Source organism: Amnibacterium endophyticum (assembly GCF_042680685.1).
In the GTDB taxonomy this organism is placed as follows: Bacteria; Actinomycetota; Actinomycetes; order Actinomycetales; family Microbacteriaceae; genus Amnibacterium; species Amnibacterium endophyticum.
Genome location: NZ_JBHUEA010000002.1, coordinates 147,925 through 238,174, shown reverse-complemented (window position 1 = coordinate 238,174; position 90,250 = coordinate 147,925). Strand labels below are relative to the sequence as shown.

88 protein-coding genes and 1 pseudogene are annotated in these 90,250 nt (G+C 73.8%); 46 read left to right on the top strand and 43 right to left on the bottom strand.

From position 1 onward, the window contains the following. The 5 genes and pseudogenes from ACFSBI_RS02485 to ACFSBI_RS02465 form a co-directional block, all read left to right on the top strand. Positions 1–239: pseudogene (locus ACFSBI_RS02485) on the top strand (putative immunity protein); the annotation flags it as partial. A 223-nt stretch (positions 240–462) separates the two neighbouring features. Then, positions 463–4,080, top strand: coding sequence for a transcription-repair coupling factor (mfd, locus tag ACFSBI_RS02480; protein ID WP_377931679.1), 3,618 nt, complete (start codon positions 463–465; stop codon positions 4,078–4,080). A 273-nt stretch (positions 4,081–4,353) separates the two neighbouring features. After that, positions 4,354–4,773 carry a hypothetical protein gene (locus tag ACFSBI_RS02475; protein WP_377931677.1) on the top strand — a complete coding sequence of 140 codons (420 nt, stop codon included), beginning with the start codon at positions 4,354–4,356 and terminating at the stop codon, positions 4,771–4,773. Between the two features lie 61 nt (positions 4,774–4,834). Continuing rightward, on the top strand, positions 4,835–6,094 hold the full coding sequence (locus ACFSBI_RS02470; RefSeq protein WP_377931675.1) for an FUSC family protein: 1,260 nt from the start codon (positions 4,835–4,837) through the stop codon (positions 6,092–6,094). Between the two features lie 18 nt (positions 6,095–6,112). Further along, positions 6,113–7,294 carry an MFS transporter gene (locus tag ACFSBI_RS02465; protein WP_377931673.1) on the top strand — a complete coding sequence of 394 codons (1,182 nt, stop codon included), beginning with the start codon at positions 6,113–6,115 and terminating at the stop codon, positions 7,292–7,294. A gap of 19 nt (positions 7,295–7,313) precedes the next feature. Here the strand turns inward: ACFSBI_RS02465 and ACFSBI_RS02460 are convergent, their stop codons facing one another. After that, on the bottom strand, positions 7,314–7,679 hold the full coding sequence (locus tag ACFSBI_RS02460; RefSeq protein WP_377931671.1) for a VOC family protein: 366 nt from the start codon (positions 7,677–7,679) through the stop codon (positions 7,314–7,316). A gap of 85 nt (positions 7,680–7,764) precedes the next feature. Here ACFSBI_RS02460 and ACFSBI_RS02455 point away from each other — a divergent pair, with 85 nt between their 5' ends. Further along, positions 7,765–9,225, top strand: coding sequence for a cation:proton antiporter domain-containing protein (locus tag ACFSBI_RS02455; RefSeq protein ID WP_377931669.1), 1,461 nt, complete (start codon positions 7,765–7,767; stop codon positions 9,223–9,225). A 65-nt stretch (positions 9,226–9,290) separates the two neighbouring features. Here the strand turns inward: ACFSBI_RS02455 and ACFSBI_RS02450 are convergent, their stop codons facing one another. Beyond that, positions 9,291–10,448: a Na+/H+ antiporter NhaA gene (locus ACFSBI_RS02450; RefSeq protein ID WP_377931667.1), complete on the bottom strand. Its 1,158-nt coding sequence runs from the start codon at positions 10,446–10,448 to the stop codon at positions 9,291–9,293. A gap of 105 nt (positions 10,449–10,553) precedes the next feature. Here ACFSBI_RS02450 and ACFSBI_RS02445 point away from each other — a divergent pair, with 105 nt between their 5' ends. Then, a complete protein-coding gene (locus ACFSBI_RS02445; RefSeq protein ID WP_377931665.1) occupies positions 10,554–11,459 on the top strand; it encodes an alpha/beta fold hydrolase in 906 nt (301 codons plus the stop codon). Here the strand turns inward: ACFSBI_RS02445 and ACFSBI_RS02440 are convergent. Continuing rightward, complete coding sequence (locus ACFSBI_RS02440; protein ID WP_377931663.1) at positions 11,407–12,771, bottom strand: serine hydrolase domain-containing protein; 1,365 nt, start codon at positions 12,769–12,771, stop codon at positions 11,407–11,409. The two genes, ACFSBI_RS02445 and ACFSBI_RS02440, sit on opposite strands and share 53 nt — an antisense overlap. A 70-nt stretch (positions 12,772–12,841) precedes the next feature. Between ACFSBI_RS02440 and ACFSBI_RS02435 the strand changes: the two genes are divergently transcribed. The 3 genes from ACFSBI_RS02435 (at position 12,842) to ACFSBI_RS02425 (ending at position 15,619) form a co-directional block, all read left to right on the top strand. After that, positions 12,842–13,339: a GNAT family N-acetyltransferase gene (locus tag ACFSBI_RS02435; protein WP_377931661.1), complete on the top strand. Its 498-nt coding sequence runs from the start codon at positions 12,842–12,844 to the stop codon at positions 13,337–13,339. Between the two features lie 226 nt (positions 13,340–13,565). Then, the gene (locus tag ACFSBI_RS02430; RefSeq protein ID WP_377931695.1) at positions 13,566–14,954 is read left to right on the top strand and encodes an MFS transporter; all 1,389 of its coding nucleotides are present in this window, start codon (positions 13,566–13,568) and stop codon (positions 14,952–14,954) included. Next, positions 14,951–15,619: a nucleoside triphosphate pyrophosphohydrolase gene (locus tag ACFSBI_RS02425; protein WP_377931659.1), complete on the top strand. Its 669-nt coding sequence runs from the start codon at positions 14,951–14,953 to the stop codon at positions 15,617–15,619. The genes ACFSBI_RS02430 and ACFSBI_RS02425 overlap by 4 nt, the downstream gene beginning before the upstream one ends. Before the next feature lie 67 nt (positions 15,620–15,686). Here ACFSBI_RS02425 and ACFSBI_RS02420 read toward each other — a convergent pair whose 3' ends face one another. Together ACFSBI_RS02420 and ACFSBI_RS02415 are read right to left on the bottom strand one after the other, a co-directional pair. Beyond that, positions 15,687–16,328, bottom strand: coding sequence for a Pr6Pr family membrane protein (locus ACFSBI_RS02420; RefSeq protein WP_377931657.1), 642 nt, complete (start codon positions 16,326–16,328; stop codon positions 15,687–15,689). 56 nt (positions 16,329–16,384) lie between these two features. Then, the gene (locus tag ACFSBI_RS02415; protein ID WP_377931655.1) at positions 16,385–17,197 is read right to left on the bottom strand and encodes an MIP/aquaporin family protein; all 813 of its coding nucleotides are present in this window, start codon (positions 17,195–17,197) and stop codon (positions 16,385–16,387) included. A gap of 56 nt (positions 17,198–17,253) precedes the next feature. Here ACFSBI_RS02415 and ACFSBI_RS02410 point away from each other — a divergent pair, with 56 nt between their 5' ends. Beyond that, complete coding sequence (locus tag ACFSBI_RS02410; RefSeq protein ID WP_377931653.1) at positions 17,254–18,222, top strand: cytochrome c oxidase assembly protein; 969 nt, start codon at positions 17,254–17,256, stop codon at positions 18,220–18,222. A 67-nt stretch (positions 18,223–18,289) separates the two neighbouring features. Here the strand turns inward: ACFSBI_RS02410 and ACFSBI_RS02405 are convergent, their stop codons facing one another. Together ACFSBI_RS02405 and ACFSBI_RS02400 are read right to left on the bottom strand one after the other, a co-directional pair. Then, positions 18,290–19,339: an ABC transporter permease gene (locus ACFSBI_RS02405; RefSeq protein WP_377931651.1), complete on the bottom strand. Its 1,050-nt coding sequence runs from the start codon at positions 19,337–19,339 to the stop codon at positions 18,290–18,292. Continuing rightward, on the bottom strand, positions 19,336–20,253 hold the full coding sequence (locus ACFSBI_RS02400) for an ABC transporter ATP-binding protein (protein WP_377931649.1): 918 nt from the start codon (positions 20,251–20,253) through the stop codon (positions 19,336–19,338). The genes ACFSBI_RS02405 and ACFSBI_RS02400 overlap by 4 nt, the downstream gene beginning before the upstream one ends. Positions 20,254–20,438: 185 nt before the next feature. Between ACFSBI_RS02400 and ACFSBI_RS02395 the strand changes: the two genes are divergently transcribed. Further along, positions 20,439–21,665, top strand: a complete 1,227-nt coding sequence (locus tag ACFSBI_RS02395) for a histidine--tRNA ligase (protein ID WP_377931647.1) — start codon at positions 20,439–20,441, stop codon at positions 21,663–21,665. A gap of 68 nt (positions 21,666–21,733) precedes the next feature. Here the strand turns inward: ACFSBI_RS02395 and ACFSBI_RS02390 are convergent, their stop codons facing one another. Beyond that, positions 21,734–22,117 (bottom strand): MmcQ/YjbR family DNA-binding protein, encoded by a 384-nt coding sequence (locus ACFSBI_RS02390; protein ID WP_377931645.1) that lies wholly within the window; start codon positions 22,115–22,117, stop codon positions 21,734–21,736. A gap of 92 nt (positions 22,118–22,209) precedes the next feature. Here ACFSBI_RS02390 and eno point away from each other — a divergent pair, with 92 nt between their 5' ends. The 10 genes from eno to ACFSBI_RS02340 all read left to right on the top strand — a co-directional run bounded on the left by eno (position 22,210) and on the right by ACFSBI_RS02340 (position 32,382). Further along, positions 22,210–23,490 (top strand): phosphopyruvate hydratase, encoded by a 1,281-nt coding sequence (gene eno / locus ACFSBI_RS02385; RefSeq protein WP_377931643.1) that lies wholly within the window; start codon positions 22,210–22,212, stop codon positions 23,488–23,490. A 705-nt stretch (positions 23,491–24,195) separates the two neighbouring features. Then, positions 24,196–24,861, top strand: coding sequence for a nicotinamide riboside transporter PnuC (pnuC, locus tag ACFSBI_RS02380; RefSeq protein ID WP_377931641.1), 666 nt, complete (start codon positions 24,196–24,198; stop codon positions 24,859–24,861). A 141-nt stretch (positions 24,862–25,002) separates the two neighbouring features. Next, positions 25,003–25,398 carry a septum formation initiator family protein gene (locus tag ACFSBI_RS02375; RefSeq protein WP_377931639.1) on the top strand — a complete coding sequence of 132 codons (396 nt, stop codon included), beginning with the start codon at positions 25,003–25,005 and terminating at the stop codon, positions 25,396–25,398. Beyond that, positions 25,395–25,931: a DUF501 domain-containing protein gene (locus ACFSBI_RS02370; protein WP_377931637.1), complete on the top strand. Its 537-nt coding sequence runs from the start codon at positions 25,395–25,397 to the stop codon at positions 25,929–25,931. Before ACFSBI_RS02375 ends, ACFSBI_RS02370 begins: the two co-directional genes overlap by 4 nt. A 178-nt stretch (positions 25,932–26,109) precedes the next feature. Beyond that, on the top strand, positions 26,110–27,540 hold the full coding sequence (locus ACFSBI_RS02365) for an NAD(P)/FAD-dependent oxidoreductase (protein WP_377931635.1): 1,431 nt from the start codon (positions 26,110–26,112) through the stop codon (positions 27,538–27,540). Between the two features lie 102 nt (positions 27,541–27,642). Then, positions 27,643–28,593 carry a hypothetical protein gene (locus ACFSBI_RS02360; RefSeq protein ID WP_377931633.1) on the top strand — a complete coding sequence of 317 codons (951 nt, stop codon included), beginning with the start codon at positions 27,643–27,645 and terminating at the stop codon, positions 28,591–28,593. A 74-nt stretch (positions 28,594–28,667) separates the two neighbouring features. Then, on the top strand, positions 28,668–29,294 hold the full coding sequence (locus tag ACFSBI_RS02355) for a hypothetical protein (RefSeq protein WP_377931632.1): 627 nt from the start codon (positions 28,668–28,670) through the stop codon (positions 29,292–29,294). An 87-nt stretch (positions 29,295–29,381) separates the two neighbouring features. Beyond that, positions 29,382–30,383 carry an acyl-CoA dehydrogenase gene (locus ACFSBI_RS02350; protein WP_377931630.1) on the top strand — a complete coding sequence of 334 codons (1,002 nt, stop codon included), beginning with the start codon at positions 29,382–29,384 and terminating at the stop codon, positions 30,381–30,383. Further along, complete coding sequence (locus tag ACFSBI_RS02345) at positions 30,374–31,711, top strand: PIG-L family deacetylase (RefSeq protein WP_377931628.1); 1,338 nt, start codon at positions 30,374–30,376, stop codon at positions 31,709–31,711. The genes ACFSBI_RS02350 and ACFSBI_RS02345 overlap by 10 nt, the downstream gene beginning before the upstream one ends. Next, on the top strand, positions 31,708–32,382 hold the full coding sequence (locus ACFSBI_RS02340; RefSeq protein ID WP_377931627.1) for a glycosyltransferase family 2 protein: 675 nt from the start codon (positions 31,708–31,710) through the stop codon (positions 32,380–32,382). Before ACFSBI_RS02345 ends, ACFSBI_RS02340 begins: the two co-directional genes overlap by 4 nt. Before the next feature lie 25 nt (positions 32,383–32,407). On the opposite strand, the gene ACFSBI_RS02335 is transcribed toward ACFSBI_RS02340, so the two are convergent. Further along, positions 32,408–33,166, bottom strand: coding sequence for a metallophosphoesterase family protein (locus tag ACFSBI_RS02335; RefSeq protein WP_377931625.1), 759 nt, complete (start codon positions 33,164–33,166; stop codon positions 32,408–32,410). A 30-nt stretch (positions 33,167–33,196) separates the two neighbouring features. Then, entirely contained in the window at positions 33,197–34,744 is a 1,548-nt protein-coding gene (locus tag ACFSBI_RS02330) for an FAD-binding oxidoreductase (protein ID WP_377931623.1), read from the bottom strand. A gap of 99 nt (positions 34,745–34,843) precedes the next feature. On the opposite strand from ACFSBI_RS02330, the gene ACFSBI_RS02325 reads away from it, so the two are divergent. The 4 genes from ACFSBI_RS02325 (at position 34,844) to add (ending at position 39,618) form a co-directional block, all read left to right on the top strand. Further along, the gene (locus tag ACFSBI_RS02325; RefSeq protein ID WP_377931621.1) at positions 34,844–35,608 is read left to right on the top strand and encodes a phosphatase PAP2 family protein; all 765 of its coding nucleotides are present in this window, start codon (positions 34,844–34,846) and stop codon (positions 35,606–35,608) included. A 133-nt stretch (positions 35,609–35,741) separates the two neighbouring features. Beyond that, on the top strand, positions 35,742–37,757 hold the full coding sequence (locus tag ACFSBI_RS02320) for an LGFP repeat-containing protein (RefSeq protein WP_377931619.1): 2,016 nt from the start codon (positions 35,742–35,744) through the stop codon (positions 37,755–37,757). Between the two features lie 107 nt (positions 37,758–37,864). Beyond that, positions 37,865–38,629: a nucleoside phosphorylase gene (locus ACFSBI_RS02315; protein WP_377931617.1), complete on the top strand. Its 765-nt coding sequence runs from the start codon at positions 37,865–37,867 to the stop codon at positions 38,627–38,629. After that, the gene (gene add / locus ACFSBI_RS02310) at positions 38,626–39,618 is read left to right on the top strand and encodes an adenosine deaminase (protein ID WP_377931615.1); all 993 of its coding nucleotides are present in this window, start codon (positions 38,626–38,628) and stop codon (positions 39,616–39,618) included. The genes ACFSBI_RS02315 and add overlap by 4 nt, the downstream gene beginning before the upstream one ends. Positions 39,619–39,684: 66 nt before the next feature. Here the strand turns inward: add and ACFSBI_RS02305 are convergent, their stop codons facing one another. From ACFSBI_RS02305 to ACFSBI_RS02295, 3 genes are all read right to left on the bottom strand, one after another. Beyond that, on the bottom strand, positions 39,685–41,097 hold the full coding sequence (locus ACFSBI_RS02305) for an MFS transporter (protein ID WP_377931614.1): 1,413 nt from the start codon (positions 41,095–41,097) through the stop codon (positions 39,685–39,687). 75 nt (positions 41,098–41,172) lie between these two features. Then, entirely contained in the window at positions 41,173–43,038 is a 1,866-nt protein-coding gene (locus tag ACFSBI_RS02300) for an adenylyl cyclase (RefSeq protein WP_377931612.1), read from the bottom strand. Between the two features lie 186 nt (positions 43,039–43,224). Then, the gene (locus ACFSBI_RS02295) at positions 43,225–44,577 is read right to left on the bottom strand and encodes an APC family permease (protein WP_377931610.1); all 1,353 of its coding nucleotides are present in this window, start codon (positions 44,575–44,577) and stop codon (positions 43,225–43,227) included. Positions 44,578–44,725: 148 nt separating this feature from the next. On the opposite strand from ACFSBI_RS02295, the gene ACFSBI_RS02290 reads away from it, so the two are divergent. Then, positions 44,726–45,490, top strand: coding sequence for an SDR family NAD(P)-dependent oxidoreductase (locus tag ACFSBI_RS02290; protein ID WP_377931608.1), 765 nt, complete (start codon positions 44,726–44,728; stop codon positions 45,488–45,490). 111 nt (positions 45,491–45,601) lie between these two features. On the opposite strand, the gene ACFSBI_RS02285 is transcribed toward ACFSBI_RS02290, so the two are convergent. The 4 genes from ACFSBI_RS02285 to ACFSBI_RS02270 form a co-directional block, all read right to left on the bottom strand. Then, positions 45,602–46,654, bottom strand: a complete 1,053-nt coding sequence (locus ACFSBI_RS02285) for an aldo/keto reductase (protein ID WP_377931607.1) — start codon at positions 46,652–46,654, stop codon at positions 45,602–45,604. A gap of 111 nt (positions 46,655–46,765) precedes the next feature. Next, a complete protein-coding gene (locus ACFSBI_RS02280; protein ID WP_377931605.1) occupies positions 46,766–47,419 on the bottom strand; it encodes a response regulator transcription factor in 654 nt (217 codons plus the stop codon). Further along, positions 47,416–48,591, bottom strand: a complete 1,176-nt coding sequence (locus tag ACFSBI_RS02275) for a sensor histidine kinase (RefSeq protein WP_377931603.1) — start codon at positions 48,589–48,591, stop codon at positions 47,416–47,418. Before ACFSBI_RS02275 ends, ACFSBI_RS02280 begins: the two co-directional genes overlap by 4 nt. Before the next feature lie 7 nt (positions 48,592–48,598). Beyond that, complete coding sequence (locus ACFSBI_RS02270; RefSeq protein ID WP_377931601.1) at positions 48,599–49,090, bottom strand: hypothetical protein; 492 nt, start codon at positions 49,088–49,090, stop codon at positions 48,599–48,601. Between the two features lie 172 nt (positions 49,091–49,262). Here ACFSBI_RS02270 and ACFSBI_RS02265 point away from each other — a divergent pair, with 172 nt between their 5' ends. Beyond that, a complete protein-coding gene (locus ACFSBI_RS02265; protein WP_377931599.1) occupies positions 49,263–49,679 on the top strand; it encodes a hypothetical protein in 417 nt (138 codons plus the stop codon). Then, on the top strand, positions 49,676–49,891 hold the full coding sequence (locus ACFSBI_RS02260; RefSeq protein WP_377931597.1) for a helix-turn-helix transcriptional regulator: 216 nt from the start codon (positions 49,676–49,678) through the stop codon (positions 49,889–49,891). Before ACFSBI_RS02265 ends, ACFSBI_RS02260 begins: the two co-directional genes overlap by 4 nt. Before the next feature lie 150 nt (positions 49,892–50,041). On the opposite strand, the gene ACFSBI_RS02255 is transcribed toward ACFSBI_RS02260, so the two are convergent. From ACFSBI_RS02255 to ACFSBI_RS02215, 9 genes are all read right to left on the bottom strand, one after another. Beyond that, positions 50,042–50,962 carry a DMT family transporter gene (locus tag ACFSBI_RS02255; RefSeq protein ID WP_377931596.1) on the bottom strand — a complete coding sequence of 307 codons (921 nt, stop codon included), beginning with the start codon at positions 50,960–50,962 and terminating at the stop codon, positions 50,042–50,044. Between the two features lie 125 nt (positions 50,963–51,087). After that, entirely contained in the window at positions 51,088–51,990 is a 903-nt protein-coding gene (locus ACFSBI_RS02250) for a glycoside hydrolase family 43 protein (protein WP_377931594.1), read from the bottom strand. Next, a complete protein-coding gene (locus ACFSBI_RS02245) occupies positions 51,980–53,284 on the bottom strand; it encodes a family 1 glycosylhydrolase (protein ID WP_377931592.1) in 1,305 nt (434 codons plus the stop codon). Before ACFSBI_RS02245 ends, ACFSBI_RS02250 begins: the two co-directional genes overlap by 11 nt. 27 nt (positions 53,285–53,311) lie before the next feature. Next, positions 53,312–54,169 (bottom strand): carbohydrate ABC transporter permease, encoded by an 858-nt coding sequence (locus ACFSBI_RS02240; protein WP_377931590.1) that lies wholly within the window; start codon positions 54,167–54,169, stop codon positions 53,312–53,314. Next, the gene (locus ACFSBI_RS02235; protein WP_377931588.1) at positions 54,159–55,109 is read right to left on the bottom strand and encodes a carbohydrate ABC transporter permease; all 951 of its coding nucleotides are present in this window, start codon (positions 55,107–55,109) and stop codon (positions 54,159–54,161) included. The genes ACFSBI_RS02240 and ACFSBI_RS02235 overlap by 11 nt, the downstream gene beginning before the upstream one ends. Continuing rightward, positions 55,109–56,374 (bottom strand): ABC transporter substrate-binding protein, encoded by a 1,266-nt coding sequence (locus ACFSBI_RS02230; RefSeq protein ID WP_377931586.1) that lies wholly within the window; start codon positions 56,372–56,374, stop codon positions 55,109–55,111. The genes ACFSBI_RS02235 and ACFSBI_RS02230 overlap by 1 nt, the downstream gene beginning before the upstream one ends. A gap of 44 nt (positions 56,375–56,418) precedes the next feature. Continuing rightward, positions 56,419–57,480 (bottom strand): LacI family DNA-binding transcriptional regulator, encoded by a 1,062-nt coding sequence (locus ACFSBI_RS02225; RefSeq protein ID WP_377931584.1) that lies wholly within the window; start codon positions 57,478–57,480, stop codon positions 56,419–56,421. 208 nt (positions 57,481–57,688) lie between these two features. Then, a complete protein-coding gene (locus ACFSBI_RS02220; RefSeq protein WP_377931582.1) occupies positions 57,689–59,230 on the bottom strand; it encodes an MFS transporter in 1,542 nt (513 codons plus the stop codon). 185 nt (positions 59,231–59,415) lie between these two features. Further along, positions 59,416–60,360, bottom strand: a complete 945-nt coding sequence (locus ACFSBI_RS02215; protein ID WP_377931580.1) for an SDR family oxidoreductase — start codon at positions 60,358–60,360, stop codon at positions 59,416–59,418. A 177-nt stretch (positions 60,361–60,537) separates the two neighbouring features. Here ACFSBI_RS02215 and ACFSBI_RS02210 point away from each other — a divergent pair, with 177 nt between their 5' ends. Continuing rightward, positions 60,538–61,380, top strand: coding sequence for a helix-turn-helix transcriptional regulator (locus ACFSBI_RS02210; RefSeq protein ID WP_377931578.1), 843 nt, complete (start codon positions 60,538–60,540; stop codon positions 61,378–61,380). A 64-nt stretch (positions 61,381–61,444) separates the two neighbouring features. Here the strand turns inward: ACFSBI_RS02210 and ACFSBI_RS02205 are convergent, their stop codons facing one another. Further along, entirely contained in the window at positions 61,445–62,041 is a 597-nt protein-coding gene (locus ACFSBI_RS02205) for a TetR/AcrR family transcriptional regulator (protein WP_377931576.1), read from the bottom strand. Between the two features lie 153 nt (positions 62,042–62,194). Here ACFSBI_RS02205 and ACFSBI_RS02200 point away from each other — a divergent pair, with 153 nt between their 5' ends. After that, positions 62,195–63,220 carry an aldo/keto reductase gene (locus ACFSBI_RS02200; protein ID WP_377931574.1) on the top strand — a complete coding sequence of 342 codons (1,026 nt, stop codon included), beginning with the start codon at positions 62,195–62,197 and terminating at the stop codon, positions 63,218–63,220. Positions 63,221–63,277: 57 nt separating this feature from the next. Next, the gene (locus ACFSBI_RS02195; protein WP_377931572.1) at positions 63,278–64,327 is read left to right on the top strand and encodes a VanZ family protein; all 1,050 of its coding nucleotides are present in this window, start codon (positions 63,278–63,280) and stop codon (positions 64,325–64,327) included. 37 nt (positions 64,328–64,364) lie between these two features. On the opposite strand, the gene ACFSBI_RS02190 is transcribed toward ACFSBI_RS02195, so the two are convergent. The 3 genes from ACFSBI_RS02190 to ACFSBI_RS02180 are packed head-to-tail and all read right to left on the bottom strand — an operon-like array spanning position 64,365 to position 65,756. Beyond that, positions 64,365–64,502 (bottom strand): hypothetical protein, encoded by a 138-nt coding sequence (locus ACFSBI_RS02190; RefSeq protein WP_377931570.1) that lies wholly within the window; start codon positions 64,500–64,502, stop codon positions 64,365–64,367. A gap of 22 nt (positions 64,503–64,524) precedes the next feature. Then, entirely contained in the window at positions 64,525–65,232 is a 708-nt protein-coding gene (locus tag ACFSBI_RS02185) for an NAD(P)-dependent oxidoreductase (protein WP_377931568.1), read from the bottom strand. Between the two features lie 23 nt (positions 65,233–65,255). Continuing rightward, on the bottom strand, positions 65,256–65,756 hold the full coding sequence (locus ACFSBI_RS02180) for a pyridoxamine 5'-phosphate oxidase family protein (protein ID WP_377931566.1): 501 nt from the start codon (positions 65,754–65,756) through the stop codon (positions 65,256–65,258). A gap of 94 nt (positions 65,757–65,850) precedes the next feature. Between ACFSBI_RS02180 and ACFSBI_RS02175 the strand changes: the two genes are divergently transcribed. Next, positions 65,851–66,318, top strand: a complete 468-nt coding sequence (locus ACFSBI_RS02175; protein ID WP_377931564.1) for a MarR family winged helix-turn-helix transcriptional regulator — start codon at positions 65,851–65,853, stop codon at positions 66,316–66,318. Between the two features lie 145 nt (positions 66,319–66,463). Here the strand turns inward: ACFSBI_RS02175 and ACFSBI_RS02170 are convergent, their stop codons facing one another. Further along, the gene (locus tag ACFSBI_RS02170; protein ID WP_377931562.1) at positions 66,464–66,940 is read right to left on the bottom strand and encodes a hypothetical protein; all 477 of its coding nucleotides are present in this window, start codon (positions 66,938–66,940) and stop codon (positions 66,464–66,466) included. 160 nt (positions 66,941–67,100) lie between these two features. After that, the gene (locus ACFSBI_RS02165; protein ID WP_377931560.1) at positions 67,101–68,078 is read right to left on the bottom strand and encodes an aldo/keto reductase; all 978 of its coding nucleotides are present in this window, start codon (positions 68,076–68,078) and stop codon (positions 67,101–67,103) included. A 254-nt stretch (positions 68,079–68,332) separates the two neighbouring features. On the opposite strand from ACFSBI_RS02165, the gene ACFSBI_RS02160 reads away from it, so the two are divergent. The 11 genes from ACFSBI_RS02160 to ACFSBI_RS02110 all read left to right on the top strand — a co-directional run bounded on the left by ACFSBI_RS02160 (position 68,333) and on the right by ACFSBI_RS02110 (position 78,978). Next, positions 68,333–69,514: an ROK family transcriptional regulator gene (locus tag ACFSBI_RS02160; protein ID WP_377931558.1), complete on the top strand. Its 1,182-nt coding sequence runs from the start codon at positions 68,333–68,335 to the stop codon at positions 69,512–69,514. A gap of 147 nt (positions 69,515–69,661) precedes the next feature. Further along, positions 69,662–70,363 carry an ABC transporter permease gene (locus tag ACFSBI_RS02155; protein WP_377931556.1) on the top strand — a complete coding sequence of 234 codons (702 nt, stop codon included), beginning with the start codon at positions 69,662–69,664 and terminating at the stop codon, positions 70,361–70,363. A 41-nt stretch (positions 70,364–70,404) separates the two neighbouring features. Beyond that, positions 70,405–71,163, top strand: a complete 759-nt coding sequence (locus tag ACFSBI_RS02150) for an ABC transporter ATP-binding protein (protein WP_377931554.1) — start codon at positions 70,405–70,407, stop codon at positions 71,161–71,163. Positions 71,164–71,179: 16 nt separating this feature from the next. Next, positions 71,180–72,211, top strand: coding sequence for an aliphatic sulfonate ABC transporter substrate-binding protein (locus ACFSBI_RS02145; RefSeq protein ID WP_377931552.1), 1,032 nt, complete (start codon positions 71,180–71,182; stop codon positions 72,209–72,211). Continuing rightward, on the top strand, positions 72,208–73,704 hold the full coding sequence (locus ACFSBI_RS02140) for a sulfatase-like hydrolase/transferase (RefSeq protein WP_377931550.1): 1,497 nt from the start codon (positions 72,208–72,210) through the stop codon (positions 73,702–73,704). Before ACFSBI_RS02145 ends, ACFSBI_RS02140 begins: the two co-directional genes overlap by 4 nt. Beyond that, positions 73,701–75,137, top strand: a complete 1,437-nt coding sequence (locus ACFSBI_RS02135; RefSeq protein WP_377931548.1) for a sulfatase family protein — start codon at positions 73,701–73,703, stop codon at positions 75,135–75,137. Before ACFSBI_RS02140 ends, ACFSBI_RS02135 begins: the two co-directional genes overlap by 4 nt. Before the next feature lie 244 nt (positions 75,138–75,381). Continuing rightward, on the top strand, positions 75,382–76,332 hold the full coding sequence (locus ACFSBI_RS02130; protein WP_465252512.1) for a formylglycine-generating enzyme family protein: 951 nt from the start codon (positions 75,382–75,384) through the stop codon (positions 76,330–76,332). A gap of 32 nt (positions 76,333–76,364) precedes the next feature. Beyond that, complete coding sequence (locus tag ACFSBI_RS02125; protein ID WP_377931546.1) at positions 76,365–76,700, top strand: YidH family protein; 336 nt, start codon at positions 76,365–76,367, stop codon at positions 76,698–76,700. 61 nt (positions 76,701–76,761) lie between these two features. Continuing rightward, positions 76,762–77,601 (top strand): aldo/keto reductase, encoded by an 840-nt coding sequence (locus ACFSBI_RS02120; protein ID WP_377931544.1) that lies wholly within the window; start codon positions 76,762–76,764, stop codon positions 77,599–77,601. 94 nt (positions 77,602–77,695) lie between these two features. Next, positions 77,696–78,088: a nuclear transport factor 2 family protein gene (locus ACFSBI_RS02115; RefSeq protein WP_377931542.1), complete on the top strand. Its 393-nt coding sequence runs from the start codon at positions 77,696–77,698 to the stop codon at positions 78,086–78,088. Between the two features lie 47 nt (positions 78,089–78,135). Next, entirely contained in the window at positions 78,136–78,978 is an 843-nt protein-coding gene (locus ACFSBI_RS02110; RefSeq protein ID WP_377931540.1) for an alpha/beta fold hydrolase, read from the top strand. Positions 78,979–79,036: 58 nt separating this feature from the next. Here ACFSBI_RS02110 and ACFSBI_RS02105 read toward each other — a convergent pair whose 3' ends face one another. Continuing rightward, complete coding sequence (locus ACFSBI_RS02105) at positions 79,037–79,573, bottom strand: hypothetical protein (protein ID WP_377931538.1); 537 nt, start codon at positions 79,571–79,573, stop codon at positions 79,037–79,039. Positions 79,574–79,952: 379 nt separating this feature from the next. Between ACFSBI_RS02105 and ACFSBI_RS02100 the strand changes: the two genes are divergently transcribed. After that, positions 79,953–80,591 (top strand): DUF7255 family protein, encoded by a 639-nt coding sequence (locus ACFSBI_RS02100; RefSeq protein WP_377931536.1) that lies wholly within the window; start codon positions 79,953–79,955, stop codon positions 80,589–80,591. A gap of 77 nt (positions 80,592–80,668) precedes the next feature. Here the strand turns inward: ACFSBI_RS02100 and ACFSBI_RS02095 are convergent, their stop codons facing one another. Beyond that, positions 80,669–81,334 carry an aldo/keto reductase gene (locus ACFSBI_RS02095; RefSeq protein ID WP_377931534.1) on the bottom strand — a complete coding sequence of 222 codons (666 nt, stop codon included), beginning with the start codon at positions 81,332–81,334 and terminating at the stop codon, positions 80,669–80,671. Between the two features lie 183 nt (positions 81,335–81,517). Here ACFSBI_RS02095 and ACFSBI_RS02090 point away from each other — a divergent pair, with 183 nt between their 5' ends. Next, positions 81,518–82,246, top strand: coding sequence for a hypothetical protein (locus ACFSBI_RS02090; RefSeq protein ID WP_377931532.1), 729 nt, complete (start codon positions 81,518–81,520; stop codon positions 82,244–82,246). 59 nt (positions 82,247–82,305) lie between these two features. On the opposite strand, the gene ACFSBI_RS02085 is transcribed toward ACFSBI_RS02090, so the two are convergent. The 9 genes from ACFSBI_RS02085 to ACFSBI_RS02045 form a co-directional block, all read right to left on the bottom strand. Continuing rightward, positions 82,306–82,839 carry a hypothetical protein gene (locus tag ACFSBI_RS02085; RefSeq protein WP_377931530.1) on the bottom strand — a complete coding sequence of 178 codons (534 nt, stop codon included), beginning with the start codon at positions 82,837–82,839 and terminating at the stop codon, positions 82,306–82,308. Beyond that, positions 82,836–84,098 carry a DUF58 domain-containing protein gene (locus ACFSBI_RS02080; RefSeq protein WP_377931528.1) on the bottom strand — a complete coding sequence of 421 codons (1,263 nt, stop codon included), beginning with the start codon at positions 84,096–84,098 and terminating at the stop codon, positions 82,836–82,838. Before ACFSBI_RS02080 ends, ACFSBI_RS02085 begins: the two co-directional genes overlap by 4 nt. Continuing rightward, entirely contained in the window at positions 84,095–85,081 is a 987-nt protein-coding gene (locus ACFSBI_RS02075; protein WP_377931527.1) for an AAA family ATPase, read from the bottom strand. The genes ACFSBI_RS02080 and ACFSBI_RS02075 overlap by 4 nt, the downstream gene beginning before the upstream one ends. Further along, a complete protein-coding gene (locus ACFSBI_RS02070) occupies positions 85,071–85,604 on the bottom strand; it encodes a hypothetical protein (protein ID WP_377931525.1) in 534 nt (177 codons plus the stop codon). Before ACFSBI_RS02070 ends, ACFSBI_RS02075 begins: the two co-directional genes overlap by 11 nt. Then, entirely contained in the window at positions 85,601–86,350 is a 750-nt protein-coding gene (locus ACFSBI_RS02065) for a DUF4129 domain-containing protein (RefSeq protein ID WP_377931524.1), read from the bottom strand. The genes ACFSBI_RS02070 and ACFSBI_RS02065 overlap by 4 nt, the downstream gene beginning before the upstream one ends. A 54-nt stretch (positions 86,351–86,404) precedes the next feature. Next, positions 86,405–88,012: a phospholipase D family protein gene (locus tag ACFSBI_RS02060; protein WP_377931522.1), complete on the bottom strand. Its 1,608-nt coding sequence runs from the start codon at positions 88,010–88,012 to the stop codon at positions 86,405–86,407. A gap of 82 nt (positions 88,013–88,094) precedes the next feature. Beyond that, positions 88,095–89,024: a methyltransferase family protein gene (locus ACFSBI_RS02055; protein WP_377931521.1), complete on the bottom strand. Its 930-nt coding sequence runs from the start codon at positions 89,022–89,024 to the stop codon at positions 88,095–88,097. Positions 89,025–89,145: 121 nt separating this feature from the next. Next, on the bottom strand, positions 89,146–89,817 hold the full coding sequence (locus ACFSBI_RS02050) for an ABC transporter ATP-binding protein (protein WP_377931520.1): 672 nt from the start codon (positions 89,815–89,817) through the stop codon (positions 89,146–89,148). Then, the gene (locus ACFSBI_RS02045) at positions 89,814–90,191 is read right to left on the bottom strand and encodes a hypothetical protein (protein ID WP_465252511.1); all 378 of its coding nucleotides are present in this window, start codon (positions 90,189–90,191) and stop codon (positions 89,814–89,816) included. Before ACFSBI_RS02045 ends, ACFSBI_RS02050 begins: the two co-directional genes overlap by 4 nt. Between the last annotated feature and the right edge of the window lie 59 nt (positions 90,192–90,250).

Genomic DNA, 90,250 nt, shown 5'->3' with positions numbered 1-90,250 from the left:
TGGGCGCGCACGCGCTCGGAGCGGCGGCCTACGCGGCGAGGGCGGCAGCCAGCGGCTCGCAGGACGCGCTGGCGGCGGAGGTCGAAGCGCAGCTCGACCTGCTCCACGCGGCTGCGCGCGCCGCGCTCGCGCGCCTGCCGCTGCTCGGCACCGACGCCGCCGGCCCCCTCGGCTCAGGCCTGCTGACCCGCGGCGACCTCGGCGCCGCGATCCAGCTGCTCCAGGCCGGACTCCGCTGACCGGCGGCTCGCTCCGCCGGCGGTCCCGTCCGAGTCCTTCAGCAGGAACACCGACCTCCAGCAGGAAGAACGGCGGCCGATCCTCCTGCTGGAGGGAGCCGTTCCTGCTGAAGGGGTCCGGACTTCCTGCTGAAGCACTCGACCTCGCGGCCGGAGGAGCGGCGGCGCTCGCTCACCGCGGACGGGCCCGGTGCTGTCGGACCGCTTCCGTAGAATCGGGTCAGTGAGCCTCTCCGGTCTGCCGCGCCTGCTCGCCTCCGCGGACACCATGTCGAACGCCCTGCAGGCGGCCTCCCGCAGCACCGACTTCTCCGCCACCCCCGGCCTGCACGCGCCGCTGCTCGCGGCCCTGCTCGGGCGGCGGCGCGAGCGCGGGGAGAGCGACGCGCTCTTCGTCGTCGCCGCGACCGAGCGGGAGGCGGAGGCGCTGCGCCTCTCCTTCGACTGCCTGCTGCCCGACGCGGAGCTGCTCGACTTCCCGGCCTGGGAGACGCTGCCCCACGAGCGCCTCAGCCCCGGCGTCGAGACGGTCGGCCGCCGCCTGCACGCCATCCGCCGCATGCACGCCTGGCGTCCCGGCGACCCGGCCCTCGTCGTCGTCGCGCCGGTCCGCGCCGCCCTGCAGCCGCTCGTCGCGGGCCTCGAGGCGGTCGCGCCGATCGTGCTGAAGAAGGGCCAGCGGGGGGTCGACCTGACGGCGACCGCGGACCGCCTCGTGCAGCTGGCCTACGCCCGCGTCGACCTGGTCACGCGCCGCGGCGAGTTCGCGGTGCGCGGCGGCATCCTCGACGTCTTCTCGCCCATCGCCGAGCACCCGGTCCGCGTCGACTTCTTCGGCGACGAGGTCGAGCAGATCCGCGGCTTCTCCGTCGCCGACCAGCGCAGCCTCGACGTCGAGGTGGAGGCCGCCGAGCTGGTGCCCGCCCGCGAGCTGCTGCTGACCGAGGGCGTGCAGCAGCGCGCCCGCGAGCTGCGCCACGAGTTCCCGAACCTCGCCCAGATGCTGGCAAAGGTCGCCGACGGCATCCCCGTGGAGGGCATGGAGTCGCTGGCCCCCGCGCTCGCGGACGCGATGGTGCCGATCACCGAGTACCTCCCGGTCGGCGGCGCGGTCTGCGTGCTCTCGCCGGAGCGGGTCGCGAGCCGGGCCGTGAGCCTCGCGGAGACGAACCGCGAGTTCCTCCACGCCGCCTGGAACGCCGCGACCGCCGGCGCGCAGGCGCCGATCGACCTCGAGTCGGGCGACTTCCTCACGGTGAACGCTCTGCGCGAGCAGGCGGGGAAACGCACGTGGTGGACGGTCTCCGGCTTCGAGGCGATGCCCGACACGGCGGACCTCGACCCGGCGAAGGCCGCCGCGCTGCTCGCCGACACCGCCGAGTACCTGCGCGTCGACGGCGCCGCGAGCCACGTCGTCCCCGGCAAGCCGGCAGAGCTGCTCGACCACCTGTCCTCCCGCCTCCGCCACGGCTGGAACGCCGTCGTGACGGCGGCCGGCAAGGGGCTCGTGGAGCGCGCCCGCGACGTGCTCGCCGAGCGCGGCGTCGCGGCCCGCCTGGTCGAGGACCTGCCGGACGAGCTCGAGCCCGGCGTCGCGTACGTCATGGTCGGCGACCTCGAGACCGGCTTCGAGCAGCCCGAGGTGCATCTGGCGCTCGTCACCGAGCGCGAGTTCTACGGCCGCGCCGCGAGCATGGACGCGCGCGGGCCGAAGAAGCTCGCCTCCCGGCGCAAGAACGTCGTCGACCCGCTGCAGCTGAAGGCCGGCGACCACGTGGTGCACCAGACGCACGGCATCGGCCGGTTCGTCGAGCTGGTCCGCCGCGAGGTCGCGCCGCTGACGAAGCCGGGCCCGCGCCGGGCGGGGGAGAAGGCGCCGGAGAAGGTCGTCCGCGAGTTCCTGCTGCTCGAGTACGCGCCGAGCAAGCGCGGCTACCCGGGCGACAAGCTCTACGTGCCGACCGATCAGCTCGACCTGCTGACCCGCTACGTGGGCGGGGAGGCGCCGCAGCTGTCGAAGATGGGCGGCTCCGACTGGGCGGCGGCGAAGGGCCGCGCCCGCAAGGCCGTGCGCGACATCGCGGTCGAGCTGGTCAAGCTCTACTCGGCGCGGATGGCGTCGAAGGGCCACGCGTTCGGCCCGGACAGCCCGTGGCAGCACGAGCTGGAGGAGGCGTTCCCGTTCGCGGAGACCCCGGACCAGCTCGAGACGATCGACGCGGTGAAGGCCGACATGGAGCGCGCGATCCCGATGGACCGCCTGATCTCCGGCGACGTCGGCTTCGGCAAGACCGAGATCGCGGTCCGCGCCGCCTTCAAGGCGATCCAGGACGGCAAGCAGGTCGCGATGCTCGTGCCGACGACGCTGCTCGTCCGCCAGCATCTCGAGACGTTCCAGGAGCGCTTCGCCGGCTTCCCGGTGAACGTGCGGCCGCTGTCCCGCTTCCAGACCGACCGCGAGGCGCGGGAGACGATCCGCGGCCTCGCCGACGGCACGGTCGACATGGTGATCGGCACCCACCGGATCCTCGCGAAGGAGGTCGAGTTCAAGGACGTCGGCCTCGTGATCATCGACGAGGAGCAGCGGTTCGGCGTCGAGCACAAGGACCAGCTGAAGAAGCTGAAGACGAACGTCGACGTGCTCGCGATGAGCGCGACGCCGATCCCGCGCACGCTCGAGATGGCGGTCACCGGCATCCGCGAGATGTCGACGCTGGCCACGCCGCCGGAGGACCGCCACCCGATCCTCACCTACGTCGGCGCGCGCTCGCAGGGCCAGATCACCGCGGCGATCCGGCGCGAGCTGCTGCGCGAGGGCCAGGTGTTCTACGTGCACAACCGGGTCTCCTCCATCGGCCGCATCGCTGCGGAGATCGCGGAGCTGGTGCCGGAGGCGCGGGTCGCGGTCGCCCACGGCCAGATGGGCGAGCACGCCCTCGAGCAGGTGATGGTCGACTTTTGGGAGCGCAAGTTCGACGTGCTCGTCTCGACGACGATCATCGAGACCGGCCTCGACATCGCGAACGCGAACACCCTGATCGTCGACCGCGCGGACAAGTACGGACTGAGCCAGCTGCACCAGCTGCGCGGCCGCGTCGGCCGCGGGCGGGAGCGCGCGTACGCCTACTTCCTCTACGACTCGGAGAAGCCGCTGTCGGAGACCGCGGTGGACCGGCTCGAGACGATCGCGGCGAACAACGAGCTCGGCTCCGGCATGCAGGTCGCGCTGAAGGACCTCGAGATCCGCGGCGCGGGCAACCTGCTGGGCGGCGAGCAGTCCGGCCACATCGCGGGCGTCGGCTTCGACCTGTACCTGCGGATGATCGGCGAGGCCGTGAACGACTTCCGCGGGGAGTCGAACGAGGGGCAGACGGAGCTGCGGCTCGAGCTGCCGGTCGACGCGCGCATCCCCGACCACTACATCGACAGCGAGCGGCTGCGGCTCGAGGCGTACCAGAAGCTGTCCGCCGCGGCCGGGCCCGCCTCCGACGAGGGCCGGATCGACCTCGTGCTCGAGGAGCTGGAGGACCGGTACGGCGAGGCGCCGGAGGAGGTGCGGAACCTGATCCGCATCTCGAAGCTGCGCCGGCTCGCGCAGTCGGCCGGCCTCTCGGACGTGGTGGCGCTGCCGAAGCTGCTGCGGATCAGCCCGGCCGAGCTGCCGGACTCCAAGCAGGTGCGGCTGCAGCGCATGTACCCGGGCTCCCGGGTGCTCGCGGGCGCCGTGACCGTGCCATGGCCGCAGACCTCCGGCGCCCCGCTCGCGGACGAGGGCCTGATCGAGTGGGTCCAGCAGCTGCTGACCGCGGTCTTCGCGCCCGCGCAGCAGACCGCCGCCTGATCTCATCGTGTAGGCAGTTCGCGTCTTCCGGGCCCGAACTGCCTACACGATGAAACCCAGCGTGCCGCTGGCGTCCCGGCATGGGGTGCTCGCGGAGGCCGTGGAGCTCGCGGGCGGGCTCGACGTGCGGCTCGGCGGCGGGATGAGGATCGCCTGATTCCGTTTTGAAGGTGATCCGGCCGCGCCGGATCACCTTCAAAACGGAATCGACGGGGCGCGGATGCACCCGAACCGGGGAGCGCGGCGGAGGGCGGGCAGGAGCAGGATCGCCGCGTGACCCGTGCGTCCACCCGCCTGCTGTTCGGCCTCCACGCCTCCGCCCGCGGCAACGCGCACGCGTTCGGCTACTCGATCGGGATCACCTCGACCTACGGGGTCGTCTCGATCCGACATCCGCACGCCACCGTGTGGGAGGTGCTCGCCTTCGCGCTCGCGGGCGTCCTCCAGTTCTCGATCCTGAACCTCGTCGTGGCGCTGCTCGTGAAGCGGCGCGGCGACGGGCCCGAGACCGAGCGGGTCTCCTTCATCGCGACGGCGACCGACGTGCTCGCGGTCGGCTTCGCCGTCGGGGCCGCGACGCTCGTGGCCTTCCTGCCGTCACCGCTCGCCTGGCCGCTCGCCGCCTTCGTCGCGGGCCTCGTCTACGTCGGCGTGCAGTCCGTGGAGTTCGCCACCGCGCGCTCCGCGGACTGAGGAGCGGGCGCGGCCCCGCTCGCGGCGGCTCCTGCCTACGCTGCTCCCACTGGGAGGGGCGATGGCGCGCATCACGGTCCGACGGCGGTTCCGGCTGCGCGTCGGCGCGCGCCGCCTGCTCGACCGCGTCTGGCCCGACCTGCCGACGACCTGGGCGGACGTGCCCGCCCGCCTCCGGCCCGCCGCGGTCCAGATCGCCCGCCTGACGGCCGCCGCGACGATCGCGTACGTCGTCGCCGACCTCGTCTCGCCCGGCATCCTCGACCTGACCGCGCCGCTGACCGCGCTGCTCGTCGTGCAGGCGTCGACCGTCGGCACGCTGCTGATGGGGCTCGTCCGCGTCGGCGCCGTGCTGACCGGGGTCGTCGTCGCGGTCGTCGTGGCGACCGGGATCGGGCTGTCGTGGTGGAGCCTCGCGCTCGTCATCGCCGTGTCGCTGGTGCTGGCGGGTGTGCTGCGGCTCGGCGACCAGTCGCTCGAGACGCCGATCAGCGCGATGCTGATCCTCGCGGTCTCGGTGCCGGAGCTCGCGGCGGAGACCAGGGTCCTCAACACGCTGATCGGCACGGGCGTCGGCGTGCTCTTCGCGTTCGTGGCGCCGGTCGCGATCCCGAACACGCGGGCGGGCGAGGCGGTGCGGCAGGTCGCCCGGTCGCAGGCCGCGCTGCTCGCCGAGGTCGCGAGCGCCCTCGGCTCGCGGCCGCCCGTGCGCGAGGAGGCGACGGCGTGGCTCGACTGGAGCGACCACGTCGTCGGGGACGTCGCGGCGGCGGGCGAGGAGGTCCGGGTCGTGGAGCGGACGCGGCGGCTGAACCCGCTCGCCTTCCGCACCGCCGCGGTGCACCCCGCGCTGCAGGGCGCGCTCGGGCGTCTGGAGCGATGCCTCGCGGCGGAGCGGGCGATGCTCGTGGTCCTTACCCGCGAGGCGGCCGACTCGGAGCGCGACGACGACGCGACCGCCGCGGAGCTGCGCCGCGCGTTCGCCCTGGTGCTGGACGACCTCGCCGAGGGGCTCCGCGCGTTCGGAGAGCTGATCCGGTCGGAGTACGACCCGCGCGCCCCGGACCGCCTCGGCTCGCGGGAGCGCTGCCTCGACGCCGTGCGGGAGGCCCGCGCGGTGCTGACCGAGCTGACGCTGCTCGACCTCGACCCGCGCCGCCGCCCCGACCTCTGGATGCTGCAGGGCTCGGTGCTCGCGTCGGTGGAGCACGTGCTGGAGCAGCTGGACCTGGAGCGCGACCAGCCCGTGCACCGCCTCCGCCCGGACGCGACGCAGGCGATCCCGGTGGTCCGCGCCCGGCGCCGCACGGCGGACGACTGACCCGGCAGGATCGTCCCCGTGGGGGACGCGCGCGACGACCGGATCACCCTCGCGGCCGCCGGCGGGCTCGGCGCGCTCGTGCTCGCCTCGTTCGTCGCCGTGACGACGGAGATCGTGCCGGTCGGCCTGCTGCCGCAGCTGACGCGCGCCTTCGGCGTCTCCGAGGCGGTGGCCGGCCTGCTCGTCACCGTCTACGCCGCGCTGGTCGCGGTGCTCGCCGTGCCGCTGACCCACCTGACGCGCGCGCTCCCGCGCAAGCCGCTGCTGCTCGCGACCGTGGTCCTCTACGCGGTCGGCAACCTCGTGATCGCGCTCGCCCCGCAGTTCGGCCTCGTCGTCGCCGGGCGCGCGATCGGCGGCGTCGCGCACGCGCTGTTCTTCTCGGTGTCCTCCGCGTACGCCGCGGCGCTCGTGCCGCCGCGGCTGCAGGGCCGGGCGCTCGCGATCGCCGCCTCCGGCGCCTCGCTCGGCTACGTGCTCGGGGTGCCGCTCGTCACCTCCATCGGCGCGGCGCTCGACTGGCGGGCGGCGTTCGCCGCGCTCGTGCTGGGCGCGGTGCTCGTGGCGCTCGCGGGCGCCGCCCTGCTGCCGGGCGTCCCGGTCGCACCGCCGCCCGCCGCGGACGCGCGCGGCCCGCGCAGCGCCCTCACCGGCGTCGCGGTCGTGAACGCCCTCGTCTTCTTCGGGCACTACAGCCTCTACACCTACGTCTCGGCCCTGCTGCTCACGGCGGGCCTTCCGGAGGGGGCGCTCGGCGCGGTGCTCTTCCTGCTCGGCGGCGCCGGGGTCGTGGGGCTGTGGCTCGCCGGGCTGACGATCGACCGGCGCCCGCGGGCCGGCTTCCTCGGCGCGCTGCTGCTCGCGACGGTCTGCATCGCCGCGCTGCTGGTGCTGCGCGGCACGACCGCGGGCGCGGTGAGCGGCACGACGGCGTGGCTCGTCGCGTTCGGCGCCGTCCCCGTGTTCTGCACCGCCGCCAGCCTGCGCACCCGCTCGCTCGCCCCGGACCTGTCCGCCGCGGTGAACAACGCCGCGTCGAACGTCGGCATCGGCCTCGGGGCGGCCCTCGGCGGGCTCGTGTTCGTGCTCGGCGGGATCGGCTCGGTCGTGCTCGTCGCGGCGGTCGCCTTCGCCGTCGCCGCGGCGCTCGTGCTCCTCCTGCGCGGCGGCTTCCCGGCCCGCCCGCCGGCCTCGGCGTGACCGCCCGGTCCGGAGGGGCTCAGGTGCGGAGCACGGACCAGATGTTGCCGGAGGGGTCCTCGAACCAGGCGATGTCCGGCCCCCGGCCGCGCATCGCGCCGTCCTCGTCCTGCCCCATGTCCGGGTAGCGGATCGGCTCGACACCGGCCTCGGCGAGCTCGCGGATCGCGGCGGCCACGTCCGGCACCACGAGGTTCAGCACGGTGAAGTCGGCCGGGGTGTGGTCCGGCTTCGGGTAGAGGATCGCCTGCGCGCCGCCCGGCAGGCGGAGGGTCGCGATCGGCCCGTCCTCCACCTCGAGCCCGACGCGGTCGCGCCAGAACGCCACCGCCTCCGGCACGTCCCGCACGCTCATGCCGCTGAAGGCGTCCGTCGTCGTCAACATCTCCGCTCCCTCCGGCTGCCCCCGAGCCTGCCGCGTCCGACCGGGATCGGCTCGGGTTCGGCGGGACCTGCCAGGCTGGGCCGCGATGGGTGAGACCGAGCTGTTCGCGGTGATCGTGCTGCTGTCCGCGCTGGCGCTCGTCGCGGCGATCGCGGCGAACGCATTGGGCAGCCGCATCAGCATCCCCGCGCCCGCGCTCTTCCTCGTGGTCGCCGCGGTCGTCTCGACGTTCTTCGAGGACCTCGGCCGGATCTCGCTGATCATCGACGAGCGCATCGTCACCGTGGCGCTGATCCTGATCCTGTTCGACGGCGGGATGCACATCGGGTTGAAGCGGTTCCGCAGCGCCGCCGGCTCGATCACCTGGGTCGGCGTCGTGGGCACGGCGCTCACGGCCGCGGCGATCGCGCTGGCCGCCCACTTCCTCCTCGGCTTCAGCTGGCAGGCGTCGCTGCTGCTCGGCGCCGCCCTGTCGCCGACCGACCCCGCGGTCGTCTTCGCGGTGCTCGGCCGCCGCGAGGTGGAGGGCCGCAGCGGCACGATCCTCGAGGGGGAGTCCGGCTTCAACGACCCCGTCGGCATCGCGCTGCTCGGCGTGCTGCTCGCCGCGGGCACCGGCTTCGACGCCGTCGTCGGCGGGGTGGGGGAGTTCCTGCTCGAGATGGTCGTCGGCATCGCCGTCGGCCTCGTCGGCGGCCTCGCCCTGTCCTGGCTGCAGCGCCGCGTCCGGCTGCCGAACGCCGCGCTGTACCCGCTCCGCAGCGTCGCCTTCGCGGCCCTGGTCTACGGCGTCGCGACGCTGGCGCAGGGCTCCGGCTACCTCGCGGTGTTCCTCGCCGGGATCCTCGTCGGCGACGACCGCGGGCCGTTCCAGCTGGAGGTGCGCCGCTTCACGAACGGGCTGTCGAGCCTCGCCGAGATCATCGCCTTCACCGTGCTCGGGCTGTCGGTGTCCCTCACCGACGTGATCCAGCCGCAAGTGCTGCTGCCCGGGCTCGCGATCGCCGCGCTCCTGATCCTCGTCATCCGCCCGCTGCTCGTCGGAGTGCTGCTGCTGCCGATCCGCCTCGGCTGGGGCGAACGCGGCTTCGTGCTCTTCGCCGGGTTGAAGGGCGCGGTGCCGATCCTGCTCGGCATCCTGATCCGCGACGCGGACGTGCCGGGCGCGCAGACGATCGCGTCGATCATCTTCGTCGTCGTCATCGTCTCGGTCGTGCTGCAGGGCGGGCTCGTGCCCCAGCTGGCGCGCTGGTTCAAGGTGCCGATGCGGGAGCAGGAGCAGCAGCCGTTCGTCGCCGGCCTCCGCTTCAGCGAGGACCCCCGCGACCTGAAGTCGTTCGTCGTCAGCGCGGGCTCGAAGGCGGACGGGGCGACGCTCGCGGACCTGTCGCTCGGCGAGCACGGCTGGATCAGCCTCATCCGCCGGAACGGCGCCGCCGTCCCGCTGCGGGGCGACACCCCGCTCGAGCCGGGCGACGAGGTGCTCGCCTACGCCGAGCCGGACCTCGACGCCGCGGGGCTGTTCACGGAGCCCGACCGCACCTGATCCCTTTCATCGTGTAGGCGGATCGCCCGCGCTGCGGTCCGATCCGCCTACACGATGAAGCGGGGTCAGGGCTGCGGGACGAGGGCCTCCTGCGCCTGGCGGGAGCGGCGCGCGATGAGCGGCACGAACACCGCCGACAGCACGATCGAGATGGCCGAGCCGATCAGCACCCCGAGCGTGGTGGACGTGCCGAGCATGCCCTCGCCGAACGCCAGCTGCGCCATCAGCAGCGACACCGTGAACCCCACGCCGGCGACGAGGCCGACGGCGACGATCTCCTGCGGCGTGAGCCGCGACGGGGAGGTCCGCCCGACGAGGGCGACCGCGATCGTGGTTGCGACCATGATGCCGACGAGCTTGCCGACCGGCAGCCCGACCGCGACGCCCCAGAAGGCCGGGCCGAAGGTCTCGCCCGACACGTCCTCGAGCCGGATCAGGCTCGCGGAGAACGCGAAGATCGGCAGGATCAGGCCGCGGGAGACCGGCTGCAGGGCGCGGTCGGTGCGCCCGGCGAGGCCGGCCGGCAGCACGAGGCCGAGCGCGACGCCGGCGAGCGTCGCGTGCACCCCGGACAGCGCCGTGAAGTACCAGACCAGCACGCCGAGGACCACCAGCGCCGTCAGCCGGACGCCGGGGCGCCGGGGCGTGAGCCGGGCGACGAGCAGGAAGACGCCGAGCAGCGCGGCGGCCGGCAGCAGCAGCAGGGGCTGCAGGTTCTTCGGGAACACGACGGCGATCAGGAGGATCGCGATCAGGTCGTCGAGGATCGCGAGGCCCAGCAGGAACGCGCGCACCCGGCTCGGCAGCCCGCGGCCGAGCAGGGCGAGGAGCCCCAGCGCGAACGCGATGTCGGTCGCGGTGGGGATCGGCCAGCCGCCCGACGCCTCGCCGCCGCCGGTGAAGGCGAGGTAGACCGCGGCGGGCAGCGCGACGCCGCCGAACGCGGCCGCTGCCGGCACGATCGCGGCGCGCGGGTTCGCGAGGTCGCCGTGGGTCAGCTCGTGCCGCAGCTCGATGGCGATGAGCAGGAAGAAGATCGCGAGCAGGCCGTCGCTGATCAGGTGCTCGACGGTGAGGTGCAGCCCGGTGAAGTCGACCGGCAGGTGCAGGTCGCGGGCGGCGAGCAGGCCGGGGCCGAGCGGGGTGGCGGCGAGGATCAGGGCGAGGGCGGCGGCGGCGAGCAGCAGCGTCGCGGAGCCGCGGTCGGACGTGATGAAGCGCACGGGGCCTCCAGGGTCGGGTGCGGAAGAGACCGCCCGGACGACCGGACGGTGCCGACCAGACTTCCCGGCGCGCCGCTCCCAGGATACCGGGCGCAGCATGGCCGGGTGAGGGCGGCGACACGGGAGACGATCGAGGTCGACGGGCATCGCGTCGGGGTCACGGTGGCGGGGGACGGGCCGCCGCTCGTGCTCCTGCACGGCATCGGGCGCGACCGCGACGACTGGGTCGCGCTGCAGCCCCTGCTCGCGACCCGGTGGACCACCTACGCCGTCGACCTCGAGGGCTTCGGCGTCTCGGAGCCGTGGGGCCCGTCGGTGACGCTCGCGTCGATGGCCGCCCTGGTGCGCCGCACCCTCGCCGCCCTCGGCGAGACGCGGCCGCTGCACGTGGTCGGGAACTCGCTGGGCGGAGCCGTCGCGCTGCGGCTGGCCGCGGACGACCCGGCCTCGATCGCGGCGCTCGTGCTGATCAGCCCGGCGGGCTTCGGGCGGGAGGCGGTCTTCGGGCTGCGCCTCCTCACGGTCCCGGGCCTCGGCCGCGCGCTGCTCGCTCTCGAGTCGACCGCGCCGTCGCTGCTGCTGAAGCGGACGGTCCTCGACCGCGATCCGGTCCGACGCCGGCTCGCCGTCGAGGCGGGCCTGCGGCTGCGGCGACCGGGCGCGAAGCAGGCCTACCTGCAGGTCGTCCACGACCTGGGCGGGTGGGGCGGCATCCATGAGGCCTGGCGCCGCGAGCTGCTGTCCGCGCTCGCCGCCTCCGGGGTGCCCGCCCTCGTGCTCTGGGGCGAGCGCGACACGGTGCTGCCCTTCGCGCACTTCGCCTCCGTGGCGGAGGCCGTGCCGCACGCCGTCGCGGAGTCCCTGCCCGGGTTCGGCCACATGCCGCAGCTGGAGGACCCGGAGCTGATCGCGGCGCGCATCGAGACCTTCTTCGCGGGTCTCCCCGGCGGCGAGGGCCTCAGCCGAGACGGACGACCAGCGTCTGCAGCCGCGGGCTCGCGACCGGCGTGAGGCGGATCTCGCAGCGCAGCGCGCCTCGCTCCCCGAACACGCTCCACACCAGGTGGGCGGGGGAGTCGCTCCAGGGCGCCGCGTCCGCGAGCGGCGCGATCGCGGCCGGGAGCCCGACGCGCTGCGCGAGCGCCTCGGCAGCGCGCCGGCGCCGGTCGGCGGTCTCGTCGAGGCCGAGGTTGTCCGATGCGATCGCGTCGAGCGCGTCGTCGTCCCACGAGCGCAGCAGCGCCTCCACGAGGTCGCGCGCGGCCACGGTCTCCGGCCACAGGTCGCCGGTCTCCTCCGCGCGCGCCGAGTCGAGCAGCAGCGACAGCGCGCGCGTCGCCGGCAGCGTCGCGCCGCTGTAGCGGGCGTTCTCGAGCACGACCGCGCCGATCCCGCTCGCGGTGTGCCAGCGCATGTGGGCGCCGTAGCCGGGGTAGCCGCCGGAGTGGCTGACGACCCGCCCGTGCCGCGGATCCTCCTCGACGACCAGGCCGTAGCCGTACGCGCGGTCGTCCGCGTCGGGCACCGGGGTCACGGGCGTCTGCATCAGGCGGCGGGCGGCCGCCGGCAGCACGGCGTCGTCCGCGTCGGGGCGCCAGGCGGACGCGAGCCACGCGGCCCACCGCGCGAGGCCGGACGGGCTCGCGACGATGCCGCCGAGCGCCGAGAACGCGCCGGGGGTCGCCCACGGCTGCTCGGCCCACTCGCCGTCGACCCGTGCATGGCCGGGGGCGATCGGCACGCCCGCGCTCCGGTCGAAGGCCAGCTCCGTCAGCCCGAGCGGCTCGAGCAGCCGCTCCGTCACCAGCCGGGGGTACGGGGTGCCGGTCGCGACCTCGAGCACGCGGCCGAGGATCGCGTAGCCGAAGCTCGAGTACTCGTACCGGGTGCCCGGCTCCCGCACGAGCCGCACGCCGTCCTCGAGCATCGCGTCGAACACGTCGGCCGGCATCGACTCCTGCCGGTCCGCCCACGGGTCGTCGACGGGGATCCCGCCGGCCATCGAGGCGAGCTCGCCGAGGGTCGGGGCGCGGGAGGCGCCGAGCACGCGGACCCGCAGCACCTCGTCGAGCGGCGTCTCGAGCGACAGCCCGCCCGCCTCCACGACCTGCAGCAGCGCGGCCGCGGTGAAGCTCTTGGTGCAGGACGCGACGCGGAACGCGGTCGCGGGACCGACCCCGCCGGCGTCCCCGGTCGCGACGACGCCCGCGGGCGTCAGGACGGCCCACGACGACGCGGGCGCCTTCCCCTCCCGCACGCGCTCCTGCACGAGGTCGTCGATCGCGGCGGCCGACAGCGCGGCCCGGTCGGTGCGGTACGCCACGCCCCGATCCTGTCAGGCCGGCCCTGGCGCCCTGCTGCCGCAGGGGCCGGCGCCGGTAGCGTGCGGAGCCGTGCCGCTCGTCATCCGCCCCCTCGAGAACGCCGACCTGGCCGCCGTCGTGGCGCTGAACAACGCCGCGCAGCCGGCCGTCCCGCCGGTCGATCGGGGCGGTCTCGCAGAGCTGACGGTCCTCGCCTCCGTCGCCGTGGTGGCGGAGGAGGTGCCCGGTGAGCCGCTCGGCTTCCTGATCGCGATGGACCCGGGCGTCGACTACGCCAGCGAGAACTACCGCTGGTTCATGCAGCGGGGCGGCTCGTTCGTCTACGTCGACCGCATCGTCGTGACGCCGTCGGCGAAGGGCCGCGGCGTCGGGCGCGCCCTCTACGGCGCCGCCTTCGACCGGGCGCGGGAGCACGGGCTCGACGAGGTGACGTGCGAGGTGAACGTGCGGCCCGCGAACCCCGACTCCCTCGCCTTCCACGAGCGCCTCGGGTTCCGCCGCCTCGAGGAGCAGGAGACGAAGGGCGGCGCCTACCGCGTCGCCCTCCTCGCGGCCCCCGCCTCGTGAGCACCCGCCCGCGCCCCCGCTCCGCTGGTCGAGGTGCGAGCGCAGCGAGCCTCGAGACCACCCGAGCCCGCGTGTCACGGCGCCGGCGCCCCCGATCGCGGACGACCTGCGGCGCGTCGGGAATGAGCGCGCACCCGAGCGGCTTGGTCTCCCGGTGACCTCCGCGCCCATCACCCGCCGCGACGTCGGGCTCAGGTCCGAGCGCGGGCCGATCCTGCTCGCCCTGATGCTCGCCACGGGCCTGATCGCGATCGACGCGACGATCCTCGCGACCGCTGTGACCTCGGTGACCGAGGACCTCGGGTCGTTCTCGAGCTTCCCGTGGCTGTTCAGCGTCTACCTGCTCGCCACGGCGGTCTCGGTGCCGATCTGGTCGAAGCTGTCGGACGTCGTCGGCCGCAAGCCGATGCTGCTCGCGGGCATCGCGCTGTTCCTGCTCGGCTCGATCCTCTGCGGCGCGGCGCCCACGATGATGACGCTGATCGTGTTCCGCGCGGTGCAGGGCCTCGGCGGCGGCGCGATCATGCCGATCTCGATCACGGTCGCGGGCGACATCTACACGATCGCGGAGCGGGCGAAGGCGCAGGGCTACCTCGCGAGCGTCTGGGCGATCTCCTCGGTGCTCGGCCCCACGCTCGGCGGGGTCTTCTCGCAGTTCGTGTCGTGGCGCTGGATCTTCTTCGTGAACATCCCGATCGCGCTGCTCGCCGGCTTCCTCGTGATGCGCGGCTACCACGAGAAGGCGGCCCGCACCCAGCACCGCATCGACTACGCGGGCGCCGCGGTGCTGACGCTCGGGCTGACCGCGCTGCTGCTCGGCCTGCTGGAGGGCGGCACCGCCTGGCCCTGGGCGTCGTGGCAGAGCGCCGTCGCGTTCGGCGCCGCCGCGGTCGCGCTGGTCGCCTTCGTGCTGATCGAGCGCCGTGCGGCGGAGCCGGTGCTGCCGCTCTGGGTGCTCGGGCGGCGCCTGCTGCTCACGACGACGCTGATCAGCGCCGGCGTCGGCATCGTCGTCACCGGGCTCACCTCGTTCGTGCCGAACTACCTCGAGCGCTCCGCCGGCGCCGCACCGCTGGTCGCCGGCCTCGCGGTCGCCGCCCTCACGCTCGGCTGGCCGCTGGCGGCGTCGAACGCGGGCCGCCTCTACCTGCGCGTCGGCTTCCGCCCGACCGCGCTCGTCGGCTGCGCCCTCGCCCTGCTCGGCGCGGTGCTGCTCGCCGTGACGGCGCCGCTCGCCTCCATCGCCCTCGTGGCGGTCGCGAGCCTGATCGTCGGGCTCGGGCTCGGCCTGGTGGCGACGCCGACGCTGATCGCCGCCCAGTCCTCCGTCGGCTACGGCGACCGCGGCGTCGTGACGGGGACGAACGTCTTCGCGCGCTCCGTCGGCTCCGCCGTGGGGGTCGCGGTGTTCGGCGCGATCGCGAACGGCGTCCTCGCGTCGCAGGCGGGGCGCCCGATCGGCGTCGCGACGATCGCGGCGACCCAGGCGGTGTTCCTCGGCACGATCGCGGCGGGCGTGCTCGCGCTCGCGGTCGCGGTCGTCATGCCGCAGGTGCGGCCGGACGGCAGCGTCGTCACCCGCACCCCGGCCGCCGTCTCGCCGGAGCCGGTGTGACCTCCGAGCTCGACCGCCTCGTCGCGGTGATGGCGCGGCTGCGCGGGCCGGGCGGCTGCCCGTGGGACGCGGAGCAGACCCACGCCTCCCTGGTCCGCTACCTGATCGAGGAGACCGCGGAGCTCGTCGACGCGATCGAGACCGGGGACCCGGCCACGATGCGCGAGGAGCTGGGGGACGTGCTCTACCAGGTGCTCTTCCACGCGGACCTCGCGGCGGCGACGCCGGGCGAGGGCTTCACGATCGAGGACGTCGCGCGCGACACCGCCGCGAAGATGGTCGGCCGCCACCCGCACGTGTTCGGCGACGCGGAGGCCGCGGACGCGGACGCGGTCGTCGAGGTGTGGGAGGAGCAGAAGCGGCGCGAGAAGGCGGACCGCGTCAGCGTGCTCGACGGGGTGCCGATGCAGATGCCCTCGCTGCTGCTCGCCGAGAAGCTGGTCGGCCGAGCGGCCCGGGCCGGGCTCGAGCTGCGGCCGCTCGCCGGCGAGCGCCCCGAGGCGGTCGACGCGGAGGAGGAGGAGGAGGCCGCGCTCGGCGACGCCCTGCTCGACACGGTGATCGACGCCGCCGCACGCGGGCTGGACGCCGAGCGCGCGCTCCGCGGAGCCGTCCGTCGCCTGGCCGACCGCATCCGCGAGACCGAGTCCCGCCCCCGCCCCTGACGGGGCTCGCCGATCCGCACCTCCTTCGCGGATCCGCAGTTCCGCTGCGGCACGCCGCGGCTCGCGCTCAGGACTCGGCGTGTCGGGCGGGAGCTGCGGATCCGCGAGGGATCTGCGGATCCGCGGGGCCACGGCGGGCGACGAGTCGCAGCAGCGCGCCGACGAGCGCGAAGACCCCCGCGATGACCGCCACCCAGCCCCAGACCACGCCGTACCCCTGGTCCGGGTCCAGGAAGGGGTACGGCACCCAGCCGTCGGTCGCGCCGCGCACCAGCACCACCGCGATCCAGACGATCGGGTAGACCAGCACGAGCGGCAGCAGGCGGATCGGCAGCCGCACCCGGTCGCGGACGAGCAGCCAGTCGAGCAGCATCGCCGCGGGGCCGACGCCGTGCAGCACGAGGTTGGTCCAGGAGGCGATGCCGGCGGGGGTCTCGAGCGGCGCGAGCAGCGTCCAGTAGACGACCCCGACGATGACGAGGTCGGTCGTCGCGATCCAGCGGACCGCCGACCAGGCGGTCGTCAGCGGCGTGCCGCGGGCCGTCCGCACGGCGCCCGCGAGCAGGACGGCGGCGCCCACCAGGTTCGACTGGATCGTGAAGAAGCCGAAGAAGTTCACGAAGACGAACGGGTCCGCGGTCACGGCCGACCAGGTCACGGCCGCGAGCAGCAGCAGGGCGAGCAGGGTCCGGACCACGGCGGCTGGCACCCCCCGACGGTAGGCCCGACGAGGCCGCCCGGTCGGCGGCGTGCCGGGACGCGGCGTCAGGGCTGCCGGACCGGGAGGTCGCTGACGCCCGTGCTCGAGTACCGGACGTCGTGGAACAGCTTCGTCGTGACCACGTCGACCCGGCCGACGAGCCGGTAGACGCCGACGCCGATCAGCATCCCGGCGACCGGCCCGATCACGTAGATCCAGTACACGTCGAGCGCCGGGGCGAGCACCGCCGGCCCGAAGCTGCGGGCCGGGTTCAGGCTCGTCCCGGTGAGCGCCGCGGTGCGCCACACGAGGGTGGCGTTCACGAGCCACAGCGCGAGCGGCGTGAAGCGGGCGGTCCGCTTGCTGCTCAGCATCCCGATCACCGTCAGCACCTCGATCGCGCCGATGCCGGCCTCGATCAGCACCGCCTCCCAGCCGCTCACGCCCGGGCCGGGCGTCGTCGCGCCGACCTCGACGCTGCGGGCGACGGGCCCCCAGGCGGCGAGCAGCAGCGCGGCGCCGGCGAGCGCGCCGGCGAACTGAGCGATCACGTAGCCGACCAGATCGTGCCGGTGCAGCTTGCCGAGCAGGAAGAACCCGCCCGTGATGATCGGGTCGACATGGGCGCCGGACAGGCGGCCGAGCGGGCTGAGCGCGAGCAGGGCGCCGGTGCCCGCGAACCAGAGCCCGGTCAGGAGGTAGCGCAGCGACATCGGCAGGCCGTCGAGCGGCATGCCCTTCCCGAAGTTGAAGCAGACCGCCGAGAGGCCGACCGCGACGAGCACGAGGGTGCCCGCGAACTCGCTGCCCCAGGCCTTCCAGTGCAGGCCGCCGATAGCCTCGGGCTGCGGGCGGGAGGGGCTGCTCGAGCCGGGCACGGCTCCAGCATCCCGCACGCGCGCCGGGTGCCGCCCACGCGCGTACTGTCGGGACGATGAGCGGCTGGATGTGGATGCCGTCGGCCCCGCCGACGCTCGCGGCCCTGCTCGCGGTGCACCTGCAGCCCGTGCCGGTGCTGCCCGTCGTCGCCGCGCTGCTCGGCGTGCTCTACGCGACCGGGGTCCTGCGGCTCCGCGCCCGCGGCGACGCCTGGCCGGTGACCCGCTCGCTCTGGTTCGCCGCCGGGCTGCTGGTCTGGCTCGCGGTGACGGCGACCGGGGTCGAGGGCTACGGGATGGAGCTCTTCAGCGTCCACATGGTGCAGCACATGGTGCTCGGCATGCTGGTGCCGATCCTGCTCGTGCTCGGTGCGCCGATGACGCTGCTGCTGCGCGCGCTGCCCGGTCGCTCCCCCGTGCGGAAGGGCGTGCTCGCCGTCGTGCACAGCCGCCCGGTCCGCGTGCTCACGCACCCGGTCGTCGTCTCGGCGATCTTCTTCGTCAGCCTGTACGGCCTCTACTTCACGCCCGTGTTCGACGCCCTCATGCGCACGATGTGGGGGCACAACCTGATGCTGCTGCACTTCATCGCGGTCGGCGGCCTGTACTTCTGGGGCATCCTCCGCGTCGACCCGACGCCGCGGCACTCCGACCGCGGCATCGGGGTGGTCGGCGAGGAGGCGGTGCCGGTGCTCGAGCTGGGCGCCGGGGTGCCGTTCCACGCCTTCTTCGGCGTCGCGCTGATGCTCTCCCCGGTGCTGCTCGCGACCGTCTACGCGCACCCGATGGCCTCGTGGGGCGTCTCGCCGCTCGGCGACCAGCAGGCCGCGGGCGGCATCGCGTGGGGCGCGACGGAGCTGCCGACGCTGCTCGTGCTCGCGGTGCTGTTCGCGCAGTGGCAGCGCTCCGACGCCCGGCGCGCGGCCCGCAGCAGCCGCGGCGCGGGACTGCGGCGCGAGGAGGAGGAGCTCGCGGCCTACAACGCGCGCCTCGCCGCGATCGCGGACCACGACGCCCGCGCCTGAACCCCGTCGGTCGGTGTTCGTGCTGCTCTGAGCGCCGCGGAGCAGCACGAACACTGACCGAATCGGGTCAGGCGATGCGGCTGCCGCGCGCCAGGCGGCGGGCGGGGGTGCGCAGCGCGCGGAGTCCCGCGAGCAGGGACAGCGCGCCGAGCAGCACGTGCACCGCGAGCCCGACGAACCAGCTCGGGACGGTGCGGGCCAGCACCTGCTGCTCCGACGGCCCGGGGACGTAGGTGCTCTCGGAGCAGGCGTCGTAGCGCTGCACCGTCTCGGGCGCGATCTGCAGCGAGCGGATGCCCGCCTGCATGCCCGTGAACAGGTCGGCGGGCGAACCGTCGCTGGTGAACTGCGCCGGGACGGCGTCGGCGAGCACGACGTACGGGTTCACCGCGAGCACGCCCCACACCCGGTCGTAGCTGGGCGCGGTGCTGACCGTCGTCTGGAAGTCGCCGCACACGACCGTGCCGTCGGCGGCCTCCTGCGACTCGTCGGTCGGGTAGCGGTCGATGGAGGTGATCGTGCGCGGGAAGGCGAGCCCGGCCAGCCCGAAGACGATCACCGTGCCGATCGACAGCGCCGCGACGACGAGGTAGGTCGTCACGACCGAGAAGATCGGGCGGGCGATGACGGCGGACAGCCCGACCCCGATCGCGGCCACGACGCCGAGCTCGACCGCGGTGACGCCGAGCGCGACGGCCGCCGCGGACAGGCGCACGCCGCCCGCGATCACGGCGACGAGCAGGAACGGCACCGCGACGACCAGGAACGCGAGCGCCGCCGCCCAGGCGGCGAGGAACTTGCCGAGCAGCAGCTGCGCCGCGCTGACGAGGGTGACCTGCGTCGTGGCGAGCGTGCCGGCGTCCCGGTCGCCGTTGATCGCGCCGCCGGCGAGGGCGGGGGTCACCAGGGTGCCGAGCAGCAGGACCAGGAAGACGAGGACGGGCACCACCTGCGCGCCGGCCTCCGCGCCGAAGGCGCCCGCGGTCGCGAGCAGCAGCGCCGTCGTCCCGGCGAGCACGACGGCCGCGACGCCGAGCAGCACGTACCAGGCGGTGCTGCGCACCCGCTGCCGCAGCTCGAGGTCGGCCACGGTGCCGACGAGGTCGACGGCGCTCATGCGTGCTGCTCCTCGGTCAGGGTCAGGAAGGTGCGCTCGAACTCGCCCGCGGCGGGGGCGAAGGCGGTGATGCGGACCCCGCGGCCCACCAGGTCCGCGAGCAGGTCCGCCGCGGCGTGCTCGTCGAGCACCGGCACGAGCACCCCGAGGTGGTCGCGCTGCACGCCGGGGCGGGAGCCGAGCGCGGCCTCGAGCGCCGCGTCGTCGGTCGCCCTGACGCGCCAGAGCCGCGCGCGCTCCCGCACCGCCGCGACGCGCTCGGCGGCGACGGTCGCGCCGGACTGCAGGTACACGGCGTCGTCCGCCATCTCCTCCAGGTCGGCGAGCACGTGGCTCGAGACGAGCAGCGTGCGGCCCTCGCCGGCGAGGCGGCGCACGAGGACGCGCAGCTCCACCCGTGCCGCCGGGTCGAGGCCGCTCGCCGGCTCGTCGAGCAGCAGCACGCCCGGGTCGTGCACGAGGGCGCGGGCGAGGCTGAGCCGCTGCTTCTGCCCGCGGGACAGCACCCGCGTCGGCTGGTCCGCGAGCGGCTGCAGGCCGACCAGCTCGATCAGCTCCTGCGCCCGCGCGGCGGCCCGCGGCTTCGGCAGCCGGTACAGGCGGCCGGTCAGCTCCAGGGTCGCGCGCGTCGTCAGCGCGGCCCAGGACCCGAGCACGTCCGGCATCCAGCCCATGCGCGCCCGCACCGCGGCCGGATCGACCAGGGGGTCGGCCCCCGCGATGCGGATCGTGCCCGCATCCGGCGCGAGCAGCGTCGCGAGCATCAGCATGAGGGTCGTCTTGCCGGCGCCGTTGGGGCCGATCAGCGCGGTCACGCGGCCCGGCCGCGCGGTGAAGGAGGCGTCGGCGACGGCGTGCACCGGCCCGAAGGACCGCCGCACGCCGTCGACCACGATGCCCTCGTCGGTCTGCATGCGGTCACCGTAGGGAGCCGCGCGGGCCGCCGTCATCCCTCTGCCGAGGGAGGACCCGCCGTTCCGCCGATGGAACAGGGGGTCTCCCTCCGCTCGCGCTTCCCACTGCCCGCACTCGCCGCTGGTCGAGGTGCGGAGCGCAGCGGAGCCTCGAGACCACCCCGGCCCGCTGGGAGGATGGACCCGTGCCAGCCCCCGTGAACCCGCCGCGCGGCATGCGCGACCTCCTGCCCGCCGAGAAGGCGAAGCGGGAGCACGCGCTGTCGGTCATCCGCGCCGTCTACCGCGCGCACGGCTTCGACGAGATCGAGGCGCCGGCGATGGAGGAGTACGGGCGACTGCACGCGGGGCTCGGCGGCGACAACGAGAAGCTGTCGTTCAGCGTGCTGAAGCGCGGCACCGGGCCGGAGCAGTGGGGCGCGGCGGAGGACGCGGCCGACGTCGCCGACCTCGGCCTGCGCTACGACCTGACCGTGCCGCTCGCCCGCTTCTACGCGAGCAACCAGGCGCAGCTGCCGGCCGTGTTCCGCGCCGTGCAGATCGGCCCGGTCTGGCGGGCTGAGCGCCCGCAGAAGGGCCGCTACCGCCAGTTCGTGCAGTGCGACATCGACGTGCTGGGGGAGCCCGGGCCGCTCGCCGAGCTGGAGCTGATCGGCGCGACCGCGGCCGCGCTCGACGCGCTCGGGCTCGAGGGCGCCTCGGTGCGCATCAACGACCGCCGCATCCTGACCCGGCTGCTCACGACGTGGGGCGTCGCCGCGGAGGCGGGCGGCCAGGCGCTGATCACGATCGACAAGCTCGACAAGATCGGCGTCGCGGGCGTCGTCGACGAGCTGGGCGCGCAGGGGGTCGACACTGCCGGGCTGCACGAGGCGTTCGGGCAGCTCGCGACCGCCGGCTGGGACCTCGCGGTCGACCCGCCCGCCTGGCTCGACCTCGAGGCGTACACGGACCTGCTCGCGCTCCGCGACGCGCTGCCGCAGGTCGAGCTCGTCTTCGACCCGACGCTCGTGCGCGGCATGGGCTACTACACGGGCACCATTTTCGAGATCGCGCACCCCTCCTCGACGTCCTCGCTCGGCGGCGGGGGCCGCTACGACGGGATGATCGGCCGCTTCCTCGGCCGGGAGGTGCCGGCGGTCGGCTTCTCGATCGGCTTCGAGCGCATCGTCGACCTGCTGCCCGACCGCGGCGGCGAGACGGTGGCGACCGCGCTGCTCCACGACGCGGACGTGCCGGTCGCGGCGCTGCTCGACGCGAAGCGGCGGATGCAGGAGGGCGGCGGCCGGGTGCGCCTCGAGCGGACCCGGAAGAACCGTCGCGCACAGCTCGACGCGCTCGCCGCGGAGGGCTTCACCCGCTTCGCGGTCGTCACCGCGGAGGGCGCGGGCGACCTCCGCCCCCTCGCCTGACCGGGTTTCATCTTGTAGGCAGAAGTGCCGGACGGCCCGGGGAGATGCCTACAAGATGAAACCGCGGGTCAGCGGAGGAGGCGGGGCGGGGCGCTGCGGCGCCAGGACGCGTCGAGCAGCTCCGCGACCTCCGTCCAGTCGGTGTCCGGAGCGTCGACGTCGATGCCGAGCCAGCCGCGCGGGCCGAGGTAGGCGGGCACGAAGAAGCGAGGGTCCTGCATCCGCGCCGGCCGCTCGTCGTCGTCGACGTGGACGAGCACGGCGTGCGGGTGCATCACCTTCTCCGGGCCCCGCGTGCCGCCGCCGTAGATCGCGAACGCGGGGCGGTCGGCCACGTGGAACCACGGGCGGCCGTGGCTCAGGCGCTCCTCCGCCTCCGGCAGCGCGAGCGCGATGGAGCGGACGCGTGCGAGCAGCGGATCGTCCTCGTCGAACATCACCGGGTGGGCCATGCGGGCAGTCCAGCACCGGCGGAGCGCCCCTCGCTAGAGTCGACGGCGGCCCGGCGCCGGCGTCGGGCGAGACGCGCGAAGGGACTTCCTCAATGGCCGCCATCGACACCATCGACGCTCGCGAGATCCTCGACTCGCGCGGCAACCCGACCGTCGAGGTCGAGGTGCTGCTGGAGGACGGCGTCGTCGCCCGCGCGGCCGTCCCCTCCGGCGCCTCCACCGGCGCGTTCGAGGCCTACGAGCTGCGCGACGGCGACAAGAAGCGCTACGGCGGCAAGGGCGTCGAGAAGGCGGTCGCGGCCGTCATCGACGAGCTCGGCCCGGCCGTGGAGGGCATCGACGCCGCCGACCAGCGCATCGTCGACGCGACCCTGATCGCCACGGACGACTCCGACAACAAGCAGAACCTGGGCGCGAACGCGATCCTCGGCGTCAGCCTCGCGGTCGCGAAGGCGGCCGCGCTCTCGGCCGAGCTGCCGCTGTTCCGCTACGTCGGCGGCCCGAACGCGCACGTGCTGCCGGTGCCGATGATGAACGTCATCAACGGCGGCGCGCACGCCGACTCGAACGTCGACATCCAGGAGTTCATGATCCTGCCGATCGGCGCGGACTCCTTTCGGGAGGCGCTGCGCTGGGGCGCGGAGACCTACCACGCGCTGAAGAGCCTGCTGTCGAGCAAGGGCCTCTCGACCGGCCTCGGCGACGAGGGCGGCTTCGCGCCGAACCTCGAGAGCAACCGCGCCGCGCTCGACCTGCTCGTCGAGGCGATCGGCAAGGCCGGCTACACGCCGGGCAAGGACATCGCGCTCGCGCTCGACGTCGCCTCGACCGAGTTCTTCGAGGGCGGCTCGTACACCTTCGAGGGCCAGAAGAAGTCGGCCTCCGAGATGAGCTCGTACTACGCCGAGCTCGTCTCCGCGTACCCGCTGGTCTCGATCGAGGACCCGCTGGCCGAGGACGACTGGGAGGGCTACGCCACGCTGACCTCCGAGATCGGCTCGAAGGTGCAGATCGTCGGCGACGACCTGTTCGTGACGAACCCGGAGCGCCTGCAGAAGGGCCTCGACGGCGGCGCGGCGAACTCGATCCTCGTCAAGGTGAACCAGATCGGCACGCTGACCGAGACGCTCGACGCGGTCTCGCTGGCGCAGCGCCACGGCTACACCGCGATCCTCTCCCACCGCTCCGGCGAGACCGAGGACACCACGATCGCCGACCTCGCCGTCGCGACCGACTGCGGGATGATCAAGACCGGCGCCCCGGCCCGCAGCGAGCGGGTGGCGAAGTACAACCAGCTGCTCCGCATCGAGGAGGAGCTGGGCGAGGCCGCCGTCTACGCCGGCCGCTCCGCCTTCCCGTGCTTCAAGGGCTGAGCCCGCTCGGCGGGGCCCTCTCGATCGGGCCCCGCCGCTCCGTCGCCGCTCGAACGGTGGTGAACGCAGGCCGATGTGACGGATGAAGGCCGGATCGAAAAGATCCGGCCTTCATCTCCGACATCGTCCTGCATCAGCGACGCCGGTCCGCGCCACGCCCGTGCCCTCCAGACTCCGCCCCGGCTCCCGGCTTCCGGCTTCCGGCTCCTGGCTCCTGGCTCCTGGCTCCTGGCTCCTGGCTCCTGGCTCCTGGCTCCTGGCTCCTGGCTCCTGGCTCCTGGCTCCCGGCTCCCGGCTTCCGGCTCCTGGCTCCTGGCTCCTGGCTCCCGGCTCCCGGCCCCGCTGTCGCGCGGTACTTGCGCCCTTGCGCGGTCGGTGTACCCACCGCGCGGAGGCGGAAGCACCGCGCGAGGCGGCACGGGTACCGCGCGAGGGTGCGGCGACGCCTGCACCACGCTCCGATGACGCGCGGAGACGGCCGCGGACGGACGCGGGTCGTCGGCGCGGCGGATCTGCGCCATGATGGGCGTGTCCGACCCGAGTCGTGGCGTCCCGCTCTTCAGCGGATGCCGGCCTCGACGCAGGTCCGGTCACCTCCGCTGCGGCGGGGGAGCACGTGGCCCGGCGCTGCCGGGGAGGCCCGCCGCCGCGGGTGGTGAGTCCGCCGCGCCCGCGGACGGGCCGCCGGAGCTTGAGGAGACCCTCGTGGACGTCCTGAGATGGCTGTTCGACGCCGAGTTCCACATCGGCACCCAGACCCTGCTGTGGCGCGAGGTGATCGGCAACGCCTTCGGGCTCGCCAGCGCGCTCGGCGGCATGCGGCGCCGCATCTGGGCCTGGCCCGTCGGCATCGTCGGCAACCTGCTGCTGCTGACCGTGTTCCTCGGCACCGTGTTCGGCACCCCGAACCCGGTGAACCTGCTCGGGCAGGCGGGCCGGCAGATCATGTTCATCGTCGTCAGCGTCTACGGCTGGTACCGCTGGACCCGCCGCCCCGCGGACGGCGGCGGCGCCATCGAGCCGCAGTGGGCGTCGTGGAAGGCGCGCATCGGGCTCGTGGTCGCGATGGTGGGCGGCACCCTCATCCTCACGCCGCTCTTCCGCGCGCTCGGCTCCTACGAGCCGGTGTGGAGCGACGCGTGGATCTTCACGGGCTCCCTGCTCGCGACCTACGGCATGGCGAAGGGCTGGGTCGAGTTCTGGCTGATCTGGGTCGCCGTCGACGTGGTCGGCGTGCCGCTGCTGTTCTCCGCCGGGTACTACGCCTCCGCCCTGATGTACATCGTCTACGGCGGCTTCACCCTGTTCGGCTTCTTCGTCTGGCGCCGCCGCCGGATCGCCCGCCCCGAGCCCGTGGTCACCGTCGGCTGAGCGGGGCGTCGCCGCTTTCGTCCCCTCTCGGGGGCCGAAGGGGGACGGAAGCGGCAACGCCCCTGCCCGGCGGCGCGCCCGCGGGACCGGCTCCAGGCCCCGGCTAGCATCGCCGCTCGGACCACGGCGGAGGAGGCAGCGATGGCCGCACCACGGGTGCGCGTGCCCGGGCTCGCGATCGCGGCCCTCGCGGTGCTCGTCGTCGGCGTGTTCACGATCGCCCCGACCCTCAGCACCTACCTGTCGCAGCAGCAGAAGGTGCGGGACGCGCAGGCGCTCGTCGCGCAGCAGCGCGCCGACCTCGACGACCTGGCCGCGCAGCGGGCGCGCTGGGACGACCCGGCGTACGTCCGCGCGCAGGCCGGCGCCCGCCTCTACTACGTGATGCCCGGCACGACCGCCTACCGCGTGATCCACGCTTCGCCCGCCGCGCCGGCCGCGGACGAGACGGCGCGCAGCACCGCGTGGCCCGAGGTGCTGGCGCGCTCCCTGACCGCCGCCGGCACCACCGACGAGCCCGCGGAGCCGGGCCGGTGACCCGCGCGCCCTCTGCGGCCGACCTCGACGCCGTGTCCGCGCAGCTCGGCCGCCCCGCGCGGGACGTGCTCGCGATCGCCGCCCGCACGACCGACGGCGCGCCCGCGGTCGTCGCGACCGCGCCGCGGCTCGCGGACGGCACCCCGTTCCCGACCTTCTACTACCTGACCCACCCCGCCCTCGTCGCCGCGGTCTCGCGGCTCGAGGCCGACGGGGTGATGCGCCCCTGGAGCGAGCTGGTCGCCGAGGGCGGCCCGCTCGCCGAGGCCTACGCGGCCGCGCACCGGGCCTACCTCGCCGACCGCGCCGCCGCGGGCGACGTGCCCGAGGTCGCCGGCACGAGCGCCGGCGGCATGCCGGTGCGGGTGAAGTGCCTGCACGCGCTCGCGGGGCACGCGCTCGCCGCGGGCCCCGGCGTGAACCCGATCGGCGACCTCGCGCTCAGCACCGCGGCCGAGGCGGAGCCGGAGGTCGCGCGCCTCGTCGGCCGCTGGCCCGCGCCCGCGCCCCTCCCCGCCCCCGCCGGCGACTGATCCGCTTCCGTATCGCGATACATGCCGCCTCGGCGCGCTCGAGGCGGCACCTATCGCGATACGAGCGCGCCCTCCGCGGAGCAGGACCCGAAGCGGGGGCGCCGCGGCCCGGGAAGTCGTGGCCGCTTCACCGGTAGCATTCATGGGCCTTGCAATCGACTGCACTAGGAGACGCCCCGTGCCTCGCATCCTGATCGTCGGCGGCGGCTACGCCGGCTTCTACACCGCCTGGAAGCTCGAGAAGTGGCTGTCCGCGAACGAGGCGGAGATCGTCGTCGTCGACCCGCTGTCCTACCTGACCTACCAGCCGTTCCTGCCCGAGGTGGTCGGCGGCTCGGTCGAGCCGCGCCACGCGGTCGTCGACCAGCGCAAGCACCTGAAGCGCACGCGCGTCATCACCGCTCGCGTCACCGGCATCGACCACGCCGCGAAGACGGTCGAGGTCACGCCCGAGATCGGCGCGCCCTGGACCGAGTCGTACGACCAGATCGTCGTCACCGCCGGCTCCGTCAGCCGCACGTTCCCGATCGCGGGCGTCGCCGACGAGTGCTTCGGCCTGAAGACCATCGAGGAGGCCGTCGCGATCCGCGACCGCATCGTCGCGAACTTCGAGCGCGCCGCGAACCTGCCCGCGGGGCCGGAGCGCGACCGCCTGCTCACCTTCGTCGTCGTCGGCGGCGGCTTCGCCGGCATCGAGGTGTTCGGGGAGATGCGCTCCCTCGCGTCGGCGCTGCTGGCCCGCTACCCGCAGCTCACCTTCGACGACACGCACTTCCACCTGATCGAGGCGATGGGCCGGATCATGCCGGAGGTCTCGCTCGAGACGAGCAAGTGGGTGCTGAAGAACTACGCGGAGCGCGGCGCGCTCGTGCACCTCGACACGCAGCTGAAGAGCGCGGTCGGCGGCGTCTGCGAGCTGTCGACGGGCGAGTCGTTCGAGTCCGACGTCATCGTCTGGACCGCGGGCGTGATGGCCACGCCGATGCTGAAGAACACCGACCTGCCGACGGAGGAGCGCGGGCGCCTGCGCGTCAAGGCGGACCTCCGCGTCGTGACCGCCGAGGGCGAGGTCGTGCCGGACGCCTGGGGCGCGGGCGACGTCTCCGCCGTGCCGGACCTCACGGGCAAGGGCGTCGGCGGCTTCTGCGTGCCGAACGCGCAGCACGCAGTCCGCCAGGGCAAGCAGCTCGCGAAGAACATCGTGGCGAGCCTCCGCGGCGAGGGCCTGACGGACTACAAGCACGACAGCCTCGGCGCGGTCGCGGGCCTCGGGCTCTACGTCGGCGCGTTCCAGAGCGGCAAGGTCGCGGTCAAGGGCTTCCCGGCCTGGGTCATGCACCGCGGCTACCACGGCCTCGCGATCCCGACGTGGGAGCGCAAGGTGCGCGTGATCGGCAACTGGGGCATGAACTTCGTGCTCGGCCGCGACATGGTGCAGGTGCTCGCCCGCGAGTACCCGCGCGTCGCCTTCGAGACGTACGCGTCGCGCCCGAAGGGCTCCCCGGAGGCGCCGGCGGGCAAGCCGGCCGAGAAGCCCGAGATCAAGGGCGCGAAGGGCCTCGACGCCCCCACCTACGCGAACCCGGCCCCGGAGCCCGCGAACAAGTAGCCCGCGGATCCGCGGATCCGCCACGACGCGCCGCCCCGGACTCCTCCGGGGCGGCGCGTCGTGCGTGACCGGCGGATCCGAGATCCGCGGCAGGATGACGGGGTGAGCGGCGCGGAGGCCGGACCAGCGGGCGCGGCCGACGACGAGGGCCTGCTCGAGCGCTTCGCCGCCGCCTACGAGGGGCGGGAGCGGCCGGAGGCCGCGCTCGACCACGTCCTCGAGACTCGGCGCTCCGACGACCGGGACGCCGGGACGGTGTGGGCGCGGGAGGACGCAACCCGCCGCCGGCTGTACGCGCCCGGCGCGACGCCGGAGGGCGCGGCCGAGCACCGCCGGCTCGCCGCCGCAGCCGCGGAGGAGGACGCGCTGGCGCGCTCGGCGTACGCCGCGGCACGGAAGGGCGCTCCCGCCGTGGCTTTGCCGGGCCCCGCCGCGGACGTGGAGCCGCGGCCGTCACCGCCGCCTCGCACCGGTCGTCGCCGCGTCCTGCTGACGGCCGCCGGGGCGGCGGTCGTCGTCCTCGTCGCGGCCGGCATCGCCGTCATGCAGCAGGACGGCGCCCGCGCCGACCGCGCGCTGCCGGAGCGCCCCGTGGTAGTCGGGCGGACGATCCCGCTGCACGGCACCCCCGCGCAGGTCGAGCGGCTGCGGCGCGCGATCCACGGGGCGACCGAGGGTGAGGACGCGCTGATCACGGTCACCGCGATCGCCGAGATCCCCGTGCTGCGCGACGCGACGCGCCTCAGCGAGAACGACGTGACCGGCAGCGGCAACGCGTCGCTGACGGTGCCGGACATGGACGCGTTCCACCGCCAGCGCAGCGCCACCGTGCTCCTGTTCTGCGCGACGCCCGCGGCCTGGACGTGGACGCTCCACGGCACGGTGGGCCGGGGTGCGGAGGCGCGCACCTGGCGGCAGCGCGGGCGCGGCGCCGACTGCGGCCGGCTCTCGGTGGCGACCGTGCCGCTGCCGCCGGACCTCCACGAGACGACGCTGACCGCCCGCGCGGAGCACGGCGCGCGCCTCATCGCGATGCTCGAGACCGTCGGCTGATCAGTGGCGGATCGTGATGCGGCGCCCCTGATCCCGGGGGAGCGCCGTGGCCCGCCCGCCGCTACGGTCGCGCCATGACCGTGCACGAGCCCGTCGCGGCTCCTCCCGTCCTCCGCCGTCCGCGGAGGACCCTGGTCGTCGGCGGCGCCGGCGTGGTCGTCGGCGGTGCGCTGCTGGTCGCCGGCGGGCTCGCCCTCGCCGGGCTGGCCGCCGCGTCCGGTGGGGCGGTCGTCTGGGCGCTCCTCGCCCTGCCGCTCGGTGCGCTCGTCGTGCTCGCCGCATCGATCGTGCTCGCCGCGGGGCTCGGCCGCGAGCCGGGACTCGCCGGCATGTCCACGGGGGCCCGCACGGCGGTCGTCCTGACCGGGGTCCCACCGCTGCTGCTGGTGGTCGTGTCCGCGCTCGGCTTCGCCGATCCGGGCGCGACCAGCCTGCTGCTGCCCGCGATGCAGCTGCTCGCCGTCCTCGCGGGCGCGGTCGTCGCCGGGTCGCTGCTGCACGGCGGCGTGCTCCGCCGCGTCGTCGGCTGGTCGTTCGCCGCGCTCGCCGTCGTCGACGCGTTCGCGCTCGGGCTCTCGGTGCTGCCGGCCGCCTACCCGGTGTTCCAGGCCGTCGTCGTCGGCGTCCGACCCGCGGTCCTCGTCGTCGTGGGCGCGGTCCTGCTCCGCGAGGGTCGCGCCGCCGCGCACGACCGGCACTGACCGCCGGCCCTGTCCGGCGGGAGCGCCCGCGTCAAGGGGCCCGACCCGGATTGCCGGTCCCCGACGCCCCGCACCTAGCCTGCGGGGGTGACCGCCACGCTCGTCGTCCGGCTCGGCGGGGTCGATCCGGCGCCGCTCGAGGCTGCCGCCAGCGCGGCGATCGCGGTCGCCGGCGACGTCGACGGCTCGATCGCGCTCGCGCGGTCGCTGGACGGCCCGGCGCCGGGCGCGGGGACCAGCGCCGCGTACCTGTCGCTGCTCGCGACGATCGCGGCGGCCGACCTGACGACGGCACGGGTCGTGGAGCCGCACCTCGACGCCCTCGCGATCCTCGGCCAGGCGGGCCTCGCCCCCGGCGCGGGCGTCTACGGGGTCTATGCCGCAGAGCGACCCGGCCTCGCTCCGGTGCGCGCCGGAGGCGGCGCGCTGACGGGCACGAAGCCCTGGTGCTCGCTAGCGGGCCGGCTGGACCGCGCACTGGTGACCGCGGAGCAGGACGGCGACCGCCGGCTGTTCGACGTCGACCTCCGCGACCCCCGCGCGACGGCGGTGCCCGGCACGTGGATCGCGCGGGGCCTGGCCGCGGTCGACAGCGGCGACCTGGTGCTCGACGCCGCGCCCGCGACGCCGGTGGGCGAGGCGGGCTGGTACCTGCGCCGCCCGGGCTTCGCCTGGGGCGGGATCGGGGTCGCGGCCTGCTGGTTCGGCGGCGCCGTCGCCCTGGCCGACGCGCTGCTCGCGCAGCGACGGGAGCCGGACCAGCTGGCGCTCGTCGCGATCGGTCGCGCCGACCGACTGCTCTGGCAGGCGCGCAGCGTGCTCGCCGACGCCGCGGCGCGGATCGACGCGGGGGAGGCGGAGGGCGCGCGCGGCGCCCTGCTCGCGGAGCGCGTGCGCGGCGTCGTCGCCGACGCCGCGGAGCAGGTGCTCCTCGTCGTCGGCCACGCGCTCGGGCCCGCGCCGCTCGCCTTCGACGAGACCCACGCGCGCCGCGTCGCCGACCTGACCGTCTACCTCCGGCAGCACCACGCCGAGCGCGACGAGGCGCGACAGGGCGCCGCGGTGCGCGAGCAGGGCGGGTGGGCGTGACCTTCGACGCCGCGCTGCCCGGCACGCCCGAGGCGGCCTGGCGCACCTTCCGCGCCGGGCTGCCGCCCCTCGACCTCGGCCCGCTCGCTGCGCTCGTCGTCGTCGCGGCGCACCCGGACGACGAGACCCTGATGGCGGGCGGCCTCATCGCCACGGCCGCGTCGCGCGGCGTCCCCGTCGACGTCGTCGTCGCGTCGAGCGGCGAGGCGTCGCACCCGCGCTCCACCACGTGGACGCCGCAGGCGCTCGCGGCGGCGCGGGAGCGGGAGGTCGCCGAGGCGCTCGCCGTGCTCGCGCCGGATGCGCGGCTGCACCTGCTCCGGCTGCCGGACGGCGGGCTGACCGACTGCGAGGACGCGATCGCCGCGGCGGTCGAGCGCGTGGCGGCGCCCGGCGCCGCGATCGTCAGCACCTGGTCGGCGGACGGGCACCCCGACCACGCGGCCGCGGCGCGCGCGGTGACGACCGCGTCCGAGCGGGTCGGCGGGGTGCACCTGCAGGCGCCGATCTGGGCATGGCACCACGGCGACCCGACCACGGCCGCGTGGCCGGCCGCGCGGCTCGACCTCGCGCCCGCCGCCGCGGCCGCGAAGGCGGCGGCGATGCGCGTCCACGTCACGCAGACCGAGGCGCTCGGCCCGAAAGCGGGGGACGAGGCGCTGCTGCGGCCGGACGTCCTCGCGCACTTCCTCGTCGGCGCCGAGGTGCTGCTACCGACCGGGCCGGCGCGACCGGTCGACTTCGGGGCCATGTACGCGGCGACGGACGACCCGTGGGGCTTCGCGGACCGCTGGTACGAGCGCCGGAAGCGGGCGGTGCTGGCCGCAGCGCTGCCGACGGAGCGGCTCGGCCGCGTGCTCGAGATCGGCTGCTCGACCGGGCTCGGCACCCGCGCGCTCGCGGAGCGCGCGGACGAGGTCGTCGCCGTCGACGTGGCGGACAGCGCCGTGCGGCAGGCCCGCGAGCGGCTGAGGGAGGCGCCGCACGTGCGCGTCGAGCAGCGCCGGCTGCCCGACGAGTGGCCGGACGACTGGGCGCCCTTCGACGCGATCGTCCTGTCGGAGACCGGCTTCTACCTCGCCGGTGACCTGCTCGCGCGGGTCGCCGAGCGCTGCCGTGCGCAGCTGCGGCCCGGCGGCGTGCTCGTGCTCTGCCACTGGCGCCCCTGGGTGCTCGGGCTCGACCGCGGCGGCGACGCCGTCCACGCGGTCGTCCGGGACCGGTTCGGCGGGACCCGGACCGTGCGGCACGAGGAGGAGGACTTCCTGCTCGAGGTGCTGCAGGTCGACCCCGCGACCAGCGTGGCGCGGGCGACGGGCCTCCGGTGATCCGCGCGGTCGTGGTCGCGGTGCCGGCGAGGGACGAGGAGCAGCGGCTGCCGGCGGCGCTGCGCTCGATCGCGGCCGTCGCCCGGGCGGTGCCGGTCGTCGTCGTGGTCGCGCCCGACGCCTGCACCGACCGCACCGCGGAGGTCGCGAGGTCGCACGGTGTGCTGGTGGTGCCCTCCGAGGCCGGCCGGGTCGGCGGTGCCCGGGACGTCGCGGTCCGGGCGGGGCTCGCCGCCGCGGGGGAGCCGGCCGAGTCGGTGTGGGTCGCGAACACGGACGCCGACTGCGCCGTGCCTCCCGCATGGCTCGACGTCCACCTCCGCTTCGCCGCTGCGGGCGTCGCGCTGCTGCGCGGGGCGGTGCGGCTCGACCCCGCGACCAGTCCTGCCCTCGCTCGCGCCTGGCGGCGCCGGAACCCGCCGGTGGAGCCGCACCCGTACGTGCACGGCGCGAACCTCGGGGTCCGGGGCGACGCCTACCTCGCGGCGGGCGGCTTCCCCGACGTCGCGCACGACGAGGACGTGGCGCTCGTCGGCGCGGTCCGGGCGCTCGGCCTGCCGACCGCGAGCACCGACCGGGCGCCGGTCGTCACCTCCGGCCGGCTCGACGGCCGCACCGACGCCGGCTTCGCCGGCTACCTGCGCGAGCTGCAGCAGGCCGTCGGCTTCTGACCGGCCCTCCGCCGCCCTCCGCGGGTCAGGCGCTACCGTCGCGGGGGCCGAACTCGGCGAGGACCTCGACGTCGCCCGGCGGGCGGCGGACCGTGTCCTCCAGCCATGCGCGCACGCCCGGCATGGAGGACGCCGCCGCCGTGCGCTCGATCAGCTCGTCGGGGTCGAGCAGGGTGCGGCCGATGGTGACGAGCCCGTCGTGCAGCAGCGCCCAGTGCGCGCCCGCGCGCCCGTAGGGGAGCCCGACGCTCCCCGGGTTCACGACCAGCCGCCCCGCGGCCAGCCGGACGAAGGGCATGTGCGTGTGCCCCGCGACGACGGTGCGCACCGCGTCGGGGAGGCCCTCGTGCACCGCCCGCCACCGCTCGATGCGCGAGTCGACCAGCACGACCTCCGCGTCGTCCCGCGGGGTCGCGTGCGAGAAGAAGACGGGGCCGAAGCCGGCGACGTCGAGCACGACGGACTCCGGCATCCGCTCCAGCAGCGCCTGGTGGTCCGGCGTCAGCCGCCCCGCGCCCCACACCGACACCGGGTCGTCGCCGAGCCCGACGTCGTGGCCGCGCGACATCTGCAGCAGCTCGCGGTCCGCGTTCCCGCGCACGAGCACCGCCTGGTCGCCGAGCCCGACCAGGCGGTCGAGCACCTCGGTCGGCTGCGGCCCCCACGTGTGGTCGCCCGTCACCACGATGCGCTCGGCGGCCGCGACCGCGGGCTCCGCGAGCACCCGGTCGAGGGCGACGAGCATGCCGTGCACGTCGGAGAGCACGGCGACGGAGGCGACCACGCGCCCAGCATGCCTGCCCTCGCGGGCCGGTCAGATCCAGTGCGGCTGCGCGAACAGGCCCTGCGGGTCCGCGGCGCGTGCGATGCCGCGGAGCCGCGGGGTGTTGGCGCCGAAGTAGGCGGCCGGATCGGTGATCGCGGCGTCGCAGTAGTTCGCGTAGGCGGCGTCGCCCCAGGCGGGGCGCATGGTGCTGCGGAGGCGGCGGACCGCCGCGTCGTAGGGCGCCGGGTCCGCGCCGTCGGCGAAGGCCGCCGTGTACTGCGCGGTCCAGAGCGCGTTCCGCCAGGGGAAGGCGGTGTCGCCGGGGCGGAGGTCCGCGACCGCGCCGCCGAGCGCGTCGAGGGAGACCCCGCCCTCCGTCATCCCGGAGGTGTCCGCGATCCGCTCGATCGCGCCGACGAGGGCCCGGATCTCCGCCGGCGCCAGCCGACGGGAGCCGATCGACGACGTCGCGGACTGGGAGACGCGGGCGCCGTCGCCCGCGTACCGGCGCATCGCGTCGCCGTACTCCGTCGCCCGGGCGGTGTGCGTCAGCGGGGTCGTGCCGGTCGCGCGCACGAAGCCGTCGACGGAGGCGTCGGCGCCCCGCTGCGGCCCGGTCCACGTGCCGGACAGCGTGACCGCGGGGCCGGACGGGTGCCGCGTCCCGCCGAGCAGCTTCAGCGTCGACCACAGCCGCGGGTCGGCGGCGGGCGCCCACCGCTGCCAGGCGTCGACGACGCGGGCGGCCGCCGACCAGGGGAAGGCGAGGAAGAACATGACGACGTCGGGAGCGGGCCTCGTGCGGAAGGTCAGGGAGGTGACGACGCCGAGCGTCCCGCCACCGCCGCCGCGGCAGGCCCAGAACAGGTCCGGCTCACGCTCCGCCGAGACGTCGTGCGCCCGCCCGTCCGCCGTGACGACCGTCGCGCCGGTCAGCTGGTCGCAGGTCAGACCGAAGGAGCGCGACAGCACGCCGACACCGCCGCCGAGTGTGAGCCCGCCGATGCCGACCGTGGCGCAGGACCCGGCCCCGATCGCGCGGCCCGCCGCCGCGAGCCGGTCGTAGACGTCGAGCAGGTGGGCGCCGGGCCCGACGGTCACCGAGCCGCCGTCGGCCGCGAGCTCGACCCCGTCGAGCGCGGCGGTGCTGATCACGAGCGACCGCGGCACGTCGCTTCCCGGCGCGCCGCCCGCGGACCAGCCGGTGTACGAGTGCCCGCCGGATCGCAGCGCCACGGGGGTGCGGGACCGGCGCGCGAAGGCGAGCCCCTGCGCGACGTCGTCCGGCCCGGTCACCCGGAGGATCGCGCGCGGGTAGGCGCCGTCGTAGCGCGGGTTCCGCAGCACCCGCGCCGCGTCCCACCCGGCCGACCCGGGGCGCAGCAGCGCACCCCTCGTCGCGTCGGCCAGCTCGCTCCAGGTGCGGGGACCCGCCGCCGCGGCGCTCGTGGACGAGGCGGCGACCGGCGTCGCGGTCGGCGTCGGCACAGCGGGAGCGGGGGCGGGGGCGGGGGCGGTGCAGCCGGCGAGCAGCCCGGCCAGCCCCGCACCCGCGCCGCCGGCGAGGAACGCGCGCCGCGTCGTGCCCTGCTGCATCCCGGACCCCCTGATCGACGGTCGGGAGGCTACGCCGAGGCGCCGACGGCGCGCCCGCGCGACGCCGCCGTCCAGGCTGAGGCGGCTTGACTGGCCCCGATGAGCACTTCGATCGGGCCCCGCGACGTCACGGCCTGGCGGTCCCGCGCCGGACGCCGCCTCATCGATCAGCAGCGCCGCCTCGCGCAGCGCCGCAGCGGGCGAACCGCGATCGCCGCCACGCTCGCCGTCGGCGGCGCGGTCGCCGTGGCGGGCGTCTGGGCGACGACCTTCCTCTACGACGCCGTCGCCGACCGGGACGGCATCTCGCGGCTCGACCGGCCGGTGCTGCGAGCCGCGATCCGGCTGCGGAGCCCTGCGATGAACGCCGCGGCCGCCGGGCTCGCGCGCGGCTTCGGCCCGGTCGCGCTCCCGATCGCCGCGCTCGCCGCGGGCGGAGCGCTCAGCCTCCGCGCCAAGGACTGGCTGCCGCTCGGCACGGTGGCGGTCGCCGGGGTCGGCTCGCTGCTCATGACGGTCGGCGGCAAGTCCGTGGTGGACCGGCACCGGCCGGACCGGAAGGACGCGATCCCGCCCTTCGAGCACTCCCCGTCGTTCCCGAGCGGGCACACCCTGAACGCGACCGTGGTGACCGGCGTGCTCGCGTACCTGCTGATGCTCGAGCAGCGGTCGGACCCGGCCCAGGCGGCGACCGGCACCGCCGCGGTCGGCGTCGCCGGCGCGGTGGGGCTCAGCCGGGTGCTGCTCGGCGCGCACTGGTTCACCGACGTGCTGACCGGCTGGGCGGCCGGCGCGGGCTGGCTCGCGACCGTGATCACGACGCACCGCGTCCACCTGACGCTGCAGCGGCACGGGGACGCCTGAGGCGAGCCGCGCCGGCCGGAGCCTCCGCGACACGCCGGGCGGGCCCTGCCGCTTGCCCTCCGGACGGGGGCAGGCGGCGGGAACACGCCGCGGATGCCCTGGCGCATCCGCAGCGCCTCCATACCGTCGAAGCATGGGGGAGAACGAATCGATGGTCCGTGCGCGCGCTCGGGAGCCGCGCCGGGGGCGCCGCCGAGGGCTGCGCGGGCTCGTGGCGGTCGCCGCGGGGCTCGCGCTCGTCGCCGCCGGTGTGGGGCTGACGACGATCAACTCGTCGCGGGCGGAGGCCGGCGTGCTGTCCGGCTTCGACCCGGAGAACATCATCTCGGACTCGGTGATGTTCGACGGCGACACCATGACGGCGTCCGAGATCCAGACGTTCCTGAACGGCAAGCAGCCGAGCTGCACCACCGGCGCCACCTGCCTGAAGAGCGTGAAGGTGGACCAGCCGGCGCTCGGCGCGAACCTCATGTGCAAGGCGCTGCCGGCCAGGAAGGGCCAGACGGCGGCGCAGGTGATCGCCGCGGTCGGGCGCGCCTGCAACGTGAACCCGAAGGTCATCCTCGTGATGCTGCAGAAGGAGCAGACCCTGGTGACGGGCCGCAAGCCCTACTCCGGCGAGACCGTCTCCCTGATCTACCGCAAGGCGACCGGCCTCGGCTGCCCGGACACCGCCGAGTGCGACCCGGCGAAGTACGGCCTGTTCAACCAGCTGTACGGCGTCGCCTACTGGCTCGTCCGCTACACGACCCCGCCCGGCACGACCGGGCCCGGCTGGACCGCCTTCAACTGGTTCCCCGTCGGCAAGCCGGTCGGCATCCTCTACAACCCGAACGTCGTCTGCGGCGCGAAGACCCTGACGATCCGCAACAAGGCGACCGCGGCGCTGTACTACTACACGCCCTACACGCCGAACGCGGCGGCGCTCGCGGCCGGCTGGGGCGGCGGCGACTCGTGCTCGGCCTACGGCAACCGCAACTTCTACCTCTACTTCACGACCTGGTTCGGCGGGAAGACGACCTACACGGTCTCCGGCGCGATCGGCGCGGTGTGGAAGGACCAGAAGGGCTCGCTCGGCAGCCCGATCTCGGCCGCGACCAGCGTCAAGGGCGGCACCTCGCAGCGCTTCGAGCAGGGCACCGTCTACAGCTCGTCGGCCGGCACCTTCCGGGTCAGCGGCCCGACGCTCACCGAGTACCTGGCGAAGGGCGGACCGACCGGCTCGCTCGGCTGGCCGCGGAAGGCGATGAAGACCCGCACCGGGTCGCACGCCGGCACCGCGCAGGGCTTCCAGGGCGGCACCGTCTACGTCTCCGGAGGCCGCACCGCGACGGTGACGCAGCCGATCTACAAGAAGTACATCGCCACCAAGTACGAGCTCGGGCGCCTCGGCTACCCGATCGCGGACGTGGAGAAGGTCGGCTCGAACCTGCAGCAGCGCTTCGAGCACGGCCGGATCATGTCCGGCTCGAAGGGCACCTGGGTCGTCGACGGCGCCTCCCTCGACATGTGGATCCGCCGGGGCGCCGAGAAGGGCAGCCTTGGCTGGCCGACCGGCGACGCCCGGACGGTCTCGGCCTGGGGCAAGAAGGGGGTCGTGCAGGACTTCACGAGCGGCTCCGTAGTCACCCGCGGCAGCAGCACCCGCTCCGTCACGGGCGAGCTCGCGAAGAACTGGCGCTTCCACGGCGGCGTGACGGGCGCGCTCGGCTGGCCGACCACGGTCGCGCACTCCAGCACGGCGAACGGCAGCGGCTGGTGGCAGCGGTTCAGCCGTGGCGTCGTGCACTGGAGCCCGAAGGGCGGCGCGCACGCGCTCGCCTCCGGCAAGGTCCGCACCCGCTACGAGCAGCGCGGCGGCCCCGACGGCCAGCTCGGCTGGCTGCTGCAGAGCGGCAACGACCGCACCGGCACCGGCGGCACGTTCGCGGTGCTGCAGCACGGGCGGGTCTACTCGTCGCGCTCGGGCACCGCGATGATGACCGGCCCGATCCTGACCCGCTGGCTGAAGAAGGGCGGCACGAAGGGCGTGCTCGGCTGGCCCCGCGGCGACGCGATCACCTCCGGCGGCACCACGATCCAGAAGTTCGAGGGCGGCCGCATCACGCAGAGCCCGTCCGGGAAGGTGGCCGCCAGCCGCCAGCGCTGACGCCACCTCGTCCGCGTCGCGACGCGAACGCCTGACCGGACCCGAAACAGGATCGGAACACGGGCTCCCTAGCCTGCTCGGCGGACTCGACGAGCAGGGGGAGCGGCATGAGCACGGTGGACAAGAGCGCGGTCGGGCTGGGGGAGCGGCAGTACCACATCGGTGTCGCGCCGGGCGAGGTGAGCACGGTCGCGCTGCTGCCCGGGGATCCGTTCCGGGTGCCGCTGGTCGCGGAGTTCCTCACCGACGTGCAGGAGGTCGCGCACCGGCGCGAGCACCGCACGATGACCGGCCTCTACAAGGGCCGGCGCATCACGGCGACCTCGACCGGCATGAGCTGCCCGTCCACCGCGATCGCGGCGGAGGAGCTGATCCGGGTCGGCGTCACGAGCCTGATCCGCATCGGCAGCAGCGCCGCCGTGCAGCCCGGGATCGCGCCCGGCGACCTGCTCGTCAGCGAGGGGACCCTGCGCAACGACGGCACCACGGCCGCGTACGTGCACCCCGGCTACCCGGCGGTGCCGGACCTGCCGATCACGATGGAGCTGGAGCGGCAGGCGGCCCGCATCGCGGAGCGGGAGGGCGTCCGCGCGGTCAACGGGCTGAACGCGAGCGACGACGCCTTCTACGCCGAGGGCCCGGAGTGGATCGAGCGGCTGCGGCGCGAGGGCATCCTCAACATCGAGATGGAGTCGAGCGCCCTCTACGTCGTCGCCCGGCTGCGCGGCGTGCGGGCGGGCATGATCTGCGCCTGCTCGAGCAACCTCGTCGACGGGGCCAGCCTCTACTCCGGCACGAAGGACGCGCTGCAGGCGGGCTGGGCGGCGAGCATCGAGGCGGCGCTCGAGACCGCGGTGGCGCTGGAGCTGTGACCGCCGGCCTGAACCTCCACTCGCACCTGGAGGGGCGCGTGCGGCCGGCCACCGCGGCCGAGCTGGCGCGGGCGGCCGGGCTGCCCACGCCGCCGCAGGGCTGGTCGGCGGCGCTGACGCTGGACGAGCCCGCCGACCTGACCGCCTACCTGGTCCGCGTCGCGGCCAGCTACCCGCTGTTCCGCGACCCGGAGGCGCTGCGGCGGATCGCCTACGAGGCCGTGCTCGACGCGGCGGCGGACGGCCAGGCGCACCTCGAGCTGCGATTCGGCCCGACGACCCACGTGACGGCGGAGCACGACCTCGACACCGTCGTCCGCGCCGCCGCCGACGGCGTGCGGGAGGGCAGCGAGGCGACCGGCGTGCCCGCCGGGATCGTCGTCGCGGCGCTCCGCCACCTCGACGCCGACGCGAACGAGGCGGCGGCGCGGACCCCGGCGCGGGCGTCGGGCAGCGGCGTCACCGGCTTCGACCTGGCCGGCGATGAGTCGCGCTGGCCCGCGCACGAGCCCTTCGCCGGCGCCTTCAGCATCGCGCCGGCCGCCGGGCTCGGGCTCACCTGCCACGCGGCGGAGGCGGCGGGTCCGGAGGCGGTCGCCGACGCCGTCCGGCACCTCGGCGTGCGCCGGATCGGGCACGGCGCGCACCTCGCGGAGGATGCGGAGGCGCTCCGCCGCGCGGCCGACGAGGGCGTCGTGATCGAGATCTGCCCGACCTCGAACGTGTGGACGGGCGCGATCGCGGACGTCGCCGACCACCCCGCGCGCGCCTTCCTCGACGCGGGCCTGCGGCTCGTGCTGGGCGACGACAACCCGGTGCAGACCGGCTCGCCGCTCTCCGCCGAGCGCGCGGTCCTGACCGACCGCCTCGGCTTCACGCCCGACGAGCTGGCTTGGCTCGACGCCGCCGCCCTCGAGGCCGCGTTCCTCACCGCCGACGAGCGCCGCGCAGTCGCCGCGCTCCTGCGCGCCCCCGAATCGTCGCCCTGAGGTGCAGCTGGCGCCGAGCGCTCGGCGCGGACTGGCGCTCAGGGCGACGATTGCCGGGCGAAGGGGTCAGCGCCCGGCGACCGCCGCGCCCGCGTGCCGGGGCAGCATCGCCGTCTCGACCACCGGGACGACGAGCAGGAGCGCGACGACGAGGAACGCCCACCGGTACCCGAGCGAGGCCGCCCCGGGATCCAGCGCTGCGGCCAGCCCCGTCGTGCACCGCACGGCCAGGGCGGCGAACGCGACGCCGAAGCCGATCGCGATCTGCTGGGTCGTGGCCGCGAAGGTGTTCGCGCCGGAGGTCAGCTGCGGCGGCACGTCGCCGAACTGGATCGAGTTGTACGCCGTGAACCCGATCGAGCGGAAGGCGCCGGCGACGACGAGCGCGACGGCGAGCACGGGCAGGGGCGTGGACCGGTCGGCGAGCGCGAACGCTGCGGCGAGCAGGGCGCCGGCGACGCTGCAGCCGATGATCGTCGCCTTGAACCCGAAGCGCCGGATGATCGGGGAGGTGAACGGCTTGATGCCGATGTTGCCGACGAACACGGCGACGACCAGCACGCCGGCGAGCGAGGCGGACCAGCCGAAGCCGACCTGGAACAGCAGCGTGTACAGGAAGGGCAGCGCGGAGATCACGAGGCGGTAGACCCCACCGCCGAGGTTGCTGGCGCGGAAGGTGGGGATGGCGAGCGCCTGCAGCGAGAGCAGCGGATGCGTGGCACGGCGCATCCGGATGACGGCGCCGGCGAGCGCCGCGACCGCGACGAGGGCGAGCGCGACGACCGCCGGGACCTCCGCCGTCGCGCCGCCGAGCGCTTCGAGCGCCAGCAGCAGGGCGGTGAGGCCGACGCCGAGCAGTGCGAAGCCGACGAGGTCGAGGCCGCGCCGGTCGCGGACGCCGCCGCGCGGCACCAGACGCAGCCCCGCGAGCAGCAGCACCAGGCCCACGGGCACGTTGACGAGGAAGATCCAGCGCCAGCCGACCGTGTCGGTGAGCACCCCTCCCAGGGCCGGGGCGACGACGGGGGCGAGCAGCCCGGGCCAGGTGAGGTAGGCGACGGCGGCGAGCAGATCGGTGGTCCGGGTGACGCGGAGGACGGCGAGGCGCCCGACCGGCACCATCAGCGCGCCGGCGACGCCCTGCAGCACCCGCAGCGCGCAGAGCATCACGAGGCCGGTGCTGAACGCGCACGCGAGCGAGGCCACGGTGAACAGCGCGACCGCGCCCTGGAACACGGTGCGCACGCCGAGCCGGTCGGCGAGCCAGCCGCCGAGCGGCACGCTGATCGCGACGGCCAGCAGGTAGGCCGTGATCGCGCTGTTCACGTCGACGGCGCGCAGCCCGAACTCCCGGCCGATCGCCGGGACCGCGGTCTGGAGGATCGTGCCGTCGAGGTTCTCCATGAAGAAGGCCCCGGCGACCAGGATCGCGAGCGGCCGGTTCAGCCCGCTGGGCGCGGTCGTCGCCGCACCGGTCATGCGACCCACGCTACGGGGCGGGACGGCCTGCGGCTCCGCTGCTGACGGCGGAGCCGCAGGCCGTCCCGGCTCCGGCTACTGCTGGGCGACGCCGTTCGAGTAGCGGGTGATCGTCTGCGGCTGCCCGTCGTTGACACCGCCGATGGCCGCGGAGCCCTGCCCGTCGATGATGTGGTCGATCGTGCCGGCCTTGTTCAGCGAGACCGTGGTCAGGTCGTGCATCACGACGGCGGGGCGATTCGGCACCTCGAACGACTGCGTCGCGTGCAGCGACGGGTTCACGTTCGTGTAGATGTAGCTGCCCAGCCCCCACGCCTCGTGGGTCCGCACCGAGTCCGCCACCTTGTAGGCCGCGTACCCGTTCACGTCGCCGTGCCGCCACGCCGCCTGGTCCGGGGCGTCGTACGGCAGCTCGTTCTGGAAGAAGACGGTGCGGCCGCGCTCGCCGTTCCAGATCACGTTGTACCGCTGGTAGTGCTCCACGAACAGGCCGGTGGCGGTGACGTCGTCGCCGTTCACCACGACGCCGGTGGCTGCGGTGTTCACCGTCCAGCCGACGGAGCCGGCCACGCCGTGGTCGGCGCGCCAGGCCCAGATGTCGTCGAGCAGCACGTGGTCGCTGTTCACGACGAGGCTGGTCGTCGCCTTGCCGACGTGCGGTCCGCCGATGCGGAAGAAGACGTCCTGCAGCGCGGTCGGGTCGGCCGCGGTGCCCGCGTGCTTCCCGCCCTTCGGGTGGGTGCTCCCGACCTGCAGCAGCGCGGGGGAGTTCACGGTGCCGGCGTCGAACATGACGCCGGCGATGTCGACGCCCTGCACGTCGGCCACGGTCATCGGGACCGCGCCCCGCTGCGCCGTCAGGGTCGCGAGGCCGAGACCCAGGACGACGGTGTTCGCGCGCTTCACCGCGATGCTCTTCGCGACGTCGTAGACGCCGGGGGTGAGCAGCAGGTTCCGGCCCTGCGCCAACGCGGAGTTGATCTTCGCGATGGAGTCGGAGGGGTGCGCGACGAAGAAGTCGCCGAGCGGCAGCGAGCGCCCCGCCGTGTGCCCGTGCGCCCACGTCGTGCCGGACGAGTCGCGCTGCGCGCTCGGCACGAAGACGCGGTAGGCGCCCTCCGCGTCGACGTACAGGTAGGGCTTCTCCTTCGACACCGGCGTCCTCGCGAGGGTCGTGTAGGGCGGGGTCGGGAACGACTGCGCCGGGGCGCCGACGGTGCCGGAGAACACCTGGTTCCAGACGGCGTTCGACCAGCCGGCACCGAGGTCGCTATTGCGCACGTAGAACTGCTGCTGCGACCCGTTCAGGGCGCCGCCCTCCAGCTTCGAGTCGGCGACGAAGCCACCGCTCGCATAGTTCGGGCTCTCGCAGTACGGCATGAAGCTCGTGTGGTCCTTCACGTCCACCCGGCGCATCGGCGCGGCCTGCGACACGGCCCACATCTCGTCCTGCGTGTGGCACTCGTCACCCGCTGTCGCGACGACGTGGATCGTGAGGTTCGAGACCGAGCGCCAGAAGGTGTCGAGCGAGCCGCTGCCGTTCCTGCCGATCGCGGTCACCCCGCCGTTGATCGTGACGTCGCCCGGGTCCTGACCGAGGCCGTCGACCTCCGTGTAGTAGCCGACCTTGACGTCGAGCGGGGTCGAGGCAGAGCCGTACGTGCCGGGCTCGAAGAGCAGTGCGTAGCGGTCCGTGCCCATCTCGGCGTCGGCCTGCTTCGCGTAGATCGCGTCGGTCCTCGCCTGGATGTCCGCCACCGGCATGTCGGGAGTGAAGACGACCACGTTCGGGCCGAGGTCGGGCGATGCCGGGGCGGGCTTCGCGGACGCCGTCTGCACCGGCGCGATCACGCCGAGGACGAGCGTGCCGGCCGCGACGGCGACGCCGACCGACCGTCTGATGGGGCTCGCTGCGTGCGAGCGGGGCTGGAGAGAGGACACCGTCGACCTGCTTCCTGAACGGAGCAGCGGTCGGTGACGGCTGCGGGAGGGCGCTGGTGTCCTCGGGTCGGGCGTCGTCGGCCGCCGGGATGGAACCGGAGAAGCATAAGCACGTCATCGGCGGATGCGAGCCTCGTCACAGGCGCTCGTGCCTCGCCCGCGGCGCGTCGTGCGCCCGGCCTCGGTTCAGCGCCGGCGTGCCACGTCGACGACCAGCACCCCGATCGCGATGACGAGCGGAACCACGAGGAAGGGGCCGGCCGGGATCAGCAGCAGCGCGACCGCGATCGTCGCCACGAGCGCGGTCCACCAGCCGCGAGACCGACGGCGGAGCAGGACGAGCCCGGCGGCGAGCGCGGCGACGTAGACCGGCACCTGCGAGCCGGCGCAGACCTCGACGAACCAGCTGACGTCGAGGTCGGTCACCGATGCGAGCAGCAGGCCGCCGACCGTGATCGCGGCCGGGACGAGCAGCGCCCGGACCGGGCCGGTCGCCGTGCCGGTGCTGCGCCGGGGCGGGAGGAAGCCGGTGCCCAGCTCGCGGAGGCTGGCGAGGTAGGCGACGGAGTTCGCCAGGGCGAGGACCGCCGCGAGCAGCGCGGCGACGCTCGCCGCGGGGTCGCCGATCGCGGCGTGCAGCACGGCGGCGACCGGCGCGGAGGTGCCGCCGGCGAAGGGGCCGAGGACCAGGATCTCCGGCAGCGCGACGGCCGCGTAGAGGACGACGACGACCACGAGCGTGATCCCGATCACCCGCGGCAGCCGCCGGTGCGGGTCGCGGACCAGGCCGACGAAGTTGGTGGACGCTTCCCACCCGGTGAGCACCCACATCAGGGTCAACGAGGCGGGGACGACGGCGAGGACGCCGTTCGGCGCGAAGTCCTGCAGGTGCTGCGGCCGCCAGTACGGGATCGACACGACCGCGGCGCCGAGGATCAGGACGACGAGCGCGACCGCGAGGACCAGCGAGAGGGCCCCGCTGGAACGGGCGGTGCGGACGTTCGCGAGGATCGCGACACCGGCGATCGCCCACGCCGCGGCGAGCTGCGTGACGCGGCCTCCGCCGACCGCGGCGCTCACGTACGCACCCCCGATCAGGGCGAGGGCGGGGACCCCGATCGGGACGCCGAGGTAGAACCAGGCGGCCGCGACCCGTCCTGCCCTCCGGCCGAAAGCCGCGGTCACGTACTGCTGGATGCCCGCCTGCTCGGTCGGCGCCCTGGTCGAGGTGGCGCGATGGATGTGCACGAACGCGAAGGCGGCCGGCACCGAGATGGCGAGCAGCGCGGCGAGGGCGATCAGCGAGAGCGGCCCGGCCTTCTGCGCGGCAGCCGCCGGCAGCGTGAGGATCCCGGGCCCGACGACGGCGGTGACGTACAGCGCGACCGCCGCGCTCGTGGAGAGCCCGCGGGTTCCGGCGCTCGTGGCGGTGATGACGCACTCCTCCGTTCCGCGCGGCCGCGATCCTGCCCGATCGCCGTGCCGGGCGTCGACGACACCCTCCCCGACTCCTCGGACACGACGCCGGGGAATCGGCATCGCTCGTCGTTCGTGCGCCCGCAGCGCCAGTCGGCGCCCTCCGCTCGGCGCCGATTGGCGCTGAGGGCGACGATTCGCGGCGCTGCGACGGCGGGCCGATACTGGCGGCTGCGGTGAGGGCGTCGCGGATGCGGAGGCGGAGGCGGAAATGATCGCGAGCACGTCGCTCGAAGGGACCGCTGCGGTCGTCACCGGCGCGGCACGCGGCATCGGGCGGGCGATCGCGCTCGAGCTCGCCGCGGCCGGCGCCGACGTCGCGCTCGGGCTCCGCGACGTCGCGCAGGACAGCGGCGTCGTGGCGGAGGTCGAGGCGCTCGGGCGCCGCGCGGTCCCGCTGCAGATGGACGTCACCGACCTCGCGCAGTCAAGGGCCGCGATCGACCGCGCGATCGCCGAGCTCGGCCGGCTCGACGTGCTCGTGAACAACGCGGGCGGCAGCATCGTCGAGGACGCCCTCGACGTGACCGAGGAGCACTTCGACGCCGTCTGGGCGCTGAACACCCGCAGCACGTTCTTCCTCTCGCAGCACGCCGCGAAGCACATGCGGGGCGCGGGCGGCGGCGCGATCGTGAACGTGGCCTCGCAGGCGGGGCTCGTGGCGCTGCCGGGGGAGGCGTCCTACTGCACCAGCAAGGCCGCGGTCATCCACCTGACGAAGTGCCTCGCGGTCGAGTGGGGCGGGCTCGGCATCCGCGTGAACGCGGTCGCGCCGACCTTCGTCGAGACCGATGGCACCGAGCCGGCGCTCGCCGACCCCGCCTTCCGCGCCGACACCGTCGAGCGGATCGCCGCCCTGCACCGGATCGGGACGCCGACCGAGGTGTCGGGCGCGGTCGCCTTCCTCGCCTCGCCGGCCGCGTCCCTGATCACCGGGCACACGATGGTGATCGACGGGGGCTGGACCGTCCGCTGAACCCGCGGGATCTCTCCCAAAGGACGGAGATCCGCCCGGAGGCCGCAGAGGAACGCCGCCCTGACCGGATCTTCCGGGCGGAACACCGTCGTTCGGGAGGGAGCGGGCGCGTCAGCCGAGGTGCGGCTCGATCAGGTGGCGCGTCGCCTCGCCCATCCGGTCGGTCGCGGTGTTCGCCTGGTGCCAGTGCGGGTAGCGCAGCGGCTCGAGCGACACGGCGCCCAGGCGCGCGAGCTCGTCCGCGCTCAGCTCCAGATCGGCCGCGGCCAGGTTGTCCGCCAGCTGCTCCTCCGTGCGCGCCCCGACGATCAGCGAGGTGACGGCGGGCTTCGCGAGCGTGTAGGCGAGCGCGACCCGCGCGGCGGAGACGCCGTGCGCGTCGCCGATCTCGACCAGCGCGTCGATCGTGTCGTACAGCCGGTCCTCGTCGTGGACGGGCGGCTCGGACCAGCCCTCGAAGCGGCGCGTGCCCTCGGGCGCGTCCTGCCCGCGGCGGTACTTGCCGGAGAGCAGCCCGCCCGCGAGCGGGCTCCAGACGAGGATCCCGAGGCCCTGGTCGATCGAGACCGGCACCAGCTCGCTCTCGGCGTCGCGCGCCTGCAGCGAGTAGTAGATCTGCTGGCTGACGAAGCGCTCGAGGCCGTGCTTCTCGGACGTCCAGAGCGCCTTCATCAGCTGCCAGCCCGTGTAGTTCGAGGCGCCGATGTAGCGCACCTTGCCGGAGCGGACCAGGTCGTCGAGCGCCTTCAGCGTCTCCTCGAGCGGGGTCTGGCCGTCCCACTCGTGCACCTGGTACAGGTCGATGTGATCGGTGCCGAGGCGGCGGAGGCTCGCCTCGGCGGCCTCGATGATGTGGTGGCGCGACAGGCCGGCGTCGTTCGGGCCCGTGCCCATCCCGCCGCGCGCCTTCGTCGCGACGAGGAAGTCGTCGCGCCGGCTGCCGAGCGCCTTCCCGAGGATCTCCTCGGCGAGGCCCTCCGAGTAGACGTCCGCCGTGTCGATCAGGTTGACGCCCGCGTCGCGCGCCATGTCGACCTGCCGGCGGGCGCCGTCGACGTCGAGGTTGCCGATCGGGGAGGCCCAGCCGGTGCCGCCGAACCCCATCGTGCCGAGGGTGATCGTGGAGACGCGGAGGCCGGAGGAGCCGAGCTGGCGATACTGCATCGTCCGAGCCTAGGGACGGGCCCTCCGCGCCTCCTGCGCCCGCCCCTGCGCCGCCCCCGCTGGTCGAGCCGCCCCCGCGGGTCGAGCTCGTCGAGACCACCGCCCTCGCGCTCAGCCCCCGAGCACGAGCGCGATCGCCTGCGCCCTCGTCGTCGTGCCGAGCTTCGCGAGGATCGCGTTCACGTACGACTTCACGGTCGTGGTGCTGAGGAAGAGCGCGGCGGCGATCTCCGGGTTGGCGCGGCCCTCGGCCACGAGGGCGAGCACCTCCGCCTCCCGCGCGGTCAGCACCGGGAAGCGCGCGCGGAGGCCCGCCGGGTCGGTGCGGGCCGGCTCGGACTCGGGCTCCGGCGCGAACCCCGCGGCGAGCCGGGCGCCGACCGCGGGGTCGAACACCGCCTGCCCCTCGGCCGCGGCCCGGATCGCGGCGAGCAGCTCGCGTCGCCCCGCGTCCTTCGTCAGGTAGCCGATCGCGCCCGCCCGCAGCGCGCCCGCGATCGAGGCGTCGTCGGCGAACGTCGTCAGCACGAGCACGCGGGTGCCGGGCCGTTCGCCGAGGATCCGGGCGGTCGCGCCCGGCCCGTCGAGCACGGGCATGCGCAGGTCCATCAGCACGACGTCCGGCTGCAGCTCGTCCACGAGGCGCACCGCCTCCGCGCCGTCCGCGGCCTGCCCGACCACCTCGACCTCGTCGCTGAGGTCGAGCACCGTGACCAGGCCGTCGCGGACGATCGCCTGGTCGTCGGCGACGAGCACGCGGATCACGCGAGCACCGCGCGGGCCTCGACGACGAACGCGTCGCCGCGCCGGCCCGCGGTCACGACGGAGCCGTCGCCGAGGGAGCGGAAGCGCTCCGCCATCCCGGCGAGGCCGTGGCCGCCGCCGGGGGAGCGGGTCGACGCCCCCACCGCGTTCTCGACCCGGAGGACGAGCGCCTGCGGATCCCGCTCCACCGACACCCGCACAGGCGCTGAGGACGCGTGCCGGCGCGCGTTCGTCAGCGCCTCCTGCAGTGCGCGCACGAGGGCCTGCCGGTGCGGCTGGTCGACGCCGGTCAGCGCCGGCTCACCGGTCACGGCGAGCTCGCCGCCGAGCGACCGGTGCGCGGCGAGCAGGTCCTCGAGCGCCTCGTCGGGCACCGCGGGCGCGACCTCCCGGTCGGGGTCGCGCAGCGCCGCGACCGCCCGCCGCGCCTCGGTCAGCCCCTCCGCGGCGAGCGTCCGTGCGGCGGCGGCCCGCACGGCCGCCTCGTCGACGTGGCCGCGCTCGAGCAGCGCCTCGATCGCGTCGAGCTGCACCACCAGGCCGCCCAGGCTGTGCGCGAGCACGTCGTGCACGTCCCGGGCGACCGCCGCCCGGTCCTCCAGCAGGCGGTTCCGCGCCGCGTCCTGCTCCGCCGCGCGGGCCGCGTCCCGCAGCGCCTCCTGCTGCAGCGCGGCCCGCACGCGGTAGCGCCGGCTCACGCCGATCAGCACGCCGAACGCCAGCACGCCGAGGTCGATCACGAGCGCCGTCGCCGTGATCCGCGCGCCCGCGCCGACGAGCAGCAGCACCGCGGTGCCGCCGCCGGTCAGCGCGACGACCGGCGCGAGCCGCTGCCGCGGATCGCCGAGCAGCAGCACGGACCCGGCGATCAGCCCCGCGATCATCTGCGGCACGCCGAGGCCGGCCGCGACCGCGGAGGCGAGCGCTCCCGCGACGATCAGCGCGGTCCGGAGCCGGCCCGGGCGCAGCGGTGTCCAGGCCAGCCAGAGCAGCAGCGCACCGACCGTCAGCACGAGCACCGGCGGGTGCTCGGTGACGGCGCGCGACTGCAGCGTGGTCAGGCCGAGCGCCGCGACGATGACGAGCACGATCCAGGTGCGCGACGCCGTCGGGTCGGGCGCGCCGAACGGCACGGCCGTGGAGGGCCGCGCCGTGCTCGGGTGCTCGCTCACGCGACGATCATGCCGACACGGGCAGCGCCTGGGGAGCGCGGGAGCGGGCGACGAGCGCCGCCGTGCCGCGGGCGCACGCGAGGATCAGCAGCGGCACGCCCGCCGAGGCCATGACGTGCACGCCGAGCGAGGGGCCCGCGACCGAGACGCCGACCCGCATCGCGATCAGGACGAGCCACAGCGCCGCGCCGGCCTTGCCGGTCCGCGACTCCCAGAGGTCGAAGCGCGTCGGCGAGGGGCGGAAGACCGTGCGGGCGCCCATCGCCGCTCCGACGCCGATCGCGACCGCGACCTCCGCCACCAGCACCGCGACGTCGACGGCCTGCAGCCGGACCGCGGTCGTGGCGGTCGCGATCTCGAGCAGCCCGAGCGCGCCGAGCACGATCGGCAGCCGCAGCACGCGGTTCGCGTCGAAGCGGGTCCAGCGCAGCTGGCGCCAGACCAGCAGCGCGACCACCAGCAGGGCGAGCGCGGCGATCGCGAAGGGCTGCAGGGACATCGGGATCCTCCTGACCGGCCGCCGTCCGACGACCTGCTCCCAGCGTCCTCGAGCGCCGGGGAGACGGACACCGCCCAGGGGTGGTGCCCGGGTGGTGATCCGGCTGTCCGCGCCGCCGGGAGATGAGACAAGCCTGCTTGACACGGAGGGCTCGTTCCACCAGGCTGGCGGCATGACAAGCCACCTTGACTCCACCGCGCCGAGCACCGGGGACCGGCGAAGGCGCCGCGCCTACCTGGTCGAGTTCGTGCCGGGCATGGTCGCGTACGTGCTCGTCCTCGTCGCCGCGCTCGCTTGGGGCGGGTTCGACGGCGACAGCCCGGCGCGGTTCGTCTGGGCGCTGCTCCCCGTCGTGCCGATGGTGTGGGTCGCCGTCGCGGTCGTCCGGCACGTGCGACGGCTCGACGGCTACCAGCGCGAGCGGACGCTGACCGCGCTGGCGACGGGCTTCGCGGTCGCGATGCTCGCCGCGCTCGCGCTCGGCATCCTGCAGTCCGCCGGGCTGGCGCTGGAGGGCTCCGGGTTCTGGATCTACGGCGCGGGCATGCTGACCTGGGCGGTCGGCGCCGCGGTCGGCAGCGGCCGGTGAGGAACGACCTGCGGCGGCGTCGCGAGGAGCGGTCGTGGACGCAGGCGCAGCTCGCGGACCGGCTCGACGTCTCCCGGCAGACCGTGAACGCGCTGGAGACGGGGCGTTACGACCCGAGCCTGCCGCTGGCGTTCCGGATCGCGGCCCTGTTCGGCACGTCGATCGAGTCCGTGTTCCAGCCGGACGAGGTGACCGCCGCCGACCGGACGTGAGTCGGGTCCCGGATGCCGACGACCGGACGACCAGGGACGGTGGCGACCTGGTGGTCCGTGCTCCGGGATCGGAGGCGCCCGGGTCGCGCTTCCGCGCCGACCTGCCGCGCCGGGCCGCCCGGACGCGGTCGCTCGGCTGGTCTCCGCGGATCAGCCTGCCGAGCGCGTCGACGCCGCCGCGACCGCGCGCTCGTCCGGGCGCGGCGGGTTCCGGGCCATGAGGGCGACGCCGGCGAGCGCGACGGCCTCGGCCGCGGCGAGCACCGCGAACGACCAGCCGGGCGCGCCGCTGGCTTGCCCGAGCAGCGCGATGCCGAGGGCGATCGCCATCAGGGGGTCCACGACGGTCAGCGCGGCGACGACCAGGCCCGCGGATCCGCCGGCGTACGCGCGCTGCACCAAGGAGATCCCCGCGAGGCCGGCGGCGCCCGCGGCCGCGAGGATCAGCAGGGAGAAGGGCAGGGCGGGGCCGAGGAGGTCGCCGCGCTGGATCGCGACGCTGCTGCGGTCCAGCAGCGCCTTCATGAGGGTCGCCGTGAAGCCGAAGCAGGCGCCGCCCGCGATCGCCCAGGCGACCGCGGGCAGGCGCTTCCTGCGGGTGAGGACCAGGGCGAGCAGACCGGTCAGCAGCGCGCCGAGGATCACGAGGACGGGCACGACGGCCGCGGTCGGAGCTGCGCTGCTGCGGGTGACGAGCGCCGCGGTGACGACGAACCCTCCGGTCCCGGCGACGCACGCGATGATGCCGCCGAGGCCGCGAGCCGAGATCCTCGCGCGTTCGAGCCGGTGGGTCAGCAGCGCGGCGACGACCAGCGACAGCACGCCGAGCGGCTGCACGACCGGCAGCGGCGCGAGCAGCAGACCGACCAGCTGCAGCAGGATCGCGAGCACGAGCAGCCCGGTGCCGCGCAGCCAGCCTACGTCGGTGAGGAGCGCTCGCAGCCGTCGGTGCCAGGGCGTGCCCCGAGGGCTGCGGTCCGCGGCCGACCGCACGCCGCGGCCCTGCAGCTGCGCCCCGAGGGCGAGCAGCACCGCACCTGCGAGCGCCGCCGCCACGCCCCACGCCAGCACCGGAGCACGCTAGCCCCGGCGCATCCGCGTGCGCCGAGCGGGGCGCCCGCATGGCTCTGACAGGAGGGCTCGCTGGTTCCGCCCTTGGCGTCGAGGTGGTTTGGGACTGTACGGGAGAGGCTGGATCAGTCGAGCGAGGGCCGCGAGGCTTTCCACTTGAGCGAGTCGATGTACATCTGGCGCCGCGTGCCCTCGTCGTTCCAAGCGTGGTAGCCGATCACCCAGGAGTCCGCGGACAGTTGGACCACAGAGTTGTGACCGGGACCGCTTAGGCCGGTGATCGAGCGGCTGAGCACCAGCGGGACGTCGGACGACGCGTGCTCCCACGGTCCGAGTGGTGATGCCGCGGTCGCATAGGAGGCGCCGTAGTCCGGGCCCTCCCATGACCCGCCCGAGTAGAAGAGGACGTAGGCGTCGTCCCGGCGGACGACGACGGGGCCCTCAAGGGTGTACCAGTCCATGTGTCGCCCGTACATCGAGCGGTCGGCCTCGTACCGCTGCCAGGGGGCATTCGGCTCGAGTACCGGAATCGTCTCCGGAGCGAGCTCGGTCATCGACACCATCCTCCGGACCGCCAGGTGCGTTCCCGGCCTCTCTGCGTCGAGCACGTCCCGGGCGAAGTACAGGTAGCGGGCGCCGTCAAGGTCGAGGAAGGGGGAGGCGTCGATCGCGAACGTCTCCTCCGGGGTCAGGTTCACCCCCTGATCGACGAAGGGCCCGAGGGGCGACAGCGCTCGTGCGACACGGAGGTGGTGCCCCGCGATGCCGATTCCTGCCGAGTAGTACATCCACCACACGCCATCCGTCTCCACGACCTCCGGAGCCCAGACGTCCGACCCGATCGACGCGTCGACGCTGAAGACGGTTCCGGCTGACTGCCATGTACGGAGGTCGGTCGACACGAGCGCCTCGAACGACCCGCTGTCCCCTCGGAACGGCTCGGGGGACCCGTAGGCGACCCAGCCTTCGCGGGTGCGGAGCAGGAACGGGTCGGCGAAGTAGCCGTCGTACGCCGACTCAGCCGACACGGTCGGAAACCTCGGCGACCTGTGCGGCGAGGTCCCGGAACACCGAGACGGCGGCCGTCGGCACCCGGCGGAGCGTGCCGTCCGGCTGCTCCTCGAGTGCGAGCAGGCCCATCCGGCGCAGGAACGCGGACTTGCCGGCGGCGACGTCGCCGAACACTTCCGACACGGCGGACCGGGCCTCGCGGGTCGGGTCGAGCAGGAACTCCTCGACGTTGCGGCCGCCGGAGGCGTAGGACCAGTCGACGAAGTCGAGCAGCGGCCACCAGGTGTAGCCGCGGACGTCGAGCCCGGCGTCGCGGAGGTCGAGCACGGCCCGCGCGGAGTCGGCCAGCCAGTCGGCGCGCACCGACTCCGGGCCCTCGATGCTCGTCTCGGTCACGAGCATCGGAGCGCCGTACTGCTCGGCGAACCAGAGCAGGCGGTCACGAAGGCCGTCCGCCCAACGGTTCACCGCGATCTGCTCAACCGACGCGGTGCCGGGCACGAGGTTCCGCGGCGTGAGGTCGGGGTAGTAGTTCACGCCGAGCAGGTCGATGGTCGGCACGTCCCGCTGGAAGCCGGCGAGCGCGACCGCATCGGCACCGTTCTCGAGAAGCCAGCAGTGCATCGGGTGCGCGGTGTCGACGCGGCCGAGCAGCAGCTCGGTCGGCAGCGCCGCCACGGCGCGAAGCAGGTCCGCGTGCGCCTCGAGGTCGGGCTCGGTCGCGGTGTAGATCGCCGACGCTTCGACGTGCACGATTGCGACGTCCGGGTTGGCGGCTCGAGCGGCCGCGATGGTCCGGCGAACGCCCTCGACGATGCCGACGGCGACTGTCGTCCAGCCGTCCCAACCGGTCAGCGCCGGCGGCCACACCCCCCTGAGGCCGCAGAAGGACGCGGTGGTTACGGGTTCGTTCAGCGGGGTGATGTGCTCGACGAGACCGCGGTACCGGGAGGCGAACGCGCCGGCGAATTCCGCAATCGCATCGGGGTAGCGAGGGTCCGCGAACGAGCCCTCGAGCCAGGTCGGTGTCCCGTAGTGCACGAGGTCGGCGATGACGGTCAGGCCGAGCTCGCCCGCGATGTGACGCAGGCGCTCGTCGAGCACCGACCAGTCGAAGACGCCCGGAGCGACGTGCACCAGCGGCCAGCTCACGCCGTACCGCACCGCCGTCGCGCCGAGGTCGCGGACGGTCGCGAGGTCGTCGCGCCACCGCAGGTCGTGGTCGGTCAGGGCGTGCTCGTCGAGCGGCGCCATGTCGAACCGGGCGGGCGGGTACACGCAGGTGTCCTCGATGCCGAGCAGCCAGGTCATCGAGCCCTCGGTAAAGGAGTGGGGCATCTACTTCAATCCGGTTGTCGCGACGCCCGCCACGAAGTAGCGCTGCGCCAAGAAGAAGGCGATCGCCAGGGGCAGGAGCGAGATGGTGGCGCCTGCGAGCAGCACGGCGTGGTCGGTCACGTGCGCGCCGCCGAACAGGGTGAGGCCCGCTGGCAGCGTCCGCATCTCCGGTGTGCTCGTCACGATGAGCGGCCAGAGGAGGTCGTTCCACAGGGCCATGAAGTTCAGCAGCGCCACGGTGGCGAGCGCAGGCTTGGACAGCGGCAGGATCACCTGGCGGTAGATCCTGAGATGGCCTGCGCCGTCGATGCGCGCCGCTTCATCGAGCTCCACCGGGATCGACATGAACGACTGCCGCAGCAGGAAGATGCCGAACGCGCTGGTCGCGCGCGGGATGATCAGCCCCTGGTACGTGTTCAGCCAGCCGAGGTGGAACAGCTCGATGAAGACCGGGATCAGGGTGACCTGGAAGGGCACCATCAGCGTCGCGAGCACGAGGACGAACGCGACGTTGCGGCCCCGGAATTGCATTCGCGCCAGGGCGTAGGCGCAGAGCGAGTCGAACACGAGGGTGAGCACGGTCGTCACCCCCGCGAAGATCACGGTGTTCAGCAGCAGCCGGAGGAACGGCAGCTGCTCCCACACACCGATGTAGCCGTGCAGGGTCCAGGCCTGCGGGATGAGGCTCGCGGGGTTCTCGAACAGGTCCTGCTCGGTGCGGAACGAGACGGACAGCATCCAGAGGAACGGCACGACGGCGACGACGACTCCGATGCCGACGACGAGCCACTTGGCGGTCGTGCCGGCTCGAGCCGCTGCGGTGCTGCGGTGCTGCAGCCGGGAGGAGTCAATCGACATCGTCGTACCTGAAGATCCGCAGCTGGACGAGGGAGATGAGCATGATCAGCGCGAAGAGCACCCAGGAGATCGCGGAGGCGTAGCCGGTCCTGTAGTTGACGAAGCCCTCCCGGAACACCTCGGTGACGAGGGTGTCGGTGGCGAACAGGGGGCCGCCACCGGTCATCACGTACACGAGGTCGAAGAGCTGCAGCGACTGGATCGTGAGGATGAGCGTCGCGAAGAGGAGGGTCGGCCGGATGCTCGGCAGCGTGATGAATCGGACGAGCTGCCAGTCGCCCGCGCCGTCGAGCCGCCCCGCCTCGTACCGCTCGGCAGGCACACCTTTCAGGCCGCCGATCATGATGATCATGACGAACCCCAGGTTCTTCCAGATGTCGACGAAGATCACCGCGGGCAGTGCGAGGGCGGTCGACTGCAACCAGTCGACCGCCGGCAGGCCGAGCGTCTCCGAGATGCCGGCGACGAGGCCGAGCTGCGGGTCGAGGAGGAAGCGCCATACGAGGCCGATCGACGTGAGCGACACGACCGTCGGGAAGAAGAAGGCCGAGCGGACGGCCTTCGTGATGAAGGAGTCACGAAGGAGGGCGATCGCGAGCGCCAGGCCCAGCACGACGAGTGCGGCGACCGAGACGACCGTGAGCTCCAGCGTGTTGACGAGTGCGTTCCAGAACTGCGGATCCCTCGTGAGCGCGAGGTAGTTGCCCAGCCCGAGGAACGGCTGCACGTCGGAGCCGATGGTCCAGTCGTGGAGGCTGTACCAGAACGACACGACGATCGGGTAGATGACGAAGACGCCGAGGATCAGCAGGCTCGGTGCCATGAACAGCCACGCCGACGTCCAGCGGATCCGGCGGCGCCGTCGCGGCCCGACGGAGACGGCCCGGGTGGAGGGCGACGTGCCGCCGCCCTCCACCCGGATCGGGGTTCCGACCGTCATCAGGAGGAGCAGCCCGTGAGCGCGTTGATCGTCTTCGCGGCAGCCGCGGTTTCGGCCGCGATGTCCTGCCCGCGCGTGATCCGGCCGATCAGCGGCACGTAGCCGTTCGCGTCGACCTGGGTCGCCTGCGGCACCTGCGGCAGGTACAGGCGAGCGTCCGGCACCTGCTCGGTGAAGGTGGAGATGATGTCGTTCGCCTTCAGATCGGCATCGTCGGCGAGATCCGTGCGCAGCGTCGGGAAGCCTGTGGTCAGGGAGAACTGCTTCTGAGCGGACTTGCTCGTCCAATAGGCGAGGAACTCTTGCGCCTGCTCCGGGTACTTCGTCTTGGCCGAGATCGCGAGCGGTGCGGTCGAGCCGAGCGTCACGCTCTTCCCGTCCTTCCCGACCGGGACGGGCGCGAGTCCGAGATCGATCCCCGCCGACTTGTAGCCGGGCGCAGCCCAGGGGCCGTTCAGCTCCATCGCGGCCTTGCCCGCGGAGAACAGCGAGTCGGCCTCCGCGCCCGTCAGCCCGACGGGCGAGATCTTGTCGTTCACGACGGCGTCGACCCAGGGGCTGAGGCTCGCTCGCCCGGCCGGGGTCTGCAGCACGCTGCAGTTCTTGGAGTCGACGATGTCGCCTCCTTCCAGCCACTGGAGGATCGGCCACATCTGGATCGTCTGGTTGTCGGCGAGCACGAGGCCGTACTGCTTCTTCTCCGGGACGGTCAGCTTCTTCGCGTCAGCAAGCAGCTCGTCCACCGTCTTCGGCGGACCGTCGATCCCGGCGGCCGCGAAGAGCTTCTTGTTGTAGTAAAGGCTCAGCGTGGCGTAGTTCGCAGGGACCGCGTAGAGCTTGCCGTTGTAGGTGTACTCCTTGATCAGGGCCGGGGCGATCTTGTCGACGTTCACCTCGGAGGCACCGCTGCCCGTCGCGGTGATGGGCAGGACCGAGTTCGTCTTCACGTACTGCGCGATCGCGTTCGGATCGGAGCTCGGAGCCGCGATGTCCGGGCCGCTGCCGGTGAGCCAGGCGGACGGGAGCTTCTGGGTGATGCTGTCCCACGGCTGCACCGACATCGACACCTGGATGTCTTCGTGCGAGGCGTTGAAGTCCTTCACGATCTGGTCGTAGCCGGGTCGGTCGCCGCCGGTGAAGCCGGTCCAGACGGTGAGCTTCACGGGACCGGCGGGCGCGCCCCCTGCGGAGCCGCCGGAGCAGCCGGTCAGGGCGAGCAGCAGTGCGGCGGATGCGGCGGCAACCGCCGTCAGGGTCTTCTTCATGAAATACGAACTCCTCGTTGAGTGGGTGGGAAGGGGGAACGGGTTCAGTCGGAGAGCAGGACGACGTCCTGCTCCGGGCATCCGCAGGATCGGCGCCGCACGAGCGACACCTGGAGGTCGTCCCGCGTCGGCGCGGTCTGCGACTCGTCGATGAGGGCGAACAAGCGCTCTGCCGCGATGCGGGCGAGCTCCTCCGCCGGGACGTGCACGCTGGTGATGCCGGGATCGGTCGTCCGGGAGAGGCCGAAGTCGTCGAATCCGACGACGGCGACGTCCTCGGGTGCGCGGAGGCCGAGGACGCGGAGTCGCTGGAGGCCGCCAAAGGCCATGTCGTCGTTGGCGAAGACGACGGCGTCGAAGCCCGCCCCGCCGAGGTCGTACCCGGCCAGCGCGTCGAACCCGGAGCGCTCGCTGAAGTCGCCTTCCGCGATCGCTGCACCCGCCTCGATCCCGGCGGCACGAGTTGCTCGAAGGAACCCCTCGCGGCGGTCGACCGCGGTCTGATGGTCGAGCGGGCCGGTGACGTGGAGCAGGCGACGCGCGCCGTGCTCCTCGATGAGGTGTGCCGTCACCATCTGCGACGCCTGCACGTCGTCCCAACCGACGCTCGTCGCGGTCGGCAGGTCGGGATAGTTGCCGAGCAGCACGACCGGCAGGCCGCTAGCGGTGAGCCGCTCGATGTTCGTGTCGCCGATCGCGGCGCTCGTGACGATCGCACCGTCGGCCGTGCGGGACCGCATCACGCGCTCGTAGGCGGTGAGGCCGCTGGCCTCGCTGGCGCTCGTGGAGATCAGCACCTGCACGTCGCGCTCGTTCGCGGCGGAGGAGACGCCGGTGAGGACGTGCATGAAGTAGCTGTGGCCGAAGACGTGCTGCGTGGAGTTGGGCACGATCACGGCGATCGCTCCCGACCGCCGGCTGCGAAGGGCTTTCGCAGCGGAGCTCGGCACGTAGCCGAGGTCCGCTGCGGTCTGCCGGATCCGGTCCGCCGTGGCCGTGCTGATGCGCCTGCTCCCGGACAGCGCCATGGAGACCGCGGCCGGGGTGACGCCGACGCGTTCGGCGACGTCCTTCAACGTCACGGTCTGCGCAGCCCCTCGTGCCACCTGCTCCTCCTGAGTTTAAACGTTTAAGCAGTTTAACGTTGAAGCAGACCGTAGCAGCGAGCGATCCCGTGTGCAATCGGACTCGTCATCGAGCACCTCGGGAGGCAGCGAGGTCATGCGGCCACGCTGCTCGATCGCCACCGGAGCTGCTCCGAAGCCCTGCCCGCAGGGGTCGAGGACGAGTCGGCCGCGCGAGGAGGGGACGACGTCAGTGCGCGGTGGCCGGCGCCGCCTCCTGCTCATCGCTGCCGCGGGTCGTCGCGTCCGGCCGCCCCCACCGCAGCAGCAGGAGCGCGATCACCGCGATCCCGACGAAGACCCCGGACGAGGTCAGGAACGCCGTGTGGTAGCTGTCGAGCTGCGCCAGCGCCTGGGCCTGCCGCGAGTTGCCGTTGTCGGTGAGGTAGCGCGTGACCGCGCCCGCGGCCAGCGTCGAGAGCACCGCGGTGCCGATGGAGCCGCCGATCTGCTGCGACGTGTTCACCATGGCGGAGCCGACGCCCGCGTCGCGCGGGTCGACGCCGGCCGTCGCGGTGTTGAAGGCCGCGCCGAAGACGTTGCCCATGCCGAGGCCCAGCACGACGAGGCCCGGCGCGATGGTCAGCCAGTACTCGCTGTCGAGGCCGATGCGGCTCAGGATGAACAGCCCGGCCGCGCCGAGCAGCGCGCCGATCACGATCATCGGCTTCGCGCCGAAGCGGGGGAGCACCCGCGGCACGATCAGCGTCGAGGTCAGCGCGATCGTGACGGGCATGGGCAGGAAGCCGACGCCGGTCTGCAGCGGGGTGTAGCCGCGCAGCACCTGCAGGTAGTAGGCGAGGAAGAGGAAGACGCCGAAGAGCGCGGCGCCGGTGAGCGCCACGGTCAGGTAGGCGCCGCCGCGCTGCCGGTCGAGCACGACCCGCAGCGGCAGCAGCGGGTGAGCGACGCGGGACTCGAGGATCACGAACGCGATCAGCAGCACGACGCCGAGCGCGAGGGAGACGATCGTCTGCACGTCGTCCCAGCCGTTCGTCTCCGCCGACGAGAAGCCGTAGACGATGCCGACGAGCCCGAGGGAGACGATCACGGTGCCCGGGAGGTCGAGCTTCGGGCGGGTGCCGGCCGGGCCCTGGCGGCCGAAGAAGGTGAGGGCGCCGATGATCGCGACGATCGCGAAGAAGAGGTTCACGTAGAGGCACCAGCGCCACGAGGCGTACTCCGTCAGCACGCCGCCGAGCAGCAGGCCGACCGCGCCGCCGGAGCCCGCGACCGCCCCGAAGATGCCGAACGCCTTGCCGCGCTCGCGGCCGTCGGTGAAGGTCGTGCTGAGCAGCGACAGCGCCGCCGGCGCGAGCAGCGCTCCGAACGCGCCCTGCACCGCGCGGGCGGTGACGAGCTCGCCGAAGTTCTGCGCCGCGCCGCCGAACGCGGAGGCCGCCGCGAAGCCGATGAGGCCCGCGATGTAGGTGACCTTTCGGCCGAACAGGTCCGACAGCCGGCCGCCGAGCAGCAGCAGCCCGCCGAAGGCGAGCGAGTAGGCGGTGATGACCCACTGCCGCTGGTCGCTGTCGAAGTCGAGCGCCCGCTGCGCGGTCGGCAGCGCGATGTTCACGATCGTGGCGTCGAGCACGACCATCAGCTGCGAGAGCGCGAGGACGGCGAGCACCCACCAGCGGTGCTCGTGGCGTGCGCCCTGCCGCTTCGGCTCGGGGCCCTCCGGGCGGTCGGGCGCGGCGGCGGGAAAGTTGTCGACAGCGGTGTCCGCCATGCGGGGCTCCTTTGTTCGGACGTGTGGGTCCGCGCGACGGTGCGCGAGCGGACGCGTAAGCGTCCGGGGAGGCGCAACCCGGCCGGTGCTCGGCTATTCCGGATCGCGCTCCCCGCGGCGTGTCAGGCGTCCTCGAGGAAGCCTGGCACGCCGCTCCTCGCCGCGGCGGTGCTCCCGCGGGAGCCTCAGCCCTCGTCCGGGAAGCGCGCCCCCGCGAGCTCCGCCGACACGGCCCAGATCCGGCGGGCGTCCGCCTCGCTGCGCAGGGGCCTGTACAGCGCCTGCTCGGCGGGGGCGCCGGCGGTGTGCCCGGGCCCGCTCGGGCCGTACATCCGGCCGGGCGCGGCCAGCGCGGTCGCCGCGAGCAGCGCCGGCAGCGCCGCGGACTCCGGCGTCCCGGCCAGCACGCCGCGGCGGGAGAGCGCGCGGATGACCCGGACGCTCGCGGTGTCGCGGGAGCGGCCGAGCTCGGGGCGGGCGGCGAGCAGGCTGGTCGGCGCGATGCCCGGGTGCGCCAGCGCGGCCGTGACGCCCCAGCCGTGCGCGCGGCTGCGGCGGTCGAGCTCGAGGCCCCACAGCCCGGAGGCGATCTTCGACGACCGGTACGCGCGGGCGCCGTCGTAGGAGCGCTGCTGGTCGAGGTCGTCCCACAGCACCGAGCCGCGCGCGGCGGCGACGCTGATCTGCAGCACGATCCGCGCGCTGCCGGCGCGCAGCAGCGGCAGCAGGCCCGCGACCAGCGCGACGTGACCCAGGTGGTTCGTCCCGAGCTGCAGCTCGTGGCCGTCCGCGGTCGTCCGGCGCTCCGGCGGCGTCATCACGCCCGCGTTGCCGATCAGCAGGTGCAGGGGCGCGCCCTCGTCGCGCAGCCGCTCGCCGAGCGCGGCGACCGAGTCGAGCGACGACAGGTCGAGCGCGGGCGTAGCGATCGACGCCCGCGGCGCCGTGGCGCGGATGCGGGCGACGGCCGCCTCGCCCTTCGCCGCGTTCCGCACCGGCAGCACGAGGTCGGCCCCCGCCTCCGCGAGGCGGGCGGCGATGTGCAGGCCGATGCCGTCGCTCGCGCCGGTGACGAGTGCGCGGCGCCCGGTCGGGTCGGGCAGGTCGAGGTGGATGGGGCGTCTGGGCACGGTGGGCTCCTGAAGGGTCGGTCGGTGGTCCCGACCCTCCCGCCGATGCCCGCCGGGTGACCAGGACCTGCGGAGTCACGGCTGGGCACGTCGGGGCTCGCCGCGTCGAGGCCCGCTTGGGAGGGGTGACCCGGCGGGGCGTGGATCCGCCGCCCGGCGCCCGGTAGGAACTCGGGTGTGACCGGCGACCTCGCATCCTTCGGCGCCTTCGTCCTGCAGCGGCGGCAGGCGCTGCAGCCGGAGGACGTCGGCCTGCCCCGAGGCGCCCGCCGCCGCACCGCCGGGCTGCGGCGCGAGGAGGTGGCGCTGCTGGCGCACATGTCGCCGGACTACTACGCGCGCCTCGAGCGCGGCACCGGCCCGCAGCCGTCGGAGCAGATGATCGCGGCGATCGCGCAGGGCCTGCACCTGTCGGTCGACGAGCGCGACCACCTGTTCCGGCTCGCGGGGCACCGGCCGCCGGCCCGCGGCGGGGAGGGCGACTTCGTCGCGCCCGGCATGCTCCGGATCCTCGACCGGCTGGCCGACACCCCGGCGGAGGTCGTCACCGAGCTGGGGGAGACGCTGCGGCAGACGCCGTTCGCCGCCGCGCTCGTCGGGCCCACCGCGGACCTGCGGGGACCTGCGCGCAGCCTCGGCTTCCGGTGGTTCACGGATCCCGCCGCCAGGGACCGGTACGCGCGCGAGGACCACGCCTTCCTCTCCCGCCTGTGGGCGTCGGGCCTGCGGCGCGTGATCGGGCTGCGCGGGCCCCGGTCGCGGGCGGCGGGGCTGGCCGACGCGCTGCTCGACCGCAGCGAGGAGTTCCGCCAGGTGTGGGCCCTGGGCGAGGTCGGGCTGCGGCCGCCGGAGCGGAAGCGGTTCGTGCACCCGGAGGTCGGCGCCCTCGAGCTGACCTGCCAGACCCTCGTCGACCCGGAGACGGCGCAGCACCTGCTCGTCTACACGGCCGTGCCCGGCTCGGAGAGCGCCGACCGCCTGCGGCTGCTCGGCGTGCTCGGCGCGCAGCCCGTCCCGTGACCGCCCTCGGGGTCCGCGCGGGTCCGCGGTCCCTGCGGGCCGCGCCTGCGGGCCCTGCTGCGGGTCAGGCGGCGGGCGCCCGGAGGCCCGCGAGCAGCAGCCGCACCATCCGCTCGGCGTGGTCACGCCCGCGCGTGGTCGGACCCGTGCCGTGGCAGAGGTTCGCGACGGCGCCGAGGAACTCGGCCGGCTCGACCTCCTGCTCGATCGCGTCCGCCGCGCGGGCGGCCTCGAGCAGGCGCTCGAGCGTCGGCGCAAGGCGGGTCGAGAAGTACTCGGCGAGCGGCTCGTAGGCCGGGTCGCCGCTGTGCAGCGCCCCCGCGAGCCCCTGCTTCGTCGCGACGAAGTCCGTGTAGCGCAGCACCCAGCGGTCCAGCGCCTCGCCGGCCGGGTACCCCGCCTCCAGCTCGTCCGCCGCATCGACGCAGGCGTCCATCTCGCGGCGGAAGACCGCGGAGATCAGGTCGGAGCGCAGCGGGAAGTGCCGGTACACGGTCCCGACGCCGACCCCGGCCCGCTCGGCGATCGTGCGTACGGGGGCGTCGACGCCGGACTCCGCGAAGACGGCTTTCGCGGCCTCGAGCAGCGCATCGAGGTTCTGTCGTGCGTCGGCGCGCTGCCGCCGCACCGGCGCGGCGCCGGTCGTCGGGGTCGTGGACATGGGCGCCTCGGATTGCATGCGGAACACAGTTCCGTTTACGGTGGGCAACAGCAGGAACGCTGTTCCGGATGTGCCTCGAGCATAGCCGCGACCGCGCTCCCGATCCAGGAACGAGACGCCGCCCGATCGGGCGGCGGGAACGAGGAGTCCGCCATGCAGCACCGCACGCTCGGCCGCACCGGCATTCAGGTAACCCCCGTCGCGCTCGGGGCGATGATGCTCGGCTCGCTCGGCAACCCCGACCGCAGCGGGGGGGTCGCGATCATCCACCGCGCGCTCGACGCCGGCATCGACTTCATCGACACGGCCGACCGCTACGGCGACTCGGAGGAGGTCGTCGGCGAGGCGCTCAAGGGCCGCCGCGACCGGGTCGTGCTCGCTACGAAGTTCTGGGGGCCCGTCGACGACGACCTGCACCACCGCGGCGCCTCCCGCCGCTGGATCATGCAGGCGGTGGAGCGCTCGCTGCGCAACCTCCGGACCGACTGGATCGACCTGTACCAGCTGCACCGGCCGGACCCCGAGACGGACGTCGACGAGACGCTGTCCGCCCTGACCGATCTGGTCCGCCAGGGCAAGGTGCGGGCGATCGGCACCTCCTCCATGCGCGGCTCGGAGATCGTGGAGGCGCAGTGGGTGTCGGAGCGCCGCGGCTTCGAGCGGTTCCGCACCGAGCAGCCGAACTACTCGATCCTCGACCGCGAGATCGAGCGCGAGATCCTCCCGGTCGCGCAGCGGTACGGGATGGGCACGCTGGTTTACAGCCCGCTGGCCGGCGGGTTCCTCACCGGCCGCTACCGCGCGGGGCAGGAGAACGGCGAGTTCCGCTCCGTCCGCACCGGGATGCGGCACTTCCGCGACGAGCGCCGCCTCGCCGCGGTCGAGCAGCTGATCGCGCTGAGCGAGGAGGTCGGCATCCCGCTGACGCACCTGGCGATGGCGTTCGTGCTCGCGCACCCCGGCGTCACCTCGGCGATCGCCGGCCCGCGCACGATGGAGCAGCTGGAGGACACGCTGGCCGGCGCTGAGGTGCGCCTCAGCGACGAGATCCTCGACCGCATCGACGCGATCGTGCCGCCGGGGGAGAGCATCGGCGCGATGGACATGGTCTACCGCGGCCCGGAGGTCGCGGACCCGGCGCTGCGCCGCCGCCCGCTCGCGCAGCGCTCCGCGGCCTGATCCCCCGCAGGCGCCGTCCGCCACCGAGCAGGGCGGCGCCTGGGAGGATCGATCCCCGTGCTCCGGAACGCCCTGATCGCCCTGATCCTCGGGCTGCCGCTGTCGGTCCTGCTGCTCGCGCCGGTCGCGGGCGTGCTCTACCGGCGGGAGGGGCGGCTCGCCCCGATCGCGATCGCGCAGCTGGTCGCCGGCGCCGTCTACTTCTGCGCGCTGTGGGCGTACACGCTGCTGCCGACGCCGCCGGCGCGCGAGCTGACCAGCTGCGCGGCGCCGCAGCTGCGGCCGTTCGCGTTCGTCGGCGACATCCTGCGGCTGGGGGTCGGCTCGCCGAGCGCGATCGTGCACAACGCGGCGCTGCTGCAGGTGGTGCTGAACGTCGCCCTGTTCGTGCCGCTCGGCGTCGGCGTCCGCCTGCTGCTGCACCGGGGCGTCGTCGTCGCGGGCCTGCTCGGTCTGGGCGGCTCGCTGCTGATCGAGGTCACGCAGCTGACCGGGATCTACGGGATCTACTCCTGCGCCTACCGGCTGTTCGACGTCGACGACCTGATCGCGAACACGGCGGGCGCGATCCTCGGCGCGGCTCTCACGATCGGGCTCGTGCGTGCGCGCCGCACCGAGGGCGTCGTCCTCGCGCCCGGGCCCGTGCGGCTGGGACGCCGGCTCGTCGGGCTGCTCGCGGACGCCGTCGCCATCGGCGTGCTGCAGTTCGTGGTCGGCGCGCTGTGGCTGGCGTGGACGCAGGTCGGCGGCCCCGACCAGCGGGCCGTGCCGGAGCTCGCCTCGCTCGTCACGTGGGGCGTCCCGGCGGTCGTCGAGCTCCTGGCCGTCCTCACCACCGGCCGCACCGTCGGGGAGGCGCTCGTCGCGATCTCGCCCGGCACGCCGCCCGGCGGACGGTGGCGGCAGGCCCTGTTCGGCGCGACCGGCTACTGCCTGCTCGGCATGACGGGCTGGGAGGGGCTGTTCGCGCTCGTCACGGTGATCGTGGTCGTGGCGACGAAGGACCGGCGCGGGCTCAGCCGCCTCGCGTCCGGCGGCCGGATCGTCGCGCTGGTGGACGCCCGTCGCGCTCGCCGGCGCGAGGAGGCCGCCTCGATCAGCGGCTGAGGATCGATCGGTCTGTCCGGACCCGGGAGGCCTCGGGTCAGCCGAGCCGCTCGGCCGTGTTCGTGGCGACGACCGCGGAGCCGAGCGAGTCGTGCAGCGCACGCCCGGGCGTCGGCCCGAACACGTCGAGCCCGATCTCGGACTCGCTCCACCGCTCGCACTCGTCCGCCGTCACGGGCCGAACGGCTGCTGCCGCGTCAGCGCTTCAGCATCTCCTTGCGGATGGTCGGGATCAGTTCGAGCCGCATCCCCGGCGTCGCGACGTAGGCGGTGCGCTCGTACCAGTCCTCGCGGTCCAGGAGGTCCAGCAGGCAGGCCGCGAGATCGCCGCGGGCCATCGCGGGGGAGTCGAGGAAGGACTCCTGGATCGCGTAGCCGCGCCCGTCCTCGTCGGCGAGCCCCGGCGGCCGGACGATCGTCCAGTCGAGCCCGCTGGTCGAGACCATGTCCTCCATTCGCAGCATGTCGTCGTAGAGCGTGCGGGTGAAGGTCGAGCGGAAGACCTGCCCCATCACTCGGCGGAAGCGGCCGCCCTCCTCGACCTTCTTCGGCGCGCCCATCGACGTCACGACCACGATGCGGCGCAGCCCGTGCCGCCGCATCGTCGCGAGCGCGTGCCGGGCGGCGGCGGAGTACACGTCGACTGGCGACCACGTGTAGGCGACGCCGATCGTCGAGACCACCGCGTCGGCCTTGGACACCGCCGCGTCCATCGTCGCCGGGTCGGTCGCGTCGCCGCCGACGACCTCGAGCCGGTCGTGCCGGATCGGGAACGCCTCCGGATGTCGGGTGAGCGCGACGACCCCGAGACCGCGGTCGAGCGCCCGCTGCACGACGCGCCGCCCGCTCGGCCCGTTCGCGCCGAGCACGAGGATCCGCCGGATGGAGCCGGTGTCGTCGGTCACGGCCGCTCCTCCTCCCGCCCCGCTCAGAGCTCGACCGAGTCGTTCGCGATGCCGTCGTTCCTCGGGTTCCCGGTGGCGGCGGCGCGGAGGTTCTTCGCGGCGAGCGCGACCGTGCTCGTCGGGCCCTCCCAGTACTCGGCGCTGTCGGCGTGCACCTTGATCAGCGCGAGGCCGGGCGTCTCCAGCTCGTCCGGGAACCAGGCCTTCAGCACCGGCGTCCACAGCTCCTCGGCCTTCGCGCGGTCGTGCACGACCTCCGCGCGCCCGGCGACCGAGGTCCACGAGTGGCCCTTGTCGTCGACGAACGACACGTTGACCGACGGCTCGGCGCGCAGCTGCGCGACCTTGGCGGAGTCGTCGTAGGCGAAGAACCACAGGTCGCCGTCGAACTCGACGTCCTGCAGGGCCATCGGGCGGCTGAGGTGCTTGCCGTCCTCGGTCATCGTCGTCAGCATCGCGACCTTCGCGTCCTTCACCAGGTCGGCGACGTGCTTGCGGTCCTCGGTCGTGTTCGAGTCGCTCATGATCGTCCCTCTCGTTCGACTAACAGGATTCTGTTTGTGCGAAGGTAGGCACCGGACCTGACGAGGAGGTGTGCGTCCGATGGAGGAAGCCCCGATGACCGCGGCGGAGCTCGACGCGAACCTGACGTGGAGCATCGTGCGGGTCGCTCGCCTGGTCGGGCAGCGGCTGACCGACCGCCTCGCGGAGCACGGGCTGAACCCCGTGCAGTTCGGCGTGCTCGCGCACCTGGCGGTCGAGGGGGAGATGACGCAGGCCGACCTCGCCCGCTCGGTGCTGGTCCGCCCGCAGAGCGTCGCGCCGCTGCTCGATGGCCTGCAGCAGCGCGGCCTGATCGAGCGGACGGGCGACCGCGCCCGCGGCAGGCGCAACCCCGCGCGGTTGACCGCGGACGGCTTCAGGGCGCTGGACGCGGTGCGGGGCATCGCGCTCGGCGCGAACGACCTGTCGGACGTCGGGCTGCCGCTCGAACGGAGCGAGGAGCTGAACCGCCTGCTGCTTGAGGTCATCCACGCGACGGACGGCGCCCGCCCCCGCGACGGCGACCAGCTCTGGACCCCCTGACCGCAGCTCGCGAGTCCCGCTGGTTGAGGTGCGGAGCGCAGCGGAGCCTCGAAACCACTCCGCTTACCGCGGGTCACCGCGGCCCCCGCTGGTTGAGGTGCGGAGCGCAGCGGAGCCTCGAAACCACCCCGCGGAGACCCCGCCGTCACCCGCCCTGCGCGATGACCCCGATGGTCAGGCCGCTCTCGGCGCAGACCCGGTGCAGCCGCTCCTTCGCGCCGGCGACGGCGGCCGACCGCAGATCGATCCGCGGGCGCTCGAGCGTGCCGGCCGCGTCCCGCAGGGCGGTCACGTCGCGCTGCACGTCCTTCGGCAGGTCGCGTCCGTCGAACTCGAGGTACTGCACCGCGATCGCCTGCAGCACGGCCGCGGACTGCGCGGAGCTGAGGCGGCCGGCCTTCGTCTGCTGGTCCCGCCACACGACGAGCGTCTCGGCCTCGGACTCCGCCGCGCACAACGCGTGCAGGTCCCAGGGCGCCGCGTCGCCCGCCGGCACGGCGGCCGGGGTCGGCGTCACCGTGACGGTCACGGTCGGCGCGGGCGCTGCGGCGGGAGCGGTCGCGCAGCCGGCGAGCAGGAGGGGCAGCAGGAGCACGCCGAGCGCACCGGTCCGGTTCGTCACCGGCGGAGTCTGCCCCCTTCGCCGGCCCGCCGATACCTGGATCTCGGGGGTCGGCTCTCGCGTGCCGTGAGGCAGACCTCGTGCCGTCCGGCAGCCGGAACCCGTGGATCCGATTGCCGGAAGGAACGGATGATGCCGGAAGGCGCGGTGAACCGACGGGCTAGAACCCGCCGGCCGCGCGGACCGTGTACGGCGCCTCGAGCGCGGCGATCTCGTCGTCGGTCAGCTCGAGGTCGACCGCGGCGGCGGCGTCCTCGAGGTGGTGGGGCTTGGTGGCGCCGATGATCGGGGCGTCGACGACCGGGTGCTTCAGCACCCACGCCATCGCGACTTGCGCCATCGGCACGCCCCGGGACTCCGCGATCCGCTGCACCGCGTCGATCACGGGCCGGTCCTGGTCCGGGTCGTTGAACAGCGCGTCCCCGACCTTGTCGTCGTGGCCGCGCGCGGTCTTCTCGCCGCCGAACGGGCGGGCGACGCGGCCCTTCGCGAGCGGGCTGTAGGGGATCGAGCCGACGCCCTGGTCGGCGAGCAGCCCGAACATCTCCCGCTCCTCCTCGCGGTAGAGCACGGAGTACTGGTCCTGCATCGACACGAACGGCGTCCAGCCGTGCAGGTGCGCGGCCTCCTGCAGCTTCGCGAACTGCCACGCCCACATCGCCGAGGCGCCGAGGTACCGGGCCTTGCCGGCCTTCACGACGTCGTGCAGCGCCTCCATCGTCTCCTCGACCGGGGTCGTGGGGTCGAAGCGGTGGATCTGGTACAGGTCGACGAAGTCGGTGCCGAGGCGCTTAAGGGAGGCGTCGATCTGCTGCATGATCGCCTTCCGCGACAGCCCGCGGTCGCCGGGCCCCTCGCCCATCGGCATGAAGACCTTCGTGGCGAGCACGATCTGGTCGCGGGAGGCGTAGCGCTCGATGGCGCGGCCGACGAACTCCTCGGACTGGCCGAGCGTGTAGACGTTCGCGGTGTCCCAGAAGGTGATGCCGAGCTCGACGGCCTGCCGGAAGTAGGGCTGCGACGCCTCCTCGTCCAGCGTCCAGGACTGCCAGCCGTGGGCCGGGTCGCCGAACGACATGCAGCCGAGCGCGATGCGGCTGATCGTGAGGCCCGTCGAGCCGAGGTTCGTGTACTGCATGGGGAATGCCTTCCGGACGGGAGCGCGAGTCGGGCCCCGCGTCCGCGACGTCCGGCTCCTCATGCAACGCCTGCGTCCCTCCGCGCCCGCTGGGCTGGCATCAGAGGTCCTCGAGAGACCGTTCGCTGCACGGCAGATGCACGATCAGCACCTTGATCGCGTCGATGACGAACCGAGGCGAGGTCCATTCGCACGGCGATGCTCAATTCTGCCGACGGGTTGACGGAAAAAATGCCTGTTCATAGCGTCTCCCCGTGGCCAAGCCCGACGACGTGCCGATCCTGATCAGGCGCACCCATGAGGAGCGCATTCTCGCGACCCTCCGTGAGTCCGGGCCGCTCACGAGAGCGGAGCTCGAGCGCCGCATCGGGCTCTCGCGCACCACGCTCTCCGACATCACGTCCGTGCTGCTCCGCCGCGGAGCGATCGTCGAGCGCCGACCGGAGGAGGGCCCCCGCGGCCGTGGGCGACCGGCGGTCCGCCTCGCGCTGGACCCCGCTTCCGGTCAGTTCCTCGGCGTCGACCTCGGGCACCGCCGCGTCCAGGTCGCCGTCGTCAACGCGGCCAACGAGGTGATCGCGTCGGGCGAGCGCGCCTACATCCCCGAGATGTCCTGGAGCGAGCGGCTGGAGGTCGTCTTCGGCCTCATCGACGACGCGACCGCGGCGACCGGTGTTCGTCTCGGCGCCCTCGAAGGGATCGGATTCGGCGTGCCGGGCCCGCTCGGCTCCGCCTTCGGCGACGAGTCGCGCGTCCCGCCGCGATGGCAGGGCACCCGGCGCGACAAGGTCGTCGCGCTCATCCGCGAGCGGGTGGCCGAGCGGTTCGAGGCTCCGCTCGTCCTCGACAACAACACACGGTTCGCGGCCCTCGGAGAAGCGGTCTGGGGTCCGTCCCTCGATACCGACAGTCTGCTCTACATCCGCTTGTCGGACGGTGTCGGCGGCGGGGTCGTCGCGGGCAGCCGGCTGGTGGTCGGCTCGCTCGGCACCGCCGGGGAGCTCGGTCACATCACCGTCGATCCGCGTGGTGCGCGCTGCTGGTGCGGCAAGCAGGGGTGCCTGGAGACAGTCGCATCCGCACCCGCCATTCGTGCGAGGGTCGCGGAGGGCGCGGCCGAGAAGATGGTGGTGCGGGAGGCGGGCGCTGCCACCGGCCGCGTGCTCGCGGCGGCGAGCACGGTCATGGACCCGACCGAGGTCGTGGTCGCAGGGGAGGTGCTGCGGTACCGGGGCTTCCTCGATGCGGTCCGGACGGCTTTCGAGCACGAGGTGCTGCCCACCGGCGTCCGGACGCGGCTGCGAGCCTCCACGCTCAGCGAGCAGGCGGGCGCGCTGGGCGCGATCGCCGCCGCCTTCCATCGTTCCCCGCTGCTCGTCGGCTACGCGAGCTGGGCGACGAGCCCGGTTCGAGTGGCCGATCGCCTACCTGCCTGATCCACGCCACCTGCCTGTCCACGCCGAACCGGAGGACCGATGACGACCCTCTCCACAGAAACCGTCCCGAGAGACGCCGCCGGCGGTGCCGCACGACCGGTGGCCCGCAGACGCGTTCCGCTCTGGACGCTCTCTGTCATCGCGATCGTGGCCGGGATCGGTCTGTTCTGGATCCTCTCGCTGGTGACGATCCTGCCGAGCCCTCCGCAGGTCGTGATCAGGGCGGTGCAGCTGGCGTCGAACGGGACGTTGTTCGGGGACGTCGGAGCCAGCCTCGGTCGGGTGCTGGTCGGGTTCGCGCTCGGTACGATCCTGGCCGTCCCGGTCGGCTTCCTCATGGGCTGGTACGGCGTCGCACGAGGTCTGCTGGACCCGTGGGTGCAGTTCGTGCGGATGATCCCGCCGCTCGCGATCCTGCCGCTGTCGATCGTCGTGCTCGGCACGGGTGAGGTCGCCCGGGTGTTCGTGATCTTCCTCGCCTCGTTCCTCGCGTGCGTCGTCGCCACGTTCCAGGGAGTGGTGAGCGTCGACCGCACCCTGATCAACGCTGCACGGGTGCTCGGCGCCAAAGACGGCACCATCTTCCTGCGCGTCGTCGTCCCGGCCTCCAGTCCGTTCCTCTTCGTCGGGATGCGGGTGGGGCTCGGCTCCTCCTGGGCCACCCTCGTGGCATCCGAGCTGATCGCCGCGCAGCAGGGTCTGGGCTTCCGGATGCAGCAGGCGCAGCTCTACTTCGATTTGCCGACGATCTTCGTCTCGATCATCGCCATCGGCGTGCTCGGTCTGGTGATGGACCGGCTGCTGCTGCTCGCGGAGCGGCGTGTCACCTCATGGCAGGAGCGTCGATGAACCCCAAGATCTCGGTCACCGGTCTGCGCCGGACGTTTCCCTTGAGCACAGGGGACTTCACCGCACTGGGCGGTGTCGACCTCGCGGTGCAGGACGGCGAGTTCGTGACGCTCGTCGGTCCTTCCGGCTGCGGGAAGTCGACGCTGATGAACATCGTCGCCGGCCTCGACACGCCGACGTCGGGCGACGTCCTGGTCGACGGGCGACCGGTCGACGGGCCGAGCCCGGAGCGCGGAGTGATCTTCCAGCAGTACGCGCTGTTCCCGTGGCTGACGGTGCGGGCCAACGTCGAGTTCGGGCTCCGGGTCGCCGGTGTGCCGGTCGCGGAGCGCCGGTCGCGTGCACAGCACTACATCGACCTCGTCGGGCTCACGACCTATGCGGACCAGCTCCCGAAGTCGCTGTCCGGCGGCATGAAGCAGCGCACGGCGATCGCTCGGGCGTACGCGGTCGATCCGCAGCTGCTGCTGATGGACGAGCCGTTCGGGGCGCTCGACGCGCTCACCAGGGTCAACCTGCAGGACCAGCTGCAGCGCACCTGGCAGGAGGCGAGGCGGACCGTGCTGTTCGTCACCCACGACGTCGAGGAGGCGGTCTACCTCGCCACCCGCGTCGTCGTGATGGCCGCGCGGCCCGGCCGCATCCAGGAGGTCATCGACGTCGATCTCCCGTTCCCGCGGAGCGAGGAGACCCGGCTGTCGCCGGAGTTCGCCGAGATCAAGAACCGCGTCTGGCGCGCGGTCTACCACCAGCCGTCCGGGCTCCCCGGCGCCGACAGCATCGTCGGCGCCGACCACTGAGGAAGAGGAAACAGCAATGCACATCACCAGGAAGCGTCTCGGCATCGTCGCCGCGGCATCCGTCGCGATCGCCGTCGCACTGACGGGCTGCAGCACCGGTGGCCAGACCGGTGCTGCAGCCGGCGGGGACGGCAAGCAGTGCTCCGGGAACACGAACGTGAACTTCGGGTACATCGGCGACTTCAACGGCACCAGCCTGCTCGCGATCGCGAAGGCCAAGAACATGTGGGCCGAGCACTGTCTGACCGTCAACCCGCAGGTGTTCACCAACGGGCCCCTGCAGATCACTGCCATGGGCTCGGGAAGCCTCGACTTCGGCTACATCGGCCCCGGTGCGCTGTGGCTGCCGGCGTCCGGTAAGGCGAAGATCGTGATGGTCAACACCTTCACCAACGCGGACCGCGTGGTCGCGCTCCCGGGCAGGGGCATCAAGACGATCGCCGACCTGAAGGGCAAGAAGGTCGCGTACCCGAAGGGCACATCGGGGGAGATGATCCTGCGCCTCGCGCTCGCGAAGGCCGGCATGACGATGGACGACATCAACGCGACACCGCTCGACTACGCGCCCCTCACCTCCGCCCTCGCCGCCGGCCAGTTCGATGCGGCCGGCTTCGGCTATCCGCAGCTCACCACCGTGAAGCAGCAGCAGAAGGGCATCATCGAGCTGGCGAAGGACTCCGACTTCACCGACCAGCGGTTCGTGACGGCGTTCGTGGCACGTGAGGACCTGCCGACGAAGGATCCGAAGATGGTGTCCGCGGTGCTCGCCACGCTCAAGGAGGCGAACGACTACCGGCTGCAGCACACGTCCGAGGCGATCTCGCTGGTCGCCGCGATGACCAACGTCCCCGAGGACCAGGTCAAGACCGACGCGAGCTTCGACCAGCTCGTCTCCACGGCCTCGCTCGAGCAGTCGACGAAGGCCGGTGACGTCGACACCTGGCTGAACAACTTCGGGAAGTACTTCGTCTCCGTCGGCACGCTCACCGAGCCCGGGAACGCGTCGGACTACTACACCGGGGACCTCTACGAGAAGGCCGGCGAATGACGCGCCGGAACGTCCTCTTCCTGCTGACGGACCAGCACCGCGTCGACACGCTGGGGTGCTACGGCAACACGGCCGTCAGCACCCCGGCCCTCGACGGGCTCGCGGCCAGCGGCACCCGCTTCGATCGCTGGTACACGCCGAGCGCCATCTGCACCCCCGCGCGTGCCAGCCTGCTGACCGGGTACTCACCCTTCCGGCACCGGCTGCTCGCAAACTACGAGCGCAACGTCGCCTACCGCGAGGACCTCGACGAGGGGCAGTTCACGTTCGCCCGAGCCCTGCAGGAGGCCGGCTACCGCACGGGACTCGTCGGCAAGTGGCACGTCGGGACCCACCGGACCGCGGCCGACTACGGCTTCGACGGCCCGACCCTGCCCGGGTGGCACAACCCCGTCGACGCTCCGGACTACCTCGCCTACCTCGAGGAACGCGGGCTGCCGCCCTATGCCATCAGCGATCACATCAGAGGCACGCTGCCGAACGGAGGGCCGGGCAACCTGCTCGCCGCGCGGCTGCACCAGCCCGAGGAGGCGACGTTCGAGCACTACCTCGCGGACCGCGCCATCGAGCAGCTGCGGGACTACGCGGCAGGGCGTCGGGAGGACGGGCGACCGTTCTTCCTCGGGCTGCACTACTTCGGTCCGCACCTCCCGTACCTGCTCCCGGACGAGTACTTCGACATGTACGACCCCGCGGCGATCGAGCTGCCCGCCTCGATCCAGGAGCGATTCCTCGGCAAGCCGCCGGTGCAAGCCAACTACAGCAAGCACTGGACGTTCGACACGATCCCGATCGAGACGAGCCGGAAGTTGATTGCGGTGTACTGGGGCTACGTCACGATGATCGACCGGCAGCTGGGGCGGGTCCTCGACGCGCTGGACGAGCTCGGGCTGACGGAGGAGACCGCCGTGTTCTTCTCGAGCGACCACGGCGAGTTCACCGGCTCGCACCGCCTTCACGACAAGGGGCCGGCGATGTACGAGGACATCTACCGAACGGCCGGCATCGTCCGTGTGCCCGGCATGCCCGCCGGGCAGGTGAGCGACGAGTTCGTCACGCTGACGGACGTGACCGCGACGATCCTGGCGCTGGCCGAGGTGGACCCGTCGCCCGCGGTCGATTCGCGCAGCCTGCTGCCGCTGGTGGGAGGCGAGCCCGTCGAGTGGCAGCAGGACGTGCTCTGCGAGTTCCACGGCCACCACTTCCCCTACCCGCAGCGGATGCTGCGCGACCGGCGCTACAAGCTGGTCGTGAACCCCGAGTCCGTCAACGAGCTGTACGACCTGGAGGAGGACCCGGACGAGCTGCACAACCGGTACGAGCACCCGGAGCTGGCGGAGGTCCGCGAGCGGATGCTGCACCGGCTCTACACCGCGCTCGTCGAACGGGGGGACAACTTCTACCACTGGATGACATCGATGTACGACGTGGGCGGCGTCGGCTACGACCCGAGCATGAGCGGTCTCGACGAGCCGACGTACGTGGGCCGTTGAGCGGCTCGCGCAGGCCGAACTTCCTGTTCGTCATCACCGACCAGCAGCGGTACGACACGATCCACGCGCTCGGCTTCCCGCACGCCGAGACCCCCGTCCTGGACCGCCTCGTGCAGGAGGGCACCGCGTTCACCCGTGCCTATGTGACTGCCCCGTCCTGCGCCCCGTCGCGCGCGAGCCTGTTCACGGGGCTCTACCCGCACAGCCTCGGCGTGCTCCGCAACGACGACCCGTGGCAGCACTCCTGGGTCGAACAGCTCGCAGCGGCGGGGTATCGCTGCGTGAGCGTCGGGAAGATGCACACATTCCCCTACGAGGTCGCCGCCGGGTTCCACGAGCGGCACGTCGTCGAGAACAAGGACCGCAGCAATCCGAAGCTGCCGTTCCTGCTCGACCAGTGGGACAAGGCGCTCGCCGTGCAGCACATGGCCAAGCCGGACCGGCGGGTGCACCGCCAGCGGCCCGACTACCGCGACCGGCTCGGCGCGTTCGAGTGGGAGCTGCCGGAGGAGATGCACGCCGACAACTTCGTCGCCGGGCTCGCGAAGCTGTGGCTCGACACCTATCCGCGCACCGGCGAGCCGTTCTTCCTCCAGGTCGGATTCCCCGGTCCGCACCCGCCGTACGACCCGACACCGCGCTTCATCGAGCGATTTGCGGACCGGGACGTGCCGATGCCCCACGATGATCCCGACGACGTCGCCGCATTGCCGACGCCGCTGCAGGAGCTGCGGCGCGACCATCTGACCGTCGACCACGACGGCATCGTGTTCCTCGAGGATCCGACGCCTGAGCAGCAGCGCAGGCAACGGCTCTACTACCTCGCGAACGTGGCGATGATCGACGAGCAGATCGGCGAGCTCCTCGAGGCGCTCGACAGGCGCGGGGTGCTCGACGACACCGTCGTCATCGTCACCTCTGACCACGGGGACTGCCTCGGTGATCACGGCCTGGTGCAGAAGTGGAACATGTACGAGCCGAGCGTGCACGTGCCCGTCATAGTCAGGGGGCCCGGGGTCGAGGCCGGGCAGCGACTCGACGGACTCGTCGAGCACATGGACCTCGGCCCGACGGTGCTGGAGCTCGCGGGGGTGAAGCCGCCGGCCTGGATGGAGGCCCGCTCGCTCGCGTCCGCGCTGCGCGGCGAGCAGTGGGCGGGGCGGTCCCACGCCTTCTCCGAGCACGCGCGGGACGTGATCCTGACCGGCACAGCGCTGATGACGATGGTGCGCGACGAGCACCTCAAGCTGGTGGAGTTCGTGGACTCGGAGGAGGGACAGCTGTTCGACCTCCGATCCGATCCGGACGAGGTCCGGAATCGTTGGGACGACGCGGAGTACTCCGAGGACAAGTACCGGCTGCTGCGCGTGATCGCCCGGTGGCGAGCGGCGAGCGCGCTCGACTCCGCCGCCTGGTCGGCCTCGACGCGATGATCCGCGCGTCACGGGCCTCGCGACCGCTTCTCGACCCGTCCCGGGAGGAACTCGGTGCGGCAAGCCCGACGCGCACTGATGCGGAGGACGGCATGACCCTGCACGGCGCCGCGTGGATGGGCTGCGTCAGGCTCGGGGTTCTAGGAACGGGGGCCCCGTGAACGAACGGCGGACAGGCGGGCGCGACGCTGTCGAGCATCGGGCAGCCGGGCACGAGTGCTGCGCTCCGGCGGGTCGCGACGGTCTGCTCGAGGCTGCCGCTCCCGGCATCGTGCCGGTACTTCCCGTCGTCTCCGCAGGAGCGCAGCATCACGCGATCGAGCAGGCGCACGTTCCCGCGCAGGTGTTCGCGATGGGCGACGGTCGCGGCGACGGCCGCTGGTCGGACGGCGAGCTGCCCGTCCACCCCGTCTCGCTCGAGGCGTTCGACATCGACGCGACCAGTGTGACCAACGACGACTTCGCCCGCTTCGTCGCCGCGACCGGGTACCGCACCGAAGCGGAGGTCTTCGGCTACTCCGCGGTGTTCCACCTCGCGTTCACGGGAACGCGGGAGGACGTGCTCGGCCGGCCGCCGCAGACCCCGTGGTGGCTCGGCGTTCGCGGAGCCGACTGGCGTCACCCTGGCGGCCCCGGATCGGATGTCACGAGGCTGGGCGACCACCCGGTGGTGCACGTCTCCTGGAACGATGCCGCGGCGTACTGCCGCTGGGCACGACGGCTCCTCCCCACCGAGGCGCAGTGGGAGGCCGCGTCTCGTGGCGGGCTCGACGGCGCCCGCTACCCGTGGGGAGACGAACTCGGAGGTCGGGATGGAGAGCCCGGGTGGCGGGTGAACATCTGGCAGGGCGTCTTCCCCACCGAGAACACCGTCGAGGACGGCTTCCTGACCTCTGCGCCCGTGCGGACCTTCGAGCCGAACTCCTATGGCCTGTGGCAGACGGTGGGCAACGTGTGGGAGTGGTGCGCCGACGTGTGGGCCGAGGACACGTATGCGATCGACCAGCAGCGGGGAACGGTGCACGAGCCGGCCGGCCCTACGGCCCGTTCCGAGGACGCTGTGCGAGTGATGCGCGGTGGCAGCTACTTGTGCCACGACTCCTACTGCAACCGCTACCGCAACGCCGCGCGTTCCTCGAACACCCCGGACTCGTCCATGGGTAACGTCGGCTTCCGAACCGTGGCATCCAGGTGAGCGCATCGGACGGGCGCAGGTTCCCTGCTCGAGTGTTCGAGCTGGGGGAGGAACCGGACCCTCGGTTCACGCTCGCGAACGAGCGGACATTCCTCGCATGGATCAGAACCGGTCTCGCGCTGATCGCCGGTGGCGTCGCAGTGGACGCGGTGCGGCTGCCGATCGCGCCGGCGATCCGGGTCGCCGTGGCGCTCGTGCTCCTGCTGTTCGGACTGCTCATACCCCTGCTCGCTTGGCTCAGCTGGGCGGCGACGGAACGTGCGCTGCGGCTCGGCAGACCACTGCCGGGCTCGGCCATCACTCTGCCGCTCGCTGTCGGCGTGCTGATCGTCGGCGTGCTCATCGCTGTCGGTGTCCTGGTCGGGTGAACGAGCTCTGCCCCCACCGCCGCGGAGGAGTCGCTCACCGGCGCCTCCCTACCCTGGAGCGATGGCCACCTCCGTCCCGTCCCTCGCCCTCAACGCCGGCAACCGCATCCCGCAGCTCGGCTTCGGGGTCTTCCTCATCAAGCCGGAGGTGACGCAGCAGGCCGTCGAGGAGGCGCTCGAGGTCGGCTACCGCCACATCGACACCGCCACCGGCTACGGCAACGAGGCCGAGGTCGGTGCCGCCGTGCGCGCCTCCGGCATCCCGCGCGAGGAGGTCTTCGTCACCACCAAGCTGAAGAACGACCACCACGCCGCGGGCGACATCGAGGGCGCGTTCCAGCGCAGCCTCGACGCGCTCGACCTCGGTTACATCGACCTGTACCTGATCCACTGGCCGATGCCGAAGAACGACGTCTACGTCGAGACCTGGCGCACCTTCACCGGCTTCACGAGCGACGGCCGGGCGAAGAGCATCGGGGTGAGCAACTTCAAAATCCCGCACCTGCAGCGGATCATCGACGAGACCGGCGTGACGCCGGCGGTCAACCAGGTGGAGCTGCACCCGACGTTCCAGCAGCGGGAGCTGCGGGCGTTCCACGAGCAGCACGGCATCGAGACCGAGGCGTGGGCGCCGCTCGGCCAGGGCCGCTACGACGTGTTCAGCCTGCCGCCGATCGTGGCGGCGGCGGAGGCGCACGGGGTGACGTCGGCGCAGGTGGTGCTCCGCTGGCACGTGCAGACGGGGCTGATCGCGCTGCCGAAGTCGAGCTCGAAGGACCGGATGCGTGAGAACCTCGAGTCCGCTGGCTTCGAGCTGACCGCGGACCAGATGGCCGCGATCGACGACCTCGACCAGAACGTCCGGCTCGCCGCCGACCCGGACGACATGAACGTCGACTGAGGCGGGCTCCGGTCCCGGGGGTGCGTCCGCGCCCTCGGGACCACCTGCTGATGCCGCGTTGCGGACCGCTCCGACCGCGAGGACGCTGGAGCCCATGTGGGATCGCGTCGCCGCGGCCGAGGCCGCGAACGAGTGGATCAGGCGGTACGTCCGCGCCTGGGAGACGAACGCCCCGGACGACGTCCGCCGCCTCTTCACCGAGGACGCGGAGTACCGCGACGGCCCGTCGACGCCGCCGTGGGTCGGGCACGACGCGATCGTGCAGGGCTGGCTCGGGCAGCAGGACGAGCCGGGCGCCTGGTCCTTCGAGCACGAGCTGACCGCGGTCGACGGCGACGTGGTGGTGGTGCGGGGGTGGACGCACTACCCGGAGGGCACCGCGAAGCGCCGCCGCTACGACAACCTCATGGTCGTCCGGCTGGACGCCGACGGCCGTGCCCGGTCTTTCACCGACTGGTGGGTCGCGGCGGACGCCGACGAGGAGTGAGGACCACCGGCTCCCGCCGTCGAGGCGAGCGGGCCTAGGGTCCGGGCATGACGGGTGCGCGGCTGACCGGGTTCGAGTCCGACGGGCTGCACTTCACCGTCCGCGACGACGGCCCCCTCGACGGGCCGGTCGTGGTCGCGCTGCACGGCTTCCCGCAGACCTCCGCCTCCTGGGCCGCGGTGACCCCGCTGCTGACCGCCGCCGGGTACCGCGTGCTTGCCCCGGACCAGCGCGGGTACTCGCCCGGCGCCCGGCCGCAGGAGGTCCGCGCCTACGCGATGCGCGCGCTCGCCGGCGACGTGCTCGCGCTGGCCGACGCCGCGGGCGTGGAGCGGTTCCACCTGCTCGGGCACGACTGGGGCGCCGCGGTCGCGTGGAGCGTCGCCGGGCGCCACGCAGCCCGGGTCGCCTCGCTCGCCGCGGTCTCCGTGCCGCACCCCGCGGCGATGCAACGGGCGCTAGCGGGGCGGCAGGCGCTGAAGTCCTGGTACATCGGCGCGTTCCAGCCGCCCGTGATCCCGGAGGCGCTGCTCCGAGTCCGCGGCGGCGTGCTCGCCCGGCGCCTCCTGGCCTCGACGGGGATGCGCGACACAGGCGAAGCACTTCGCCTCCTCACCGACCCCCGCGCAGCGACCGCGCTGCTGAACTGGTACCGCGCGATCCGGCTGCGCGGTCAGCTCGGCGCGGGCCGGATCCGGGTGCCGACGCTCTTCGTGTGGAGCGACGGCGACAGCGCGATCGGCCGTCGCGCAGCGGAGGGCGCCGGCGACTTCGTGAGCGCGCCGTACCGCTTCGAGGTGTTCCGCGGTACGTCGCACTGGATCCCGGAGGAGCGGCCGCAGCAGCTGGCCGCGCTGGTCCTGGAGCACCTGGCCGCGCACCCGATCTGACGCGGCCGACCGGCCGACCACCTGCGCGACGCCGAGCGACGCTCGGGTCGTCGGAGCGTCAGAACCAGGTGCGGAGTCGAAGCACGGTGCGCGCGGAGCGGGCCGCATCGCCCGGCCGTTGGTGCGACACGGCCTCCTCCGAGGCGAGCACGCCGTTGGTCTGATCGAAGACGTACCGGGTCCGCATCGGCACGGAAACCCGCTGCCGGCGCAGCAGCGGCGCGCCCTCCTCCGCCTCGGCCATGCCGTTCGTCTGGTCGAAGACGTGCCCGCCGAGCATCGGCACCCAGAAGCGCTGCCGGCTGCCGGGTCCCAGCAGCGGCACGGGCGGGAAGAGCGCGGGGGAGAAGCCGGACCGCACCGCCTTCCGCCAGGACAGGTCGCGCGAGACGCCCGCGGCGGCACGCAGGACCAGGCCGACCGCGGCGCCCGTCGGCCTCCACCGCTGGTCCGCGACGAAGGCGCGCTCCCACAGCTCGAACTGCACCGCGGTCGTCCGCTCCGCCGCATGCCTCGAGTCGACCCCGCGCACGCAGAGCCGAAGCCAGGTCGTCACCAGGGCGGTGGCGACCCGGTACACGCGGGACGAGCTCACCCGCGCAGCCTTCTGCCCGGAGCGCATGCGCGGACGGTAGCCCGCCACGAGGCCGCGGGCAACAGCCGGATGGTGCATGGCAGGACCAAATCGGCGAACGGGGGCCGCATGACGATCCGCTCATCCGTGCTCGAAGGCCAAACGCAGCAGATCCTTGACCGGATTGGCTTGAGGTCGACAGCCGTGGCGTTACTGATCACAGCGCACGAAAGCCTTTGCCCGCGGCTACCGAGATCGATCGGGGAGTCCGGCTCCTCGTCCTACGCGAAAGTTGTCTGCGCTCGGTGGTGACGCTCACAAGCCCCTTGAGGCCAGAACAGCAGCGGGGTCCCGGCAGTGCGCTTCCGTTCGCACCTTGGGTCGATGCGACACTGCCGCCATGGTGTCGACCGGTGCTCGAGTGCGTTCACTCGGCCGTCTCCTCGTGCAACTGGGACGGCAGCCGAGTGCCGCGAAGCAAGCTCCACCCCGACTCGAAAACCTTCCTCCGCGAGCGGTCGACGACCTTCGCAACCTCTACCGGAAGCTTGGTGGCGTTGATGAGTCGCCAGCCTTCCGACCGGGCGTATGGGACATCGTTCTTGAGGACGGGGCAGTTCTAGAGCTGGACGAGGAGTTGCACTTCAACCGATTCCGCGCCACGACATTGGGTGAGCGGGGATTCGAGCGGCTGCCGTGGGCAGCCGACTACGGCCGATACGCCTCACACAGAGAGCACGAGTGTCTGCGTGCGGGGCAGTGGGGTGCGCGATGGACCACGGCCGGAAGCGTTCGGATGTTTGGCGGGGGAGACCCGCCTGGAGATCTAGGTCCAGCCGGTTCTCCACGTTGGAAGCAACGCGCCCTTTACGACGCGATCAAGGATGCGCATGCCGCAGCCGGCGTCGTACGACTCATTCGTCTGTCCATCTACGACGAACTCGAGGGCACGGCGCTCGATACCGTGCTCAGGGGCGGCGGCACATTCCCGCTGGCTGCGCTTGAAGACCTCGTGGGGCGCCGGGCCGCCGGCGCCTGAGCACTAGCTTCAGCGGGACTGCAGTCCCGGCTCGAGACCGCCCTGAACCCAGGATGCGCCTGTCTATCCCTCCGGGATCACCCGCTCGAAGCGGCTCGTGTCCGCGCCGTCCGGGTCGGGCCGTTGCGGAAGCCGGTATCGAGCGCGTCGAGCGCCGCCATCTGCTCGTCGGTCAACGCGAAGTCGAACACGGCGAAGTTTGCGCGGATCCGACCGGGGTTCGTCGACTTCGGGATCGCGTTGCGCCCCTGCTGCACGTGCCAGTGGAGCATCACCTGGGCCGGCGTCCTCCCGTGTGCCTCGGCGATCGCGCTTAGGGCCAGGTCCTTCATCACGTTGCGGCGCCCCTCGCGGAAGCCGGGGTAGAACGTCGCCGCGCCGATCGGCGACCACGCCTGGGCAAGGATTCCGGCGGCGGCGTCCGCCTGCTGCGCGTCCCGCTGCTGGAAGTACGGGTGCAGCTCGATCTGGTGCAACGCCGGCACGAAGTCGGTCTCGGCGAGCAGGCGTTCGAGGTGGTGCAGCATGAGGTTGCTGACGCCGATCGCCCGCACACGACCCTCCGCGAGCAGGCGTTCGAGCGCGCGGTAGGCGTCGAGCGTCGTCACGAACCGGTCCGGCGCCGGGTGGTGCAGGATCAGCACGGCGATCCGGTCCGAGCCGAGCTTGCCGGTCGCCTTCTCGAACGCGTGCAGCGTCTGGTCGTACCTGTAGTCGGAATTCCAGATCTTCGTTCCGAGCACGATCTCGTAGCGGTCGAGGACAGAAGTGCTGAGACCAGCGCCGCTCGTTCCGCTTACCGCGGTAGGGGCGGGGTTGTCGGAGGCCGAGCGGGGGGCCTCCGCGACACTCGCCTGACTGGTTAAGCGAGTGTCGCGGTGAGGAGAGCGGAACGTCGTCGCTCGGCTTCCCTAGGGTTGTTCACCGTGAGCAACCCGGCGTCGGAACTTGCTGTGATCCTCCGGGCCTGGCGCGTCGTGCCGAAGAACCAGAGTGTCTCGACACATCGGACAACGAGGCCGGGGGACGGCGGGCGCGGCATGTGGGCGCACCATCGCCGAGCTGCCGGTTTGCTCCTTGATGTGGAACGCGTCCTCCGAGCGATGAAGGCCAGCGGAGTTCGGGTGGAGCACTACGAGCGCGGGTTGGACCCGTGGAGCCGGGTGGTTTGGGCGCCTCAGCTCCCCTTTGGGGCGGGCCAGTCGAACGATGTTGTACTGATCGAGGAGTCCTCGATCGACCTACTTGATGCGCTCGGCGACTACCTCGACGCGACGTCGATGCCGCTGGTTTCCGACGAGACCAGGATTCTCACGGCGCAGGACGCGCTGAAGGAGGCGCTGGACCTGCTCACCGCGGGGGGAGTGCAGCTTGGCGCAGCCGAAAGCCGGTACGTCACAGAGCTCATTGCACAGGTGCAGGACCTGCTCAACGATCCCGACGGAGCGTCCATCGATCTACTTCACCGGATATACGAACTCTTCGGCGTGCTCTCGGACATGGCCGATCGGCTGGAGGTGGACCGGGAAACGCGCGAGACGGGACGACGCCTCCGTGCGGTCGCACGACGGATCAGCCCGTGGGCTCTGCAGGTCACGGTGTTCGGGATCGGAGCACTCGACGCCGCAGCGAATCTCAAATCACTTCTGACTTAGCACGGCCCGTGCCCGCCGAAAGCGTCGGGGGAGCGTCGCCAACCGAATAGCGCAGCCGGTTACGCGTCGCTGTCTGCGCGACGCGTGAGCACGAGGACACCGGAAAGGAGGACGAGCAGAGCCCCGCCGATGGCCGAGGCAGTGGGCAGCACCTGAAGTTGGCCTTGTCCCGCGAGGAGTAGCGCGACGAGGACCTGGGCCACCCCCTGGATCAGCCCGGTCGTCAGCGCGGCGGGTCCAAACGCGGCGAGCTGGAGTCGCGATCGCACCGGCACCGCGCGTGCCAGCAGCACGAGGACCACGAGCACGTGCAGCGCGAGGACGAGTGCGGACAGCGACGCGTCGAGGTCGTTCGGGCTCCGCAGCAGCTGGCCGAGCACGACGAGCGCGACGAGCAGCCACGGCACGAACGTCCGCACGCGGAGCGCGGCGACGACCGAGAGGGCGACGCCGACCAGGAGCAGGAGATCCTGCAGCACGAGCAGCGAGGCGAGGATCCCGATGACGCCGACCGCGATCGGCAGGACGACCCCTGGGACCCACGGGCCGATCTCGAAGCGTGCTCTCACCTTCGGGCGGGTCGCCGCGCTCATCGCGGCCCCCGTGCGCGCTCGGCCTGGCGGAGGAGCACGTCGCGGTCCGCGTCCTGCCACGGCACGACCGTGACGCCGACGCGGCGCAGGCGGTCGAGGCGGTCGGCGCGCTCCAGCAGCAGGACGCGGTGGGCGAGGCGGTGGGCGTCGTCGGCGCCCTCGAGGCTCGGTGCCGGCAGCACGTCGACCGCCACGACGCGGTGGCCGGCGCTGCGCCACAGCACCGCGAGGTCCGCCACGTCCTCGTCGAGGAACGTCGACACCAGGTGCACGACCGCGGCCGCCGGCAGCACCGGCGCCGTGATCGAGGCGCCCGGGCGGGCGGTGGTCCGCGTCACGACCGCGCGGATCTGCTCCAGCTTGCGCCGGCCGCCGCCGCTGCGGGCGCTCGCCCCGGTGCGGGTCAGGTCGTGGAAGGCGACGCGGTCGCCCGCCTCCAGGTAGCTCGCCGCGATCGCCGCCGCCGCGGGGCGGGCGAGGTCGAGCGACGACGTGCCCTTGCGCGCCGGCCGGTCGCTCGCCCACTCCGCGATCGCCGCGCCGACGTCGTCGCGGCTGTCGAGCACGATCACCGCCGCGGCCTCCGCGGTCGCGTCCATCCGCCGCACGATCAGGTCCGAGTCGGAGCGCGGCGAGCGGGCGGTCGCGCGCCAGTCGATGCGGCGCAGCCGGTCGCCCGGCGCGAACGGGGCGAGGTCGCGGAAGTCGAGGCCGTCGCCGAGCCGCCGCGCGGCGTGCCCGCCGGGCCGGTTCGTCAGCCGGTGGGGCAGCACCAGGGAGGTCACCCGCTCCCGCGCCGGGGCGACCACGGCGCGGGCGACGGCCGGCTCGAGGTGCTGCACCAGGTCGCCGCCCGCCGCGACCACCCGGCCGTGCACGCGGAGCACCTCCTGCGGGCCGCTGTGCAGGACGGGGAGGCGCGCCTCCATCGACCGGGCCTGCCGCGCGCCGACCACGACCGTGGTCGACGGCTCCTCGTAGGCGCCGCTCGACAGCACGACGAGGTCGACGCCGGCGGGCGCGGCGACCCGCACCTCCGCGACGACCGCGTCGTCCCCGACGCGCGTGCCGACGGCGAGCGAGGCGGTGCCGACGGGGCGGCGGAGCGCGATCGCGGCGGTAGCGGCGAGCGGCAGCCCGAGCAGGGCGACGTCCGCGCGGCCGAAGCCGAGCCCGACCCCGAGGATCACGATCGCGAGCATCCCGAGCGCGGCCCCGCCGCCGCGGCGGTGCCAGCGCTGCTGCGTCGGCGCGCTCACCGGACGCCGGCGCGGCCGACGACCGGGGGACCCGGCACCTCCGCGACCGCGTGCTGCACGACCGCGGCCGGGTCGACGCCGGAGGCCCAGGCCTGCGCGGTGAGCGTCAGCCGGTGCGCGAGCACGGGGACGGCGCAGCGCTTCACGTCCTCCGGGGTCACGAAGTCGCGGCCGTCGAGCACCGCGAGGGCCCGCCCCAGCAGCAGCAGCCCCTGCGACCCGCGCGGGGAGGCGCCGACCTGCACCTGCGCCACGTTCCGCGTCGCCGCGGCGAGGTCGACGCAGTAGGTGATCACGTCGTCGTCGACGAACACCGCCTCGACCGCGGCCTGCATCGCGAGCAGCGTGCGGGCGTCGATCACCGGCGCGATCGGGGCCGCCTCGTGCCGCCGCGCGACGCGGTTACGCAGCACCTGCGCCTCCCCGCCGCGGTCCGGGTAGCCGACGGACAGCCGGACGAGGAAGCGGTCCAGCTGCGCCTCCGGCAGCGCGTACGTCCCCTCGTACTCGATCGGGTTCGAGGTCGCGACGACGTGGAAGGGGCGCGGCAGCGGCATGCTGCGGCCCTCGATCGTCACCTGCCCCTCCGCCATCGCCTCGAGCAGCGCCGACTGCGTCTTCGGCGACGTGCGGTTGATCTCGTCGGCGAGGAACAGGCCGGTGAAGACGGGGCCGGGGCGGAACTCGAACTCGCGGGTCGCCGGCGCGTAGACGAACGAGCCGGTGATGTCGGACGGCAGCAGGTCCGGCGTGCACTGCAGGCGCCGGAAGTCGAGGCCGAGCGCGGTCGCGAGGCTGCGCGCCGCGAGCGTCTTGCCGAGGCCCGGGGCGTCCTCGAACAGCACGTGGCCGCCCGCGAGCACGGTGCCGAGAGCGAGCTCGAGGCCGTCGCGCATCCCGACGACGACGGTGCCGACGCGGTCGAGCACCTCCCGGCCGATCGCGGCGACGTCGGCGATGGAGAGCTGCGGGTCAGTCGGCACGGGACGTCCTGTCGTCGGGGAGCGGGCGGGCGAGGCGGCCCGGGGCGGGCGGGGGGAGGCGTTCGACCGCGGTCAGCGCGGCGGCGAAGGCGCGCGGCGGCACCGCCTTCTCGCGACCCGGGCGGAGCACGGCCCAGGCGTCGGCGCCGAGCAGGGCGGCGATCGCGTCGGCGTCCTCGGAGCGGTGCTCGACGAGGCCGTGCGGCGCGAGCCGGTGCGCGGCGACCCGGCGGAGGCGGGCGACGACCGTGCCGCGGATGTGGCTGCGGTGCTCGACGATCGACCAGGCGAGCTGCTGCAGGTCGGAGCGGCCGCCGGTGCGCGGCTCGGGCCCGTCGGGGGCGAGGTCCTCGGTCGAGACGACGCTGCGCTGCGCGAGCAGCACGAGCACGACGGCGAGCACGCCCGCGCCGAGCGCGATCGCGTGCGGGCCGTCGAGGCCGATGATCCAGGCCGCGAGCCCGATCAGCACCGCGGCGGGCAGGCCGATCACCGCGCTGCGGACCAGGTGACCGACGTTCATGCGCGGTCCGCCGCGGCGACGCGCTCCCACGACGTCTCGAGCGCGCGCAGCGCGTCCCGGGCACTCGCGGCGTCGGCGGGGGAGATCGCGCCGTCGCCGAAGCGGGCGCGCAGGTAGAGGCGCAGCAGGGCGTCGAGCGCGCTGCGGTCCGCGCCGGTGCGGCTCAGCACCCGGCCGGTGAACTCGGTCGGGGTCTCCGCGGCCGCGCGGGGGAGGCCCGCGTCCTCCGCCGCCTGCTGCAGCCCGAGCCAGGCGCGCACGACCGCGTCGCCGGGCTCCCGGTCGGTCTCGAGGGCGACGAGCGCGGCGGCGATGCCGCGCAGCACGGTCGGGGCGTCGGCGACCCGCTGGTCGTCGATCGCGTCGAGGCCGGCGAGCCCGCGGAGGCCGCTGCGGCGCTTCCGCTTGCGCAGCGCGCGGACGAGGAGGCGGATCAGCACGACGAGCACGACGACCGCGACCAGCGCGGCGAGCACCAGCAGCACGGTCTGGGCGATGCCGCTGGTCGGCGGCGGCGTCGGCACCGCCGGGGGCCGCGGTGACGGCGGCTCGGTGGGCGGCGCGCCGGGCGCCTGCATGATCCCGCCCGTGCCGCCCAGCTGCGGCGGCGTGAACGTCGGGCGCCCCTCGAAGGCCGTGGCGACGACGATGAGCGCCGCGCCGGCGACGACGAGCGGCAGGAGCAGGCGGCCGCGAGGGCGAGCCGGGACGGGCTGCTGCTCCGTCCCCCCGTCGTCCGGCTGCACCTGTCGAGGCTAGTCACCGCGCGGGAAATGGTCCGCACGCGCCTCCGCGTCGCCTCAGAAGTGCGTCGTGCCGCGCAGCCGCGGGGGCCGCGAGTCGGGGTCGACGGCGAGCCGGTTCGCGGGCTCCGCCCAGAGCCGCTGCCGCGGGCCGACCGGCTCCACGGTGTGGCGGCGGATCCGACCCGCGGGGCGCGGCCCGACGCGGCCGCCGCGGTGCCACGCGTCGAGCCGGTCGGCGGAGGCGTTCCAGAGCGCCAGCCCCGCCGCCGGGTCGAGCAAGGCCGGGTCGTCCCGGTCGAGGCCGAGGTGCTCGCTCCACAGCTCGAGGCGCAGGTCCCGCGCGAAGCGGCCCGGCACCGAGCCGCCGACGCGCTGCGGCTCGCGCGGGTCCGCCTCCGTGTCGACGACCGCGCACGTCAGCTCGCTGTCGGTCGTCCACGAGCGGCGGTTCACGTTGTCCGACCCGCAGGTGGACCACACGTCGTCGACGGTGCAGATCTTCGCGTGCACGTAGATGGGCGTGCCGGCCTCGTTCTCCGGGTCGAAGACGCCGACGCGGTCGGGCGCAGCCCGCCGCAGCATCCCGATCGCCCGCAGCTGCCCGAGCCGGCTCGGCGGCCCCGAGAACGCGCCGTCGGAGTCGGGGTAGCGGGGCACGAGCGCGATGACGTGGAGGTCGCGGTTCCGCCGCAGCGCCTGCGCGATGCCGGCCGCGATCTCGGCGGACCACAGGTACTGGTCCTCGATGTAGATCAGGGACCGCGCCCGCGAGAACGCCTTGCTGTACGCGCGGGCGACGCTGCGCTCGCCGTTCGGCGCGAACGGGAACGACGGCCGCTTCGGGGCGTAGGTGCGCAGCAGCTGCACGGCGTGCGGGCCGGCGGGAGGCGGGGGCGGCGCGGCCTCCGGCAGCGGCTGCGGGTGCCGCGGCATGCGGGCGAGCCGCTGCTGCAGCATCCGGTACGGGTCGCGGTGGTCGAGCGGCGTCGGGTCGTCCCACCGCTCCGCGAAGATCGCGAGCACGTCCGCGACCACCGGGCCGCGCAGCTCCAGCGAGGCGTCGTGCCACGGCGGGGTGCTGCCGTAGCGGGGGTCCATCGAGAGCGCCTGCGGGTCACCGTGGTGGTCCGCGTCGTCGCGCCGGCTGTGGCAGAGGTCGAGGCCGCCGACGAAGGCGACGTCCTTGCTCGGGTCGTCGCGGCGGCGCAGCACGAACAGCTTCTGGTGGTGCGACCCGAACACCTTCACCCGCTGGTCGAGCAGCACCTCCCCGCCCGCCTCGTTGATCTCCCGCCCGAGCATCGCGTTCGAGCGCCCGCTCATCGGCGACGTGATGCGCTCGCCGTGCGAGCGCCAGACGAGCCCGCGCACCTCCACGCCCCGCTTCGCGAGCGCGACGAGCAGGTCGCCGATCGTCGGGCCGTCGGGCAGCAGTCGCTCGTCCGCGTCGCCGCGCCAGTCGGTGAACCACACCCGGTCACCGGCCTGCAGCGCCGACAGCTCGTCGTGCAGCGCCCTGAAGTACGTCGCGCCGTGGACCAGCGGGCGCACGAGGTTGCCCTCCGACCAGCCGGAGCCCGACCCGGTCCCGGCGTGGACGCCGGTGGCACGGTTCCCCCGCTCGTCGCCGGAGAGCAGCCAGTCGTCCGCAGCAAGACCCACCCGCGCACTCTCCCGCACCGCGGCGGGGTGAATCCTCGGCCGCGAGCGGACCGCATCGACCGTGCCCTCTGCCGAGGTCGCGTCAGGGCGCCGTCCTCCGCGCGCCCCCATCTGGACGGATTGCAGGGACCCAGCAGCGGACATGCGCCCGGTACCGCAGGTAGGCGGTGCCGAAGCGGCGCTGCAGGTCCGCCTCCTCCGGCGGCCGGATGAGGACGTGCCACAGCACGGCCCCGGCGAGCGCGTACAGCACGACGAACCAGGACGAGAGCATCGCGCCGACCGCCAGGCCCTGCAGCACGCCCGCGACCGCCATCGGGTTCCGGACGACGCGGTAGGGCCCCGCGACGACCAGGCGGTTCGCGGTCGCTGCGGGCAGCGGGGTCCCCTCGCCCCGCAGCGACATCGCCGCCGCAGCAGCGACGCCGAGCGCGGTCGCAGCGACGAGCAGGGCGGCGCCGACCGGGATCCCGCCACCCCAGCTCGCGTGCAGGGCCCAGCGCTGCTCGAGGAGCAGCAGCAGCGTGGGGACCCCGATCAGCAGGACGCCCCAGAACAGCGCGGCCTGCGCGAGCGTCGCCGCGAGGTACGCCGAGCGGCGACGCCCGGCGCGGGCGGGGCGGAAGCGGAACGGTCCACGCAGGAGGAGCGAGACGGGGACGCCGCGGTCCAGCAGCGCGAGCAGGGCGGTGACCGAGCCGCCGGCGGCGGCGACCATGAGCACCGCGCCCGCGCCGGCCTGTCCGGTCACCGTGCTGTAGCCGACGAGCAGCAGCGCGACGAGGCAGGTCCAGCCCGTCGCGACCCGGGCTGCCACGAGCAGCCCGGACGCGGCGAGCAGCGAGCCGACGACGAACAGCGGCACGTCGAGCAGTGCCACGGGGAGCGGGGCGAGGTCGCCGAGGGTCGCGAGCCGGACCGGTGGCAGCACGGCGACCGCGATCCACCAGGCGGCGCCCATCGCCGCCTGAAGCGCGAAGTACGCCCGTCCGAGCGTCGGCGTGCGCGGCACGGCCCGACCGTAGCGCCGTGCCGCGCGCGATCGGGCTGCGCGGGCGGTCGGCGCGCCCGATCGGTCAGGAAGGTCGAGGGCCCCGGCCCGCAGCCGGTCGACCGCGCTGCGCGGCACCGGGTCAGCGCGCCCGGTCGAGCACGCCGTCGCGGAGCGCGAGGACGGGGTCGCACCGCGCGCTCAGCTCCTGGTCGTGCGTCGCGAGCACGACCGTGACGCCGCGGGCGGTGAGGCCGAGCAGCAGGTCGGTGACCCGCTCGCGGTTCGCGGGGTCGAGCTGCGCCGTCGGCTCGTCCGCGAGCAGCAGGTCGGGCCCGGTGACGAGGGCGCGGGCGAGGGCGACGCGCTGCTGCTCCCCGCCGGAGAGCTCCTCGACCAGGTTGTCGGCGCGGGCGGTCAGCCCCACCGAGCCCAGCGCCTCGAGCGCGGCGGCGCGGACCGCCCGACGACGCGGTCGGCGCTCGCCCGGCAGCCCCTGCAGGGCGAGCTCCACGTTCTCCGCGGCGGTGAGCAGCGACAGCAGGCCGAACGCCTGGTGCACCAGCTGGACCCGGCCCGTCCACGGGTCGCGGCCCGCCGGGGTGACGGAGCGGCCGTCGTAGGTGACGGTGCCGCGGTCGATGGGCTGGAAGGCCGCGAGCGCCGTCAGCAGCGTCGTCTTCCCGGAGCCCGACGGCCCGACCAGCGCCGCGGCGCGCCCCGCGGGGACGACGAGGTCGATGCCGTCGAGGATCGTCCGGCCGCTCCGGCGCAGGCCGACGCCCTCCGCGCGCAGCGCGATCGGCCCGGTCACGCCGGCCCCTCCTGCCCCGGCGCGATCGGGTGCAGCTCGATGTGGTCGCCGCGGCGCACGACGCGGGCGCGGCCGCCGGGCGGGAAGGTCTCGGCGAGCTCCTGCGGCAGCTGGATCGTGCCGTCCCGCCCGATCACCGCGACCTGCTCGCCCCGCCGCGCCTCCGCGCCGATCCGCCCGTCACGCATCGTGAGCCGGCGGTCCATCCCGTCGCCGACCTCCGCGTCATGGGTGACGACGACGACGGTCGTGCCCCAGCGGTCCCGCGCGTCGCGCAGCAGCTCCACGACCCGCTGCGCGTTCGCGTGGTCGAGCTGGCTGGTGGGCTCGTCGGCGATCAGCAGCCGGGGCGAGGCGACGAGCGCCGCGGCCAGCTCGGCCCGCTGAAGAACGGCGAGGGCGGCTACGTCGCGGACGCCGAGACCCTGCTGAT

Bases quoted from the DNA above. Each gene is read 5' to 3' on its own strand.
- ACFSBI_RS02470 (WP_377931675.1), top strand. From the start codon at position 4,835: ATGGCGCGCATCACGGTCCGACGGCGGTTCCGGCTGCGCGTCGGCGCG.
- ACFSBI_RS02460 (WP_377931671.1), bottom strand. From the start codon at position 7,679: ATGTTGACGACGACGGACGCCTTCAGCGGCATGAGCGTGCGGGACGTG.
- ACFSBI_RS02455 (WP_377931669.1), top strand. From the start codon at position 7,765: ATGGGTGAGACCGAGCTGTTCGCGGTGATCGTGCTGCTGTCCGCGCTG.
- ACFSBI_RS02430 (WP_377931695.1), top strand. From the start codon at position 13,566: ATGCTCGCCACGGGCCTGATCGCGATCGACGCGACGATCCTCGCGACC.
- ACFSBI_RS02410 (WP_377931653.1), top strand. From the start codon at position 17,254: ATGAGCGGCTGGATGTGGATGCCGTCGGCCCCGCCGACGCTCGCGGCC.
- ACFSBI_RS02405 (WP_377931651.1), bottom strand. From the start codon at position 19,339: ATGAGCGCCGTCGACCTCGTCGGCACCGTGGCCGACCTCGAGCTGCGG.
- ACFSBI_RS02400 (WP_377931649.1), bottom strand. From the start codon at position 20,253: ATGCAGACCGACGAGGGCATCGTGGTCGACGGCGTGCGGCGGTCCTTC.
- ACFSBI_RS02390 (WP_377931645.1), bottom strand. From the start codon at position 22,117: ATGGCCCACCCGGTGATGTTCGACGAGGACGATCCGCTGCTCGCACGC.
- eno (WP_377931643.1), top strand. From the start codon at position 22,210: ATGGCCGCCATCGACACCATCGACGCTCGCGAGATCCTCGACTCGCGC.
- ACFSBI_RS02375 (WP_377931639.1), top strand. From the start codon at position 25,003: ATGGCCGCACCACGGGTGCGCGTGCCCGGGCTCGCGATCGCGGCCCTC.
- ACFSBI_RS02355 (WP_377931632.1), top strand. From the start codon at position 28,668: ATGACCGTGCACGAGCCCGTCGCGGCTCCTCCCGTCCTCCGCCGTCCG.
- ACFSBI_RS02330 (WP_377931623.1), bottom strand. From the start codon at position 34,744: ATGCAGCAGGGCACGACGCGGCGCGCGTTCCTCGCCGGCGGCGCGGGT.
- ACFSBI_RS02325 (WP_377931621.1), top strand. From the start codon at position 34,844: ATGAGCACTTCGATCGGGCCCCGCGACGTCACGGCCTGGCGGTCCCGC.
- ACFSBI_RS02320 (WP_377931619.1), top strand. From the start codon at position 35,742: ATGGGGGAGAACGAATCGATGGTCCGTGCGCGCGCTCGGGAGCCGCGC.
- ACFSBI_RS02315 (WP_377931617.1), top strand. From the start codon at position 37,865: ATGAGCACGGTGGACAAGAGCGCGGTCGGGCTGGGGGAGCGGCAGTAC.
- ACFSBI_RS02305 (WP_377931614.1), bottom strand. From the start codon at position 41,097: ATGACCGGTGCGGCGACGACCGCGCCCAGCGGGCTGAACCGGCCGCTC.
- ACFSBI_RS02295 (WP_377931610.1), bottom strand. From the start codon at position 44,577: ATGCCGATTCCCCGGCGTCGTGTCCGAGGAGTCGGGGAGGGTGTCGTC.
- ACFSBI_RS02290 (WP_377931608.1), top strand. From the start codon at position 44,726: ATGATCGCGAGCACGTCGCTCGAAGGGACCGCTGCGGTCGTCACCGGC.
- ACFSBI_RS02285 (WP_377931607.1), bottom strand. From the start codon at position 46,654: ATGCAGTATCGCCAGCTCGGCTCCTCCGGCCTCCGCGTCTCCACGATC.
- ACFSBI_RS02270 (WP_377931601.1), bottom strand. From the start codon at position 49,090: ATGTCCCTGCAGCCCTTCGCGATCGCCGCGCTCGCCCTGCTGGTGGTC.
- ACFSBI_RS02265 (WP_377931599.1), top strand. From the start codon at position 49,263: ATGACAAGCCACCTTGACTCCACCGCGCCGAGCACCGGGGACCGGCGA.
- ACFSBI_RS02245 (WP_377931592.1), bottom strand. From the start codon at position 53,284: ATGACCTGGCTGCTCGGCATCGAGGACACCTGCGTGTACCCGCCCGCC.
- ACFSBI_RS02240 (WP_377931590.1), bottom strand. From the start codon at position 54,169: ATGTCGATTGACTCCTCCCGGCTGCAGCACCGCAGCACCGCAGCGGCT.
- ACFSBI_RS02235 (WP_377931588.1), bottom strand. From the start codon at position 55,109: ATGACGGTCGGAACCCCGATCCGGGTGGAGGGCGGCGGCACGTCGCCC.
- ACFSBI_RS02230 (WP_377931586.1), bottom strand. From the start codon at position 56,374: ATGAAGAAGACCCTGACGGCGGTTGCCGCCGCATCCGCCGCACTGCTG.
- ACFSBI_RS02220 (WP_377931582.1), bottom strand. From the start codon at position 59,230: ATGGCGGACACCGCTGTCGACAACTTTCCCGCCGCCGCGCCCGACCGC.
- ACFSBI_RS02205 (WP_377931576.1), bottom strand. From the start codon at position 62,041: ATGTCCACGACCCCGACGACCGGCGCCGCGCCGGTGCGGCGGCAGCGC.
- ACFSBI_RS02200 (WP_377931574.1), top strand. From the start codon at position 62,195: ATGCAGCACCGCACGCTCGGCCGCACCGGCATTCAGGTAACCCCCGTC.
- ACFSBI_RS02180 (WP_377931566.1), bottom strand. From the start codon at position 65,756: ATGAGCGACTCGAACACGACCGAGGACCGCAAGCACGTCGCCGACCTG.
- ACFSBI_RS02175 (WP_377931564.1), top strand. From the start codon at position 65,851: ATGACCGCGGCGGAGCTCGACGCGAACCTGACGTGGAGCATCGTGCGG.
- ACFSBI_RS02165 (WP_377931560.1), bottom strand. From the start codon at position 68,078: ATGCAGTACACGAACCTCGGCTCGACGGGCCTCACGATCAGCCGCATC.
- ACFSBI_RS02145 (WP_377931552.1), top strand. From the start codon at position 71,180: ATGCACATCACCAGGAAGCGTCTCGGCATCGTCGCCGCGGCATCCGTC.
- ACFSBI_RS02140 (WP_377931550.1), top strand. From the start codon at position 72,208: ATGACGCGCCGGAACGTCCTCTTCCTGCTGACGGACCAGCACCGCGTC.
- ACFSBI_RS02120 (WP_377931544.1), top strand. From the start codon at position 76,762: ATGGCCACCTCCGTCCCGTCCCTCGCCCTCAACGCCGGCAACCGCATC.
- ACFSBI_RS02115 (WP_377931542.1), top strand. From the start codon at position 77,696: ATGTGGGATCGCGTCGCCGCGGCCGAGGCCGCGAACGAGTGGATCAGG.
- ACFSBI_RS02110 (WP_377931540.1), top strand. From the start codon at position 78,136: ATGACGGGTGCGCGGCTGACCGGGTTCGAGTCCGACGGGCTGCACTTC.
- ACFSBI_RS02100 (WP_377931536.1), top strand. From the start codon at position 79,953: ATGGTGTCGACCGGTGCTCGAGTGCGTTCACTCGGCCGTCTCCTCGTG.
- ACFSBI_RS02085 (WP_377931530.1), bottom strand. From the start codon at position 82,839: ATGAGCGCGGCGACCCGCCCGAAGGTGAGAGCACGCTTCGAGATCGGC.
- ACFSBI_RS02070 (WP_377931525.1), bottom strand. From the start codon at position 85,604: ATGAACGTCGGTCACCTGGTCCGCAGCGCGGTGATCGGCCTGCCCGCC.